Below are 112,827 nucleotides of genomic sequence, written 5' to 3'. Positions count from 1 at the left end.
ATGAGGAAGTTCGTCATAGGCTGATGGTTCCATCAGGGCGCGGTGATCGAGCAAGAGGTGGGGGTCGGCGAGGTGAAGGCATTCCGTCTGGAGGACCTGGAGGCGGAACGCGCCGCCCACGACGGCGCGTACCTGCAGTTCCTGCGCGAACGGAACATGTCGGTCGGCCTGTACGCCCTGGACCGGGGCGGGACGGACCCGCAGCAGCCCCACCGGCAGGACGAGGTGTATCTGGTCGTCAGCGGGCGGGCGTCCCTCACGGTGGGCGACGAGACGACGGCCGTCGCGCGCGGCAGCGTGGTGTACGTCCCGGCGGGCGTACCGCACCGCTTCCACCACATCAGCGAGGACCTGCGGGTCATGGTGGTGTTCTCGCCGCCGTCAGGCTGAGCAGCCCGGGCCCGGGCGGGCCGCCCCGTGGGGGCCGGGCACGGGGGTGACTCAGGGAAACGTCCGGGTCGGCCGCCCTCCCACCGCGCTGCCGGGCGTTCTAGCATCGAAGAAGAACGTCGGCGCCGGACGTGCGCCGGCGCGGCCCCGGACAGGGACGGAAGGGTGTCATGGCTGTGAGGGACGTACTGGCCACCATGCCGTGGTGGGTGAAGTGGATCGCCATCCCGGTGATCGCGCTCGTCGTGTTCGGCGGACTGATCGCCAGCGTGGTCGGGTTCCTGGTCGGCCTGCTGTTCAAGGTGCTGCTGTTCGCGGCCCTGGTCGGCGGCCTGGTGTATCTGGTCCGCCAGTTCGGTTCGTCTTCCTCCTCCTACCGCGACGACCGCTGACCCGGTTCCTGCCGGTGTCCGCGGTACGCGTGCCGCGGTCGGCGGAGACGACGAAGGCGGCGAGCAGCGTCGTCACCGGCACCGAGGCGACCAGCCCGATCGAACCGATCAGCGTGCGCACGATCTCCTCGGCGACGAGTTCGGAACCCGCGACCGAGGCGACACTGCTCTGCGCGATCGTGAACAACAGCAGCAGCGGGAGCGCCGCTCCGGCGTAGGCGAGGACCAGGGTGTTCACGACCGAGGCGATGTGGTCCCGGCCGATGCGCATCGCCGCGCCGTACAGGCGGCGCCAACCGGCGGCGGGGTCTGCTTCCTTGAGTTCCCACACCGCCGAGGTCTGGGTGACGGTGACGTCGTCCAGGACACCGAGCGACCCGATGATCACGCCGGCCAGCAGCAGTCCCCGTATCTCGATGTCGGGGTAGAGGCCGTGGACCAGTCCCGTCTGGTCGTCGGTGTCGCCTGTCAGCCCGGCCCAGTCGATGAACACCGACCCGAGCACGCCGATCAGCAGCAGTGAGGCCAGGGTGCCCAGGACCGCGACCGAAGTGCGTGCGGACAGGCCGTGGCACAGGTACAGCGAGGTCAGCATGATCGCGCTGCCGCCGACGACGGCGACGACCAGCGGGTCGGAGCCCTGCAGTATGGCCGGGAGGATGAAGACGGTGAGCACCGCGAAGCTCACCGCCAGACCCACCAGTGCCAGTACGCCGCGGAGCCTGCCGACGAGGACGACCACCGCGGCGAAGATCCCGGCGAGCAGCGTGAGCGGCAGGTCGCGGTCGACGTCGATCACGGAGTACTGCAGGTCGCGCGGAGCGTTCTCGGCGTGCGCGACCACCACCTGCTGCCCGGCCGTGAGTGTGCGGGTGGCGCGCGGGGTCACGATGTGGGTGAACGTCCGCCCGGTGCCGGGCCCGCTGGTGACCTCGACCGTCGCCTTGCGGCAGGTGCCGCCGCCCGCGGCGGGCGTCCCGGCCCCGGGGTCCGGGGACTGTCCCGGAGCGGGCGACGTGCGCACGTCGACGTCGGCGCAGTCCACCGCGCGCACGGTGGTGACCCGGGCGTCGTAGGTGGGGCGGTCGAAGCCGATGCCCGCACTGCCGCTGTCGCCGTGGCCGGGGGCACCGCCGGGCCAGAGCGCCACCAGGCCGGCAAGGACGGCGGCGGCGAACGGGACGAGGACGGCGGCGATGACCGTGCGCAGGTGGCGGGAGGCCGGCGACGCCGGCCCGTGCCCGTGGGCGTGGCCGTGGGCGTGGCCGTGGGAGTGGCCGTGCTCGGATGTCGCCGGTGCGGCGGGGCGGGCCGGCGGCTCGCCCTCTCCCCGGGTTCGGTTTCCCGGCAGAACGGTGCCGGGTCGTCCGGACTGCCGGCGGGCCGGTGGAGGTGGTGTGGTCACCGCCCGATCATCGCAAGAGGGGCAGGCCCCCTGGCAGTCCCCTGCCGCGAGCCGCTAGCGTGGATCCGCTTTTGCACATCGCGGGAGCTCCGAGCACGGGGCTGAGAGGGCGCTGAACGACTGCGCCGACCGCCGAACCTGTACCGGGTAATGCCGGCGTAGGGAGTGGGTCACATGACCACGCAGGATGCACGCACGCCCCGGAACGCCCCGTCCGGCGACGGCGCCCAGTCGCGCCGTCCGGGCCGTCACAAGGGGTACGTGAGCGGGTCGCGCCCGGACATCCGGGTCCCGGTCCGCCGGGTGCACCTCACCGACGGATCGGACGTGTCGCTCTACGACACGTCCGGCCCGTACACCGATCCCGCCATCGACACCGACGTCCGCCGCGGGCTGCCCCCGCTGCGGGAGAACTGGATCGTCGCCCGGGGCGACACGGAGGAGTACCCGGGCCGTGAACCGCGGCCGGAGGACGACGGTCTCCGGCACACCTCGCCCCGCGGTGGACTGCGGAACCTCGACGCGGTCTTCCCCGGGCGCCCGCGCCGGCCGCGCCGGGCGCGGGGCCGGGTGGCCGTCACACAACTCGCCCACGCCCGACGGGGCGAGGTCACTCCGGAGATGGAATACGTGGCCGTGCGGGAGAGTCTCGCGCCGGAGTTCGTGCGCGACGAGATCGCGGCCGGGCGTGCCGTGCTGCCGGCCAACGTCAACCATCCGGAGAGCGAGCCGATGGCCATCGGCAAGAACCTTCTGGTGAAGGTAAACGCCAACATCGGCAACTCCGCCGTGACCTCCTCGATCGAGGAGGAGGTGGAGAAGATGACCTGGGCGACCCTCTGGGGTGCGGACACCGTCATGGACCTCTCCACCGGGCGGAACATCCACACCACGCGGGAGTGGGTGCTGCGCAACGCGCCCGTCCCGATCGGCACCGTTCCCCTCTACCAGGCACTGGAGAAGGTGGACGGCAAGGCCGAGGAGCTGAGTTGGGAGATCTACCGGGACACCGTCGTCGAGCAGTGCGAACAGGGCGTCGACTACATGACGGTCCACGCGGGGGTGCTGCTGCGGTACGTGCCGCTGACCGCCCGGCGCCGGACCGGCATCGTCTCGCGCGGGGGCTCCATCATGGCCGCCTGGTGCCTCGCGCACCACCGGGAGAACTTCCTCCACACCCATTTCGAGGAACTCTGCGACATCCTGCGGGCCTACGACGTCACGTTCTCGCTCGGGGACGGCCTGCGGCCGGGCTCGGTCGCGGACGCCAACGACGAGGCGCAGTTCGCCGAACTCCGCACCCTCGGCGAGCTGACCCGGATCGCCAGGTCCCGCGAGGTGCAGACGATGGTCGAGGGTCCTGGGCACGTGCCGATGCACCGGATCAAGGAGAACATCGACCTCCAGCAGGAGATCTGCGACGAAGCGCCGTTCTACACCCTCGGGCCGCTCACCACCGACATCGCCCCCGGCCACGACCACATCACCTCCGGCATCGGCGCCGCGATGATCGGCTGGTGGGGCACCGCGATGCTCTGCTACGTGACGCCCAAGGAGCACCTGGGGCTGCCGGACCGTGACGACGTGAAGGCGGGCGTGATCACGTACCGGATCGCGGCGCACGCGGCGGACGTGGCGAAGGGCCATCCCGGCGCGCAGCAGTGGGACGACGCGCTGTCCGACGCCCGGTTCGAGTTCCGCTGGGAGGACCAGTTCAATCTGTCGCTCGACCCGGACACGGCACGGGAGTTCCACGACGCGACGCTGCCCGCCGAGCCCGCGAAGACCGCCCACTTCTGTTCCATGTGCGGGCCGAAGTTCTGCTCGATGCGGATCAGCCGGGACATCACCGAGCGGTTCGGCGGCGACGCGGCGGAGCGGGAGGAGGCCACGGAGGAGGAGATCGCCGCGGGCATGCTGCGGAAGTCCCGGGAGTTCGCCGCCTCGGGCCACCGCATCCGGCTGCCGCTGGCGGAATGAGCCGCGGCGGCCGCGCGGTCCCGCTCACGGAGTGAGGCCTGCGGGGGCGCCGGGAGCAGCGACCGCTCGGAAGCTCTCCCACCGCCCCCGCAACCCGGCCGGGAGGAGGGGCGGAGTGTCAGCCCCTGCGGATCCTCGCCGCGACGCCGTGACCGATGAAGAGGTAGACGACGGCCGGCAGCCCGAAGTTGAGCACCATCCGCACGTGCTCGTTCTCCATGGTGAAGATGTCCTGCGACCATCCCGCGAGCCATTCCGCGAGCCCCTGCACGAGCTGCACGAACCCGCTGCCCTGGTTGGCGTCGAACAGGTACAGGACGATCCACAGCCCCAGGATCGCCGCGGCGATGTCCGCGAGCGTGTGGACCACCAGGGCCGTTCGCCGCGACGGCGATTCTCCGTCGCGGTGCCGGTCGTACCGAGGCTCCGGCGGGGACTGCGGGGCGTGGGGGGCGGTCTCGTAGGGCCGCTGCACGGGCTCGCCGCCGTACGGCGGGCCCGCGGGCCCCGGCCCGTGGGGAGGAGGCGGCTGCCCCGGGCCCTGCGGATGGTTCAGCGGACCGGGACCGGGACCGGCGGGCGGGGGCCCGCCGCCGGGCCCGTAGTACGGATCGGTGGGAGGGGGGCCGTGGGGGTTGCTCATGGCCGTCCAATCTGCCGTGGTGCGCGGTGCCGACAGGCAGAGTAGAGGCGTCCCGGCGGCTTCCGCGTCCCTCCTCCCGGGCATCTCCCCGTTCCTCACGCGGCGGGGACGAACGGGCCCCGGCACCGGCACATTCCTCGCGCGACGCCCGCACCCGGGCCGGGAATGGGACACGATGTTCACGCCGACGGGGAGCCGTTGCAGACCTTCCACAGCGCGCGGCAGCACTGTGACACTCCGCGGAGCGGCGACGCAGACACGGGCACGGCCCGGCTTCGTGACGGTCGTGGAGAGGGCGGAGGCGGACCGAGGAGGGGCAGCCGCCGTGTACGGCACGCCGACGGACGGACCCCTGCGGACTGCCGACGGGGGCCGCACCCCCGATGCGGCCCCCGTTCGGCGCACCCCCCGTGCGCCCCCCAACGCCCCGAACCCCCGGGGACGATGCGGTCCGCGGCGGGGATCGGCCGGCTCGAGACTCCCCCCACCCGTCTCGAAGCGCCCTTTTCACCGCGCGAAGAACCGCACGACAAGGCTAGTTGACTCAGCGTCAGTGTCCAATCACGGTAATGACACGTGCCTATCGATATATTTATCGTTGCGATACCGACAGTGACGACCGGCCGGGCGCGACGACACAGAGCGACCCGCGCCCTGCGGCGTCCCCCGCCGGAGCCGCGGGATCGCGCCGACCCGACCAGTGGAGACCTCCATGGACCTCGCCCTGCTGCGCACGTTCCTCGCGGTGCACCGGGCGGGCTCGTTCACACGGGGAGCCGCCCTCCTCGGCCTTTCCCAGCCGGCCGTGACCGGGCAGATCCGCTCGTTGGAAGGCCAGATCGGGCGGCCGCTGTTCCACCGCATGGCACGCGGCGTCACCGCCACGGCAGTCGGCGAGGAACTCGCGCGCAAGGTCGCCCCCCACCTCGACGCGCTCACCGGCATCACCGAGAACCTGCCGGACCAGGACAGCGCACCCCGCACCGTCCACCTCGCCGGGCCGCCCGAGTTCGTCTCCCTCCGCGCGGTGCCCGCCCTGGCCGCCCTCGTCGAACAGGGACTCCACCTCCGCGCGGCCTTCGGCTCCACGGAGGAGAGCCTCGAAGGACTCGCCGCGGGCCACAGCGACCTCGCCCTCACCACGGGACTCCCCCGCGGCCGGTTGCTCTCCACCACCCCCCTGTGCGACGAGGAACTCGTCCTCGTCGCGGCACCCCGCTGGCTGTCCGCGCTCGGCGGGCCCTCCGCCGTGCGGGACAAGGGCCCGGGCGTGCTGGACGAGGTCCCGGCCCTCTCGGTGCACGAGAGCATGCCGCTCATGACCCGCTACTGGACCACCGTCTTCGACCGGCCGCTGCTGAAGTCCGGGGCACTCGTCGCCCCCGACCTGCGAGCCGTCCTGCAGTGCGTGCTCACCGGCGCCGGCATGGCCGTGCTGCCCCGCTACCTGTGCGCGGACCCGCTGCGACGGGGGAACCTCAGCACCCTGATGGAGCCCGCGGTGCCGCCGCTGCGCACCTACTTCCTCACCGTCCGGGCCGGAACCCTCGCCCTGCCGCACATCGCCCGCACCCACGAGTGGCTGCTCCGCGCTGCGGTCGGCTGGTGAGCGCCCGGCGATCGACGGAGAGGGCGGCGCCGTCGCGCCGGGCGGGTTTCAACCGCGGCGGGACGGGCCAGACCTCCTGCATGGCCCCTGAACGTCCTGTGGTCAAACGCACGGCCCGCGCCATCCTCCTCGACGGCACGGACATGATCGTGATCAAACGGACCAAGCCCGGTCTCGCGCCGTACTGGATCACGCCGGGCGGCGGTGTCGAGCCCGACGTCGACGGGACCGTCGTGCAGGCCCTGCACCGCGAGATGGACGAGGAACTCGGCGCCAAGGTCGCCGACGTCGTCCCCGCCTTCGTCGACACCGTGCCGCACCCCACCGAGGACGCCGCGGACGGAGTGAAGATCCAGCACTTCTTCGTCTGCCGACTGGAGTCGATGGACCTCGCACGGCGCCACGGGCCGGAGGTCGAGGAACCGTGCGGCGAGTACGAGATCGTGCGCCTCCCCTTCAGCCGGGAGGGCATCGCCTCGGTCGATGTCGTACCCCCCACACTGCGCTCCTACCTGGACCGCAACCTGGAAGGGGTCCGGGCGCTGCTGGCACCCGACCTCGCGTGACTCCGCGCCCCCGCGGGCACGGCACGGGCTGCGCTCAGCCGAACCATCCCTGGAACGCGGCGGACTCCCTGCCGGTCGCCCGCTGCTGCGCGTCGGCCAGCGCCCGCTCGGCCTCCCTGCGCCACGCCTGGGGGTTCTCGCCCTCCGGCACGGCCCCCCGCGCCGCGATCACGGCGGCCGCCCCGTCGGCGGCCCCGTTGCCCGGCTGTCCCGCACCCGGCTGCGGGGACGCGTCGCCCACCGGGGCCGGCTGCACCGGCTCGGCCGCCGCCTGCGGGGCATGAACATGAACCTCCTGCGGAGCGGCCGCAGCGTCGTGCCGGGGGCCATGGGGTTGCCGGGGCAGCGACAGGGTGTCCGCCGCCCCTCCCGGTGCGGCCACCTCCGGTTCCGATGCGCCGGCCGCCGCCACCGGCCCGGACCGGGGCACCTCCTGCGCGCGCGGCAGCCACGCTCGGGGCTCCCGGTCCCGCGCCTGCCGCGCCGAACCGAAGAAGTCGCCGCCCTTGCGCTTGTGGTCGTCCGTCCCCCAGTGGCGCGCCGCGTCCTTGGGCACCTTCTGCAGGTGGGGTATGTGCTTGGCGCAGTGGATGTACGCCTCCTCCACCCGCACCCTCACCCAGAGCTGCGCCCGGCGCCCCGGCACCGGATCGACCGGGAGGTCCGGGTGCTCCGCGCGCACGGCGGCGTCCTCGTGCACCTCGGCCCGCCCGTTCACGTGCAGTCCGATCCGGGCCCGCAGGAAGTCCATCAGGAGGATCCCGACGTGCGGGTTCTCCTGCAGATTCCCCAACGACGCGTGCACGCCGTTGCCCCGGTACTCGGGGAAGAGCAGCGTCCGCTCGTCGAGCACCCGCAGGAAGCCGGGAGGCCCGGCGCGGAACGAGTTGTCGCACTCACCATGACGGTCCGCCGTGGCCAGGAAGAACATCTCCTGGGCGAGCACGAACTCCCGCATGCGCGGATTGAGGTGGTCCAGCACCTGCTGCTCGTAGAACCGGTCGGCGCGCTCCTCGGTACCCAGGCGCTGCTGCAGCACGTGCTCGCCGTCGCTGCCCGGGCGCATCTCGGCGTGTGACACCTGCGGTCTCTCCTTCATCGCTTCCCCGGCGCGGCTCTGCGCGGACAAGGCGACCCATCATGCCGTCACTCGGCCGCGGCGACGAGTTCCTCGAGGGAGTCGTGACGTATCCGATGCGGCGGTATGCCGGCGCCCCGCAGGACATCGACACCACTGCGGATCAGACCGGGCGGACCCGACAGATAGCCGACGTACGAGGACCACGGCCCGTGCTGCTGCACCACCTCGGGCAGATCGCCGGACAGCAGCGCCGGGCCCATGGCTTCCGCGTTCACCGAAGGGCGCCGCCCGGCGAAACCGCCGGTGGAGACGACCGGCCGCACCGAAAGCCACGGATGGCGCTGCTCCAGATGCTGCATGGTCTGCAGGTCGTACAGCTCGTGGTCGTGCCGTGCCCCGTAGAACACCTCGACCGGGCGGGAACGGCCGTGCTCGGCGACGTCCTCGACCAGCGCCTTGATCGGCGCGATACCCGTGCCACCGCCCAGGCACAGCAGCCCGTGCTCCGCGGCGTGGTCCACGGTCATCGACCCGGCGGGCGGACCGAGTCGGATCACGTCGCCCGGCCGGGCCCGGTTCACCAGCGCGCTGGACACCCAGCCGGCGGGCACCGAACGGACGTGGAAACTGAGCAGTCCGTCGGAGCGCGGGGCGGCCGCGAACGAGTAGTGCCGCCACACGCGCGGCCACCAGGGCGTCTCCAGAGTCGTGTACTGCCCGGCGAGGAACGGGTAGGGCTGGTCCGGGCGGACCGTGATCACCGCGATGTCGCGGGTGCGCATCTCGTGCGACACGATCTCGGCGTTCCACCAGGCCGGCGCATGCTTCTCGTCCTCGGCAGCAGCGTCGATCATGGTTTGCGAGATGGCGGTGTAGGCCCGCACCCAGGCTGCCTCCGCCTCGTCGCTCCAGGTGACGGTCGCGTACTGGGCGAGCGCGCCCAGCAGGCACTCGCCGACCGCAGGGTAGTGCTCGGGAGAGGTGCCGTACTTGCGGTGGCCCCGCCCCAGATGCGACAGGTACTCGGTCAGCGGCTCGGGGTCGTCGATCAGCCGGGCCGCGGTCAGAATCGCCTGGAGCAGCCGGTCGCGCTGGGCGTCCATCGACGCGGGGAACAGCTCGCGCAGTTGCGGATGCTGCACGAACAGCATCGCGTAGAAGTACGCCGTGACCGAGTCTGCCACCGGCCCGATCTCCTCGAGGGTGCGCCGGATCAGCACCGCGTCGGCCGACGGCTCACGCGCCGGCTCCCCGGCACCCGGCGCCTGCCCGGCGGGGGGCAGCGCAGGGGCTGCCGGAGCGGGCGGGGCGGCGGGGGTGTGACCGGGGTGCGGAGCCCGCGCGTCGACGCGCTGCAGGTCCTCGAACGGCTGGGCGTGCTCCTGCCCCCTCGGCGCGGTGGGGCCGTACGGCGACGCGGGCGCGCCGGGGCCCCGCCCACCGTACGCGGACGTCGCCTCCCGGTACCGGCCGGTCTCCGGGCCGGAGCCCACCGGACGGATCGGCGCCACCGGACGATGCGGCGCAGGGCCGTCCTCACGCTCCTGACCGCCCTCGTCCTGCGGGTGCGGCGGGGACTTCTTCGCCGGAGCGAACCAGCTCCACTCACCGCTGTCACCCGGAGAAGCGCCGTTTCCGGCCGACGTGGTCGTCATGGTCTGCCTCGCCTCGAACGTCTTCCCTCGGTCCGCGCACGCCGGAAGTCGGCAAGTGCCTGCATATGAGACCCCCTGAAGGCATCGGCCGCGCCCTCACAACCCGGCGATGCGGACTCGACCATACCGTTATGGCATCGATCCACAAGCCCCGCTCGCGCTTCCACCGAATTCGGAGAATCCACCCCTCATGAGAATGTCATGACGATACGGTGCGTGTTCACGTGTCTTGCGAAGATCCGCACCGCGTCCTTCCGGTAAGCACGGGACAGCCGCGCGGCGTTCCCGCCCGGCGCCCCGGAGCACCCCGCGCCTACCTGGCACGACACGAAATCCCCGCCATGGATTCGCCGTTGGGGATTTCCTTCCGATCATCCCGGCATCGAACCGGAATTGCCCGCCGGCGACCGGCCGATTCCTCCCGCCGATCACCCTCTGCGAATACGGGCAAGTAACTTTTTCCGGTGCGGATCGGTGACGCCCACCGGACCGGCGGCCCGAACCTCCTTCACGCCGCCGTCACGATTCCCACTGAGACACACATCACGGCGCCCGCGGGCCGGCCCGTCCCGAATCACCGCGGCCCCGACCGCACTCGGTCGCGCCGGGCCGAACACCGACCGGGGCGCCACCGGCCCGCGTACGCTGCGCCCCATGACAGCCGAGCGCACCGGAAGCCCCGCCGCCACCCTGCGCCCCGCCACCCGGGACGACCTGGCCGCGATCGTCGCCCTGCTCGCCGACGACCCCCTCGGGGCCGGACGCGAGAGCCCCGACGACCTCACCCCCTACGAGGCCGCGTTCGCCGACATCGCCGCCGACCCCCACCAGCACCTGACCGTGGCCGAGGCGGACGGCAGGATCATCGGCACCTTCCAGCTGACCGTCATCCCCGGACTCTCCCGCAAGGGCTCCGCCCGCGGCCTCGTCGAGGCCGTCCGCGTCCACGCAGACGCCCGGGGCACCGGACTCGGCACCCGGCTCCTCGAACACGCCGTCGAGGAGGCCCGCCGCCAGGGCTGCGCCCTGGTGCAGCTGACCTCCGACGCCACCCGCACCGAGGCCCACCGGTTCTACGAGCGCCTCGGTTTCGAGGCCTCCCACCTGGGATTCAAGAAGCCGCTGGCCCCGACCGACTGAACACCGCCCCGCCCCGGACGGGCGTACGGCCGCGCACGGCCGGCGGGCCACTCATGTGCCACGGCCCGCGACATGGGCGAAATGCGCCACATGTCCGCGTCGAGGGATCACAATGGGCGGGCCCGCGCAACCGTCTGCCGCCGGTTCGTCCACAGACACGGGAGCCCGCCCTTGCACTTCGGCCTGCCCCGCCCGAGACACCGCGTCGCTCCGGCCACCACCACGCCCGGCGCGCCCTCCGCCGACGGGCAGGTGCACCTGGGGCTCACGCTGCTCGCCGCGTCCCTGTGCATCTTCGTCGTCCAACTCGACTTCCTGGCACTCAACCTGGCCCTGCCCGACATGGCCTCGGAACTCGGCACGACGACCACCGACCTGCAATGGGTGCTCAGCGGCTACATGCTGGCGGTCGCGGCGGCACTGATCCCCGGCGGACGCCTCGGCGACATCCTGGGCCGCAAACAGGTCCTGATCGTCGGACTGGCGCTGTTCGGCGTCTGCTCGCTCGGCGCGGGCCTCGCCTCCACCCCGGAGGTCATCATCACCCTGCGCATCGTCCAGGGTGTCGGCGCGGGCGTCCTCTTCCCCCTCGCCATCGCCGCGATCACCGACGCCTACCCGCACGAGCGCACCATGCGCGCCATCGGCAACGCCTACGGCATCGGCGCGCTGGCCCTGGCGCTCGGCCCCCTCGTCGGCGGCGGCCTCACCCAACTCTTCAGCTGGCGCGTGGTCCTCCTCATCAACGTCCCCGTCGTCGCCCTCGCCATCGCCGTGGTGTGGGTGGGCGTGCGCGAGTCGCGCGACACCACCGTGCCGCGCTCCGTCGACCTCCCCGGGGTCCTCGCGGTGGCCCTGGGCATCGCCGCGGTGACACTCGCCGTGGACCGCTCGACGACCTGGTCACCGGCCTGGACGAGCGTCACGGCCGTCCTCGGCGTGCTGCTCCTCGTCGCTTTCGTGATCCGGGAACACCTCGCCCGGTGGCCGCTCGTCGCACTCGACCTGTTCCGCAACAAGCCGTACGTCGTGGTCACCCTGATGTCGACGGTCGCCAACATCTCCTTCGTGGTGGCCATGTACAGCGCCACCGTGTACCTCCAGCAGGCCGAGGGGAACTCGCCGCTGAGATCCGGGGTGATCTTCCTGGCCACCTCGGTCGCCCTGGGCGTGACGGGACCGCTCTCGGGACACCTCGGGGAGCACTTCGACATCCCCCGCACCATGGCCCTCGCCACCCTCGTCGGCGCCGTCGGCCTGTTCCTGGTGTCGCTCGGGAGCGGCTTCGCCACCTACCTGCCCGGGCTGGCACTGACCGGATTCGGCTACGGCATCGGATGGTCGATGGGCAGCGTCGGCACACAGACCGTCGTGCCCTCGGAACGCGCCGGGCAGGCCTCCGGGGTCACCCTGGCCCTGGTGATCGGCATCGCCGGCATCTGCGTGGCAGCGGGGGCCACGCTGATCGAGGTGGGGGCGACCGAGCACGGCCTCGGCGGGTCGATCGAACGCCTGCTGCGATGGGTCGCGATCGGCAGCGCCGTCGCCTCGGCGGCACTCGGCCTGCTCAGCGCCCGGCTGATCCCCCGAACCGTCACGACCGCGGAGAAGTGACCGCAGGGCGGGGCCTGTTACGCGGTCGGCTGCGACCGGTCGAGTTCCGCGGGTCCGTAGTGGGCGGCGTGCGCTCCTGTTGCCAGGGCCCAGTAGCGATCCCCGTAGGACCAGTGCCACCATTCCGTGGGGTAGTTGACCAGGCCGACCGTCGTGAGTGCCGAGCCCAGGAGGTCCCGACGGGATCGGGCCTCACGGCCGATGTTGTCGGCTGCCGTGGCGCAGGCGCCCTCGCTCTCCTCCGGAGTCGCGTTCATGCGCGTGCCCATGTCGAGTTCACGCCCGTCGTCATCCGCAAGGGTCAGGTCCACGGCGGCGCCCGCGCTGTGGGGCGCGATCTCGGGCGGGGACACGAAGCGACTGGCCGCCGAACGGACCTGCTCGGAGGACCACTCCTGGTGAGCGTCCCGGAGCCGTGCCGCGTACGCCTCGAAGTAGCGACGTTGGAGCGAGGGCGGGCGATAGCCCTCGACGAACAGGAGTTGCACGCCCCGCGGCAACAGGTCCTGTGCTTCGAGGAGCCGGACCAGTACTCCTTTCCGGAGGTGGACGAAAGCGCCCGCCGAATCCTGCCGTTTCCGCTCGTCGATCAGTACGGGACCGGCCCGTCGGACGTCTACGAGCGGTTCACCGCACTCCTGGACCTCAACCGCTGCGACTCTCGGGTCGGACATCAGAATGATCTCGGTCATGGCCCGATCATCCCGTGGCTCCTCTCCCCGCCGCGGGCAGTCGTCAGAACGTGCGACACGGTTGGTCCCCGTCGGGTTCGGGTGCGTCGATGGCGACGAGTTCGACTTCGAAGCCGTCGTCGTTCTCCAGGTAGGCGGCATAGTGTTGTCCGCCCCCGGCATAGGGGTGGCGCTCGGGAAACATCAGCCGCCATCCGTGCTGTACGGCATCGATCACCAACTCCTCGACCGTGGCGGCATCTTCGACGTGGAAGGCCAAGTGGTTCAGTCCCGGGCGGCAGCGGTCGTGCTCCGCCGCGGAGAGGGCCGGGGACTGCTCGACGACCAGGTAGGTCGGCCCGAGCTGCCAACTGCGTCCACCGTCCCAGCTCTGCGTGGGCTCGTGGCCCAGCAACTCCAGCAGCCGGCCCAGCGAGGCGACAGCGCGTCGGAGGTCCGGCACCCACAGCTCGACGTGATGCAGTGTGCCGTGCGACGGCCGGGTCATGCGGCACTCATCTCCCCGCCCGGCAGGTTCGCGCTTCGGGTGTCCCGCGCCGATGCTGTGACCCGCGTATCGCGGCACCCGGCCAGGTCCGGGAGCTGAGCGGTACTCGGACAGCACGGGGAAGGGGCTGGGTCATGTCGCCATGATGCTTCAGCGCCATCTTCGCCTCCTGCGCAGTTGGACTGTGCCAAGCGGTTCGGGCACCTCGACCACGACGCCCTGCTGTGGCTCGCTGCCACCCGCATCACGCTCGCCGTGTGGCGCAACACACCCGTCGAGAACTGGCATGCCGGCGCGCCTGTAGGTTCTCACTTTCGATGTCATGCACCGACGCTATGACCTGGACGTTCCTCTCCAGTCTCACGACGTGTCGACAGGCGGCTGTCTCAGATCGGTGTCATTTCCTCAGACTGCCCAGCCGGCTGCACCGCATATCCGTGCACCCGGTCTGAGTGCACCATCACCTACGGAGATACGTGCACCAGCGACTTATGTCATCGCGCGGGCAGGGCGGTGGCAGGGCGGCAAACCTCCAGGATGACTGCGGTGCCGGCCACGGCTCGGTCCTCGTGCATGGTGATCTGCTGGCCGGGCTGGACGTGCGTCCAGTGGGAGGGAGTGAGGGGCACAAGGCGAACCGTGGCTCGCCCGCCGGGCTCCAGCATGGGCATGCTCTCAACCCAGAGCCCAGCGATGCTGACCGCGCGTCCGCCGGTGGGTGAGAGAAGTCCGATGTCCCACATGGGCCGCAGAACACCGGCACCGGAGATTGGCGTCGTGCGTCGCGCCTCGGCGGCAGGGCGGAGCGTCAGATCCGCCCGGATCACACCGTTGCGGATCTCGGAGCATCGCCAATGGCACCACGTCGCGCTCCGCTCCAGCCGGAGCTGCTCAGCCGCTTCAGCGAGCTGCTCCCAGAACGCCAGAGGGAGCGAGCGAGCGTCCCCGAGCTCCTCCAGCAGGCCCAGTGCAATCTCCCACTCGTCGTGGACGAGGTAGTCCCAGATGTCTCGCACCGTGATGTCGTTCTCGGTGGCGGCCTCTTCCGGAACCAGCAGGGAAGCTGCTTCGAGCAACTCGGCGACGTCCATGCGCTCATTGTCGACCACATGAACGTGCAGTCCGGTCTGAATTGTCAGACCATGCGCTTGGAGTGCGGCGAGATGGGGCCGGTCCCGAGGCCGCCAGCACCGGAATACGGCAGCCTCCCTGGTCTGCTCGGGGGTGGTTTCGGCCCAACCGACGTCCAGGCATCGTCGAGGGCCACGAATGCAGCCTGTCAGCCCGGCCCCATCTCACCCAACGCTCTGTATTCCGTAGTGCACTCTCAGTGAGACCCTACAGCCCCTCACATGCCGTTCGCCATGTCGACGAAGCGCGAGTAGTGGCCCTGGAAGGCCACCGTGATGGTCGCCGTCGGGCCGTTGCGGTGCTTGGCCACGATCAGGTCCGCCTCGCCCGCGCGCGGCGACTCCTTCTCGTAGGCGTCCTCGCGGTGCAGCAGGATCACCATGTCGGCGTCCTGCTCGATGCTTCCGGACTCGCGGAGGTCGGAGACCATCGGCTTCTTGTCCGTCCGCTGCTCCGGGCCACGGTTGAGCTGCGACAGCGCGATGACGGGGACTTCCAGCTCCTTCGCCAGCAGCTTCAGGTTCCGGGACATCTCCGAGACCTCCTGCTGCCGGCTCTCCGGCCGGCGCGAGCCGCCCGTCTGCATCAGTTGCAGGTAGTCGATGACGATGAGCTGCAGATCGTTCCGCTGCTTCAACCGCCGGCACTTGGCGCGGATCTCCATCATCGACAGGTTCGGCGAGTCGTCGATGTAGAGCGGTGCGTCCGTCACGGACGGCATCTGCCGCGCCAGCCGCGTCCAGTCCTCGTCCGTCATGGAGCCCGACCGCATGTGGTGCAGGGCCACCCGCGCCTCCGCCGAGAGCAGGCGCATCGCGATCTCGTTGCGCCCCATCTCCAGCGAGAAGATGACGCTCGGCATGTTGTTCTTGATCGAGCACGCCCGCGCGAAGTCGAGCGCGAGCGTGGACTTTCCCATGGCGGGTCGCGCCGCGATGACCACCATCTGCCCCGGGTGCAGGCCGTTGGTCAGCGAGTCCAGGTCGGTGAAGCCGGTGGGCACGCCCGTCATCTGACCGCTGCGGGAGCCGATCGCCTCGATCTCGTCGAGCGCGCCCTCCATGATGTCGGCCAGCGGCAGGTAGTCCTCGCTGGTGCGCTCCTCGGTGACGGCGTAGATCTCGGACTGGGCCGAGTTGACGATCTCGTCGACGTCGCCGTCGGCGGCGTACCCCATCTGCGTGATGCGGGTGCCGGCCTCGACGAGGCGCCGCAGCACCGCCCGCTCGTGGACGATCTCCGCGTAGTACAGGGCGTTCGCCGCGGTCGGCACGGACTGCACGATGGTGTGCAGGTAGCCGGGGCCGCCCACCCGGCCGATCTCGCCGCGCCGCGTGAGCTCCGCCGCCACCGTGATGGGGTCGGCGGGCTCGCCCTTGGCGTAGAGATCGAGGATGGCCTGGTAGATCGTCTCGTGGGCCGGCCGGTAGAAGTCCTGCCCCTTCAGTGCCTCCACGACGTCCGCGATGGCGTCCTTGGACAGCAGCATGCCGCCCAGCACGGACTGCTCCGCCTCCAGGTCCTGCGGCGGGACCCGTTCGAACGAGGTGCCCGCCCAGGCTCCGCCGCCGTCCTGGCCGCGCTCGTGCTGCTCCACGGCTCCCCCGGAGCCGTTCGCGCGGCGCGGGTGGGACACGGAGGGCAGACGGTCGCCCGGAACGGCGGCCTCTCCCGCCCAGGGATCCTCGACGTGCTCCGGCTGCTGCGTCACGGCGCACCTCCTCCCGTCCGCCCCGTCCGTCCGGTCCGGACCTCACCCGGTGCCCCCTCTTCCTAGGGCACGGCTCCGACAGTCACTGGCGCTCTCCCCGGCTCTCCGGGCGACCCCGGGCGAGCTGTCGTCGCGTCGATGACGTGGTGAAGAAGAGGGGAACGGGAAGCATGCGCCGACCTACGGTAGGCGGGCCGCGAGCCCCGCGCCTACTCGGTTATCCACAGGGGCTGTGGGTAGCGCGGAGGTTCCTGTGGAGAAGTCGGGCCAAGCTGTGCACGGAGCGGTGGACAGTCCTGTGGAGGAGGCGTCGAACCCGCCTGCGAATAGCCTCTGAGCTGCGTAAACGATGTCCACTGGCTGTGTGCGGAAAAAACTCTTCCGCGGCTTCGCCGAAGGCGACAACCGGCCCCGTGACCCTCACCCTGCGCAGTCACCGGTAATGGATGAGACAGCTTTGCAGCTATTACTTGTGGATGCTTGAATCGAACCCATGACCAGCAGCCCCCCGAGCATGCGCCGCCATGACCGCGAGATCCTCGCCCTCGCCCTTCCCGCCTTCGGCTCGCTCGTCGCGGAGCCGCTGTTCCTCCTCGCCGACAGCGCGATCGTCGGCCACCTGGGCACCCCGCAGCTCGCCGGACTGGGGGTGGCCTCGACGCTGCTGCAGACCGGGGTGCACGTCTTCGTCTTCCTCGCTTACGCCACCACCGCCGCGGTCGCCCGCCGGGTCGGCGCGGGCGATCTCCCCGCCGCGATCCGGCAGGGCATGGACGGCGTGTGGCTCGCGCTGCTCATCAGTGTGCTGGTGGTGGCGGCCGTGCTGCCCGGCGCCCCCGCCCTGGTCGACCTGTTCGGGGCCTCCGCCACCGCGGCCCCCCACGCCACCGCCTACCTGCGCATCAGCGCCCTCGGCATCCCCGCCATGCTCGCGGTGCTCGCGGCGACCGGAGTGCTGCGCGGCCTGCAGGACACCCGCACACCGCTGTACGTGGCGGTGGCGGGGTTCTCGGCGAACGCCCTGCTCAACGTCGCGCTCGTGTACGGCGCGGGCCTCGGCATCGCCGGCTCCGCCTGGGGCACCGTGCTCGCCCAGTGGGGCATGGCCGGCGCCTACCTGGTCGTGGTGGTGCGCGGCGCACGCCGCCACGGAGCCTCGCTCCGCCCCGACACCGCCGGCATCCGGGCGTGTGCCCAGGCGGGGGCACCACTGCTGGTGCGGACACTGTCGCTGCGCGCCATCCTCGTGCTGGCGACCGCCATCGCGGCACGGTTGGGGGACGCCGAGGTGGCCGCGCACCAGATCACCCTCACCATCTGGTCCCTGATGGCCTTCGCGCTGGACGCCGTCGCCATCGCCGGGCAGGCCATCATCGGGCGCTACCTCGGCGCCGGGGACGAAGCGGGGGCCCGGGCCGCCTGCCGCCGCATGGTGCAGTGGGGCATCGCGGCCGGTGTCGTGCTCGGTGCGGGAGTCGCGCTGGCCCGGCCGCTGCTGATGCCGCTGTTCTCCTCCGACCCCGACGTGCACGCCCAACTGGCCGCGGCCCTGCTCGTCGTGGCGGTGACGCAGCCGGTCGCCGGTGTGGTCTTCGTGCTGGACGGCGTGCTCATGGGCGCGGGGGACGGCCCGTACCTCGCCGCGGCGATGCTGGTGACGCTGGCCGTGTACGTGCCCGTCGTGCTGTCCGTGCCCGTGCTCGGCGGCGGCCTGACGGCGCTGTGGTGGACGGTGGCCGGACTGATGATGGGGATGCGCCTGGCGACCCTGTGGGGCCGTGCCCGCTCGGGGCGCTGGGTCGTGACGGGCGCGGTACGGGCCTGACGCGGCGGAACCGCCGCGTTCGCAGGACCCCCCGGGGCCACGCACGAGGGCCGCGCCCCGCGACTGCGGAGCGCGACCCTCGTACGAGTGACCGGTGCGGCCGTCAGGCCGGCTGGACCTCGACGTCGAACGAGGCCAGGACCTCGGGGTGCAGACGCACCGACACCTTGTGGGTGCCGAGGGTCTTCACCGGGCCGCCCAGCTCGACGCGGCGCTTGTCGACCTCGGGACCGCCCGCGTCCTTCACCGCCGTGGCGATGTCGGCCGGGGTGACGGAGCCGAAGAGGCGGCCGCCGTTGCCCGCGCGGACCTTCAGGCGGACCTTGACGCCCTCGATCTGGCCCTTGACGTCATTGGCCTGCTCGATCGACGCGATCTCGCGGATCTTGCGACCGCGGCGGATCTGCTCGACGTCCTTCTCGCCGCCCTTGGTCCAGCGGATGGCGAAGCCACGCGGAACCAGGTAGTTGCGGGCGTAGCCGTCGCGCACCTCCACGACGTCGCCGGCGTTGCCGAGGCCGGAGACCTCGTTGGTAAGGATGATCTTCATGGTCGTGTCACCCTTCCTCAGCGCGCGGTGGACGTGTAGGGCAGCAGCGCCATCTCACGGCTGTTCTTCACGGCCGTGGCGACGTCACGCTGGTGCTGCGTGCAGTTGCCGGTGACCCGGCGGGCACGGATCTTGCCGCGGTCGGAAATGAACTTCCGCAGCAGGTTCGTGTCCTTGTAGTCGACGTACTTGATCTTTTCCTTGCAGAAGACGCAAACCTTCTTCTTCGGCTTGCGAGCAGGCGGCTTCGCCATGATCTCTCTCCAGTGATTCAAGAAGTGTGCAGGAGAGCCGTGTCCCTGCCGGCGGCGCCGGGCCCATCGGGCCCGCGGCCGATCAGAAGGGAGGCTCGTCCGAGTAGCCGCCGCCGCTGGGGCCGCCGCCCCAGCCGCCGCCCTGGCCACCACCGGCCGGAGCGCCGGTCGCCCACGGGTCGCCCGCGGGAGCGCCGCCGCCCTGCTGGCCACCGCCGGGGCCGCCCTGGCCGCCGCCCCAGCCGCCGCCCTGGGCACCGCGACCACTGGTCTTGGTGATCTTCGCGGTGGCGTTGCGGAGGCTGGCGCCGACCTCGTCGACGTCCAGGTCGAAGACCGTGCGCTTGATGCCCTCACGGTCCTCGTACGACCGCTGCTTGAGGCGGCCCTGCACGACGACGCGTGTGCCCTTGGTGAGGGACTCGGCGACGTTCTCGGCCGCCTGCCGCCAGACCGAGCAGGTCAGGAACAGGGTCTCCCCGTCCTTCCACTCGCTGGTCTGCCGGTCGAAGGTGCGGGGCGTGGACGCGACGCGGAACTTCGCGACCGCCGCACCGGAGGGGGTGAAGCGCAGCTCGGGGTCGTCGACGAGATTGCCGACGACCGTGATGACGGTCTCGCCTGCCATGGGTGAACCTCTCGGCGGGGTGCTGGCTGCTTGGTGCTACTCGGACATCCGGCAGTGCCGGATTCCGGTTCAGTGGGTCTCGGGACGCAGGACCTTGGTCCGCAGCACGGACTCGTTCAGGTTCATCTGACGGTCGAGCTCCTTGACGACCGCAGGCTCGGCCTGCAGGTCGATGACCGAGTAGATGCCCTCGGGCTTCTTCTTGATCTCGTAAGAGAGACGACGACGGCCCCAGGTGTCGACCTTCTCGACCTTGCCGTTGGCCTCACGGACGACGGAAAGGAAGTTCTCGATCAGCGGGGAGATCGAACGCTCCTCGAGATCGGGGTCGAGGATGACCATCACCTCGTAGTGACGCATGGTGGAACCCACCTCCTCTGGACTCGGCGGCCACGGGCGTTCCGTGGCAGGAGGGTCGTGATGCGTTACCCGCACCCGCGGTTCGCCCCGGTGCGTCCGGGGGTCGGGGTGCAGACCGTACAGACTACCCGCACCGGGTCGTCCGGTTGAAATCCGGCCACGTATCGCCGCAAGCTGTACACAACGGGTGTGAGCGGCGTCACACCGCAGGACTGTGGCGGGGCGCGGGCAGCGCCGCTCGACCGGCCCGGCCCTACCCGGCAACGGCGACGGAGGTGCCCCATGGCACAGGCAGTACGGCCGCAGCAGACATCCCGATCCCTCCGCTCCCTGCTCAACTCCGACGGCAGGCCCCATCCGGTCGAGAACGCCTTCGCCGCGGCGACGCTGCTGCTGGGCGCGGTCACCCTGCTCGCCGGCCTCCTGACCCAGTTCGACGTGGCCGACCTGCACCTGCTCGCCTCCTGGGCGGGGATCGTCGGCGTCGTCACGGGCGGTTGGGGGCAGTACATCTCGGTGACCCTCGGCGAGCGGTTCCTCCTCATCATCGGCATCGGCGCCTCGGCGTTCGGCCTGTTCCTGGGTATGGCGTACGGCGGGCCGTTCGGCGGCGTGCTGGGTTAGGCGCCGGGGCCGGAGCAGTAGGCTTCCCGCGAGCCTCCGCCGTCCGGTGGGCGGGGGTGTTTGTCGCGTATCGCCTCGAGGAGCGTCCCCCTATGAGCCTGACCCTGAGGACCATCAGCCGAGAGCAGCATCTGGCGTACGTGCAGAGCCTGCCGTCGGCGTCCCACTGCCAGGTACCGGCCTGGGCGGACGTGAAGAGCGAGTGGAACAGCGAGAACCTGGGCTGGTTCGACGACGAGGGGCAGCTGGTGGGCGCCGGTCTGGTGCTGTACCGGCAGCTGCCGAAGGTGAAGCGCTACCTCGCGTACCTGCCGGAGGGGCCGGTCATCAACTGGTTCGCGCCGAACCTGGAGGACTGGCTGCGTCCGATGCTGGCGCACCTGAAGGAGCAGGGCGCGTTCTCGGTGAAGATGGGCCCGCCCGTGGTGATCCGGCGCTGGGACGCTCCCGCGATCAAGAAGGGCATCCAGGACCCGGACGTCAAGCGGCTGCGGGACGTCGAGGCCACGCACATCGAACCGCGCGCCTTCGAGGTCGCGGACCGGCTGCGGCGCATGGGGTGGCAGCAGGGCGAGGACGGCGGTGCCGGCTTCGGCGACGTCCAGCCGCGCTACGTGTTCCAGGTACCGCTGGAGGGGCGGACGCTGGAGGAGGTCCACAAGAGCTTCAACCAGCTGTGGCGGCGCAACATCAAGAAGGCCGACAAGGCGGGCGTCGAGGTGGTGCAGGGCGGGTACGACGACCTGCCCGAGTGGCAGCGGCTGTACGAGATCACCGCCGAGCGGGACCGGTTCCGTCCCCGGCCGCTGTCGTACTTCCAGCAGCAGTACCGGGCGCTGACCGCCGAGGACCCGGACCGGATGCGGCTGTACTTCGCGAAGCACGAGGGGGAGGTCGTGGCGGCGGCCACGATGCTCATCGTCGGCGGCCACGTGTGGTACTCGTACGGTGCGTCGGCGAACCACAAGCGCGAGGTGCGTCCGTCGAACGCGATGCAGTGGCGGATGCTGCAGGACGCCTACGCGCTGGGGGCGACCGTGTACGACCTGCGCGGCATCAGCGACGCGCTGGACGACTCGGACCATCTGTTCGGCCTGATCCAGTTCAAAGTGGGAACCGGCGGGCAGGCTGCCGAGTACCTGGGTGAATGGGACTTCCCGCTCAACAAGCTGCTGCACAAGGCGCTCGACATGTACATGTCGCGGCGCTGAGGCTGCTCCTCCTCCGGTCCCCGCACCGGCCGCTCGCGAGACCGCACGACGAAGCAGAAAGGCACCACTCCCGCCATGGCGCTCACCCTCTACGTCGACACCGATCGCTGGCGGGCGCACCAGCAGTCGGTGATCCGGCAGTTCCCCGGCCTCGTCCCGGTCTGCAAGGGCAACGGCTACGGCTTCGGGCACGAACGGCTCGCCGAGGAGGTGACGGGCTTCGGCTCCGACATCCTCGCGGTCGGCACGACCTACGAGGCGGCCCGCACGAAGGACTTCTTCGGCGGCGACCTGCTCGTGCTGACGCCGTACCGGCGCAACGAGGAGCCCGTCCCGCTGCCGGACCGCGTCATCCGCTCGGTGTCGTCGGTGGAGGGCGTGGGCCTGATGCGGGGTGCGCGGGTCGTCATCGAGGTCATGAGCAGCATGAAGCGCCACGGGGTCACCGAGGAGGACCTGGGGAAGCTGCACGCCGCGATCGACGAGGTGCGGCTGGAAGGCTTCGCCATCCACCTGCCGCTGGACCGTACCGACGGCACCGACGCCGTCGACGAGGTCATCGGCTGGATGGACCGCCTCCGGGCCGCGCGGCTGCCGCTGCACACGATGTTCGTGAGCCACCTGCAGCCGGACGAGTTCCGTCAGCTGCAGCAGCAGTTCCCGCAGACCCGCTTCCGTGCGCGCATCGGAACCCGGCTGTGGCTCGGCGACCCCGGGGCGACGGAGTACCGGGGCGCGATCCTGGACGTGACGCGGGTCGCCAAGGGCGACCGGTTCGGCTACCGGCAACAGCGGTCCGCCGCCGACGGCTGGCTCGCCGTGGTCGCCGGGGGCACCTCGCACGGCGTGGGCCTGGAGGCCCCGAAGGCGCTGCAGGGCATGACTTCGCGCGCCAAGGGCGTGGCCCGCGCCGGCCTGGCGACGGTGAACCGGAACCTTTCGCCGTTCCTGTGGAGCGGCAAGCAGCGGTGGTTCGCGGAGCCCCCGCACATGCAGGTCTCCATCCTGTTCGTGCCGGACGACGCACCGGAGCCGAAGGTCGGCGAGGAACTGGTGGCGCAGCTGCGCCACACCACCACCTCGGTGGACCGCACGGTCGACCACTGACACGCCACGCACCACGACGGCGGGGCGGGGGCCCGGGCCCCCGCCCCGCCGTCGTTCGCCGTGCTGCCGGTGTGCCCGGCGCTCAGCGGCTCCGCGCCGTCAGCGCTCGACCTCGCCGCGGATGAACAGCTCGACGTTCTCGCGGGCCTCGTCGTCGTAGTACTGGACCGGCGGGGACTTCATGAAGTACGAGGACGCCGACAGGATCGGACCGCCGATGCCCCGGTCCTTGGCGATCTTCGCGGCGCGGAGCGCGTCGATGATGACTCCGGCGGAGTTCGGGGAATCCCAGACCTCCAGCTTGTACTCCAGGTTCAGCGGCACGTCGCCGAAGGCGCGGCCCTCGAGCCGGACGTACGCCCACTTGCGGTCGTCGAGCCAGGCGACATAGTCGGACGGCCCGATGTGGACGTTGCCCTCGCCCAGTTCACGGTCCCGGATCTGGGAGGTGACGGCCTGGGTCTTGGAGATCTTCTTGGACTCCAGGCGCTCCCGCTCGAGCATGTTCTTGAAGTCCATGTTGCCGCCGACGTTGAGCTGCATCGTGCGGTCCAGGATGACGCCGCGGTCCTCGAAGAGCTTGGCCATCACGCGGTGGGTGATGGTGGCTCCGACCTGGGACTTGATGTCGTCGCCCACGATGGGGACGCCCGCCTCGGTGAACTTGTCCGCCCACTCCTTGGTGCCGGCGATGAAGACCGGCAGCGCGTTGACGAAGGCGACGCCGGCGTCGATCGCGACCTGGGCGTAGTACTCGACGGCGGACTGCGAACCCACGGGCAGGTAGCAGACGAGCACGTCGGCCCGGGCGTCCTTGAGGGCCTGGACGACGTCGACCGGGGCGTCGTCGGACTCCTCGATCGTCTCCCGGTAGTAGCGGCCCAGGCCGTCGTGCGTCTCGCCGCGCTGCACCGGCACGCCGGTGGAGGGCACGTCGGAGATCTTGATGGTGTTGTTCTCACTGGCCCCGATGGCGTCGGCCAGGTCGAGGCCGACCTTCTTGGCGTCCACGTCGAATGCGGCGACGAACTCGATGTCGGAGATGTGATAGTCCCCGAACTGGACGTGCATCAGGCCGGGCACCTTGCTGTCCCGGTCGGCGTCCTTGTAGTACTCGACGCCCTGCACCAGCGAGGCGGCGCAGTTGCCGACGCCGGCGATGGCTACGCGAACCGAACCCATTCCGGTTGCTCCTTGTTCGATCTCGTCGAGTCCGGGCGGTGCGCCCGGACTCAGTCGGTCTCCGCGGACGGATCCGGCGGGGTTCCACCCCGGTGCCGGGGCAGACCGCCCGTGTCGTCGTTCCTGGGCTCCCGGAGCGCTTCCTCACGCCCGGTGGGCCCTGTCCGCTCGCTCTCGATCAGCTCGTTGAGCCAGCGGACCTCGCGCTCCACGGACTCCATGCCGTGGCGCTGCAGTTCGAGGGTGTAGCCGTCCAGACGCTCGCGGGTGCGGGCGAGTGAGGCGCGCATCCGGTCCAGGCGCTCCTCGAGCCGGCTGCGGCGGCCCTCCAGCACCCGCATGCGCACGTCGCGGGACGTCTGGCCGAAGAAGGCGAACCGGATGCCGAAGTGCTCGTCCTCCCAGGCGTCCGGACCGGTCTGGGCGAGAAGCTCCTCGAAATGCTCCTTCCCCTCGGCCGTCAGCCGATAGACGATCTTGCCGCGGCGTCCCGTGAGCGGTGCCGCGAGCGGATCCTCGGGAGGTTTCCCCGGTTCCTCGGTCAACCAGCCCTGGCCCACCAGCGTCTTCAGGCACGGGTACAGCGAGCCGTAGCTGAAGGCACGGAACAGCCCGAGCGAGGTGTTGAGCCGCTTGCGCAGCTCGTATCCGTGCATCGGGGACTCGCGCAGCAGGCCGAGAACGGCGAACTCGAGGATGCCGGAGCGTCTGCTCATGGTCCGTCGCCACCTCCCTCACCCGCGCCGGGTCACCGATGTAGCAGTGCGATGTATCGAGGCGATACATCACGACGATAGAACGCCCCGGGGCGCCGAACAAGGGAACACCGCCGGAATCGGACGTGACGGGGCACACATCGCGCATTCACAGCAGGAGAGTTGCGCCGAACGGGGTGAATGTGACGGTTAACGGCGTTTCGGGGGTGCGTAGTCTGTTCGCTGTGCAGACCAGACCGGGAACCGAGGCGCGCCACGGCGCGTCCTCGTCCTGGGTTGCGGTGCGCCCGTGGGCCCCAGCGGTTCCGGGCGCACTCGGGGGGACCAGAAGTCAACTGCCGCCTTCAGGCGCATCCGTCGCCTGCCCGAGGAGTAGCTGTTTCCCATGAGCGAGCACCGTCGTAAACCCCCGCAGGGGCGGGGCCGACGCGCGCGACAGCAGCCGCCGCCCGGCAGCCACGCGCCTCCGCCGAACCAACCGACCGCGCGGTCGTACGGTGCCGGCCCGGAGGGCATGGCTCCGCAGGGATACGGCGGGCACCGGCACGGCGGGTACGACGACACCGCCGTCGGCGGGCCCCGGCCGGGCGGGCGCGCGGAGGCACGCCGGGCGGCGCAGCGCGGTGGCCGCAGGCGGGCCGGGAACGCGGCGGCCGCGGGAGGCGCCGGCGGCGGGCGCGCCGCGGCCCGCGAGCGGGCCAGAGCGGCGGAGGCCACCGGGAAGAAGCGCTTCATCGACTACCCGCGCGCCGGGAAGTACGGCTGGCGCCGCTGGACGCCGTCGTGGAAGCAGTGGCTGGGCTCCTTCGTGGGCTTCGCGGGCCTCCTCATGGGCCTGGCCGGGGTGGCGTACGCCATGGTGGGCGTGCCCGACCAGGAGAACGCCGCGGCCACCTCCCAGCGCAACGTCTACTACTGGGCGGACGGCAGCAGGATGGTGAGCGCCGGCGGCGGCGTGAACCGTCAGAACGTCGGCCTCTCCCAGATCCCGATCGAACTGCAGAACGCCGCGATCTCCGCGGAGAACGAGACCTTCTACGAGGACTCCGGAGTCGATCCGAAGGGCATCGCGGCGGCAGCGTTCCGCATGGCCATGGGCGGCGACACCCAGTCCGGCTCCACGATCACCCAGCAGTTCGTGAAGAACACCTACCTGACGCAGGACCAGACCATCACCCGCAAGGTGAAGGAACTGCTGATCTCCATCAAGGTGGACTCCCAGCTCTCGAAGGAGGAGATCCTCGAGGGCTACTTCAACACGGCCTACTACGGGCGGAACGCCTACGGCATCCAGGCGGCGGCGCAGGCCTACTACCAGAAGGACGCCAAGGAGCTCACGCCGAGCGAGTGCGCCTTCATGGCGACGCTCCTCAACGCGCCGAACCTGTACGACCCGTACGGCGGCGAGGCGGGCGGCGCGCTCCAGTCCGCCAAGGCGAACACGGAGCGGGCCAAGAAGCGCTGGCGGTGGATCCTGGGCCGCGAGGTCGAGACCGGCGCGATGGAGGCCTCGCAGCGGGACAGGATCGTCAAGAAGGGCTTCCCCAAGCCGAAGCCGCCGCAGAAGTCGGCGGGCCTGGCGGGGCAGGTCGGCTACCTGGTCACCCTGGCGAAGAACAACATCCTCAGCGACCCGAACTCCACCATCACGGAGAACCAGCTCAACCGCGGCGGCCTGGAGATCCACACCACCTTCGACAAGCACAAGGTCAAGAAGCTCGAGGACATCGTCAAGAAGGTCCGGAAGGACAACCTCAAGCCGGAGGAACGGAAGAAGGACAAGTTCGTCCAGTTCGGGGGTGCCTCGGTGAAGCCCGGCGACGGCGCGATCGTCGCGATCTACGGCGGCGAGTCGGCCGTCACGCACTTCACCAACAACGCGGACTACACCGGCGCCGCCGTCGGGTCCACCTTCAAGCCGTACGTGATGGCCGCGGCCCTGCAGCACGGCCGCCGCGACCCCGACCTGGGCGAGGAGCAGAGCGACGCCGAACGCATCCCCGTCACCCAGAAGACGGTCTACGACGGCGACAGCGGCATCCCGCTCGTCACCTACGACGGCGAGAAGTGGCTGAACGAGAAGAACGAGGAGTGGCACCAGGTCAACGAGGGCGAGACGGACTACGGACCGATGACCCTGCGTGACGCCCTGGAGGTCTCCGCGAACACCCCGTTCATCCAGCTGGGTCTGGACGTCGGCCTGGACAAGGTCCGGCAGGCCGCGCTCGACGCCGGCCTGAACGAGAGCAGCCTGCCGGAGCACCCGGCCCCCTCGTTCTCGCTCGGCGTCTCCGCGCCCAGCGCGATCCGCATGGCGACGGGCTACGGCACCTTCGCCAACAACGGCGTGGAGACCGAGCCGTACTCCGTGACCGAGGTCCGCAGCGGCGCCGAGGTGCTCTACAAGCACGAGAAGGAGAGCAAGCGGGCCTTCGACTCCGACCTGGCCGCCACCATCACGGACATGCTCGTGAACGTCGTGGAGGGCGACAAGGGCACGGGCACCGTCGCCCAGGCCGTGGGCCGCCCGGTGGCCGGCAAGACCGGTACCACGGACGACAACAAGACCGCCTGGTTCACCGGCTACTCCCCGGAGCTGTCGACGTCGATCGGCATGTGGCGTTCGGACCCGGAGAACCCGGGCTTCCTCTCGATGTACGGCACGGGCGGCCTCTCCCAGATCCACGGCGCCTCGTTCCCGGCCGAGATCTGGACGGACTACATGACCGACGCGCTCCAGGACCTCCCGGCGTCCGAGTTCCCGGAGCCTCCACCCATCACCGAGGACGACGAGGACTGCGCGCACGGGTCCTGCCCGTCGCCGTCGCCGACCCCGTCGCCGTCGGTGACGCCCTCCCCGTCGGTGACGCCCTCGCCGTCGGTGACGCCCTCGCCGACCGAGGACTGCGGTCTGTTCGGCTGCCCCGATTCCGGCGGCAACTCGAACGGGACCGACGGCACCACGGACGGTACGACCGACGGCACCACGAGCACGCCGACGGACGGCACCACGGACGGTACGACCGACGGCACCGGGGGAGGCAACGGCAACGGCGGTGGCTGGTTCGGCGGCCCGACCTCCAGCTCGGGAGGCCGTACGGAACAGCAGTAGCCGTCGGGCGGGCGGCACCCGTGCAGGGCCCGGTCGGGGACAGCCCCGGCCGGGCCCTGACGCATGATGCGGCAGGATGTGCTGCATGACGACCGAGCACACCGGGCAGCGGCCGGAACCGCCCGCACAGGGTTCGACCACCACGCTCGTGCGGCCCACCCGGAGGGATGCGGTGGCCGCAGCGGGCAGCGAGCTGATCGGGGGCCCGAGCGGCCGGCACGCGGCGACCGGCCGCGGCTGGTGGCGCCCGGTACGGGTGGTCGTGCTGGTCGTGCTCGGGATGTTCGCGCTCGGGATGGTGCAGAAACTTCCCTGCTACGAGGGCGGTTGGTTCTTCGGGCAGACCTCGCAGTACGTGCACGCCTGCTACAGCGACATCCCGCACCTGTACAACGGGCGGGGCTTCGCGGACGGCCTGACTCCCTACGTCGACCGCATCCCGGAGGAGACCTCGGGAGGCATGGAGTACCTGGAGTACCCCGTGCTCACCGGGCTGTTCATGAAGGTCGCCGCATGGGCCACGCCCGGCACCGGCGACATCGTCGAACGGGAGCAGATCTACTGGCTGGTCAATGCCGGGATGCTGATGGTCTGTGCCGCCATCCTGGCCGTTTGCGTGTCCATGACACATCGGCGCCGCCCGTGGGACGCACTCCTGGTCGCCCTGGCCCCAGCCCTGGCCCTCAACGCGACCATCAACTGGGACCTGTTGGCGGTCTCCCTGACCGCCGTCGGCATGCTGCTGTGGTCGCGCGGCAGACCGCTGGGCGCGGGCGTCCTCCTCGGACTGGCCACCGCCGCCAAGCTGTACCCCGTGCTGCTGCTGGGGCCCCTGCTGGTGCTCTGCCTGCGCGCTGGCCGGCTGCGCTCCTTCGGTGCGGCGCTGGGAGGTGCGGTGCTCTCCTGGGCCGTCGTCAACGTACCCGTGATGGCCCTGACTCCGGAGGGCTGGTCGAAGTTCTACACCTTCAGCCAGGAACGCCATGTGGACTTCGGCTCCGTCTGGCTCATCCTCTCCCAGCGCAGCGAACTGACCCTGGACACCGGGACGGTGAACACCGCCGCCACCCTCCTCATGCTGGCCGGCTGCGCCGGAATCGCCCTGCTCGCCCTCCTCGCGCCCCGGCGGCCGCGGTTCGCCGCACTCGCCTTCCTGGTTCTGGCGCTCTTCGTCCTCACCAACAAGGTCTACTCACCCCAGTACGTGCTCTGGCTGATCCCGCTCGCCGCGCTGGCCCGGCCGAAATGGCGGGACTTCCTCGTGTGGCAGGGCTGCGAGGTGGCCTACTTCCTCGGGATCTGGATGTACCTGGCGTGGACGGGCAGCGGGGATGCCCACCAGGGCCTGCCCATGGAGGGATACCACCTGGCCATCCTCGTCCACGTCCTCGGCACGCTCTACCTCAGCGCCGTGATCGTGCGGGACATCCTCCTCCCCGAGCGCGACCCGGTCCGCCAGGACGGCTCGGACGACCCCTCCGGGGGCGTCCTCGACGGCACACCGGACCGCTGGGTGCTCCGGAGGCCGGGTCTCCGCTCCGACTCGGGCTCCAGCTCTGCGACCACCGTGGACTGGGGGACCCAACGGGCGACCTGAGGGCGGAGACGGTTTCACGTGAAACGTGTGTGAGGCTGGCCCCATGCCACTGGTCGGTGATCTTCGCACCCTGCTGCGCTTCCCCGGGTTCCGGCGCCTCCTCGCCGTGCGACTCCTCTCGCAGCTCGCCGACGGCATCTTCCAAGTCGCCCTCGCCACGCATGTGGTGTTCTCACCGCAGAACGAGACCTCGGCCGGTGCCATCGCCTCGGCGATGGCGATTCTACTGCTGCCCTACTCGCTCCTCGGGCCGTTCGCCGGCGTCCTGCTGGACCGGTGGCGCCGCCGCCAGGTCCTGCTGCTGGGCAATCTGCTCCGCGCCGTGATGGCCACGGCGACAGCCGCACTCCTCCTGACGGAGGCCGCGCCCTGGTTGTTCTACCTCGCGGCGCTGTCGGTCACCGCCGTGAACCGGTTCATCCTCGCGGGCCTCTCGGCCGCACTGCCGCGCGTGGTGGACGAGGAGCGCCTGGTGATCGGAAACTCCCTCTCACCGACCGCGGGCACAGTGGCAGCCACGGCAGGCGGAGGCATCGCGTTCCTGGTGCGCCTCGCCGTCTCCCCCGGCCCCGGAGCGGACGCCACCGTGGTACTCGTCGGCGCGATCACGTACCTGCTGGCCGGTCTGACCGCACTCCGCATGCACCGGGACCTGCTCGGCCCCGACACCGGCCGCACACCACCCCGCACGACTGCGGCCCTGCTGAGCACCGCACGCGGTCTGGTCGCAGGACTCCGGCACCTGGCACGGCGACGCGCCGCGGCCCGCGCGTTGACGGCGATGACGCTGATGCGCTTCTGCTACGGCGGGCTGACCGTCATGGTGCTCATGCTCGCGCGCTACGCGTGGACCGACCCCGCCGCACCGGCCGACCAGGGCATCCGCTGGCTCGGAGCAGCGGTGGCAGCGTCGGGGCTGGGCTTCCTCACTGCTGCCATCCTCACCCCCACAGTCGTGGGACGGCTCTCGGAGACGGCCTGGATGACGGTGTGCGCCGGGAGCGCGGCCGTGCTGGAGCCGGTACTGGGCCTGTCCTTCGCACCGGTGCCGCTGCTCCTCGCAGCCTTCGCGCTCGGCACGGCCACTCAGGGGTCGAAGATCGCCACGGACACCATCGTGCAGTCCGCGGTGGACGACGCCTACCGGGGGCGGGTGTTCGCGCTCTACGACATGCTCTTCAACGTGGCGTTCGTGGCAGCGGCCGGCGTGGCCGCGTTGGTGCTCCCGCCGGACGGCCGCTCCACCACACTGGTGGCCACCGTCGCCGGGGTGTACGCCCTGACCGCCTGGGGACTGGCACGCTTCCGGCGCGGATGAGCATCCTGCCACCGGCGCCACGCGGCCCCCTCCTCGCCGCACCAGGACCGCGCAAGCGTGCCTGTTTCACGTGAAACGGGGTTTCACGTGAAACACGCCCCGCCGCTCGCCGCCCCGGTTCCGACCCGGGTCGCCGTCCCGGGAGCGCCTCGGGTCAGTCCTGCGCGGACCACCATTCCTTGAGCGCCGCGATCGCCGCGTCCCGCTCCAGCGGCCCGTGTTCCAGGCGCAGCTCCAGGAGATGCCGGTACGCCTGCCCGACGACGGGTCCCGGGCGCACACCCAGCACCTCCATGATCTGGTTCCCGTCGAGATCCGGGCGGATGGCGTCCAGCTCCTCCTGCTCCTGGAGTCGCGCGATCCGCTCCTCGAGGCTGTCGTACGCCCGCGCCAGCGCGTTGGCCTTCCGCTTGTTCCGCGTGGTGCAGTCCGAACGCGTCAGCTTGTGCAACCGCCCCAGCAGCGGACCGGCGTCCCGGACGTACCGGCGCACCGCGGAGTCCGTCCACTCCCCGGCTCCGTAGCCGTGGAAGCGCAGGTGCAGCTCGACCAGCCGGGAGACATCCTTCACCGTCTCGCTCGGGTACTTGAGCGCGGCCAGGCGCTTCCTGGTCATCTTCGCTCCCACCACCTCGTGGTGGTGGAAGGAGACCCGACCGTCCTTCTCGAAGCGCCGAGTGCGCGGCTTCCCGATGTCGTGGAGGAGAGCGGCCAGCCGGAGCGTGAGGTCCGGCCCGTCCTCCTCCAGGTCCATGGCCTGCTCCAGCACGGTCAACGAGTGCTCGTAGACGTCCTTGTGCCGATGGTGCTCGTCGCGCTCCAGCCGCATCGCCGGCACCTCGGGAACCACCCGCTCCGCAAGGCCGGTCGCGACGAGCAGCCGCAGTCCCTTCCGCGGGGACGCCGACAGCACGAGCTTGTTGAACTCGTCGCGGACCCGCTCGGCGGAGACGATGTCGATCCGGTCCGCCATCGCCGTCATCGCCTCCACCACCTCGTCGGCAACCGTGAAGTCGAGCTGCGCCGCGAACCGGGCCGCGCGCATCATGCGCAGCGGATCGTCGGAGAACGAGTCCTCCGGAGCACCCGGGGTGCGCAGTTCGCGCCGGGCCAGGTCCTCCAGCCCGCCGTGCGGATCGACGAAGGACTTCTCCGGCAGCTCCACCGCCATCGCGTTGACCGTGAAGTCCCGCCGGGACAGGTCCTCCTCGATGGACTCGCCGTAGGAGACCTCCGGCTTCCGCGAGGTCCGGTCGTACGCCTCGGAGCGGTAGGTGGTGATCTCGATCTGGTAGCTGCCCTTCTTGCAGCCCACGGTGCCGAAGGCGATCCCGACGTCCCAGACGGCGTCCGCCCAGGGCCGCACCAGGGCGAGAACCTCCTCGGGCCGGGCATCGGTGGTGAAGTCGAGATCGTTGCCGAGACGCCCCAGCAACGCGTCCCGCACCGACCCTCCCACCAGGGCGAGCCGGTGGCCGGCCTGCTGGAAGCGACGGGCAAGATCGTCGGCGACGGAGGAGACGCGCAGCAACTCGCTCACGGCACGGCGCTGGACCTCGCTCAGTTCCTGCGCGGCGGGCGACGGGGTCTGCGGCATCTGCGGCACCTGCTGGGGGTCGGGGACGGAGTTCGGCACGACAGAACAGAGTACGTTGCCCCCGGTGGGGTGGCACCGGAGACCGTGGTGCGCCACCGGGCCCACGATGCGGGATGCGCGGCACTCGGCCGGGCGCGGCATCGTTACCATCTAAGACTCGTGGGCGATCACGGATCACGACAACGACGGGACGGACGAACGCGTGGCCGAGGCGGCTGAGAAGCAGGGCACCCGGACCCCTCGCACCCACCGCCTGCTGCGGCGGGTTGCAGTGGCGGCACTGGCCGTCACCCCCCTCCTCGGCGGGCTGCTGCCGAACGCCGCCGCGGCGGCACCCACCACCCCCACGGCTTCGGGCGGAGTGCCGCGCACCGCACCCGCAGCGCCGACCGGATCCCGCACCGTCGACGTCTCCGTCACCGAACTGACGCCGTCCGTGCCCGACGAGGAGGACACCCTCACCGTCTCCGGCACGGTGACCAACAACGGGCGGCAGCGGATCAGCCGCGGCGTCATCGATCTGCGGGTCGGGCCCACCGTCGACAGCCGCAGCGCTCTGCAGCAGGCCGCCGGACGCACCGGGTTCACACCCGGCATCGACCCGCCCGCCCTGGAGGACCACCACGCGAAGATCCCCGCACTCGGCCCCGGCATCACCCGGTCCTTCTCGCTGAAGGTCCCGGTGGCCGACCTGGGGCTGACCGGTGAGGGCGTGTACCAGCTCGGGGTCTCCTATTCGGGCTACACCCCCTCGCGCAACGACGAGCAGGTCCTCGGCATCCGGCGGACCTTCCTGCCCTGGCAGACCTCGCGGATGGCCAACCGCACCAGGATCAGCTTCCTGTGGCCACTGATCTCGTCCTCCCACCTCACCGCCCGCACCGAGGGCGACGAACGCCAGACCCCGATCTTCCGCAGCGACGACCTCGAAGAGGCGATCGCACCCGGCGGGCGCCTGGACCAGATGGTGTCGCTGGGAAGCGACCTCCCCGTCACCTGGGTCGTCGACCCCGACCTGCTGGCGAGCGTCGTCGCGATGACCGAGCGGTACGAGGTCCGCACCGACAACGGCCGGACCACTCCCGGCCGGGCGCAGGGACGCGCCCGGCAGTGGCTCCACGACCTGATCGAGGCCGTCGAGGACGACGAGATCGTGGCGCTGCCGTTCGCCGATCCGGACCTGGCCTCCCTGGCCCACCGCGGCGCCGAGGTCCCGGGGGCCCTCGACAGGCTCAGGTCGGCGACGGCGCTCAGCAAGGACACCGTCGAGAGCATCCTGCGCACCACACCGAGCACCGACTTCGCCTGGCCGGTGGACGGCGCGATCGACCGTTCCGTCGTCGACGTGGCGACCTCCGCCGGCGCCCATCACGTCATCGCCGGCAGCGACAGTTTCACCGACGCACGCACGCTGTCCTACACGCCGAACGCCGCCCGCCCCCTCCGCGGCGGCACCACCGCCGTCGTCGCGGACCGCGGGCTGGCGGAGGCCTTCGAGGGGGACCTGACGAGCGCCGGAGCAAGCACCGGGGCGGTGCAGGCGTACCTGGCCCACACGCTCGCGATCAGCCGGCAGACGCCCGGCCGGCAGCGGAACGTCCTGGTGGCCCCGGACCGGCAGCCCACGGTCTCGCAGGCGCACGCCATGGCAACCGCCATCGGGGCGCTCACCGACTCCGGCGCCTGGGCCGCACCCGCGGACCTCGCCGAGACCGCGAACGCCGAACCCGACCCCGCCGCGGACCGCACCGTCCCCGGCACCCGCGCCTATCCGCAGCGCCTGCGGGAGCGGGAGCTGCCCACCAGCGCCTTCCGGCAGATCCACGGCACGCAGCAGACCCTGGAGGACTTCGCCGAGGTCCTCGCCCAGCCCGACCGGCTGAAGTCTCCCGTCGGCACCGCCATCGCCCGCGCACTCTCCACCTCGTGGCGCCGGCACCCCCGAGCCGCGCAGGACTACCGCGAGCGCGTGCAGAACTATCTGGTCGGCCTCACCCGACAGGTGCAACTGATCGACAAGTCCGACCTCACCCTCTCCGGCCGCAGCGCGACGATCCCGATCACCGTGCAGAACAACCTGGCCCAGGAGGTGGACGGCCTCACGCTGCGTCTGACGTCCAGCCGCAGCATCGGTCTGCGCATCGAGGACCGGATGCAGCGGGTCGTGGTCGACGGCGGCCACAGCCAGTCGGTCAAGTTCGCGAGCACGGCCAAGGCGAACGGCCGCACCACCGTCACCGCCCAGCTCTACACCGACGACGGACGCAAGTACGGTGCGCCCGTGGAGTTCCAGGTGAAGGTCACCTCGATCACCTCCACCGTGCTGCTGGTGATCGCCGCCGGTGTGGGACTGGTACTCCTTGCCGGCATCCGGATGTACACCCAGCGCCGCAGGCGCGGCCCGGCACCCGATCCCGACGCGCCGCTGGAACCGTCCGGGGACGACGCACCGTCCCAGCAGCACGAGACCGAGCAGCCGGGTGAGCCGGAACAGGACGCCGATGACACCGTCGCGGAGAGCAGCGACCCGCAGGACCCGGGTGAGAAAGTGGACCGTTGAGCGATCCGGGCGAGCAGGGGCAGGGAAAGGAACCGATGAACGCGCCGTACGACGGTGAACGCGGGCACGACCCGCAGGGCGGCTCCCCGCAGGACGGCTGGTCCGGCATCGACGAGATCTTCGGCCCGAAGCCGCCGGAACCACAGCGGCCGCCGGAACCACAGGGACCGCCGGTGGCGCAGCAGTCGCCCGGCCCGCGACAGCGCGAGGCCCCGGCGCCGGATCCGGGCCCGGCCCGCAGCGACGCGTTCGCCCACCTCTACAGCGACCAGGACCGTCACCGGCCCCGTCCGGACGGGCCGCCACCCCGACGACCCGCCGGGAGCGGCGCCGCCCCCGGCGCCGACGAGTCCCCCGGCGACGAGTCCGACGCCGCGCCCACCCCGCAGCCCCAGCTGCCCCCGCTGCCGACCGACGCCCCCGAGGCCGCCTCCGGCCCCGCAGAAGGCGTCGAGGAGCGGGAACCGGTCGAGGAGCGCCCCGCGGCGGCTCCCCGGCCCGGCAAAGCCGCCGGTCTGCTGCGCTCCAGCGCCATCATGGCCGCGGGCACCATGGTGTCCCGACTCACCGGCTTCGTCCGCTCGGCACTGATCGTCGTCGCCCTCGGCACCACCCTCCTCGGCGACAGTTACCAGCTCGCCATCACCCTCCCCACGATGATCTACATCCTCACCGTGGGCGGCGGCCTGAACTCGGTCTTCGTGCCGCAGCTGGTCCGCGCCATGAAGAACGATCCGGACGGCGGCGAAGCGTACGCGAACCGCCTGCTGACGCTGGTCTCCGTGATCCTCGGCGGCCTGGCGCTGGCCTCCGTGCTCGCGGCACCGCTGCTGGTGCGGATGATGTCGGTCGAGATCGCCGACGACGCGCAGGCCAACGGCGTGGCGGTCACCTTCGTACGGTTCTGCATGCCGTCGATCTTCTTCATGGGCGTCCACGTCGTGATGGGCCAGATCCTGAACGCCCGCGGCCGCTTCGGCGCCATGATGTGGACGCCGGTGCTCAACAACCTCGTCATCATCTTCACCGTCGCGCTCTTCCTCGGCGTGTACGGCGCCGCGGACACCTCGGGCCTGGACGCCGACACGATCCCCCCGGAGGGCGTGCAGCTGCTGGGCGCCGGCACCCTGCTGGGACTCGTCGTGCAGGCCGTGGCGATGTTCCCCTACCTGCGGGCCACCGGCTTCCGGGTCCGCCCGCGGTTCGACTGGCGGGGCCACGGCCTCGGCAAGGCCGCCACACTCGCCAAGTGGACCGTGCTGTTCGTCCTCGCCAACCAGGCCGGCGTGCTGGTCGTCAGCCAGCTCTCCACCGCGGCCGGCGTGGCGGCCGTCCGCGACGGCGGGCACGCGGGCACCGGTTTCATCGCCTACTCCAACGCGCAGCTGATCTGGAACATGCCGCAGGCGATCATCACCGTCTCGGTGATGGCCGCCCTGCTGCCCCGGCTCTCCCGCTCCGCGCACGACGGCGACACCGGAGCGGTCCGCGACGACATCTCCCAGGGGCTGCGCAACTCGGCCGTCGCCATCGTTCCCATCGCCTTCGGCTTCCTGGCCCTCGGCGTCCCGATGTGCACCTTCATCTACGGCTCCGCGGGAACCGAGGGGGCGCGGTCCATGGGCTACATGCTGATGGCCTTCGGGCTGGGACTCATCCCGTTCTCCGTGCAGTACGTCGTCCTGCGTGCCTTCTACGCCTACGAGGACACCCGCACACCGTTCTACAACACGGTGATCGTCGCCACCGTCAACGCGCTGGCCTCCGCGCTGTGCTACCTGCTGCTGCCGGCCCGCTGGGCGGTCGTCGGCATGGCCGCGGTCTACGGCCTCGCCTACGTCATCGGCGTGGGGGTGGCCTGGCGCCGTCTGCGCCTCAAGCTCGGCGGCGATCTGGACGGCGCCCACGTGGTTCGCACCTACGCCCGTCTCATCGGGGCCAGTCTCCCCGCGACGCTGGCCGCGGGGGCGACCACCTACGGCATCACCCAGGCGCTGGGCAGCGGCTACCTCGGGTCCATCACCGCGCTGCTCACGGGAGGCATCGTGCTGGCTGCCGTCTTCGTTCTCGCGGCCCGGCGCATGCGCATCGCCGAGATGAACGCCGTGCTCGGCATGGTGCGGGCACGCCTCGGCAGGTGACCGACATGGACGCCGTTCCCCGGGGCACCCGTATACGCGACGCCCGAGGCGACCCTCGTGGACGCACCACACGTGTCGAGCACCACACTGACATGCAGGCACAATCATCGACGGGCTGATGGATGAAGATGCGGCTGCAACCGGATGGGGAGGCAGGAGCGACGGTGGCGGATGGGAGCACGGCGACCGTCGACGGGACCCGAGGAGAGGGCGCGTCGGCACCACCTTCCGAGCAGGCGCCGGGGGTCACGGACGACGGCAGAACCGAGGACGCACCGGCCGCTGAACAGCAGCCCGGGGACGGCACCGACGCCGCGGACCGCGCCGGAGAGCCGAACCGCGCCCCGGGAGGAATTCCCTGCCCGGAGCTGCACAGCGGGGACAAGCTGGCCGCGCGCTACCGTCTCGAGGAGTGCCTGACGCGGCTGGACGGATTCAGCAGCTGGCGCGCCGTCGACGAGAAGCTGCGACGTGCGGTCGGCGTGCACCTCCTCCCCGCGGACCACCCCCGTGCCCGGAACGTCCTGTCGGCGGCACGTTCCGCGGCCCTGCTGGGCGACCCCCGGTTCGTCCAGGTACTCGACGCGGTCGAGGAGAACGAGCTGGTCCACGTGGTGCACGAGTGGGTTCCGGACGGCATCACGCTCGCCGACCTGCTGGAGACCGGGCCGCTCGCCGCACACGAGGCGTACCAGCTGGTCGTCCAGCTCTCCCAGGCCCTCTCCGCGGCCCACCGGGAGGGGCTCGCCCACCTCCAGCTCTCACCCACCTCCGTGCTGCGCACCGCCTCCGGCCAGTACCGCATCCGGGGCCTCGCCGTCGGTGCGGCACTGCGCGGTGTCACCAGCGACCATCCGCAGCGGGACGACACCGAGGCGATCGGTGCCCTGCTGTACGCCGCTCTCACGCAGCGCTGGCCCTACCAGGAGGACGCCTTCGGGCTGCCCGGCATCGGCGCGCTCTCCGGCGGCTCCCCGATCGCCCCGGACCAGGTGCGCGCGGGGGTGCACCGAGGGCTGTCCGACCTCGCGATGCGGGCGCTCGTCAACCACGGAGCGACCGCCTCACGCGAGGAACAGCCGTGCGCCAACGTCGAGGATCTGGCGAAGGCCGTCGCGGCGCTCCCCCGCATCCGGCCCCCGGAGCAGGCGTACGCGGCTCCTCCCGCCTACCCCGGCTCCTCGGCAGGGCGTCCCGCGAGCGGGGCCCCGGGCGGTGCCGGAGGGCCGGTCACCGCCGTGGGCACGCCGCCGGCGCTTCCAGGACGTACCGGCCGCATGCTCAAGTGGGGCGTGTCGGCACTGTTGATCGCCGCCCTGGGACTGGGCAGCTGGCAGGTGTCCGAGTCGCTGCTGCGGAACGACGATTCCACGGACAACACGCCCGTGCAGCAGGCGGAGGCGCCGCAGAACGGGCAGGGGGGCGAGCCGCTCTCCATCGTCGACGCGGTGGCCATCGATCCGGAGGGCAACGGCTCCGAGAACCCGGAGACCGTGCCGCGGGCCTTCGACGACGACCCGGATTCCTTCTGGTACACGCAGAACTACTACGGCGATCCGCGGTTCGGCCGGTTGAAGCCCGGTGTAGGCCTCGTTCTCGACCTGGGGAAGGAACAGGCCGTCGGCGGCGTCACGGTCTCCTTCGAGGGACGCACCTCCGCCGAGCTGCTGGCGGCACCCGCTTCGACAAGCACCATGCCGACCTCCTACGACTCCTTCCGGAAGACCGCCGAGGCCACCGGCTCGGAGCTCGACTTCGCAGCAGGGGAGAGGCCGCTCACCACGCGTTACCTGCTGGTGTGGCTCACAGAGCTCCCGCAGGCGACCGACGGCAACTACCGTGGGCGCATCACGGAGATCCAGGTGTCGAGCTGACCGCATGACCGGAAGGCGTCGCACCGGGCCAGGTCTCAGGGCCGGCGGGAGGGGGCTCGACACAGTGCGGGACAGCAGCAGACGCCGGGAGGCGGCGACGCCGCCACCACTCGCCGAGGAGACCGACGCGGGGCTCCTGGCCCGTCACGTCGACGGTGATCCCGACGCGTTCGGAGAACTCGTACGGCGCCACCGCGACCGTCTCTGGGCCGTCGCGCTGCGCACGCTGGGCGAGCGGGAGGAGGCAGCGGACGCCGTCCAGGACGCCCTGGTCTCCGCCTACCGCGCCGCCCACACCTTCCGGGGCCGGTCCGCCGTCACGACCTGGCTGCACCGGATCACCGTCAATGCCTGCCTGGACCGCGCACGCAAGGCGTCCGCACGGCGCACGTCTCCGGTCGACGACACGGAGCGCCTGGAACACCTGCTGGATCCCCACGAGTCCGCGGAAGCACCGGCGGAACGGGCCGACCTCCACCGGCAGCTGCTCTCCGCCCTCGCGGAAATCGCTCCCGAGCAACGCGCCGCCCTCGTACTCGTCGACATGCAGGGGTATCCCGTCTCCGAGGCGGCCGACGTGCTCGGCGTGGCCGTGGGAACGGTCAAGAGCAGGTGCGCCCGCGGACGTGCCCGGCTGCTGCCGCTCCTCGGGCACCTACGGCCGGGCGGGGCGCCCGCCCAGGAGGGACAGAACCGCGGTGACGGGAACCCCGAGCGGGACGGATCCGTCCCATCGGCGAAGAGCGAGCGGCAGGACGCCGCCGGACCAGGTGCCGTGAAGGGCGGAGGTGGAACCGCATGACCCCCGAGGAGAGCCCTCGCGCCACCGACGACCACCCCGAGGTCGACGAACTCTCGGAGCTCGCAGAGGGCCTGCTGTCCGTCCCGCGGGCCCGCGAGGTGCGGACCCACCTCGCGGACTGCCTGCTGTGCACCGAGGTCCACCAGGCTCTGGAGGAGATCCGCGGGTCCCTCGGTACGCTGCCCGGCCCCGGGCGCATGCCCACCGATGTGGCCGGGCGCATCGATGCCGCCCTCTCCGCCGAAGCACTACTGGCGGCGCAGGACCCCGGCCCGGTTTCACGTGGAACGAGCCCCGAGGAACCGGTGACGGTTTCACGTGAAACCGGGCCTGCCCGTACCGCGCGCACCCCCCTGCCGACCACGTCAGGACCGCGCTCCCGCCGGCGTCCGGACAGCAACCGCCCGGGCGGGAAGGGGCCGGGTTCTCCCGACGGCAACCGCCCGTCGCCGCGACGAGGGCGGCGTGCCCGGGTCCTGCTCACCACCGCCGGCGTACTGGCGGCGCTGGGGCTCGGCGGCGGGCTGTTCCAGGCGCTGTCGTCGACCTCCCCGGACTCCTCGGCGGGGCGCACGGCTGCCCGGGAACAGTCGCAGGACAGCGCTCTCGGCAGCGAGGAGCTGGAGCACCGCGTGCAGGCGCTCCTCACACCCGAGCCCGCGCCCCGGAGCTCCCAGCCGGGCCTGCTGACGGACACCGGTCCGCCGGAGGGCACCCCACCGCAGGCCGGGAGTGCCGGAGCGATCCCCTCCTGCGTTCGGGCGGCCGTCGGCCGTCCGGAGGCGCCGCTGGCGGCCGAGCCCGCCCGCCGGTACGTCGGCCGCCCGTCCTATCTACTGGTGCTGCCGCACCCGGGGAACCCGCAGCGGGTCGATGCCTACGTGATCGACTCCGCCTGCACGAAGGACCCCGGGGGCGCCACGGGGAAGATCCTGGCGAAGCACAGTTTCACGAGGAACTGACGACGCCGGGCCGCGGACGTCGCGCGGTTCACTCCATGGCGGACGCCACGGGATGTGCCGTGTTCCACTGGCCCGGTGCGGGAATGTCTGCCCCCTAGGATCCGTTGGGTGGGGTGGAACCGCCCCACACGGAACACCGGACCGCCTCTCCGCCGGCGGCCCGGATCGCAGTCGGCAGACAAGGAAGGCTCTCGTGAGCGACGTCCGTAACGTGATCATCATCGGCTCCGGGCCGGCCGGGTACACCGCCGCGCTCTACACCGCCCGTGCGTCGCTGAACCCCCTGATCTTCGAGGGCTCGGTCACCTCCGGTGGCGCACTCATGAACACCACCGAGGTCGAGAACTACCCCGGCTTCCGCGACGGCATCATGGGCCCCGACCTCATGGACGAGATGCGCGCCCAGGCCGAACGCTTCGGCGCCGACCTCGTCGCCGACGACGTCACCGCAGTCGACCTCTCCGGCGAGATCAAGACCGTCACCGACTCCGCCGGCACGGTCCACCGCGCACGCACCGTCATCGTCGCCACCGGCTCCCAGCACCGCACCCTCGGCCTCCCGAACGAGGAAGAGCTCTCCGGCCGCGGCGTGTCCTACTGCGCCACCTGCGACGGCTTCTTCTTCCGCGACCAGGACATCGCCGTCGTCGGCGGCGGCGACACCGCCATGGAAGAGGCCACCTTCCTCTCCCGCTTCGCCAGGTCCGTCACCGTCGTCCACCGCCGCGACACCCTCCGCGCCTCCAAGGCCATGCAGGAACGCGCCTTCGCCGACGACAAGATCTCCTTCGCCTGGGACAGCGAGGTCCAGCAGATCCACGACACCGACGGCAAGCTCAGCAAGCTCACCCTGAAGAACACCCGGACCGGCGAGACCTCCGAACTCCCCGTCACCGGCCTGTTCGTCGCCATCGGCCACGACCCCCGCACCGAGCTCTTCCAGGGCGTCCTCGAACTCGACGAAGAGGGCTACCTCACCGTCGACTCCCCCTCCACCCGCACCAAGATCCCCGGCGTCTTCGCCGCGGGCGACGTCGTCGACCACACCTACCGCCAGGCCGTCACCGCAGCCGGCACCGGCTGCGCCGCCGCCCTCGACGCCGAACGCCACCTCGCCGCGCAGACCTCCGCGGCACCGGAGGCCGCGGCGGAACCCGAGAAGACCGCAGCGGTCTGATCCCCTCACCTCCCACCACCCACCGCGAGATCAAGGAAGAGGAGCAACCCATGGCCGGTGCCACCGTTACCGCGACCGACAGCAACTTCGACGAGGTCGTTCTCAAGAGCGACAAGCCCGTCCTGGTCGACTTCTGGGCAGCCTGGTGCGGCCCCTGCCGTCAGATCGCCCCGTCGCTCGAGGCCATCGCGGACGAGCACTCCGAGAAGCTCACCGTGGTCAAGCTCAACATCGACGAGAACCCGGGCGTGGCCGCCAAGTACGGCATCATGTCCATCCCGACGATGAACGTGTACCAGAGTGGCGAAGTCGTCAAGACGATCGTCGGTGCGAAGCCCAAGGCCGCGATCGAGCGGGACCTGGCCGACTTCATCGGCTGAAGCGCACCTCACGCAACGGCCGGGGCCGTTCCACCGACACCGTGGTGGAACGGCCCCGGCCGTTTCACGTGAAACCTGCCCGGCACCCCTGCCGCCGCCCAGGTCTCGCCGGACTACAGCGGGCGCAGCGCCGGCTCCTTCTGCACCGCACCCAGCAACTGGTCCAGCGCCCGTTCCATGTCCGCCTTCCAGGACACCGTGGAGCGCAGGTCCAGCCGCAGCCGGGGATGCAGCGGATGCGGACGTACGGTCTTGAAGCCCACCGCAAGCAGGTAGTCGGCGGGCAGCATGCACGCCGGTTCCTCCCACTGCGCGATGCCGAACGCCTCGATCGCCTTGAAGCCGCGGCGCAACACGTCCTTCGCGACTGTCTGCACCATCACCCGCCCGAGCCCCTGCCCCTGATATCCGGGCAGCAGCCGCGCGGTCATCAACTGCACGGCGTCCGGGGACACCGGAGACGTGGGGAAGGAGACGGACCGCGGGACATAGGCCGGCGGCGCATACAGCGCGAACCCCACCGGCCGGTCGTCCACATACACGACCCGGCCGCAGGACCCCCACTCCAACAGGACGGCGGAGATCCAGGCCTCCTTCTCCAGGTCCGGCCGCCCGGCCTTGGCTGCGGTCTCGCCGCTGACCGGGTCCAGCTCCCAGTAGACGCACCCGCGGCAGCGCTTCGGCAGGTCCGGGAGATTGTCCAGCGTGAGCGGAACAAGCTGACGCCCCATGGACACATCGTATCCATGGGTCGTCCGTCCGGCCCGGAATCAGCTCATCGGCTCGTCGTCCGCGCCGTCCTGCTCGTCGCGCTCGAGGTGCTGCTCCAGCACACGACCCTCACCGGGGGCGAACTGGCCGAGGATCCGCTCCAGATCCTCCATGGAGGCGAACTCCACGACGATCTTGCCCTTCCGCTGACCGAGATCGACCTTCACCCGGGTCTCGAACCGGTCCGAGAGGCGACCGGCCAGGTGCTCCAGCGCGGGGGAGACCCGCTTCCCCGCCCGGGGGCCCTTGGAGCGGGAGGAGGACTTCGTGTCGCTCCCCATGAGCGTCACGATCTCCTCGACCGCGCGCACGGACAGGCCCTCCGCCACGATGCGGTGTGCCAGCCGGTCCTGCTCACCACCGTCCTCCACGGACAGCAGGGCCCGGGCGTGCCCCGCGGACAGCACCCCGGCGGCGACCCGGCGCTGCACCGACGGCGAGAGCCGCAGCAGACGCAGCGTGTTGGACACCTGCGGGCGGGAGCGGCCGATCCGGTCGGCCAACTGGTCGTGCGTGCACTCGAAGTCCCGCAGCAGCTGGTCGTACGCCGCCGCCTCCTCCAAGGGGTTGAGCTGCGCCCGGTGCAGGTTCTCCAGGAGCGCGTCCAGCAGCAGCTTCTCGTCCTCGGTGGCGCGGACGATCGCCGGGATCGCCTCCAGGCCCGCCTCGCGGCAGGCCCGCCACCGGCGCTCCCCCATGATGAGTTCGTAGCGCTCCGGCCCGAGCTGCCGGACCACGACCGGCTGAAGCAGCCCGACCTCCCGAATGGAGGTGACCAGCTCCGCCAGCGCGTCCTCGTCGAACACCTCGCGGGGCTGCCGGGGGTTCGGTGTGATGGCCTCCAGCGGGATCTCGGCGAAGTGGGCACCGGCGGGTACGCCCTCCACGCCGTGCTCGCCGGCCGTCGCCGTCGCGGCCTCTGCGGCCCCGGGGTCCGGGAAGTCCACCGCCTCCTCGACATCCGGCAGCTCCGCGACCCGGGCGGCGGCGACCCCGCGGTCGGAGGGCAGCACCGGTACCGCGGTCGGTGAGGTCGCGCCGTTCCCGGTGACGGTCGGACGTTCGGTGGGCTCCCCTCCCTGCGGGGCAGCCGGAATCAGGGCGCCCAGCCCCCGGCCCAGTCCTCTGCGTCGATCACTCACTGCGTCCCCTCCGCCATGCCGTGCTGTGCTGACTGGTCCTGCTGCGCCTGCGGGTCCCGCAGGGCGATTTCCTTGGCCGCTTCGAGGTAGGAGAGCGAACCGCTGGAGCCGGGATCGTACGTGAGCACCGTCTGCCCGTAGCTGGGAGCTTCGGAAATGCGCACCGACCTCGGGATGTTCGTCCGCAGCACTTCTTTCCCGAAGTGGCTGCGCACTTCCTCGGCCACCTGCGAGGCCAGCCGAGTACGACCGTCGTACATGGTGAGGAGAATCGTGGAGACGTGCAGCTTCGGATTCAGGTGACCCCGTACGAGTTCCACATTGCGCAGAAGCTGACCCAGCCCCTCCAGGGCGTAGTACTCGCACTGGATCGGGATGACGACCTCGGCGCCGGCCACCAGCGCGTTGACGGTCAGCAGCCCGAGGGACGGCGGACAGTCGATCAGCACGTAGTCCAAGGGCTGCTCGTACGACGTCAGAGCCCGCTGCAGGCGGCTCTCCCGGGCCACCAGCGACACCAACTCGATCTCCGCACCGGCGAGATCGATGGTCGCGGGAGCGCAGAAGAGCCCCTCGATGTCGGGGACCGGCTGCACCACCTCCGACAACGGCTTGCTCTCCACCAGAACGTCGTAGATGGACGGCACTTCGGAGTGGTGGTCGACGCCCAGCGCCGTCGACGCGTTGCCCTGCGGGTCCAGGTCCACCACCAGGACACGCGCGCCGTGCAGCGCCAAGGAAGCCGCCAGGTTCACCGTGGTCGTCGTCTTTCCGACGCCACCCTTCTGGTTCGCTACGACCATCACGCGCGTCTGCTCCGGACGGGGCAGGCCCTCTCCGGCGCGGTTCATGGCCTCCACCGCCTGCTGCGCCGCACGCCCGACGGGAGCGCTGGTGTCCCGCTCGTACCCGGAGGACGTGTCCATCGGCGGCGGCGTTTCACGTGAAACGTCTCTGGACTCGGTACGGGGACCTGGGACCGGGTCGGTCACCGGCCCCGCGAGGTTGGCGTCGGACCGCAACGGTTCACTCTCCTCGGCAGTACCTTTTCGAGTTTCACAGCCTGCCATGTCCACCGGCTCGTGAACCAGCGAGCCCCGCTCAGTTGTGGACGAATTCGACGAGGAACGCGACTCGCGCGGAGCGGCCCCGGAGCCTTCCCCTTGGGGCCTGCGGTCGCGTGGAGTGGCCGCCGCGCGGCCACGACTGATGATTCCCTGCAACAGCGAGCGTCGTTTCACGTGAAACACGATGTCGCCGCAGTCGGCAACGACTGCGGCGACACTCCGCTATGCGGCGACGCGAACGCTTCTATGGCGTAACGGGCGTCAGGTCCTCATCGTCGTCGCCGATTGCCGCGACGCCGACTCCGGGCTGCTCGAGCACGCTTGGCGGCGAACCGGACACCGCCGGGGCTCTCGCCGACCTCTGCCCGCACCACAGTGGAGGGCGGATCCACGACGCCCTCGCCGACCTGCTCCACCGTGGCCCCGACGACACTCAGTTTCTGGAGCGCCGCCCGCGCGCTCTTCAGCTCCTCCGCCGCCGTGTCCCCCTTGAGCGCGAGCATCTCGCCGTAGGGACGCAGCAGCGGAACCCCCCAGCCGGCCAACCGGTCGAGCGGCGCCACGGCCCGGGCCGTCACCACATGGACCGGGGGCAGCGTGCCCAGGACCTCCTCGGCACGCCCCCGCACCACGGTCACGTGGTCCAGGCCCAGCAGCTCGACGACCTCCTGGAGGAACGTCGTCCGGCGGAGCAACGGCTCCAGCAGAGTGATCCGCAGGTCCGGACGGACCAGTGCCAACGGGATACCGGGCAACCCGGCCCCGGAGCCCACGTCGCAGACCGTCACGCCGTCCGGCACGATCTCCGACAGCACCGCGCAGTTCAGCAGGTGGCGCTCCCAGAGCCTGGGCACCTCCCGCGGACCGATCAGCCCGCGGCGCACACCGGCATCCGCGAGCAGCTCGGCGTACCGCACCACATCGGGGAGGCGGTCCCCGAAGTACTTCCGTGCCGCCTCCGGAGCCTCGTCCAGCTCCCCCGCCTCGGCCGGCCGCTCACTCACGGCAGCACGACCACGCAGCGCTGTGGTTCCTCGCCCTCGGACTCGCTCCGCAGCCCCGCGGCGGCGACAGCGTCGTGCACGACCTTGCGCTCGAAGGGCGTCATCGGGCGGAGCTTGACGGCCTCCCCCGAGCCCTTGGCGTCCTCGGCCGCCTTGGTGCCGAGCTCCGTCAGCTCCTCGCGCTTGCGGGCGCGGAACCCGGCGACATCCAGCATCAGCCGGCTCCGGTCACCGGTCTCGCGGTGCACGGCCAGCCGCGTCAGCTCCTGCAGCGCCTCCAGCACCTCGCCGTCGCGGCCCACGAGCTTCTGCAGATCCCGCGGGGAACCCTCGCCCACGATGGACACGGCCGCCCGGTCGGCCTCCACGTCCATGTCGATGTCACCGTCCAGGTCGGCGATGTCCAGCAGACCCTCGAGGTAGTCGGCCGCGATCTCCCCTTCCTGTTCCAGGCGGGTCATCGTGTCGGTGCCCTCTGCGGCGGTCGCATCCGTCACTGATGGACTCCTTCTACTTCTTGGTCTTGGCGGACTGGGGCTTCTTCTTGCCGTGCGCCTGCTGCTTGCCGTGGCTGCTCCGGCCGTTCTGCTCGCCGACGGACTTCCGCTCTGCGCCTGCGGTCTTCTGCGCATCGGAGTCGGCGGACTTCTGAGGCGTGTGCTGGGCGCCGGCGGCACGCTGGGCCTTGGTCTGGCGCTTCGGCTGGGTCCGCCGGGCACGGGCCTCGTGCGCTGCCTGCTTCGCCTCGACCTCGGCCGGGTCCTCCTTCAGCTTGCCCTTGGCCCGCAGCTTCTCCTGACGCTGCTGGAAGGCCAGGCTTCCGGGCGTCGGGTTGCGCTTGATCACGTACATCTGCTGGCCGAGGGTCCACACGTTGGTGGTCAGCCAGTACACCAGGACACCGACGGGGAAGTTGATGCCGAAGACGGCGAAGATGACCGGGAAGACGTACATCAGCATCTTCTGCTGCTGCATGAACGGGGTCTTCGCCGTCAGGTCCACGTTCTTCGTCATCAGCTGGCGCTGGGTGAAGAACTGCGAGGCCGACATCATGAGGATCATGACGACCGTGACGACCCGGACGTCCGCCAGGTTCGCGCCGAGCTCCTGCAGCTCGGCAGCGCTGTCCATGAAGGTCGCGGCGATGGGCGCACCGAAGATCTTCGCCTCGCGAGCGCTGTCGACCAGGTCCTGGTTCAGGACACCGACCGGGGTGTCGTTGGCGATGCGGTTGAGCACCTGGTAGAGCGTGATGAAGAACGGCGACTGCGCCAGAATGGGCAGGCAGCTGGAGAGCGGGTTGGTACCCGTCTCCTTGTACAGCTTCATCATCTCTTCGGACTGGCGCTGCTTGTCGTTCTTGTACCGCTCCTGGATCGCCTTCATCCGGGGCTGGAGCGCCTGCATGTTCCGGGTCGACTTGATCTGCTTGACGAACAGCGGGATCAGCGCGATCCGGATCACGATCACCAGCGAGACGATGGACAGCCCCCAGGCCCATCCGCTGCTCTCGCCGAACGGGATGCTGTACAGCTTGTGGAACTGGACGATGATCCAGGAAACAGCGGTATAGAGAGGACCGAGGATCGAGTCGATCGTGTCCACGAATCAGGCTCCTTGGGCATGGGACGGGGCACGGTGCTGGTGCCAGCGGTTCCGCAACCACTGGTGCCACACCGGACGCTTGCGGGCGGGAACATGGTCGACTCCACCGGGGGACCACGGATTGCAGCGCAGGATGCGCCATGCGGTGAGCGCGGTCCCCTTCACCGCCCCGTGCCGGTCGATCGCGGTGTACCCGTAGTGCGAGCAGGAGGGGTAGTACCGGCAGACCGGCCCGAGGAGCGGGCTCACGGTCCACTGGTAGACCTTGATCAGAAACAGCAGCGGATACTTCACGGTGCGACTCCCAGCAGCCGCTGCAACGCGGTGTCCAGGTCGCGGGCCAGCTTCCCGTGGTCCGCCTCGCCGGCACCGGGCAGCGCGCGTACCACCACCAGGCTACCTTCGGGGAACGCACCGAGACGCTCCCGCACCAGGTGACGCAACCGGCGCTTCACCAGGTTCCGGACGACCGCACCGCCGACGGCCTTGCTCACGACAAAACCCGCACGGGCCGGGGGAGCGTTCCCCCCGGACGCGTGCGGGTCACTGTCACGACGACCGCGGTACAGGTGCACGACGAGGAGCGGACGGCCGGCCCGGCGTCCCCGCCGGACTGCGGTCGAGAAGTCCTCGCGCCGCCTCAGCCGGTGTTCGGTGGGCAGCACGACATGACCTGTGGGTAGGGCTTCAGGCCGACAGGCGGGCGCGGCCCTTGCTGCGCCGGTTGGCCACGATGGCACGGCCGGCACGGGTCCGCATGCGCAGCCGGAAGCCGTGGGTCTTCGCGCGGCGGCGGTTGTTCGGCTGGAAGGTGCGCTTGCTCACTCGGGGGCTCCAGGGATACTTGAGTCTCTGCGAGACGGTGTGGGGCGCCGACCGGCTGTCACCGTGCGCCCACGAGTAGCTCGCAACGCCCGAGTGTGCACCGCTTCATCATGCCCATCGGAGGCAGGCGGCAGCAGCCGTCGACAACTCGACCTCGACACGGTACGCGCGGCGCTGCCCCCCGGTCAAACCAGCACCCTTCCCCGCCGGGGCGCCGCCCACACCCCGCCCGGTCCACCCGGACGGCCCATCCGACGCGCCCCGCCGCTCCCGGGTCGTGCACAGCCTGTGGACAACGACTTGAATGCGGCAGGTCGGGCTGACTACCGTGGCTGAACTTCCCTTCCTTCCCGACCGTCCCGAGTACGACACATGCGCGGGAACGTCGTGTCCCCACCGATATCCCGGCCGTACCCGCGCCGGAGGGGGACCCGCCGAGAACCACCCCACAGATTGAGAGAGCGTGCCCGTGGCTGACCTCCCTGCCGATCTTGCCGCAGTGTGGCCACGCGTCCTCGACCAGCTCCTCTCGGACGGGCAGGGAGTGGAAGCGAAGGACCAGCGGTGGCTCAAGGACTGCCAGCCGCTGGTGCTGGTCTCCGGCACCGCACTCCTGGGGGTGCCCAACGAGTACGCCAAGGGCGTGCTGGAGGGTCGGCTCTCGCCCCTGATCAGCGACGCCCTCAGCCGGGAGTGCCGGCAGCCGATCCGCCTCGCCATCACGGTCACCGGCCCGGCCTCGCCGCCCGCGCCGCCCGCGCCGCCCGCGCCGGCACCCGATACGGCGGACCCGGCCCACCACGGGCACGCGCCGGACCCGCACCCCCGGACCGAGCCCCGCCACGAGCCCCGCCACGAGCCCCGCCACGACCCGCGCGGCCAGGAGGCCTACCAGGCGTACGACGGGGGCTACGAGTCCCCCCAGCTGCCGAGCCCCCGCCCCGCCTACCCCGACTACCCGCAGGCGCCGCGCCCCCAGCACGCCCCACCGCAGCAGCACGCGCCGTCCGGATGGCACCAGCAGCCTGAGCCGCACGAACCGCGCCCGGGACCTCCCCCGCATCCCGAGCACGGCGGCTACCCCGTGCAGCAGCGCGGACCGGAGCAGTACGAGCGCCGGGCGTACGGACAGCACGGACCGGGCCCGGGCCACGAACGGCAGCAGCACGCCCCGCAGCCCCCGCACCCCCACCAGGGCGGCCACGGCCAGGGCGGGGGCGTGCCGGTGCAGGGCCGCCCTCCGGAGCCCCGCTACGACGGGCCGTCGCAGCTGCCGGAGCCCTCGGGGGCTCCGGGCCCGCTGGCGGCGCAGCCGGCGCCCGCGACCGGTCCCGGCGAGCCCACCGCGCGGCTGAACCCCAAGTACCTGTTCGACACCTTCGTCATCGGCGCCTCCAACCGGTTCGCGCACGCCGCCGCGGTGGCCGTCGCCGAAGCTCCGGCCAAGGCGTACAACCCGCTGTTCATCTACGGCGAGTCCGGGCTGGGCAAGACCCACCTGCTGCACGCCATCGGGCACTACGCCCGCAGCCTCTACCCCGGCACCCGGGTGCGCTACGTGAGCTCCGAGGAGTTCACCAACGAGTTCATCAACTCCATCCGGGACGGCAAGGCCGACGCCTTCCGCAAGCGTTACCGCGACATGGACATCCTGCTCGTCGACGACGTCCAGTTCCTCGCCGACAAGGAGTCGACGCAGGAGGAGTTCTTCCACACCTTCAACACGCTGCACAACGCGAACAAGCAGATCGTGCTGTCCTCCGACCGCCCGCCGAAGGCGCTGGTGACCCTGGAGGACCGGCTCCGCAACCGCTTCGAGTGGGGTCTGATCACGGATGTGCAGCCACCGGAGCTGGAGACACGCATCGCGATCCTCCGGAAGAAGGCCGTGCAGGAGCAGCTCAACGCCCCGCCCGAGGTGCTGGAGTTCATCGCCTCACGCATCTCGCGGAACATCCGCGAGCTGGAAGGGGCGCTGATCCGGGTCACCGCGTTCGCCAGCCTCAACCGCCAGCCGGTCGACCTCGGCCTGACGGAGATCGTGCTGAAGGACCTCATCCCCGGCGGCGAGGACGCGGCGCCGGAGATCACCGCGACCGACATCATGGCGTCCACGGCCGACTACTTCGGCCTCTCGGTGGACGACCTGTGCGGCTCCTCCCGGAGCAGGGTGCTGGTGACCGCCCGGCAGATCGCGATGTACCTGTGCCGCGAGCTCACCGACCTCTCCCTGCCGAAGATCGGCGCGGAGTTCGGCGGCCGCGACCACACCACCGTCATGCACGCCGACCGGAAGATCCGCGCGCTGATGGCCGAGCGCCGCTCGATCTACAACCAGGTCACGGAGCTCACCAACCGCATCAAGAACGGCTGAGCACCCGGCGCTCTCCCGAGGCCGTCGACTCCCCTCCCGAAGCCCCCGGACCGGTCCGCCCGCGTCCGGGGGCTTCCGTCTGTTCGAATCCGTGGCCGGCGGCCGGGGTTCTCCACAGAAATCCGCGCTTCGGGATCTCCACACCCTGGGGAAGGCCGAGTTGTCCAGATCCTCTCCACAGCGACGCCGCCCGCAGCGGCATCGGGCGAGGTCAGCCGGTTGGGGAATTGTGGACCGGAAGACTCCACAGGCTGTGGAACCGGAGACGGCGGCGCCCCGGGGCCGGAGAGTTGTCCACTGCCCGCCCACAGGCAACGGCGGGTTGTCCCCAGCCTGTCCACACCGTTGTCCACTGTTCGGCAACACGACGCGCCCTCTCACCGGGGCGAGTGAATCGGCTCACACGGGGTGGGACACAGGGCCTGTGGGCAACTGCGCGAAACCTGTGGGCGGAGCTGTGGGGAAGTCGCGGTGGGCTGTGCACGGCCTGTGGGCGAACTTCCGGCATCCACAGCCCCACCCGTGTCGTCCACCGGTCCACCCACAGGGGCGGTGGACAAAATCCGGGCCCCGACCTGCGAGAAAGCAGTTATCCCCGGTTTCCACAAGCCCTACTACTACGACCCCCTGTACCTACCCCCGGAATCGCTTCGAAGCGGGTGCTGTGCACAACTCGCTCGCCCGGCTTCCTACCCACTTCGCGACGACTTGACCCTCGCGGTCCCCGACTGTCACCGACGTACGTCAGACTGGACCGGAAGCAAGACGGCCGACAGAGGCCGACAGCACGAGCAGGAGGCGGCTGAAGGTGAAGATCCGGGTAGAGCGCGATGTACTCGCGGAGGCGGTGGCGTGGACCGCCAAGAGCCTCCCCGCCCGTCCGCCGGTGCCGGTGCTCGCCGGCCTGCTCCTGAAGGCGGAGGACGGCTCGCTGAGCCTCTCCGGCTTCGACTACGAGGTCTCCGCACGGGTCTCGGTCGAGGCCGAGGTGGAGGAGGACGGCACGGTCCTCGTCTCCGGGCGGCTCCTCGCAGACATCTGCCGTTCGCTGCCGAACCGTCCGGTCGAGGTGTCCACGGACGGTGTGCGCGTCACGGTGGTCTGCGGCTCCTCTCGGTTCACCCTCCACACCCTGCCGGTCGACGAGTACCCGGCCCTCCCCGAGATGCCCACCGCGACCGGCACCGTGCCGGGCGAGGTCTTCGCCTCGGCTGTCTCCCAGGTCGCCGTCGCCGCCGGCCGGGACGACACGCTCCCGGTGCTCACCGGCGTGCGGATCGAGATCGAGGGCGACACGGTCACCCTCGCCTCCACCGACCGCTACCGCTTCGCCGTCCGCGAGTTCCTGTGGAAGCCGGAGACCCCGGACACCTCCGCGGTGGCGCTGGTGCCCGCCAAGACGCTGCTGGACACCGCGAAGTCCCTCAGCGGCGGGGAGCAGGTCTCCCTGGCGCTCTCCGGGTCCGGTTCCGGCGAGGGCCTCATCGGTTTCGAGGGTTCCGGCCGCCGGACCACCACCCGCCTGCTGGAGGGCGACCTCCCCAAGTACCGGACCCTGTTCCCGACCGAGTTCAACTCCGTCGCGGTGATCGAGACCGCCCCGTTCGTCGAGGCCGTCAAGCGTGTGGCGCTGGTGGCCGAGCGGAACACCCCGGTCCGCCTCAGCTTCGAGCAGGGTGTGCTCACCCTGGAGGCGGGCTCCAGCGACGATGCACAAGCAGTGGAGCGCGTCGATGCCGATCTGGAGGGCGAGGACATCTCGATCGCCTTCAACCCGGGCTTCCTGCTCGAGGGGCTCAGCGCGATCGACTCCCCCGTCGCCCAGCTCTCCTTCACGACCTCCACCAAGCCGGCTCTGCTGAGCGGGCGCCCCGCGAAGGACGCCGAGGCCGACGACGCCTACAAGTACCTGATCATGCCGGTGCGGCTGAGCGGCTGAAGTCCGCGCCGGGCGCCCTGCTGAGCGGCCGAGCCCACAGTTGTGCACGGGCCCTCGGGCGTAGGGTCGTAGCCGGGTACGCAGTGCACGGAAACACCTGAGGAGTGGCGCACAGATGGAGCTCGGTCTCGTCGGTCTCGGCAGGATGGGCGGCAACATGCGCGAGCGCATCCGCCGCGCCGGTCACACCGTCGTCGGGTACGACCGCAATGCGGAGGTCGCCGACGTCGGCAGCCTCGCGGAGCTCGTCGGCTCGCTGACGGGCCCCCGGGTGGTCTGGGTGATGGTGCCGGCAGGAGCGGCCACCCAGTCCACCATCGACGAACTCGCGGGCCTGCTGTCCCCCGGCGACGTCGTGGTCGACGGTGGCAACTCGCGCTGGACGGACGACGAGAAGCACGCGGAGGAACTGGCCGCCCACGGCATCGGCTTCGTGGACTGCGGCGTCTCCGGCGGCGTCTGGGGCCTGGAGATGGGCTACGCACTGATGTACGGCGGGGACGCGGAGCACGTCGCCGCGGTGCAGCCGATCTTCGACGCCCTCAAGCCGGAGGGCGAGTTCGGCTCGGTGCACGCCGGAAAGGTCGGCGCGGGCCACTTCGCCAAGATGGTCCACAACGGCATCGAGTACGCGATGATGCAGGCCTTCGCCGAGGGCTGGGAACTGCTGGAGGCCGCGGACTCCGTGACGGACGTCCGCGAGGTGTTCCGCTCCTGGCAGGAGGGCACCGTCATCCGCTCCTGGCTGCTGGACCTGGCGGTGAAGGCGCTCGACGGCGACGAGCACCTCGAGGCGCTGCGGGGCTACGCCGCGGACTCCGGTGAGGGGCGCTGGACGGTGGAGGCGGCGATCGACAACGCGGTGCCGCTGCCGGCCATCACCGCTTCGCTGTTCGCGCGGTTCTCCTCCCGGCAGGACGACTCGCCCCAGATGAAGATGATCGCGGCGCTGCGCAACCAGTTCGGCGGCCACGCCGTGGAGAGCAGCAAGAAGTAGGAACCGTCCGACCGTGCACGTCACGCATCTGTCGCTCGCCGACTTCCGCAGCTATCCCCGGGCCGAGGTTCCCCTCGGCCCGGGGGTGACCACGTTCGTCGGCCCCAACGGCCAGGGGAAGACCAACCTGGTGGAGGCCGTGGGCTACCTCGCCACGCTCGGCAGCCACCGGGTGTCCTCCGACGCGCCGCTGGTGCGCATGGGGGCCCAGCGCGCGGTGCTGCGCGCGCAGGTGCGGCAGGGCGAGCGGCAGCAGTTGGTGGAGCTGGAGCTGAACCCGGGCAAGGCGAACCGGGCGCGGATCAACCGCTCCTCGCAGGTGCGCCCCCGGGACGTGCTGGGGATCCTGCGCACCGTGCTGTTCGCGCCGGAGGACCTCTCGCTGGTCAAGGGCGACCCCGGGGAGCGGCGCCGCTTCCTCGACGACCTGGTGACCGCGCGTTCCCCGCGCATCGCCGGCGTGCGGTCGGACTACGAGCGGGTGCTGAAGCAGCGGAACAGCCTGCTGAAGTCGGCGGCGATGGCCCGCCGTCACGGTGGCCGCGGTGCCGACCTGTCCACGCTGGACGTCTGGGACCAGCACCTGGCCCGCGTCGGTGCGGAGCTGCTGGCGCAGCGGCTGGATCTCGTCGCGACGCTGCAGCCGCTCGCGGACAAGGCGTACGAGCAGCTGGCGCCGGGAGGTGGTCCGGTGGCGCTGGAGTACCGGGGTTCCTGCGAGCCGGCCTCTTCCCGGGAGGAGTTGTACGAGGCGCTGCTGGCGGCGCTCTCCGAGGTGCGGCCGCGCGAGATCGAGCGGGGCGTGACGTTGGCGGGGCCGCACCGCGACGATCTGCTGCTGAAGCTGGGGAGGTTGCCGGCCAAGGGGTATGCGAGCCACGGCGAGTCCTGGAGCTGCGCGCTGGCGCTGCGGTTGGCCTCCTACGAGTTGCTGCGGGGCGAGGGGAACGAGCCGGTGCTGGTGCTCGACGACGTGTTCGCGGAGCTGGACGTGCGGCGGCGGGCGCGACTGGCGGAGCTGGTGGCGTCCGGTGAGCAGGTACTGGTGACGGCCGCGGTCGAGGAGGACGTTCCGGAGGTGCTGTCGGGCGCCCGGTACGCCGTTGCCGACGGGGAGGTGACGCGGCGGTGAGCGAGGCGCGGGGGGAGGCGTCCGGCGCTTCCGCGGCGGATCCTTCGGGGGCGGATCTCCCGGGAGCGGAGCGGCCGTCCGCTCCGGAGCCGACGGGTGTGGACCTGGCGCGGGTCGCGCTGCGGGCCGCTCGGGAGCAGGCGAAGGCACGGGGTAGTGCCGCGCAGCAGCGGCGGCAGGCGCGCCGGGGCGGCGGGCTCCGTTCGGGGGCGGGCCGCGACGGGCGGGATCCGATGCCGCTGGGCCGTGCCGTGAGTTCCCTGATCACCGAGCGGGGCTGGGAGGCTCCGGCGGCGGTCGGTGGCGTGATGGGCCGTTGGCCGCAGCTCGTGGGGCCGGAGGTGGCGCAGCACTGCGAACCGGTGCGGTACGACGAGGAGGAGCGGTCGCTGCTGGTGCGGTGCGACTCCACGGCGTGGGCGACGCAGCTGCGGCTGCTGGCGCCGCGGTTGGTGGCACGGCTCAACGAGGACCTGGGGCAGGGCACCGTGAAGCTGATCAAGGTGCGGGGTCCGGAGGGGCCGCGTACCCGGTTCGGGCCGCTGCGTGCGCCCGGCAGCAGAGGGCCGGGTGACACCTACGGGTGACCGCCGGACCTCCGGTGTTACCGGTGGGGCACGAGCGGGTGCTGTCCGTTGCCGACTCGAAGCGCTGAGCGCCGCTGTGAGCCTCTTGGGCCCCCGGTCCACATATGGGGAGTCGCCGGATGACGGTTGAGGGCGGCACATGCGGACTCAGGTGCCGCCAAACCGCCATTCATGTCCGAGCCACCGGTACACTGGAGCCAAGCCGCCCCGTTGCGGAAATATGTCGAGCAACGCAGCCGCTCCGCCATGCCCCGGAGACGGCGTGTGCTGTGCCAGAAAGGGCGCTTCGTGGCCGATTCCGGCAATCCGAACCAGAGCAATATGTCCGAAACCGGTGTTGTGGGGGAGGTCCCGGCACCCGTACCGCCCGCCGAGGCTCCGTCGTACGACGCCACCGCCATCAGAGTCCTCGAAGGACTGGACGCGGTCCGCAAGCGGCCGGGCATGTATATCGGCTCCACCGGTGAACGTGGTCTGCATCACCTTGTGCAGGAAGTCGTCGACAACTCGGTCGACGAGGCGCTCGCCGGGCACGCGGACACCGTCGAGGTGACGCTGCTGGCCGACGGCGGTGTGCGGGTGGTCGACAACGGGCGCGGCATTCCCGTCGGCATCGTGGAGTCGGAGAACAAGCCGGCCGTCGAGGTCGTGCTCACGGTGCTGCACGCGGGCGGCAAGTTCGGCGGTGGCGGCTACGCGGTCTCCGGCGGCCTGCACGGTGTCGGTGTGTCCGTGGTGAATGCGCTGTCGCAGAGGGTCGCCGTGGAGGTCCGGACGGACGGCTACCGCTGGACGCAGGACTACAAGCTGGGCGTTCCCACAGCACCGCTGAAGAGGAACGAGGAGACCTCCGAGACCGGCACCTCGGTCACCTTCTGGGCCGACGGCGACATCTTCGAGACGACGGACTACTCCTTCGAGACGCTGGCGCGGCGCTTCCAGGAGATGGCGTTCCTCAACAAGGGGCTGACGATCTCGCTGCGCGACGAGCGCAAGGAGCACGTCGACGAGGAGGGAAACCAGAACGCCGTCCGGTTCCGGTACGACGGCGGCATCACGGACTTCGTGAAGCACCTCAACTCGCGCAAGGGCGAGCCCGTCCACCCCACGGTGATCGAGTTCGACGCCCAGGACGCGGACCGCAACATGTCCGTGGACATCGCGATGCAGTGGAACAACCAGTACAGCGAGGGTGTGTACTCCTTCGCGAACATCATCCACACGCATGAGGGCGGCACCCACGAGGAGGGGTTCCGCGCCGCGATGACGGGGCTGATCAACCGGTACGCGCGGGAGCGGAAGCTGCTGCGCGAGAAGGACGACAACCTCACCGGTGAGGACATCCGGGAGGGCCTGACCGCGATCATCTCGGTGAAGCTGAGCGAGCCGCAGTTCGAGGGGCAGACGAAGACCAAGCTGGGCAACACGGAGGCGAAGACCTTCGTGCAGCGCATCGTCCACGAGCAGTTGACCGACTGGCTGGACCGCAACCCGAACGAGGCCGCGGACATCATCCGCAAGGGCATCCAGGCGGCCACCGCACGGGTGGCGGCGCGCAAGGCCCGCGACCTGACGCGCCGCAAGGGGCTGCTGGAGACGGCCTCGCTGCCGGGCAAGCTGTCGGACTGCCAGTCCAACGATCCGGCCAAGTGCGAGATCTTCATCGTCGAGGGCGACTCCGCCGGCGGCAGCGCCAAGTCCGGTCGCGACCCGCAGTACCAGGCGATCCTCCCGATCCGCGGCAAGATCCTGAACGTGGAGAAGGCGCGCATCGACAAGGTGCTCCAGAACGCCGAGGTGCAGGCGCTGATCTCGGCCTTCGGCACCGGCATCCACGAGGACTTCGACATCTCGAAGCTCCGCTACCACAAGATCATCCTGATGGCGGACGCCGACGTCGACGGCCAGCACATCAACACCCTGCTACTGACACTGCTGTTCCGCTTCATGCGGCCGCTGGTGGAGGAGAACCACGTCTTCCTGTCGCAGCCGCCGCTCTACAAGATCAAGTGGGGTCGGGACGAGCACCAGTACGCGTACTCCGACCGCGAGCGCGACCGCCTGATCCAACTCGGCCGCGAGCAGGGCAAGCGGATCAAGGACGACTCGATCCAGCGGTTCAAGGGTCTGGGCGAGATGAACGCCGAGGAGCTCCGCGTGACGACGATGGACCAGGACCAGCGGGTGCTGCGCCAGGTCACGCTGGACGACGCGGCCGCAGCGGATGACCTGTTCTCGATCCTCATGGGCGAGGACGTGGAGGCGAGGCGCTCGTTCATCCAGCGCAACGCCAAGGACGTCCGCTTCCTCGACATCTGAGTCGGCCCGTCCGTCTCCCCCAAGCGCCGCAGCTAGTTAAGGACTGACTTCGCACCATGGCCGACGACAACCTTCCCCCCGAGCCGGAGAACCTGACCGTCGAGGGCGCCATCGTCGACGAGACCGCCGGAGCCCGAGTGGAACCGGTGAGTCTCGAGACGGAGATGCAGCGCTCGTACCTCGACTACGCGATGAGCGTGATCGTCTCGCGTGCGCTGCCCGACGTCCGCGACGGGCTCAAGCCGGTGCACCGCCGCGTGCTGTACGCGATGTACGACGGCGGCTACCGGCCGGAGCGCGGTTTCTACAAGTGCGCCCGCGTGGTGGGCGACGTCATGGGGACGTACCACCCGCACGGCGACACCTCCATCTACGACGCGCTGGTGCGCCTGGCGCAGACCTGGTCCATGCGGATGCCGCTGGTGGACTCCAACGGCAACTTCGGGTCGCCCGGCAACGACCCGGCGGCCGCCATGCGGTACACCGAGTGCAAGATGGCGCCGCTCGCCATGGAGATGCTCCGGGACATCGACGAGGAGACCGTCCAGTTCCAGGACAACTACGACGGCCGGAACCTCGAGCCGACCGTCCTGCCCTCCCGCTTCCCGAACCTGCTGGTCAACGGCAGTGCGGGTATCGCGGTCGGCATGGCGACCAACATCCCGCCGCACAACCTGCGGGAGGTCGCATCGGGCGCCAAGTGGTACCTGGAGAACCCGGAGGCGAGCAACGAGGAGCTCCTCGAGGCGCTGATCGAGCGCATCAAGGGCCCCGACTTCCCGACCGGTGCGCTGGTGGTCGGCCGCAGGGGCATCGAGGAGGCGTACCGCACCGGGCGCGGTTCGATCACGATGCGCGCGGTCGTCGAGGTGGAGGAGATCCAGGGACGGCAGTGCCTGGTCGTCACCGAGCTGCCGTACCAGGTGAACCCGGACAATCTCGCGCTGAAGATCGCCGATCTGGTCAAGGACGGCCGGGTCGGGGGCATCGCCGACGTGCGTGACGAGACCTCCTCGCGCACCGGCCAGCGGCTGGTGATCGTGCTGAAGCGCGACGCGGTCGCCAAGGTGGTGCTCAACAACCTCTACAAGCACACCGATCTGCAGACCAACTTCAGCGCCAACATGCTGGCCCTGGTCGAGGGCGTGCCGCGCACCCTGTCGCTGGACGCGTTCATCCGCCAGTGGGTCGGCCACCAGATCGACGTCATCGTGCGCCGCACCCGCTACCGCCTGCGGAAGGCCGAGGAGCGCGCGCACATCCTGCGGGGCCTGCTGAAGGCACTCGACGCGATCGACGAGGTGATCGCGCTGATCCGCCGCAGCCAGACGGTCGAGGACGCCCGCGGCGGCCTCATGGGTCTGCTGGAGATCGACGAGATCCAGGCGAACGCGATCCTGGAGATGCAGCTGCGCCGACTGGCCGCACTGGAGCGCCAGAAGATCACCCGGGAGCACGACGAGCTGCAGGCGAAGATCGACGAGTACAACGGGATCCTGGCCTCGCCCGCCCTGCAGCGGGAGATCATCGGCAACGAACTGACGGCCCTGGTCGACAAGTACGGCGACGACCGGCGTAGCCAGCTGGTGCCCTTCGAGGGCGACATGTCCATCGAGGACCTGATCGCCGAGGAGGACATCGTCGTCACCATCACCCGTGGCGGCTACGTCAAGCGCACCCGCACCGACGACTACCGGGCGCAGAAGCGCGGTGGCAAGGGCGTGCGCGGCACGAAGCTGCGGGAGGACGACATCGTCGACCACTTCTTCGTGTCCACGACGCACCACTGGCTGCTGTTCTTCACCAACAAGGGCCGGGTGTACCGGGCGAAGGCCTACGAGCTGCCGGACGCCGGGCGGGAGGCCCGCGGCCAGCACGTCGCGAACCTGCTGGCCTTCCAGCCTGACGAGCAGATCGCCGAGATCCTCGCGATCCGCGACTACGAGGCGGTGCCGTACCTGGTCCTCGCCACCAAGTCCGGTTTGGTGAAGAAGACTCCGCTGAAGGACTACGACTCGCCGCGTTCCGGCGGCGTCATCGCCATCAACCTGCGGCAGATGGAGGACGGCCGGGACGACGAGCTGATCGGCGCCGAACTCGTCGGCCCCGAGGACGATCTGCTGCTGGTGAGCAGGAAGGCGCAGTCCATCCGCTTCACCGCCGGCGACGACACCCTCCGGCCGATGGGCCGGGCGACCTCGGGTGTGAAGGGCATGAGTTTCCGCGAGGACGACGAACTGCTGTCGATGAACGTCGTGCGGGCGGGAACCTACGTGTTCACCGCGACCGACGGCGGCTACGGGAAGCGGACCTCGGTCGACGAGTACCGTGTGCAGGGCCGCGGCGGTCTCGGCATCAAGGCGGCCAAGATCGTGGAGGACCGCGGCGAGCTGGTGGGGGCCCTGGTGGTCGAGGAGAGCGACGAGATCCTTGCCATCACCCGCAGCGGTGGCGTGATCCGTACCCGTGTGAGTGAGGTGCGGGAGACCGGTCGTGACACCATGGGCGTCTCCCTGATCAACCTGGGCAAGCGCGACGCCGTCGTCGGCATGGCGCGGAACGCCGAGGCCGGTCGGGAGGCCGAGGAGGTCGAGGCCGTGGTCGACGCCGCCGTCGGGGCGGCGCAGCCCGACGGAGCCGCACCCGCCCCGGCGGAGAGCCCGGCCGAGTCCCCGGCCACGTCGAGCGACGAGGAGTAAGACGTGAGCGGTGCCCAGCCCCCTCAGCAGGAGGCACAGCCGTACCCGCAGCAGCCGCCGCAGGCCCCTCCGGGGCCGCAGCCGCCGACGGAGCCCGAGTACGCGCCGCAGCAGCCGCCGCAGGCCGGTGAGCCCGGGCCGCAGGGGCCGCCGGCCGGGGACGCCCCGACGGCGTACGGTGACGGCGAGGCTGCGCTGCGCAAGCCCCGCACCGAGGCCCGTACGGCCCCGCGGACGCGCAAGGCGCGGCTGCGGGTGGCCAAGGTCGACCCGTGGTCGGTGATGAAGGTCAGCTTCCTGCTGGCGATCGCGCTGGGCATCTGCACGGTGGCCGCGGTGGCGGTGCTGTGGATGGTGATGGACGCGATGGGCGTGTTCTCCGCCGTCGGCGGCACGATAAGCGAGGCGACCTCGACCGACAACGGCGCCGGCTTCGACCTCCAGGGCTTCCTGTCGCTGGAACGCGTCCTCACCTTCACGGGCGTGGTGGCGGTGATCGACGTGGTCCTGGTGACGGCGCTGGCGACGCTCGGCTCCTTCATCTACAACCTGTCGGCGGGCATGGTCGGCGGTGTCGAGGTCACCCTCGCCGAGGACGAGTGACCCTGCCGCGGACCGCCGCGTGAGCCTGCACGGAACCGATTTTGGGACACGGCACCGAGTGCGCTAATCTTTCCGTGCAGCGCGGGGCTATAGCTCAGATGGTTAGAGCGCATCCCTGATAAGGATGAGGCCACAGGTTCAAGTCCTGTTAGCCCCACAGAACGGAAGACCCTCGGACGGTTCGTCCGGGGGTCTTCTGCGTCCACGACCGACCTCGGCCGGTCAGCGCCCGATCCGGATCGGGCGCTGACCGGACTCGATTTCGTCCACTTCGAAGTCGAGAGGGGACTGCTTGGGGTACTCGCTGCCGGGCCACCGCGGAGCGCGGTAGTCATCCACCCGGATGAGGGCCGGCCCGATCTCGCCGAACAGGATGCCCGCCCAGTCCTCGGTGCTGCTTTCCCTGCCACGCACATCTCGAGCAGCTCCGCCGAACCGAGCCCGGTTCCCCAGGAGTTCTCGGGGGGTGTCGGTGGCAGGTGTTCGTGAAGATCGTCCACCTGCGCCTTGACCTTTTCTGCGGGTCGTGTTGGGTATCATCGGGCCCCAGAAAGCCCCATACGTCTATGAAGGACGAGGTAGCGCGGTGAAGAAGCTTCTCCTGGTCGTACTGGCCGCCGTCGGCGGGCTCCTCGTGTACCGCCAGATCCAGGCGGACCGCGCCGAGCAGGACCTGTGGACGGAGGCGACCGACTCCGTGCCCGCGGGTACGAGTGTGTGACGCCACAGCAGTAGGCTCTTCGAGCCCCGGCCGCTCGTCGTGGCCGGGGCTTCGTCGCGTGGTGCCGGCGGACCGGCACCGATGCTGCCGTGACCGACGGAAAAAGGGGGGGGCGTGTGGTGAGGCGGTCGAGAACCAGGCGGGCCGCGCCGGGGGCGGTGCTCCTGGCGGCTGCGCTGTGCGTGCCGGTGTTCCCGGGAGCAGCGGCCGCGGACGGGAGCGGTGATGTGCCCGCCTACCGTACGGCCGACGGCGCCGAAGCCGTGCACGGTGCGACGAACAGTGCCGACGGCCGACGGCTCGCGAGCGGCGGCACCTACACCGACGAGGTGGGGCCGGGCGAGCGGAAGTACTACACGGTGGAGCTGGACTCCTCGTCGCAGCCGCGGATCTCGGCGGTGGCGCTGCCCGAGGCCGGCGCCGACGTGTCGTACAGCGACTCCCTCACCCTCACGTTGGAGTCCACCGACGGCACCACCTGCGGGGAGGGCACCGCCCGGTTCTCCGCGGACGGGGCGGCCTGGCCGCTCGTCGCCTGGGCGGCCCGCGTCGTCGGGCCCGACCAGGACTGCCAGGAGGCCGGTGTGTACAACCTGTCCGTGGCACGGTCGGGCGAGAAGACGGACAGCGGCGGGGACTGGCCCGTGGAACTCCGCCTGATGCGGGAACCCGGACTGGCCTCCCGGCCCGCCGAGGTGTCGCGGGAGGCGGAGGACGCGCCCACCGCACTCCCGAAGATGCCGACCGAGAAGCCGCGGAGGATCCGGGGCGGGACGGGCTTCAACGACGCCGCGGGCATGGCCTCCGGCGTGTGGCGGGACCGCATCCGGCCCGGGGAGACACGGTTCTACCGGGTACCGCTCGACTGGGGCCGCTCGCTCGCGGTGCGCACCGAGTTCGCGACGACCGACACCACCGACACCTCCGGCTACACCTCGCAGGGCGTCCGCACGGAGGTCTACAGCCCGGCCCGCGCGTTCGTCGCCGGTGACAGCGCGCTGTACGGCGCGGACGATCCCGCCGCGGTGCCGCTGCGCACCCCGCGGGTCACCTACGGCTCCCGTTACTCCTACCAGGACGGTCTCGCCGCCGCGTCGGTCGCGGGCTGGTACTACGTCGCCGTCCATGCCCACCGGGACCTCGGGGACTTCGTCACCGACGCCGTGCCGGTGACGCTCCGCGTCCGCCTGTCCGGCAAGGCGACCGGTGGGCCGGACTACGACGGTGACCCGGCGGCCGCAGGGTTCGGCGTCACCGGGGAGGACCGTGAACAGGCCGACCGGGGGCAGACTCCGCAGGCGGCCCGGCGGAGCGAACTCCTCACAGTGGTCGGGTGGTCCGGCATCGGCGCGGGTGCCGGGCTCGTCGCGGTGCTGGCGCTCTGGGCCGTCCTGGCGCGGCGCCGCGCGGCGCGGGCGGCACCGGCGGCACCGGCCGGCGGGGGCTCGGGCGCCGGGTACGCGCAGCAGTCGACGCAGACGGCGTCCTCAGCGCCGTACGGCGGGCCGCCCTACGCCTCCGGGCCGCTCCACGGGCCGCCGGCGAACGGAAGTTAGCCGGGTCCGGCAGGTGGCGGCCCGGTGGTCCGGTGGCGTCAGGCGGACGTCAGGGCCCAGATCCCCACGGCGAAGCAGACGGCCGCGAGCAGCAGGACCGGCAGGGCCACGGCGAGGGGTGGCCCGGGGCGTCGTGCGGTCGCGGTCGCGGCTGCGGGGCGGTGCACCGGCGGTGGTGGTGTCAGCACGGGGGTGGGGGTGGAAACCTGACCGACGGCCCGTGGGGGCGTCGCGGCCGCTCCGGGGGTGCCGGTCGGTGGGGTGGCGGGCTGCGGAGGTGCGAGGCGGTAGCTGCCCGTCGTCGAGGTGTCCGGGGCGGAGCCTGCCGCCGCCCCGGCAGCATCGCCGCCGTGCGCGGGCCCCTGCGGGCCGTACCCCTCCGGCAGCGGACCCAGGCGGTCCGGGATGTCGAGGGGCGTGTGCACCGCTGCGGCGTCCGTGCCGAGCAGTTCCGCCGCCTCGGCGAGCGCCTTGCGCACTCCGGTCGCGGTGCGGAACCGGTCCTGCGGGTCGGGCTGCAGCAGCATGCCGATCACCTGCCACAGCGCTTCCGGCACCCGTGCCGGTGCGGGCGGTACGCCGCCGGCCTGCTCGAAGCGGTTCATCAGGTCGAACGCGTCCGGCTTCTCCCCCGTCAGCAGGTAGAGAGCGACCAGGCCGACGGCGTACAGGTCGGCGGTGGCGTCCGGGTCGGCGCCCTGCATCTGCTCGGGCGCGAAGTATCCGGGTGTGCCCACGATGAAGTCGGTGCCGGTCAGCCGCGGTTCGCCCTTGCGCATGGAGATGCCGAAGTCGGACAGCCGCACGTGGGGGCGGCCCGTTCCGGTGGGCTCCAGCAGGATGTTGGCCGGTTTGATGTCGCGGTGGATCACGTCCTCGGCGTGCACGGCCGCCAGGCCCGCCAGCAGTTGGTCCAGCAGGACGCAGACCGAGGACGGCGGCAGCGGACCGGAGTCGTGGATCAGGTGCGCGAGCGAACCGCCCCGCACGAGGTCCATGGTGAACAGCACCTTGTCGTCGTCGGCCGCCCAGCTCGCCGGGGCGAGCACGTGCGGGTGGTCGATGCGCAGGGCCTGTTCGCGGACGAAACGCAGCAGCGCGTGCGCGTCCCGCTGCTGCAGCACCTTCGCGGCGACGTAGCGCCGGCGGCGGTGGTCCCAGGCGCGCCACACCGCGCCCGCGCCGCCGCGCCCGATCGGGTCGACCAGCTCGTAGCGGCCGGCGAAGATCTCCCCCATGGTCAGCTCGCGTGCTCCTCGTAGTGTTTGACGGCGTCGGCGGTGCGTCCGGCCCCGTACACCCGCAGGAACTCGGCCAGCTCGGGGTGCTTCGCGGAGAGTTCGGCGGAGGCCTCGAGGATGTCGGCGGCGTCCGAGACGGAGCGCAGCAGCGCCTGGATCTCCCGGACGATGCGCTTCACCGGCGTCTGCGAGGCGCCCGTCGACCCGTTCGCTGTGGCGTTGAGCACATTCCCGCCCGCGGTGCGCTTGATGTCCTCCATACGCTGCGTAGCGTCGCCCGCGCTGATGTCGCCCCGGGCGACCTCGCCGGCCAGTTCCTGGAGGGCCTGGACGCGCTGCACCACCGCCGGGTTGCCGATCTTGGCACGCTGGCCGCTCATCAGTTGCGAGAGCATCGGCGCGGAGAGCCCCAGGACGGTGGCGAGGCGCGCCTGGTTGAGGCCGAGGTCGTCGATCAGGCGGCGGAACAGCGTCCCCAGCGGTTCGCCGTACCACTGGTTCTGCAGCTCTCGCGCCCTGGCGGCGGCTTCCTGTTGTGCTGCGTCCATGTCGCCTCTCCCTGGACTCCCATACCTTCGCCGTCGCGAACTTGCGGTGCATCCTACGGAGGGTGATGGGCGCAGGGCGATACCCGGTCGGAATCTGCTCCCGGGACCCGGTACGCTTATGCCCAGCGGGGCCTTAGCTCAGTTGGTAGAGCGCCGTCTTTGCATGGCGGATGTCAGGAGTTCGACTCTCCTAGGCTCCACCGCACGACCAGCGCGTCTCCTCTCCGGAGGGGGCGCGCTGGTCTTCGTAGCGGGGGTTGTCGTCAGCTTCCGAGTCATGACGAGCAGCCCTCTCGACCGTGCCCTCGGCGTCGCAGCGCCCGCCCCGACGGACCCTGGCCTCCACGGGACCCGGCGTCTCCGCATGTCCGGCCCTTCTCGCGAGGCCAGGAGCTTCAGTCGCCAACGAACCACAGGTAGCTGCCGGGAGTCTCCGTGCAGGCGCGCAGCAGGCTGCGGAGGTCCTGGACGGCCGCCACCTGCGCGTCACTCGTGCACCGTGTCATCATCTCGGGAATCTCGCGCAGCGCGGCAGCAGCCTGCTGCTCGTCGAGTGTCGTATCTCCGTACGGATCGACATGGGGGAGAACGCCGGGGCCGGAATCGGCCATCAGCAGGAGGAGACCGGTGAGTTCGTCTCCGTATGCGTAGGAGCCACGGAGGAACGTCTTCCTGGACCTGCGCCAGTCCAGGATCGGTCGCCCGGTATGCAGTTCGAGTTCTACTCCCACGAAGGCCTCCTCCTGGCGGGTACGTTCACTCGCCACTGTGCTTCCGGAGCTCGATCAGCCCTGTTCATTCCCGAGGATCCGCGGGGCTGCCCGGCACGGTGCCCGGCGCGGGCCCGTCCAACCGCCTCACCATCAGCTGTTCGCGGGTGTCGTCCTGCGGCAGAAGGCGGCCGGGTTCCGCCGCCGGCACGAAGCCGTGGCGCCGGTACAGCGCCCTCGCCGGCTCGTTGCCCGGGAGGACTGCGAGTCGCAGCACTCCGAAGTCCGAGGCGCGGGCCCAGGCGACCACTGCGGCGACGAGCCGGTCGCCGAGGCCGTGGCCCCGCAGGTGGGGACTCACCCACAGCGAGTGCAGCTCCCCGGTGCCGTCCTGGCCGGGGACGCCCCGGGCCATGCCGACGGGGCGGCCTTCCTGCAGTGCGACGACGTGGTGGGCGCCCGGTAGCGCCATGCGGGTGCGCCACTGCTCCTCTCCGCCGGCGTGCCAGTCCGCGAGCCGGGAGGTGAAGGCATGCGGAGCATCCGTCAGGGCGGCGAGGCGCGCCTCCCGCCACAGCGGCCAGTCGCGGGTCGTGAGCGTGCGCAGGATCACCATGCGGACGAGTGTGTCCCACGCCCGTGCCGACGGGTCCCTGCCGGGCCTCGGCGACGGCGGCGGGCGTGACATTCCTCGCCGCGGTGGTGGGCGGCACCGTGGGCCGTATTCGAACTAGAATCGAACAATGACCTCCGAAGACCTCCCCGCCCCGGGTGGCGGCGACGGCCCGGTGGCCGTGGTGCGGCTGCCCGACGGGCAGGCGGTACTCGCGGTCGTGCGCGGCCGCCGCCAGGAGGCGGACGGCTCCTGGTGGTACGAGCTGGAGCTTCCGCTCTTCGCCCGTACCCAGACGCGGGACGGACGGTTGCGGGCCGAACCGGAGCCCGTCCACTTCCTCGCTCCCGCCTCGCAGGACGTCGTCCTGGCCGTCCCCGGCGAGGACTACGGCGAGGTGCCCACCCGCCGCGATCCCGCGGCTGTCCGCCGTGACGGGCGCCGCCGCATCCTGGGACGTCCCCGTCCCTCCTTCCCCTGGGACGGCTGAGGGGCCCCGAGGGTGCCTCGGCGCTTGTCCGGTCACCCTGGTGGCCGCTGCGCCGCTCCACCGGGCTCGTAGGCATCCTGCAGGCGTTCCTGCGCCTCCTCCAGCAGTGCCCTCTCCCCGGCCTCGAGCGCGAGCACCAGGTGCCGGTCCACGCCGGACGCGCCCACGACGCACGGCAGGGACAGCACGGTGCCGTCCGGGAGCCCGTAGGCGGCGGGAACGCGTCCGGAGACGCTCAGGATGCGGCGCTCGTCCCGCAGCACGCACTCCACAATGCTCACGGCGGCCGCTGCGGCGCCGTAGTTGGTGTAGCCCTTGCGGCGGTGGATCTCCCGCCCACGATCGTGCGTGAACGCGACCAGCTCACGCTTCATGGTGTCGATGTCGATACCGGAGGCCCGGGGGAAGTCGGCGAGCGCGACGCCTCCGACGTGCGCGGCGGACCACACGCAGAACGAGCTGTCGCCATGCTCGCCGACCATGTAGGCGTGCACGTTCCGGTGGTCGACGCCGAGCCGTCCGGCCAGCGCGTACTTGAGGCGGGCGGTGTCGTTGACGGTTCCGCTGCCGATGACGGCGGCGGGGTCGCGCCGGGTGCAGTTCTGCGCGATCCGGGTCAGCAGATCCACCGGGTTGGAGACGAGCAGGAGGACCGCCTCGGGCGCCGCCTCGTCGAGCGCGGAGACCAGCGAGCGGACGATCGGGGCGTTGCGAGCGCACAGGTCCAGCCGGCTCTGTCCTGCGGTGACGGTCGGCCCCGCCGCCAGCACGACCACGGCACACCCCGCCAGGTCGCCGAGGTCGTCGGTGACGTCGACCTCCTGCTCGCGCAGGTGGGGCACGGCGTCGGCGATGTCCCAGCCCTCGCCCTCGACCTTGGCGAGCGTGCGGTCGTACAGGACCAGGCGCCGGCACGTCTCCCGCAGCACCAGGGCGTTGGCGACCGCCGCGCCGAGGTGTCCGGCACCGACGACGCCGACCTTCGCCCGCGGTCGTGCGAACCCCATGGGCCGACCCCCTCTCGGGACCCCGGCCCTCAGGCTACGTCCGGGGACCGGCGGGCGCCCGCCGTGCGGGCGGCCGCCGGCTCACCGCCGGGCGTCTCAGGCGTTGTCGTCGCGCTGCTTCGCCTCGACCTCCGGATCGAGGAGGGCGCGGCCCGCGTCGTCCTCCTGCATCGCTTCCATCTCCTCGTCGATCACCTCGGTGGCCGGCGGCGGCTCCACGAGCCAGTCCGGGTTGGCCTGCCGGTCCCACCAGCGCCAGGCGGCGTACGCGCCGCCCGCGAGCAGCCCGAGCACGCCCAGCCGTTTGGCGAGGCGCGCCACCCGGGCCCGGCCGTCGCGGCGGCGGGAGATCCGCCGCAGGTCGCGCGGCGTGATCTCGCCGCGCAGCGCCGCGTAGGCGGCGGCGCCGCGGGCGGCCGCCTCGCGGCGGGCGGGCTCGGCGGCCTCCCTTGCGTGCTCCAGGTGGGGACGGGCGTAGCGATCGGCCTGCCGCGCCGCCTTCCGGGTGTGTTTCGCCGCCTTCCTGGCGGTCTTCCTCGCGTTCTTCTCGAACTCCGGCGGCAGCGAGCCGCGTGCCTGTGCCAGACGCGGCACGACGTGCGCGTCGTAGTTGTCGCGGGCGGCATGGCGTGCCTGGTGTGCGGCCGACGACACCTTCGGGCCCAGGTAGGCTCCCGCCTCGTGCGCGTAGTGGGAGGCGTGCTCCCGGGCACTCTCCGCGTAGGGCGCCATCGCCTCCGCGGCGTGCCGCACGCTGTCCTTGGCACTGCCGGCCGCGTGGCGGGCGCTGTCGATGCGGGTCACTTCTCCTCCTCGGTGGCGTGTTCAGGACCTCGGAAGCGGCCTCTCGGACGTACCGGGGCCTGAAGGAACGACACTGTGTCGCCTTCCACTCGTTGCCAGGATCATGCCTGGCGGGGTGGCGCGAAGCACGTACCGTCGCGCATACGGGTCACATCGGACCCGTGCTGCGGGGTCCGTGGGAGGATCGGTGGCGTCAGAACGGACGAGGGAAGGTAGATCGTGGCTGAGCAGCTTTTCGCCACACTGAAGACCAACAACGGCGACATCACGGTGCGGCTCTTCCCGGACCAGGCGCCGAAGACGGTCAAGAACTTCGTGGAGCTCGCCGAGGGCACCCGTGAGTGGACCCACCCGAAGACGGGCAAGAAGACGACCGACAGGCTCTACGACGGCACGGTCTTCCACCGCGTGATCAGCGGGTTCATGATCCAGGGCGGTGACCCGCTGGGCAACGGCACCGGCGGTCCCGGGTACGAATTCGGTGACGAGTTCCACCCCGACCTGTCCTTCGACCGGCCGTACCTGCTGGCCATGGCGAACGCGGGCCCGGGGACGAACGGGTCGCAGTTCTTCGTCACGGTGGCGCCCACCACCTGGCTGACCGGCAAGCACACCATCTTCGGCGAGGTCGCGGACGAGGCCGGCAAGAAGGTCGTCGACGCCATCGGAGCGACCAGCACCAACCCGCGGACCGACCGTCCGGTCAACGACGTGGTCATCGAGTCGGTCGTCATCGAGCGCCGCTGACGAGGGCGGGGTCCCGTCCGCCCCGCGGTACGCGGTCGTGCGGGCGGACGGGGCACGCTGGAGGGGAAGGAGCGGCGCCATGGACGGACAGCACCCATCTCAGAGCCGGTCGGACACCACCTGCTACCGGCATCCGGACCGGGAGACGGGCATCCGGTGTACGCGGTGCGAGCGGCCGATATGTCCCGACTGCATGATCTCGGCCGCTGTCGGCTACCAGTGCCCCGAGTGTGTGCGGCCCGGGTCCGGCACCGGGCACCGGCCGGGGGCGGAACAGCCGCGCACCCTGGCGGGCGGGAAGGTCGCGGCGGACACTTGGCTGGTCACCAAGATCCTGCTCGGACTGAACCTGGCGGTGTTCGTCGCCGTGCTCGCCCTGGGCACCTCGTTCTCGAACGAGATGCTGTTGTTCGGCCGGGCGGTCACGGAGCGGTTCGGCCCGGTGGAAGGCGTGGCGGAGGGACAGTGGTACCGGCTGCTCACCTCGGCCTTCACCCACCAGGAGATCTGGCACATCGGCATGAACATGCTGGTGCTGTACATGGTGGGACCGCGTCTGGAGGCCGCGCTGGGCCGCGGCCGGTACCTCGCGCTTTACCTGCTGTCCGCGCTCGGCGGCAGCGTGCTCACCTACGTCGTCGCAGCTCCCTATGAGGCGTCGCTGGGAGCCTCGGGCGCGATCTTCGGGCTCTTCGGTGCCGTCGCGGTGCTGGTGCGGCGGCTGCGGTACGACATGCGGCCGATCCTCATCCTGCTGGGGGTGAACCTGGTCTTCACCTTCACCCTGCCGAACATCGCCTGGGAGGCGCACCTGGGCGGCCTGGCCGCGGGGGCGGTGATCGCCTACGCCATGGTCCACGCGCCGCGGGAGCGACGGGCGCTGGTGCAGTACGGCACCTGTGCGGCGGTCCTCGTCGTCGAAGTGGCAGCCGTCGTGCTGCGTACGGTGTCCCTCACCGGGTGACGGGGCCCGCCCGGCCGGTGGGTGGCCGGGCGGGCCTCACGGACTTGTCCACAGCTCTCCGCGCGTGTTGTGCATGGTGTGCACAACATGACCCGTACGTGCGGCGACTCGCTCAGGCGTGCGTTTCCCCAGGGTGATCAAGGGATTCCGTTGCCGCGCGTACGGGTGGACAGTCGTACCGGCGTCAACCTGGCTCTGAGTTATCCACAGATCGTCGTAAGTTTTCCCATGCTGTGGATCGGGCTGTGGATAACTTTCCGCCGGGCGGAAGAGAGCCTCGCGCCGCGAGAGGGCAGGACGGCACTCCGGAGCAGGATCGTGCTGCGGGACGGGCGTCCCCGCGGGGCGCCCGCTACTTCCACTGCGTGGAGACGACGAACCCCGTGGCGATGAAGCCGAAGCCGACGATGATGTTCCAGTTGCCGATCGCCTCGAGCGGCAGCGCACCACTGGTCACGTAGAAGACCACGATCCACGCGATGCCCAGGCCGAAGAGGGCCAGCATGAGCGGGGCGACCCAGCGGCGCCCTGCGCCCGTCAGGTCGATCTCGCTCTTCTTCGCCGGCGGCGGCGTGTAATCGTCCTTCTTGCGGATACGTGACTTCGGCACGAGGGGGCTCCTGTCGATGCGCTTCGTGACCGCGCTGAGAGAATCGATGGGGCTGTGGTCCGTTAGCGTAGTGCGTATCAGGCGTGGAGGGAGACCAGGGTACGTGTCCGGGATGCACTTGAGGCCGGCGCGGCTGGCCTCCATCGCAATCTTCGCCCTCGCCGGGCTCATCTTCTGGGTCAGTTTCCACACGGCCCGGGGGACCGACATCCGCACCGACGAGACCATGCTGCGCATGTCGGACCTGATACGCGAACGCAGTGAGAAGAACGGGCGCCTGGAGTCCTCGGCCGCCCAACTGCGGTCCGACGTCGACGCCCTGGCCGAGCGCGACCAGGGCGTCACCGAACCCGAGCGGCGCCGGCTGGAGCGCTCCGAGAAGCGGGCGGGCACCACGAAGGTCACCGGCTCCGGCATGACGGTGACACTCACCGACGCCCCGCCGGACGCGGTGCCGCTGATCCCCGGAGTCCCGGATCCCTCGCCCAACGACCTGGTGATCCACCAGCAGGACCTCCAGGCCGTGGTGAACGCCCTGTGGCGGGGCGGGGCGCGCGGCATCAAGGTCATGGACCAGCGGCTGATCAGCACCAGCGCGGTCCGCTGCGTCGGCAACACCCTGATCCTCCAGGGGAGGGTCTACTCTCCGCCCTACCGCGTCACCGCGGTCGGCAACCCGGCCGACCTCCGCCGGGCGATCGACACCTCGCCGGACATTCAGAACTACCTCGGCTACGTCGACGCCTACGGACTCGGCTGGGACGTCCAGCAGCACGCGAAGGTCACCGTCCCCGGGTACTCCGGCACGGTGGACCTGCAGCACGCCGAGCCCGCGGAGTGACGTGACGGGGAGCACGCCGCGCGCAGCGGCCGGGTTGCACGGGGACGCGCCCCGCGAGGCTCCGGCCCCTTTAGTCTGGAGGCGCGTCGCGCGAAGTGCGGCGCGCGGATCGGAAGGACGGCAAGACCGGATGTACGGCTGGATCTGGCGGCACCTGCCGGGCAACACCCCTGTGCGGGCTCTGATTTCGCTGTTGCTCGTGCTCGGTGCGGTGTTTCTCCTGTTCCAGTACGTCTTCCCCTGGGCGGAGCCGCTCCTGCCGTTCAACGACGTGACCGTCGACGGCGGCGGTGAAGGAGCGTAGACGGATCATGGGCGCGCGGATTCTCGTCGTCGACAACTACGACAGCTTCGTCTACAACCTCGTCCAGTACCTCCACCAGCTCGGTGCCGAGTGCGAGGTGGTGCGGAACGACGAGGTGCGGACCGAACACGCCCGGGACGGGTTCGACGGCGTGCTGCTGTCACCCGGCCCGGGGACGCCCGAAGAAGCGGGCGTGTGCGTCGACATGGTGAAGCACTGCGCCGGCAGCGGGAGGCCGGTGTTCGGGGTGTGCCTGGGCATGCAGTCCATGGCCGTCGCCTACGGCGGCGTCGTGGACCGGGCACCGGAGCTGCTGCACGGCAAGACCTCTCCGGTGAGTCACGACGGGGTGGGCGTCTTCGCGGGACTGCCCTCGCCGTTCACGGCGACCCGCTACCACTCGCTGGGCGTGGAGCGCGCCACCGTGCCGGAGTCCGAGCTGCGCATCACCGCCTGGACGGAGTCCGGGGTGGTGATGGGTCTGCGGCACCGCACGCTCCCGGTCGAGGGCGTGCAGTTCCATCCCGAGTCGGTTCTGACGGAGTGGGGGCACCGAATGCTGGCCAACTGGCTCTCGGAGTGCGGGTACCCGGGTGCGGTGGAGCGTTCCGCCGGCCTGGCGCCCGTCGTGGGCACGTGACGCAGGGGCGTCCGGGGGAGGAACCCCGCCGGGACCCGTACGGCGACGAGGAGTACCGGCACGGCACGTACGACGGCCGCACCGCCGGGTCCCGGGCGTACGAGGAGTACGGCCGTGACCCGTACGGCGTCGGCAGCGTCCACCAGGACGGTGGACGGGGCGGCGGGGCGGTCGCCGGGTCGCAGAACTCCTGGGAGGCCGGCGGGGGCGCCACCCCGTGGGAATCCGCCCTGTACCAGCCGTACGCGCCGCGTCACGACGACTACCGGGCCGCCGTCGATGCGCTCCGCGACCCGTTGACGGATCCGCTGCCGTCCGGCGACTCCGGGAGCGGATGGGGAGAAACCGCGTCCTCCTGGACACCGGAGGGAAGCGGCGCCCAGGGCGGCGCCCACGGCGCCGGGGCCGGGACGGAGCCGGCCTCGCCGTGGTTCCGCCCTTCCCGGGAGCCGGGGCAGGGCGGCGCGCAGGCGCCCCAGTCATCCCAGGCGCCCCAGCCCCCGCAGAGGCCTCAGGAGCACCAGGGGCAGTGGGGCCGGCAGCCGCACCCGCAACACCGGCAGCCGCACCCGCAGCAATCCCCGCCCCAGCAGCCCCAGCAGCCGCATCCGCAGGACCGGCGTCCTCCGCAGCAGCAGGGCGGCCCACCGCCCGGTCGCCGCAGACCCCAGGACGCGGGCGGCACCATGGCGATGCCGGCCGTCACCGGGCCCGGAGAGCCCTCGGCACCCCGTGGCGGCGGGTCGCCGGGCGTGCCCGGCTCCCGCGCCGGGACGGAGGCCGAGCAGGGACCCGGGGCGGAGCGCTCCCGCTCGGCGCACGAGCCGTCCACCGAGGTGGAGGAGAGCGCCTCGCGCCGTCCCGAACCGCAGGACGACGGGAACCACACCGTCGCCTTCCGGCGCCTCTCCGAGGAGGATCTCTCCGGACGTGCCGCGCGCCGCCGCACCGCGGCGAAGGGGGCCGCTCCGGCACGGGCCATGACGCGGCTGGAGGCGCGCCGGGCGGCGCGTGCCGCGAAGGACGGGCCGGCCGTTCTGCTGAGCCGCGCCATCGGCGAGGTGTTCATCACCTGCGGCGTCCTGATGCTGCTGTTCGTGGCCTACCAGCTGTGGTGGACGAACATCCTGGCCGACAACTACGCGGGCGGTGCCCGGGACAACCTGACGCGGAAGTGGGAGCAGGACCCGGAGCGGAAGCCGGGCGCGTTCTCGCCCGGCCAGGGCTTCGCGATCATGTACATCCCGAAGCTGGACGTGGTGGTGCCGGTGGCGCAGGGCACCGACAAGGAGTCGGTCCTCGACCGCGGGCTCGTGGGGCACTACGACGAGGCCTCCGGCGTGAAGACGGCGATGCCCTGGGACAAGCAGGGCAACTTCGGGGTCGCCGGGCACCGCAACACCCACGGCGAGCCGTTCCGGTACGTCAACCGGCTGGTGGCGGGCGACAAGGTGATCGTGGAGACCGCGGACACCTACTACGTCTACGAGATGTACAGCAGGCTGCCGTCCACGCCGCCCTCGAACGTGAGCGTGCTGGACGACGTCCCGCCGCAGTCCGGGTTCGACGAGCCCGGCCGCTACCTCACCCTGACGACCTGCACGCCCGAGTTCACGTCCCGGTACCGGCTGATCGTGTGGGGCAGAATGGTGTCCGAGCGTCCGCGCAGCGAAGGCAAGCCGGACGCTCTCGTGGAGTAGAGGCACCAGGGGAACGGGTGGGGACCGCCGGTGGCAGGCACAGCACCGCAGGAACGCGTCGGTACCGGCGGGAGGACGGAGGGGGAGGACCCCCGACCGCCCGGCGGGGACACTCCGGGAGAGCCGGCGGGGCGCCGCAGGGGCCGGGGCCGCCGGGTGGTGCGCGGGATCGCCGCCGCGGTCGGCGTGCTCGGTGAACTCCTCATCACCGCGGGGCTGGTGCTGGGACTGTTCGTCGTCTACTCGCTGTGGTGGACGAATGTCGTCGCCGACCGGCAGGCGCAGCAGCAGGGTGCCGAGGTGCGCGAGCGGTGGGCGGCCGGGCAGGACCGTTCCGGGCCGCAGGAGTCCGGTCCGGGCGAGCGGAACCTGCGCAACGGTGTGGGGTTCCTGCACGTGCCCGCCATGTCCGAGGACGACATCCTGGTGACCAGGGGGACGAGCACGGACCATCTCAACCGGGGTGTGGCCGGCTACTACACCGACCCGGTGCGGGCGACCCTGCCGTGGGACGGCAAGGGCAACTTCTCGCTCGCCGCCCACCGGGACGGCCACGGCGCCCGGTTCCACAACATCCACGAGCTGCGCACGGGCGACGCGATCGTCTTCGAGACGGAGTTCACCTGGTACGTCTACCGGGTGTACGCGGTCCTCCCCGAGACCTCGAAGTACGACGTCGACGTGCTCGCGGACGTGCCGGAGGAGTCGGGCCGCAAGCGGGCCGGTCGCTACGTCACCCTGACGACGTGCACGCCGATGTACACCTCGGAGCACCGGTACATCGTCTGGGGCGAGCTGGACCGCACCGTCCCGGTCGACCACGACCGCACCCCGCCGAAGGAGCTGCGCTGAGGCAGGCGCCGCACCCGGGGCGGGCGGGGCGTACCCACGCGTGAGGGGCCGGACCCACCAGGAGTCCGGCCCCTCACGCCTCGCACGGGGTGCGCGGCGGGCGGGTCAGCCGTTGCCCGACGGGCCGCCGAAGAAGCCTCCGCCGCCGCTGTCCTCGGCGGCGTAGATCGTCACCACCGAGCCCTTGGGCGCCTGACTGCCCGGCGCCGGGTTGGTGTTGACGACCACGGCCTTGTTCTCGTCGGTCGCGCCCTGCACGGCGACGCTGAACTCGAGCTGCTCGAGCTCGGCGCGGGCGTCCTTGACGCTCTTGGTGCGCACGTCCGGCACGGCGACCATCTCCTGCTGGGGCGGCGCCTTGGCGACGGTGAGCACGATGGTGGCACCGGGCGAGGCCTCGCCGGAGGGGTTCACCTCGATGACGGTCTCCGGGGTGTCGCCGGGGCTCTCCTTGTCCTGCCGGGCGACCTCGAAGCCGTTGGCGCGGATCTGGTTCGCGGCACTGGCGTAGTCCTGGCCCATGACGTCCGGCACCGTCTCCAGTCGCTGCTCGGCGACGGTGAGGGTGACGGTCGAGCCCTTCTCGACCTTGCTGCCGCCCGCCGGGTCCATGCCGATGACGCTGCCGGCCTCCTCGTCGGACTCCTGGTTCTCGCGCTGCACGGAGAAGCCGGCGTCCTCGAGGGTCTGCTGGGCGTCCTCGTACTGCTGGTCCTCGACGTCCGGGACCTCGACCGGTGCGGGGCCCTTGGACATGGTCAGGGTGACCGTGGCGCCCTTCTCGACCTGCGAGTCGGCCGCCGGGTCGGTGCTGCACACGGTCTGCTTGTCCTGCTTGCAGTACTCGCTGCCGCCCTTGGCCACCTCCAGCCCGCGGTTCTCCGCGGACTGCTTGGCGTCCTGGTAGCTCTGGCCGACCAGGTTGGGCATCGAGAACTTGTCGCTGCTGCCGTTGCCGCTGAAGACGACCTGGCCGATGAAGATCGCTCCGATGAGGACCAGGATCAGCGCCACGACGAGCAGGATCGTGGACGTGTTGCTCTTCTTCTGCGGCCCGCGCCGGCCGCCGCGGCCGTCGTCGTAGTAGCCGCCGTCGTCGTCGCGCATCGGCGGCAGCATGGACGTACGGGCGTCCTGGGTGCGCAGTGCCGTGGTGGGGCGGTCGTCGTGGTCGGAGCCGTAGCCGTTCGCGTACCCGACCGCTCCCATGGCGGCGGTGGCGGCGACGGGCTGCCCGTCGAGGGAGGCCTCGATGTCGGCACGCATCTCGTCGGCGCTCTGGTACCGGTAGTCCGGGTCCTTCGCCAGCGCCCGCAGCACGATCGCGTCCTGGCCCGGGGTGATCTCCGGGTCGAACAGGCTGGGCGGCTGCGGCTCCTCACGGACGTGCTGATAGGCCACCGCGACCGGCGAGTCGCCGACGAACGGGGGCCGTACGGTGAGCAGTTCGTAGAGCAGGCAGCCGGTGGAGTAGAGGTCGGAACGGGCGTCCACCTGCTCGCCCTTGGCCTGTTCCGGGGAGAGGTACTGGGCCGTGCCGATGACCGCTGCCGTCTGCGTCATCGTCATGCCGGAGTCGCCCATGGCGCGGGCGATGCCGAAGTCCATCACCTTGACCTGGCCGTTGCGCGTCAGCATGACGTTCGCCGGTTTGATGTCCCGGTGCACGATGCCGTTGCGGTGCGAGTACTCCAGCGCCTGGAGGATGCCGATGCACATCTCCATCGCACGCTCCGGCAGGAGCTTGCGGCCCGAGTGCAGGAGTTCGCGGAGGGTCGAGCCGTCGACGTACTCCATCACGATGTACGGGATGGAGACGTCGCCCACGTAGTCCTCGCCGGTGTCGTACACGGCGACGATCGCGGGATGGTTCAGCGAGGCGGCAGACTGGGCCTCCCGGCGGAAGCGGGCCTGGAACGACGGGTCGCGGGCGAGGTCGACGCGGAGCGTCTTGACCGCCACGGTACGGCCCAGGCGGGTGTCATGGGCGAGGTACACCTCGGCCATGCCGCCGCGGCCGAGCACCGAGCCCAGCTCGTACCGGCCGCCCAGGCGACGCGGCTCTTCCATAGTCTCCAGCCCTCTCCGAATCTCCGGACCGCACCCTGGCGTACGCGCGCCGGCGGTGTGCTGCTCGGCATACGGTACCCGTCCGCCCGCAGCGGATTGACGTGACCGGGGTCACCAGGGGTGGGGTGCCCGGTTCACGGCTTTTCCTCAAGTACGGCCTGCATGACGGCCTTGGCGACGGGTGCGGCGAGTGTGCTGCCGCCGATCTCCTCGCGGACTGTGTCGGAACTCTCGATGACCACGGCCACCGCCACCGGGGAGCTGCCGTCCTGCTGCTTGGCGTAGGAGACGAACCAGGCGTACGGCTTCTGGCTGTTGCCGACGCCGTGCTGGGCGGTGCCCGTCTTGCCTCCGACGGTGACGTTCGGCAGTTTGGCCGGGGCTCCGGTGCCGTCGGGGTCGTTCACGACCGCTTCCATGCCGCCCTGGACCTGCTGGGCGACGTCGGCCGGGAGCGCCTCGTTGAGCACCTCGGGTTCGGTGTGCTCGATGATGTCCAGGTTGGGGGCGCGCAACGTGTCGACCATGTACGGCTTCATCAGCGTGCCGTCGTTGGCGATGGCGGCGGTCGCCATCGCCATCTGCAGCGGGCTGGCCGTCACCGATCCCTGGCCGATGCCGCCCATGGCGTTCTGGTCCGGGTCGATCTGCGGGAACGAGCTGGCCACGGAGCGCACCGGGACGAACTGCTCCTCGTTGAAGCCGAACTTCTCCGCCGTCTCCTTCATCTTCTCGTTGCCGAGCTCGTCGCTGATCTTCGCGAAGACGTTGTTGCAGGAGTACTTGAGGGCGTCCCGGATCGAGGCGTTCTTGCAGGGGATGTTCTCCGACCAGTTCGGCAGCGGGTTGCCGGAGGTCGGGAGGTTGTACGGGCTCGGGCTGTCGGTCTTCCCCTCGAGCGTGTACTTGCCGCTCTCCAGCGCCGCGGCCGCCGTGATGATCTTGAAGGTGGAGCCGGGCGGGTAGACCTGGCGCAGGGCCCGGTTCAGCATCGGCTGCGAGGGGTCGTTCTTCTTCTGCATCGCGGACCAGCTCTCCTGGTCCGCCTGCGACATGCCGGCGATGCTCGAGGGGTCGTAGGAGGGAGTGCTGGCGAGGGCGAGGATCTTCCCGGTCTCCGGGTCGATCGCCACCGCGGCGCCCTCCTTGCCCTGCAGACCGTCGAAGGCCGCCTGCTGGGCGGACGGCAGCAGCGTGGTGTGGACGTTGCCGCCGCCCTCCTCCTCCCCGGTCAGCATGCTGACGGTGCGGTCGAAGAACAGCCGGTCGTCGGTGCCCGTCAGGAAGGAGTCGTAGACGCCCTCCAGCAGCGTCTCGCCGTAGATCTGCGCGGAGAACCCGGTGACCGGCGCCCACAGCTCGCCGTTCTTGTAGGTCCTCTTGTACGTGAAGTCGCTGCTGTCGGTCTTCGTGGAGCCGGTCAGCTTCGTGTCGTGGGCGGCGTAGATGTTGCCGCGGGGCTTGCTGTAGCGCTCGATGAGACCACGGCGGTTGTGCTGGTCGCTCTGCAGCTCGTCGGCCTGCACGAACTGCAGCCAGTTCGCGCGGGCGAGCAGCGCGAAGATCAGGACGCCGGCGAAGAGGGCGATGCGTCGCAGGGGCTTGTTCACGGGCGTACCACCTGTGTCATTTCGGCGTCGGGGGAAGGCGCCGGGGCCGGCGCGGGGCGCCGGGCGGTGTCACTGATGCGCAGCAGGATCGCGACCAGCGCCCAGTTGGCGATGACGGACGAGCCGCCCTGCGCCAGGAAGGGCATGGTCATGCCGGTCAGCGGGATGAGTGCGGTGACGCCGCCCGCCACCACGAAGACCTGGAGCGCGAACGCGCCGGAGAGGCCGACGGCGAGCAGCTTGCCGAACGGGTCGCGGGCCGCGAGCGAGGTGCGGATGCCGCGCTCGATCAGCAGGCCGTAGAGGATGAGGACGGCCATCAGGCCGGTGAGGCCGAGCTCCTCGCCGACGGTCGCGAGGATGTAGTCGCTCTTGCTGGCGATGCCGCCGATCAGGCGGGAGTAGCCCTCGCCGAGCCCCGAGCCGAGCAGGCCGCCGGAACCGAAGGCGTAGATGGCCTGCGCGGTCTCCGTGACGCCGCCGTTCGCGCCGAGGGCGGTGGGGTTGAGCCAGTTCTGGACGCGGTCCCCCACGTGGTCGTTGAACGAGGCCACGAAGACGGCACCCGCCCCGGAGAGCAGCAGGCCGAAGACGATCCAGCTGGTCCGCTCGGTGGCGACGTACAGCATGATCACGAACATGCCGAAGAACAGCAGCGAGGTGCCCAGGTCGGTCTCGAAGACCAGGATCATCAGGCTCAGGGCCCAGATGGTGATGATCGGGCCGAGGTCGCGGCCGCGGGGCAGGTACAGGCCCATGAAGCGGCGGGAGGCCAGCGCGAGGGCGTCCCGCTTGACCATGAGGTAGCCGGCGAAGAACACCGCGATCACGATCTTGGCGAACTCGCCGGGCTGGAGGGAGCCCACGCCGGGAATGGTGATCCAGATCTTCGCGCCGTTGACGGCGGGGAAGAACATGGGCAGGGCCAGCAGCACCAGCGCCACCATCATGGAGATGTAGGTGTAGCGCTGCAGGATGCGGTGGTCCTTGAGCAGGATCAGCACGCCGACGAACAGCGCGATCCCGAACGCCGACCACATCAGCTGGCCGGGGGCCGCGTTCTTCGGCTGCAGGTACTCCACCTGGTCCAGCCGGTAGATGAGCACCAGGCCGAGACCGTTGAGCAGGGCGCCGATCGGCAGCATCAGCGGGTCGGCGTAGGGCGCCCACCTGCGGACGGCCAGGTGGCCGATGCCGGCCAGCGCGCCGATGCCGAGGCCGTAGCCCAGCATGCCGGCGGGCAGTTCGCCGTCGACGGCGAGCCCCACGTTGGCGTACGCGAGCGTGGGGATCAGCACCGCGAACACGAGCAGTGCCAGTTCGGTGTTGCGCCTGCTGGGGAGGCCCCCTGGGGACACCGTCGTGTTGCTGCCGGTGTTGATGTCGAGGTTGCTGCTCATCGCGCGTCCGGTCCCCTACTGCGTGGTGCACTGCTGGGCGAGTTCACGCTGCTTCTCGGTCAGCGTGGGACCGGGAGAGGGGGCGGCCTGGGAACCCGCGCCGTCGCCGGTGTCCGACGGGCTTCCGGCGCGGTCGCCGGCGCTCTGCCCGCTGCCGCCGGAGGTCCCGTCCTGCCGGTCCTTCTGCTGCTGCTCCCGCTCCTCCTGCCGCTCCTGCTCGGCCTTGCGCTTCTCGGCGGCGAGCATGCAGGCCTGTGCCTGGTCGCGCAGTTCACCGACCTTGTCGCGGGCCTGGTCGAGGCCGTCGGTGGTGATGGAGTCCTGGACCCGCTGCTGCTGGAACCGCGGCAGCGAGTCGAGCGGGATCTCCGGGTGGTCCTGGTGGACGCTGCTCAGGTCGAGACCGGCCAGCTCCTGGCTGAGACCCCGGTAGACCGCGACATGGTCGCCGTTCGCGCCGACGAAGTACTGCTGCTGCGTCCACGTCCACCCGCCGTACAGACCGCCGCCGACCACCGCCAGGGCGAGCAGGACGTACAGCGCGATCCGGAGGCGGCCGCCGCGCCGCGGCGGCTTGACGAAGTCGTCCGCCGCGTAGCGCCCGAAGGAGCCGGCGGCGGGGGGTGTTCCCGGCCCGTCGCCGCTGCCGGGCGGGCCGAAGCCGCCGTCGGCCGGGGAGCCGGTCTGTGGCTGCGGGGGGACCGCGCCGGTGCCGCCGCGCCCGAGCTGGGCGGCCCGGGCGGCCGGGGTGTGGGCGGCGTCGCCCGTCTGCTGCTGGTTCTCCGCGACGGCACCGACGATCACGGGCGTGTCGTTGAGCTGGGCGGCGGCCGCCTCGTCGGCGTCCACGTCGAGCACGTCGGCGATGATGCAGGTGATGTTGTCCGGCCCGCCGCCGCGCAGCGCGAGCTGGATCAGTTCCTCGACGGTCTCCTGCGGGCCCTGGTAGCCGGCGAGGGTGTCCTCGAGGGTCTGGTGGGAGACGACGCCGGACAGGCCGTCGGAGCAGACCAGGTACCGGTCGCCCGCCCGCACCTCGCGGATGGACAGGTCGGGTTCCACGTGGTCGCCGCTGCCGAGGGCGCGCATCAGCAGGGCGCGCTGCGGGTGGGTGGTCGCCTCCTCCTCGGTGATGCGCCCCTCGTCGACGAGTTTCTGCACCCAGGTGTGGTCGGCGGTGATCTGGGTGAGGCGGCCGTCGCGCAGCAGGTAGGCGCGGGAGTCGCCGACGTGCACCAGACCCAGGCGGCGGCCGGTCCACAGCAGGGCGGTGAGCGTGGTGCCCATGCCTTCCAGCTGCGGGTCCTCCGTGACCATGACGCGCAGCTGCTCGTTGGCGCGGTGCACCGCACTGCCGAGTTCCGTCAGCAGGTCGGAGCCGGGGATGTCCTCGTCCAGCTCCACGATGGTGGAGATCACCTCGGAGCTGGCGACCTCGCCGGCGGCCTGCCCGCCCATGCCGTCGGCGACCGCGAGCAGACGGGGGCCGGCGTAGCCGGAGTCCTCGTTGTGCTCGCGGATCATGCCGTCGTGGGATCCGGCTGCGAAGCGCAGCGACAGACTCATACGCACCTCGCCCGTCGGCTCCGGGTACATCCGCACGGTGCCCACCCTCCGGTCGTCATGTCGTCGGCCTGTCTATTTCCGCAGCTCGATGACCGTCTTGCCGATACGGATCGGCGCTCCGGGCGGAATCGGCGTCGGTGTCGTCAGTCGGGACCGGTCCAGGTAGGTGCCGTTGGTGGACCCGAGGTCCTCCACGATCCACTGGCCGTCCCGGTCGGGGAAGATCCTGGCATGCCTGCTGGAGGCGTAGTCGTCGTCGAGCACGATCGTGGAGTCGTGCGCCCGGCCCAGGGTGATGGTCTGCCCCTGGAGGGCGACCGTGGTGCCGGTGAGCGAGCCCTCCGAGACGACGAGCTTGGTCGGCGCGCCGCGCCCGGAGCGGCCGCGGCCCTTCGACTGCTGCCGGCTCGGCTGGGCCTGGCGCTGCTGCGCCTGGCGCGGTGCGGGCCGTGCGTCGGGGCGCCGCGCGCCGCGCTGGGTCACCCGCGTGCCGAACAGGTCGCTCCGGATGACCTGCACGGCCACGATGACGAACAGCCACAGCACGGCGAGAAAACCCAACCGCATGACCGTCAGGGTCAGCTCTGACATTGCCCCCGCTTCACCCTTCGGCTTGCCGGTAAATGATCGTGGTGCTGCCCACGACGATCCGTGAGCCGTCGCGGAGCGTAGCGCGAGTGGTGTGCTGTCCGTCCACCACGATGCCGTTCGTGGATCCCAGATCCTGCACGTGCGCCGGTCCCGAACCGCTGGTGACGCGGATCTCACAGTGCTTCCGTGAGACGCCGGGGTCGTCGACCCGCACGTCCGCCTCGGTGCTGCGGCCGAGGACCATGGCGGCGGCGGAAACCTGGTGGCGGGTGCCGTTGATCTCGATCCAGCGCCGGACCCGGGAGTCGGGCAGCGGACCGCCGCCCGGCGGGTGTGCGGGCATCGGCGGCGCACCGGTGGGCCGCGGCGGGTATCCGCCGCCGGAACCGGCCGGACCGCCGCCGTGGGACTGGGAGGCGCTGGAGGCCAGGGTGCGGCTGCGTACCCGGTACAGGCCGGTGTCGAGGTCCTCGGCCCGTTCCAGGTGGACCTTGATGCTGCCCATGAAGGTGTAACGCTGCTGCTTGGCGTAGTCGCGGACCATGCCGGCGAGTTCGTCGCCGAGCTGCGCGGCGTAGGGGCTCAGGCGGTCGTAGTCGGGGGCGCTGAGCTGGACGACGAAGTCGTTGGGCACGACCGTCCGCTCGCGGTTCCAGATGGTCGCGTTGTTGTCGCACTCGCGCTGCAGTGCGCCGGCGATCTCGACCGGCTGCACCTCCGACTTGAACACCTTGGCGAAGGTGCCGTTGACGAGACCCTCGAGCCGCTGCTCGAACCGCTTCAGAACTCCCACGGTGCACCTCCTTCCCCGGTGGTGGCCGCTCTAGTACGGCCGTCGTGCGTTCCCAGTGTGACCGGACGCGTGCAGGGCCGCGTCGCAGTACTGCTTACTGATCGTATCCACGCGCGGAGGGTTCGACCGGTTCCCCGGCACGTACCTGCCGACGGTGTCGCCTTCTCTCGCCCGCACGTCCCCTGCACGATGGTAGAGGGCGGGTGCCGGTGCTCTGCGGACGGTGTGCCCCCGGCGGACCCCCGCGGGAGGCGGGTGCCGGGGTGCGGTGAACGGATGTGATCGCACCCCTGGTGGCGTGCTAACGTGTGGGTCGTCGGCAGGCGCCCGGAAGGGGCCCCGACGAAGGCCTCCCCGGCTAGTGCAGTGGGGAAGCAACCCGGGCGCGGGTGGCGGAATAGGCAGACGCGCTGGATTCAGGTTCCAGTGTCCTTACGGACGTGGGGGTTCAACTCCCCCCTCGCGCACCACGGAGCATCGACGAAGCGGGCTCCTCCGAGTGACGGAAGTCACCAGGGGGAGTCCGCTTCGTCGTGCGGATGCGGACCGGGTCCGGCAGGCTGCGGACCCCTCGGCCGGAGAGGCCCGCAGTGCTCGGGTGTCTCAGGCCGCGAGGCGCGCGGCGAGTTCCTTGCCGCGCGTGCGTGCCGTCTCCAGGGCGTCGGCGCGGGACTCCTCGAAGGCGGGCACCAGTGAGGACATGGCCGGGTTGATGGGGGCCATGGTGAGTTCCGGGATCAGGAACTCCGGCTCCATGCCGAGCTTGTCGCCCAGCACCATCCGCAGGTACGGCTCCACGTGGTCGTTGCCCTCCTCGGGGGTGCCGGGGCGGTACGAGCCGCCGCGCGAGGTGACGACCGTCACCGGCTTGCCGGCCAGCGAGGGGGACTCGGTCATCGCGGTGCGGCCGATGGCGATGACGTGGTCGAGCCAGGACTTCAGGACCGAGGGGACCGTGTAGTTGTGCATCGGGGCGCCGAGCACGATCGCGTCGGCGGTCTCGGCCTCCTCGATCAGCGTCTTGCGCAGGGCGAACGCCGTCCGCTGCTCCTCGTCCTGCTCGTCGGGGGCGGTGAAGCCGGCGTAGTAGCTGCCGGCGTCCAGGTGCGGCAGCGGGTCGGCGGCCAGATCGCGGTGGATCACCGTGCCCTCGGGGTGCTGCTCCTGCCACGCGTCCCGGAAGGCGGCGGTGACGGCGCGCGAGTGGGACCGGTCCCCGTTCAGGGAGGAATCGATGTGCAGCAGGGTGGCCATGGCGTGCTCCCGGGTACGTACCTGTTCTTTCGTGCGCTACTAGTCTTAACATATTTACTTACTTTTCTGCACCTCCTTGCCGTGGCGCAGTAGTCTGGAGTCATGGCGGAACTGCGGGAGGAAGAGTCCGGGCCCTCTGCGCCGGGCGAAGAACGGGCCGGCGGCCCGAACGCGAGCGGCGGGGGCTGCCACACGCCGGACGCCGGGATCACCCGGGTCTTCGCGATGCTCGGCAAGCGCTGGACGGGGCTCATCATCGCCGCCCTGATGAACGGGCCAGGCCACTTCGCCGAGCTGCGCCGGGCCGTGCCCGGCATCAGCGAGCGCATGCTGTCCGACCGGCTCACGGAGCTGGCCTCGCTCGGCCTCGTGGTCCGCGAGGTCGACTCCGGACCGCCGCTGCGGGTGAGCTACCGGCTGACCGCGGCCGGCCTCGCGCTGCGGCCCGCCATGGTCGAGCTCACCCGCTGGGCCGACACGCACCTCCCGGAGTCGGCCGCCGGCTGCCCCTCCGCCTTCCGCGGCTGACGGGCACCCACGCCGGCCCTCCCCCGACGGCCTTCCGGCGATCCCCTCGTCACACCGCACGGCCCTGGGTACCGTCGGGGTGCCGTCACGCTCTTCGGCGGCGGACACCACAGAACCCGAAGCGGGGGAGAGAATGGCCCGGATTCCGCACGTCGAGGGCTTCGTACGCAGGCCGCGGGGCGCCTCGCCCAAGCGCGCCGGGAAGGCGCTGCGGGACCGGGTGCCCCGCAGTGCGCACGCCGCGTTCCACACCCCCGGCGACCGGCCCGACGCGGTCACCGCGGTCCAGGAGTCCAACCGCGGCCGGCTGCCGCAGCTGACACCGATACGCGTCGGCCGCATGGTCGCCTCCCCCTTCGCCTTCCTGCGCGGCTCGGCCGGCCTGATGGCCCACGACCTGGCGCACGCCACACCCGTCACGGGCATCGCCGCGCAGCTCTGCGGCGACGCGCACGCCGCCAACTTCGGGCTCTACGGCGACGCACGCGGCGACCTCGTGATCGACCTCAACGACTTCGACGAGACCGTCGTCGGCCCCTGGGAGTGGGACGTCAAACGGCTCGCCACCTCGCTGGTCCTCGCCGGACGGGAGGTCGGGGCCGGTGAGGACGCCTGCCTGGACGCCGCGCGCGACTGCGTCGCCTCCTACCGCCACACCCTCCGCCTGCTGGCCCGGATGCCCGTGACCGAGGCCTGGAACGCCATCGCCGACGAGGAACTCGTCTCCCACAGCGACGCCCGTGACCTCGTCGGCACCCTGCGCCGCGTGGCGAAGAAGGCGCGGCGGAACACCAGCGCCCGCTTCGCCGCGAAGGCCACCGAGCCGGACGGTGACGGCGGGCGCCGGTTCGTCGACGCCCCTCCGGTGCTGCGCCGCGTCGGCGACGCCGAGGCCGCCCGCGTCGCCGCCGCCCTCGGCCCGTACCTGGCGACGCTTCCGGAGGACCGGCACCCGCTGCTCGGCCGGTACGCCCTCCACGACGTGGCCTTCCGCGTCGTCGGCACCGGCAGCGTGGGCACCCGCAGCTACGTGGTGCTGCTGCTCGACCACCGCGGCAAGCCCCTCGTCCTCCAGGTGAAGGAGGCGCGCCCTTCCGTACTCGGTCCCCACCTGCCCGCCGCCGGGTTCGAGGCGCCGTCCGCCGCGGTGCACGCCGGCCGCCGGGTCGTGCTCGGACAGAAGCGGATGCAGGTGGTGAGCGACATCCTGCTGGGCTGGACCACGGTGGAGGACCGGCCCTTCCAGGTACGGCAGTTCCGCAACCGGAAGGGCAGCGTGGACCCGGCCGGCCTCGCGCCCGACCAGCTCGACGACTACGGGCGGATGACCGGGGCCCTGCTGGCGCGTGCCCACTCGCACAGCGCCGACCCGCAGGAACTCGCGGGCTACTGCGGGAAGAACGAGGAGCTGGAGGAGGCCGTCGGCGCGTTCGCCGTCCGCTACGCCGACCGCACCGAGGCGGACCACGCGGTGCTGGCCGCCGCGGTGCGTGACGGTCGCGTCGCCGCCGAGGTGGGAGTCTGAGCCGCCCGTTCCGTAGGCTGGCCGGGAGGCCCGCGCCGCGTCCGTCGCGGCGGCCGTCGGACCCGACCGGCCGGGGAGAGCCCGGACAGCATCGCGAGGAAGTACCCAGTGCGCCAGGAAGCCGAACACCACGCCACGCAGCACGCCGGGGACAGCTCCGGAACGGACGCCGGGCGGGAGGAGGCGGAAGAACCGGGGACCGAGCGGCTGGAGGCCGCCGTCCGCGTCGCCGAGGACGCGCTGATCGAGTTCGAGATCGCGGTGGAGACCTTCCGCGTCGAGGTGGAGAACTTCTCCCGGCTGCACCACCAGCGCCTCGGCCCGATGTACGCGCGTCTCGACGAGCTCGACGCCCGTATCGCCGAGGCGATCGCCGCCCGGAGCGGCGACCCGGAGGACCGGCGGCGGGCCGACGAGGCGCGCGCGGCCGTGCTGCCCATGCCGGGAGTGGAGGAGCTGTTCCACGGCTGGATCGACTCCGAGGGGCTCTCGCCGGAGGCGAAGGCCATGCTCAACGAGCAGCCCGTGCAGCCGCCCAGCCGGGTGCGCCCGAGCGACGAGACGCGGAAGGCCTACCGCGAACTCGTCCGTGAGGCGCACCCCGATCTGGCCCAGGAGGACGCCGAACGCCGACGCCGCGAGGACTTCATGGCGCGGGTCAACGAGGCGTACGCACGCGGCGACACCGACGGCCTGCACGCCCTGGCGGCCGAGTGGCGTCAGGGCCCGGCGGCCCGGGCGCCCGAGCGGGAGCCGCACCGCGCCGAACTGCTGTACGCCCGGCTGGAGTGGCTCTCCGCGCGCAAGGAGGAACTGGTCGCGATGGTGCGGGAGCTGGAGGAGTCGGCGATCGGTGCGATGCTGCGCATGGCCCCCGACGACCCGGACCGGCTGCTCGAGGAGATCGCGGAGAAGCTGCTGGCCGACGTCTCCGAGCGCGAGGCGCGGCTGGCGGAGCTGGCGGCCGACGGCTGACGTGCCGTGCGGGCCACCGCAGGCCGACCGGCCGTGCGGAAGAAGGAACACGCTGTGAGAGGGCGAGCGATGGATTTCGGTCAGGTGCTGCAGGTCGACGTCTCCCAGGTGCCCGAAGGCGGGCTGCTGCTGGATGTGCGCGAAAACGACGAATGGGCGGCGGGGCACGCCGAGGGGGCGCTGCACATCCCGATGAGCGACTTCGTCGCCCGCTACCCGGAGCTGACCGAGCGGATCGACGGCGACGCACCGGTGTTCGTGATCTGCCGTTCCGGGGGCCGGTCCGCGCAGGTCACCCAGTACCTGCGGCAGCAGGGCGTGACGGCGGTCAACGTCGACGGCGGCATGGGAGCCTGGCAGTCCGCCGGCCGGCCGATGGTCGCCGAGAACGGCGCCGCCTACGTGAAGTAGCCGCCCCGCAGGGCCGCGGGCACCCGCGGCGGGCCCGGCCGGCGTGCGGCGGTCAGCCCCGGTCGTCGAGGCGCTGCTCCAGACGGTCGAAGCGCTGGTGCACCGACCGCATCTCGGCGGTCAGGCTCCGGGCCCGCTCCTGCTCGAACCGCCGGACGGTCGCCCCGAGCTCGCGCAGGTCCCGGGAGGCGCGGCCGACGAACCAGGTGGCGAGGGCGGCCGTGACGACGGAGAACGTCGTGATGCCGACGATCATGACCACGGCGGCGATCACCCTGCCGCCGGCGGTCACCGGGTACATGTCGCCGTAGCCCACGGTGGTGGCGGTCTCCACCGACCACCACAGCGCACGGGGATAGCTGGTGATGGTGGCGCCGGGGGCGTTCTCCTCCAGCGGCAGAATCGCCGCGGAGCCCGCCAGCAGCACGACAGCGGACACGACCAGTCCGGCCACGGCGGCGCGCACGTGGGTGCGCTGCCACCAGCGGCTGCCGCGCAGCCGCGCCCAGACGAGCGTGAGGAAGGCCGGCACGCCTGCGAGCCTACGCACGGTGCGTGCCCGGTGCCGCGCGTGACACTCGCCCGGTCCGTTCCGGCGGTGCCGGTGCCCGGGCCCGCAGCGCCACCTCAGGCGTCGAAGTCGACCTCGACCTCCGACGTCGTCGGGTGCGACTGGCAGGCCAGTACGTACCCCGCCTCGACCTCCTCCGGTTCCAGGGCGTAGTTGCGGTCCATACGCACCTCGCCCGACAGCAGCCTGACCCGGCAGGTGCCGCACACGCCTCCCTTGCAGGCGTACGGCGCGTCGGCACGGTTGCGCAGCACGGTCTCCAGCACCGACTCGCCGCTCTCCATCGGCCAGCTGCCGGAGCGGCCGTCGAGGGTGGCGGTGACCTTCGCCGAATCCGGCGCCGGAGGACGGGACGAGGCCGGGGGTGCCGCCGACTCGTCCGCGTGGAAGATCTCCTGGTGCACCCGGGTGCGCGGCACCGCGAGGTCGTGCAGGGCCTTCGCCGCGCCCTCGACCAGGCCCAGCGGCCCGCACAGGAACCAGCCGTCCACGCGGTCGACGGGGACCAGGCGGGGCAGCAGATCCGCGAGACGCTCGGTGTCGAGCCGTCCGGACGCGAGGCCGGAGGCCTGCTCCTCCCGGGAGAAGGCGTGGACGAGCTGGAGGCGGTCGGGGAAGCGGTCCTTCAGGTCGGCCAGTTCCTCGAGGAACATCGTGGACGCGGCGGAGCGGTCGCTGCGGACAAGGCAGAACCGTGCGTCCGGTTCCCGTTCCAGCAGCGTGCCCACGATGGACAGGACCGGCGTGATGCCGCTGCCGCCGACGATCCCCACGAAGTAGCCGGTGCGCGGCGGCAGCGTGAAACGCCCCGTCGGGGGGAGCACCTCGACGCTGTCGCCGACGGCCAGCTCGTGGAGCGCGTACGTCGAGAACGAGCCGCCCTCGACGCCCCGCACGCCGATGCGCAGCGACGCGGGCGCCTCGGAGGCGGGCGCGCACAGCGAGTAGGTGCGGCGGATCTCCGTGCCGTCCTCGCCGGTGCGGCGCAGCGCGATGTGCTGCCCGGGGTCGTAGCGGTAGGCGGTGCGGAGCTCCTCCGGGACGGCGAAGGTCACCGCGACGGCGTCGTCGGTGAGCCGGTCCACCGCTGTGACCTGAAGCGGGTGGAACATGCGGTCACAGCTCCTTGAAGTGGTCGAAGGGCTCGCCGCAGGTGTCGCAGCGGCGCAGGGCCTTGCAGGCGGTGGAGGAGAAGCGGCTGAGCAGGGTGGTCGCCACCGATCCGCAGTGCGGGCAGCGCACCGGTTCGTCGGTCGTCAGCGCGGGCGGCACCGTGGGAGCCTCCGTCCCGAGTTGGGTCGGGCCGAGTTCCACCGCGACCGGGCCCGCCGCGCGTTCCCGGGTGGAGCGGGGCGGTGCGATGCCGAACTCGGCGAGCTTGCGGCGGCCCTCGGCGGTGATGTCGTCGGTGGACCAGGCCGGGGACAGCACGGTCCGCACCGTCACGTCCGCCACGCCCTCCTCCGCCCGCAGGGCCGTCTCGATGTCGGCGGCCATCGTCTCGACGGCCGGGCAGCCGGTGTAGGTGGGCGTCAGCCGGACCTCGATGTGCCCCGGTGCGCTTTCCTCCACCCCGCGCAGCACGCCGAGTTCGGCGAGGCTGAGCACGGGCAGCTCCGGGTCGGGCACCGCGCCCGCGCGGTCGAGCAGGGTGCGGAGCCGGTCCTCGGCGACACTCACCATGACGCCCCCGGGTGACTGCGGTGCAGGTGCTGCATCTCGGCGAGCATCCGCCCGAAGGGTTCGGTGTGCAGGCCCTGGCGTCCTGCGCCGGCGGTCCAGCCGTCGCCCTGCGGGGTCTCGGGGACGGTCAGCGTGGCGCGCCGCAGGACGTCGGTGACGCGTTCGGTCCAGGTGGTGCGCAGCGCGTCGAGGTCGAGGTCGAGGCCCTCGAGCGGCTGGAAGAGTTCGTCGGTGTACCGCCAGAGGGTGTCGACCGCGTTCTGCGTGCGGGCGTGGCTCTCCTCGGTGCCGTCCCCCAGCCGCAGCGTCCAGTGTTCGGCGTGGTCGCGGTGGTACGCGATCTCCTTCACGGCCTTGCCGGCCAGCGGCAGCGTCCGGGTGAGCTGCCCGTACAGCAGTTCCTGCCAGGTGGAGAACAGGAGCTGGCGGGTGAGGGTGCGGGCGAAGTCGCCGTTCGGCTGCTCGACCAGCCGGCAGTTCACGAAGGCGCGCTCCTCGCGGAGGAAGGCGAGCTCGTCCTCGTCGCCCAGGTCGGCGTAGAGCGCGCGTGCCTGGCCGAGCAGGTCGAGTGCGATGTTGGCGAGCGCGACCTCCTCCTCGAGGACGGGCGCGTGGCCCGCCCACTCTCCCAGGCGGTGGGAGAGCACGAGGGCGTCGTCGGCGAGGGCGAGCGTTCCGCGGGCGGGTGCCCTGGTGCCGGGGGCGGCCGGGATCACAGGTTCTTCACCCCTTCGGGCACCTCGTAGAAGGTCGGGTGCCGGTACGCCTTGTCGGCGGCCGGCTCGAAGAACGGGTCCTTCTCGTCCGGGGAGGAGGCCGTGACGGCGGCGGACGGCACGACCCACAGGGAGACGCCTTCGCTCCGCCGCGTGTACAGGTCGCGGGCGTTGCGCAGCGCCATCTCGGCGTCGGGCGCGTGCAGGCTGCCCGCATGGGTGTGCGACAGGCCGCGCCGGCTGCGCACGAACACCTCCCACAGGGGCCAGTCGCTGTTCATCGGGACGCCGCCTCCTCGCGGTTCGTACGGTTCCGGCCGGGTGCGCCGGCGTGCTTCTCGGCGTACGCTGCCGCCGCCTCCCGTACCCAGGCGCCCTCCTCGTGGGCGCGGCGCCGCTGGGTGATCCGCTGCTCGTTGCACGGGCCGTTGCCCTTGAGTACGGCCTTGAACTCGGACCAGTCGATGGGGCCGAAGTCCCAGTGGCCGGTCTCCTCGTTCCACGTCAGGTCCGGGTCGGGGAGCGTCAGGCCGAGGGCCTCCGCCTGCGGCACGCAGATGTCGACGAAGCGGCGCCGCAGCTCGTCGTTGGAGTGCCGCTTGATCCGCCAGGCCATCGACTGCTCGCTGTGCGCGGACTCGTCGTCCGGCGGGCCGAACATCATCAGGGACGGCCACCACCAGCGGTTCACGGCGTCCTGCGCCATGGCGTGCTGGGCCTCGGTGCCGCGGCTGAGTTCCAGCAGCAGTTCGTAGCCCTGGCGCTGGTGGAAGGACTCCTCCTTGCACACCCGCACCATCGCGCGGGCGTACGGGCCGTAGGAGCAGCGGCAGAGCGGCACCTGGTTGGTGATGGCGGCGCCGTCGACGAGCCAGCCGATCGCGCCGACGTCGGCCCAGGTCAGGGTGGGGTAGTTGAAGATCGAGGAGTACTTCTGGCGTCCGCTGTGCAGCTTGTCCAGCATCTCCTCGCGCCCGGTGCCGAGGGTTTCGGCGGCGCTGTAGAGGTAGAGGCCGTGGCCGGCCTCGTCCTGCACCTTGGCCATGAGGATCGCCTTGCGGCGCAGCGAGGGGGCGCGGGTGATCCAGTTCGCCTCGGGCTGCATGCCGATGATCTCGGAGTGCGCGTGCTGGGCGATCTGCCGGACGAGCGTCGCGCGGTAGGCGTCCGGCATCCAGTCGCGCGGCTCGATCCGCTCGTCCGCGGCGATCGTGGCCTCGAAGGCCGCCTCGCGTGCTTCTGGCCCCGGCTCCGTCTCCGGTAGCACCGTCGTCATGCCTGCCCTCCCGGCTTCGCCCGACTCAACCGACCGACCGATCGTTCGGTTTCATGGTGTGCCGGTGCGCAGGACGCTGTCAAGACCGCCCGGGAAGGCTCTAACCTCGTGCACGGACCGGAACCGGGGGAAGCAGAGGGGATCGGGGAGGGCATGGAGCCTGAACAGGAGCGGCACGGCGGTGGCGGCGATGTCGTGTCGCTGTCGTGGCCCGGCAGGGCGGCCGTCGCCGCGGGTGTGGGCGTCGTCGCAGTGGCCACCGCGGTGCACCTGGTGATGGTGTTCCTGCACGTGGCGCCCGCCAACACGCTGAGCAAGCAGCACGGCGAGACGGTCGACGCGTACGTCTACCCCGAGTTCGAACAGAACTGGAAGCTGTTCGCGCCCAACCCGCTGCAGCAGAACGTGGCCGTCCAGGCCCGCGCCGAGTACGTGCGCGACGGCGGCGCCACCGGCACCACCGGCTGGGTCGACCTGAGCGCCCAGGACGGTGCGCGCATCCGCGGCAACCCCTTCCCGAGCCACACGGCGCAGAACGAGCTGCGGCGCGCCTGGGACTTCCTCGTCGGCACGCACGACTCCGACGGCGAGCCGGAGGGCATGCGCGGCGAACTGTCCGAGGAGTACGTCAAGCGCATCGTGATGGACCGCTTCGGCCCGCACACCCACGGCGGCACCGTCCACCGCGTGCAGGTGCGGTCCGCCACCACGCGGGTAGACGCGCCCCGCTGGAGCAGCGAGAGGTTCGACACGGAGACGGAGTACCACGTGATCCCCTGGTGGGACGTCGATCCGGCCGCGTTCGGCGGAGGAGGCACCGACTCGTGAGCACGCAGTCCTCCACCCCGCGGGGCGTGCACGTCCCGGCACCCCGGCACGCGGCCGAGCCGACCGCCGGCGGAGACGGTGCCGCCCCCGTGCGGCACCCCTGGAAGTCCCGCGGCGAGCTCCTCGTGGAGCGCGGTCTGGTGCAGGTCACCTCGCGGACGCTGGGCCGGTACCAGGCGGCGGTCGTCCGGATCGGGTTCGCCGTCACCTGGCTTCTGTACCTGCTCCGCGAAGCGCCGCACCGCCACGAGCTGTACGGACCGGACGGGCCCTGGGGATTCGACCTCGCGCAGCGCCTGGTGTCCTCCAACGAGGCGTTCACGGTACTGCTCTGGTCCGACAGCACCTTCTGGTTCGAGGTCGTGTACGGCCTGGCTCTTCTCGCCGCGGCCGCGCTGGCGCTGGGCTGGCACACCCGCGCCGCGTCCGTCCTCTTCATGATCGGGGTGCTGTCCCTGCAGAACCGCAGCGTGTTCATGGGTGACGGCGGGGACAACATCATCCACCTGATGGCCATGTACCTGGTGCTCACCCGCTGCGGGCGGGTCTGGTCGCTGGACGCGCGGCGCGCCGGCCGTGCCCGCGCGCGGGGCGAGCGGGACGACATCGGCGGCATCGTGCTGTGGGTCCTCGCAGGACTGGCCCTGCTCGCCGCGGTGGCGGGCCCCGGCCTCAGCGGCGGCTGGACGCTGATACTCGTCGGCCTCTGGGCCGTGCAGGGCGTGTGGTGGGCCGCGGGCCGGTACACCCCCGGGGAACCCCGCACCGTGCTCGACATGCTCGGGAACCTGGTGCACAACGCCACCCTGCTGGTGATCATGGCCGAGGTCTGCCTCGTGTACTCCACGGCCGGCTGGTACAAGATCCAGGGGTCCCGCTGGCAGGACGGCACCGCGGCCTACTACCCCATGAAGCTGGACTACTTCTCGCCGTGGCCGGAGCTGGGCGACCTGCTCGCGGGCAGCGGACTGGCGATCCTGGTGGTGACCTACGGCACGGTGATGGTGCAGGTCGCCTTCCCCTTCACGCTGTTCCACCGCAAGGTGAAGAACGTGCTGCTCGCCCTGATGATCGGCGAGCACCTCAGCATCGCGGTGCTGCTCGGCCTGCCGTTCTTCTCGATGGCGATGATCGCCGCCGACGCCGTGTTCCTCCCGACCGCGCTGCTGGTGTGGTTCGGCGCGCGCTGTGCGTGGCTGCGGGCGCGGCTCGGACGCTCCGGTGACGGACCGGCGTACGGCACCGCCACGCTGCCCGCCGCGAGATCGGGCGACGCGACGCCGGCCGGGGAGGCGGCCGAGGACGGTCCTGCCGTCCCGGAGCCCTCCCGCGCGCACCTGCCCGGCTGAGCAGCGGGGAGACTGGTGGCCGTGACCGACACCGCACGACACTGGCGCGCCCTGGCCGCCGATCCGGGAACGGTACTGCTCGACGGCTTCCACGCCCTCAAGCACGCCCTCCGCTTCGGCGCCCGGGTGCCCCTCGCCCTCGCCGAGGACCGCGAGGCCGCCCTCGGTCTGGCCCGGGATCTCGCCCCGGACGTCGCACCGGCGCTGGCCCGCTGCCTCGAGCCCGTCTCCGCCGAGGTGCTGCGCGGCCTCGTCCCCCGCCCCCACCCCACGGGAGTGGCGGCGCTCGCCGTGCGGGAGGCGACCGGGGGCGGCGGGCAGGCCGCGGGCCCGACGGTCGTCCTGGACGACCCCAGGCATCTGGGCAACATCGGCGCCGTCGTCCGGCTCGCCGCGGGCTGCGGCGCCGGCGGTGTGCTCACCACCGGGACCGTCGACCCCTGGCACCCCACCGTGGTGCGGGCCGCTGCGGGACTGCACTTCGCGACCCGCGTCGAGCGGTGCCGGGGAGGCGCGGACCTGCCCTCCGGCCCGCTGTTCGCCCTCGACCCCGAGGGCGAGGACCTGCGCGGCCTGGAACTGCCCGACGACGCGCTGCTCGCCTTCGGCTCCGAACGCCACGGCCTCTCCGACGACCTGCGGGCGCGGGCGGACCGTCTCGTGGCCCTGCCCATGCGCCCGCAGGTCTCCAGCTACAACCTCGCCACGTCCGTGGCCATGACGCTGTACCACTGGATGGCACGGCGCCCCGGCCCCTGACGGGCGGCCCGCCCGGTCACGCCGGGCGGCGCACCTCCACCGTGCGGAACCGGTTGGCGACGAACGCGCCGTCGCACAGCGCGGCGTTCGCCGCCGGGTTGCCGCCCGAGCCGTGGAAGTCCGAGAACCCCGCGGTCTGGTTCACGTACACCCCGCCGGTGAGGTTCAGGGAGAGTTGCGCGCACTCCTCCAGGCAGGCCTCCTCGACGAGCTTCTCCACGGTGCCGGAGGTGGTGTAGGCACCCACGGTCATGGCGCCCTGCTCCCGCACGGTGCGCCGCAGCAGCGCCACCGCGGCCTCGGCGGAGTCGACGGCGACCGCGAACGAGACCGGCCCGAAGCACTCCGAGAGGTAGGTGGCCTCGCTCTCCGGCTTGCCGCTGTCCAGCTTCACCACGACCGGGGTGCGGACCGTCGCGTCGGGGAAGTCGGGGTGGGTGAGCGTGCGCGAGGGGAGCGCCACCTCGCCGAGCGAAGCGGCCGCGTCGATGCGCTCCCCCACCTGCGGGTTCACGATCGCGCCGAGTACGGCGTTGGCCCGGGCGTCGTCGCCGAGCAGCTTGCCGACGGCACCGGCCAGATCGGACACCACCTCGTCGAAGGACTTCTCCCCCTGGTCGGTGGTGATCCCGCCGCGCGGGATCAGCAGGTTCTGCGGGGTCGTGCACATCTGGCCGCTGTACAGCGACAGTGAGAACGCCAGGTTGCCCAGCATGCCCTTGTAGTCGTCGGTCGACTCGACGACGACCGTGTTGACGCCGGCCTTCTCGGTGTAGACCTGCGCCTGCGGGGCGTGCTGCTCCAGCCAGTCGCCGAAGGCGGTGGAACCGGTGTAGTCGATGATCCGCACCTCGGGCCGGACCGCGAGCTGCTTGGCGATGCCCTCGCCCTCCCGCTCGGCCGCCAGCGCCACCAGGTTCGGGTCGAAGCCGGCCTCCGCGAGCACCTCGCGGGCGATCCTCACCGTCAGCGCGAGCGGCAGGACGGCACGCGGGTGCGGCTTGACCAGCACGGGGTTCCCGGTGGCCAGCGAGGCGAAGAGGCCCGGGAATCCGTTCCAGGTCGGGAAGGTGTTGCAGCCGATCAGCAGGGCGACGCCGCGTCCGACCGCCGTGAACTGCTTGCTGAGGTCCAGCGGGTCCCGCTTGCCCTGCGGCTTGGACCAGTGGGCGGTGCCCGGCACCCGCGTCTGCTCCACGTACGCGTACGCCACGGCCTCCATGCCGCGGTCCTGCGCGTGGGGGCCGCCCGCCTGGAGCGCCATCATGAACGCCTGCCCGCTGGTGTGCATGACCGCGTGCGCGAACTCGTGGGTGCGGGCGTTGATCCGGGCCAGGATCTCCAGGCACACCGCGGCGCGCCCCTCGGGCCCGGCCGCGCGCCAGGCAGGCATCGCCGCACGCATCGCGGGCAGCAGGACGTCGGGGTCGGCGTGGGGGTACTCGACACCCATCGGGATGCCGTACGGCGAGGTCTCCGTCGCCGACCAGCCGTCCGTACCGGGCTGGTCCAGCGGGAAGCGGCCGCCGAGCAGCGCGTCGAACGCCGCCTTGCCCTCCTCCGCGCTCAGCGAGCCGTTCTCGCCGTACGCCTTCGGGTGCTCCGGGTGCGGCGACCAGTAGGCGCGTGTGCCGATCGTCTCGACGGCCTTCTCGAACGTGGCGCGGTGCTTCTCGATGAGCTGCTCTGCGGTGGGTCCGGCGGTCACGGTCACGATGACGCTCTCCTCGTCGAGCCGGTGTGCGGGGTGTGCGCGGTGCGGGGTAGCTGAATGCACGGCAATGGATAGATACTGCTACCGAACGATCGGTCGGTGCAAGGGGGCCACGAACGGTGACGGAGCGCTTCCGGGGAGTCGGTTCCGGCTCCCCCGATACGATCGGGGCCATGTCCGCCGCGCCCGCCGATCCACCCGCCAAGCGGGACACCTACACGCCCGACTCGCTGCTCGCCGTGGCCGCGCGGGTGTTCAACGAGCGCGGCTACGACGGCACGTCGATGGAGCATCTGTCGAAGGCCGCGGGCATCTCCAAGTCCTCCATCTACCACCACGTGCGGGGCAAGGAGGAGCTGCTGCGGCGGGCGATAAGCCGCGCCCTCGACGGCCTCTTCGCCATCCTCGACGAGCCCGCGGCGACGCGCGGCCGCGCCGTGGACCGTCTGGAGCACGTCACCCGGCGCACCACCGAGGTGCTGATGGCCGAACTGCCGTACGTAACGCTGCTGCTGCGGGTGCGGGGCAACACCGGCACCGAGCGCTGGGCGATGGAGCGCCGGCGCGACTTCGACCAGCGGGTGGCGGAACTCGTCAAGGAGGCGGTCGCCGAGGGCGACCTCCGGCCCGACGTGGACGCCCGGCTGGCCACCCGGCTGCTCTTCGGGATGATCAACTCGATCGTCGAGTGGTACCGCCCGGACCGCGCCGGCGGACCGCACACGACCAGCGACGAGGTCGCCGATGCGGTGGTGCGCACGGCGTTCGCGGGGCTGCGCACCCCGACGGCGGGCTGATACGCGGGCAGGGCAGTGGGGCGGGCGGCTTCCGCGTGCCGTACGGAACAACGCAGGGGGAGGAGCCGTATGCACGGCGGGGACGTGGAACGGGCCGTCACGGGGATGCTGGAGGTGCTCGGGCCGCACCGGGACGGCGACTGGTCCGTGCCGGCGGGGTCCCTGCGGTGGAGCTGCCACCGCACCGCGGCGCACGTCGCCCACGACCTGCTGGCCTACGCGGGGCAACTGGCGGGCGGTGCCCGGACCGCCTACCTGCCGTTCGATCTCGTCGTCCGTCCTCGGGCGTCCCCCGGGGACGTGCTCGAGGTCGTCCGGGCGGCCGGTGGGATCCTCGGCCGCACCCTGGCGGGCGCCGCTCCCCGTGACCGCGCATGGCACTGGGGCCCCTGCGACGCCGAGGGGTTCGCCGCGATGGGAGTGGCGGAGACGCTGCTGCACACCGTCGACATCACCCGCGGCCTGGGCGTGCCCTGGACGCCGCCCGCGGACCTCTGCGAGGACGTCCTCCGCCGGCTCTTCCCCGAAGCGCCCGCCGGCGCTCCGGTGCCGGTGCTGCTGTGGTGCACGGGCAGGGGTGAGCTGCCGGGCCGCGTGCGCCGTACGTCGTGGACGTGGCGGGCGGCGGTGGACGACGGCCGGGTCTGAGTCGGCGGGTACGTCCGCCCGGAGTCATCGGCGGCGTTGTGCCACCAGGCCGATCAGCCAGGCGTTCACGAGGGCCGCGCACGCGACGACCATGCAGGAGCCGAGGGGTGAGGAGTCCGGGAGCAGCGCGACGGCGAATCCCAGCGGGGCGGTGGCCAGCACGGGGAAGATCGCCGCGAACGAGGCGTCCTGCTGGTGCACCAGTGAGGCGTCCACGGCTGCCCAGATCAGCAGGGTCAGGACCACCAGCAGGTAGAGGCGCGACGCGCGGTTTCCCGTCGCTGTGGCGAGGGGGCGGCGTGCGGGTGGGGCGGTGGAACGGCCGGTGGTCATGTCCATGCTTGTGTCCGAGGCGCGGGCCGCGAAACCTCACCCGTCCCCGGTGCCGCCGCGGGCCCCGGCGTCCGGATCGAGGTCGGTCTCCTCGAACACCAGCAGCGTGCGGGTGCTGAGGACTTCGGGAATGGCCTGGATGCGGGTCAGGACGAGGTCCCGCAGCGACCGGTTGTCGGTGGTGTGCACCAGGAGGAGGACGTCGAAGTCGCCGCCGACCAGAGCCATGTGTGCGGCTCCCGGCAGCTCCTCCAGCCGTTTCCTCACCGAGCGCCACGAGTCCTGGACGATCTTGAGCGTGATGTAGGCCGAGGTTCCGTGCCCCGCCCGTTCCTGGTCCACGCGGGCGCTGAAGCCGCGGATCACGCCGTCCTCGAGCAGCCGGTTGATCCGCGCGTACGCGTTGGCGCGGGAGACGTGCACCTGTTCCGCGACCGAGCGCACCGAGGCCCGCCCGTCGGCACGGAGCAGGCGCAGGATGTCCCGGTCGACCGCGTCGAGGGGTCGCACAGGCGGCCGGTGTTCGCCGTTGCTCTCGACCATTTGTTCTTCGGGCACGGGCGTTTCCCTCCCCTCCGTGGACATCCTGCCGTCATCGAACGCCCTACTCGACAGTTTGTCCACAGGGTCGGCCCACCCGTAGCCAAAGTGTGTGCGCGACCGAACAATCGGTAGGTGAGGCGTGTCACGCGTCCTGCCGTTTTTCGGCCACTGCTCGATCATCACCCCCTGAGGAGGTGCCCACCATGACGGTCGTGGAGCAGCCCGGTTCCTACCGACTCTCTCCGCCGCCCGCATGGCGTCCGCGGGTGGATCCCGCACCCCTGCTGCCCGACGCCGAGCCGTACCGGCTGCTGGGCACCGACGCCGATCTGGAGAAGGCACCCGGCCGGGACGTGCTGTTCCGGCTGCACCGCGCGCTCGTGCACGGGCGCCGCTACAACGAGCAGGCCACCGCGCTGACCCGGCAGGGCCGTCTGGCCGTCTACCCCTCCTCCACCGGCCAGGAGGCCTGCGAGGTCGGTGCCGCCATGGCGCTGCGGGAGCAGGACTGGCTGTTCCCCAGCTACCGGGACACGCTGGCCGCCGTGGCCCGCGGCCTGGACCCGGTCGAGGTGCTGACGCTGCTGCGCGGCGACTGGCACAGCGGCTGGGACCCACGCGAGGCACGCGTCGCCCCGCTGTCCACACCGCTGGCCACCCAGCTCCCGCACGCCGTGGGCCTGGCCCACGCCGCCCGGCTCAAGGGCGACGACGTGGTCGCGCTGGCCATGGTCGGCGACGGCGGCACCAGCGAGGGCGACTTCCACGAGGCGCTCAACTTCGCCGCGGTCTGGAACGCCCCGGTGGTCTTCCTGGTGCAGAACAACGGCTTCGCGATCTCCGTTCCGCTCGCCAAGCAGACCGCCGCGCCCTCCCTCGCCCACAAGGCGGTCGGCTACGGCATGCCGGGCCGGCTGGTCGACGGCAACGACGCGGTCGCCGTGCACGCCGTGCTCGGCGAGGCGGTGGAGCGGGCCCGCGGCGGTGGCGGACCGACCCTGGTCGAGGCCGTCACCTACCGCATGGAGGCCCACACCAACGCCGACGACGCCACCCGCTACCGCACGGACGGCGAGGTCGACACCTGGCGCGACCACGACCCCGTCCGCCTGCTGGAGCGCGAACTGCGCGACCGCGGGCTGCTGGACGACGCGACCGCGCAGGACGTCGCGGAGGGAGCCGAGACGATGGCCGCCGGGATCCGCGACCGCATGAACGCCGACCCCGAGCTGAACCCCATGGACCTCTTCGCCGAGGTGTACGCGGAGAAGACCTCGCAGCTGCGGGAGCAGGCCGCCCGGCTGCGGGCGGAACTGGACGCGGAGGCCGAGGACGCAGCGACCACCGAGGGGAACGCGTGATGGCAGGCACCGGGACGACGACCGAGAGCCGGGGCGGCGCAGCCGCACAGCCGGCCCGCAAGCCGGCCACCATGGCCCAGGCCCTCAACCGCGCGATGCGCGACGCCCTGGCCGAGGACCCCGCCGTCCACGTGATGGGTGAGGACGTCGGCACGCTCGGCGGCGTCTTCCGCGTCACCGACGGCCTGACGCAGCAGTTCGGCGAGGACCGCTGCACCGACACCCCGCTGGCCGAGGCCGGCATCCTCGGCACCGCCGTGGGCATGGCGATGTACGGGCTGCGACCGGTCGTGGAGATGCAGTTCGACGCGTTCGCCTACCCGTCCTTCGAGCAGCTCGCCTCGCACGTCGCGAAGATGCGCAACCGCACCCGGGGCCGGTTGCCGATGCCCCTCACGATCCGCGTGCCCTACGGCGGCGGCATCGGCGGCGTCGAGCACCACAGCGACTCCTCCGAGGCCTACTACGTCGCCACTCCCGGACTGCACGTCGTCACCCCCGCCACGGTCGCCGACGCCTACGGGCTGCTCCGGGCGGCCATCGCCTCCGACGACCCGGTCGTGTTCATGGAGCCGAAGCGGCTCTACTGGGGCAAGGCGGACTGGAACCCCGAGGCGCCCGAGCAGGTGCCCGGGATCGGCGAGGCCGTGGTGCGCCGCGCCGGCACCTCCGCGACGCTGATCACCTACGGCCCCTCGGTGCCGGTGTGCATGGAGGCCGCCGAGGCGGCGCGCGAGGAGGGCTGGGACCTGGAGGTCGTCGACCTGCGCTCGCTGGTGCCGTTCGACGAGCAGACCGTGGTGGACTCGGTACGGCGCACCGGCCGGGCGGTGGTCGTGCACGAGGCGCAGGGCTTCGCCGGCCCCGGCAGCGAGATCGCCGCACGGGTCGGCGAGCGCTGCTTCCACTACCTTGAGGCACCGGTGCTGCGGGTCGCGGGATTCGACATCCCCTACCCGCCGCCCATGCTGGAGAAGCACCACCTGCCGGGGGTGGACCGCGTCCTGGACGCCGTCGCCCGGCTGCAGTGGGAGAGCGACTGGGTGGAAGGCGGTCGGTGATGGCGGAAGTCCGCGAGTTCGCACTGCCCGACCTCGGTGAGGGGCTCACCGAGGCGACCATCACCGCGTGGATGGTCGGCGTCGGCGAGGTCGTCGCCGTCGATCAGCCCGTGGTCGAGGTGGAGACGGCCAAGGCCATGGTCGAGGTCCCCTGCCCCTATGGCGGTGTCGTCACCGCCCGCTTCGGGGCCGAGGGCGACGAGGTGCCCGTCGGCGCCCCGCTCGTCACCGTCGCCGTCGGCGCCACCTCCGCACAGGAGGCCACGGCCGCACCGGCGGGAGGCGCCGCGGCCGAACAGGCCGAGGGCGGCGCCGAGGACGAGGGCTCCGGGAACGTGCTCGTCGGCTACGGCACGCAGGCGCCGACGGCGCGTCGCCGCCGTCGGCTGCGGGGCGGCGTGGGCGCGCCCGCGGCGCCCGCCCCCACCGCGGGCAACGGTCTCCGGGGCGTCGGCGGCGAGGCCACCGGCGGCTCCCGCCCGCAGGGTGTGGGACCGCAGGGCGAGAGCGGTGCCGGGGCGGCGGTGCGCGGTCACGAACGCGGTGTCGCCGCGGGGCCCCGTCACGACCGTGCGGACCGTCCCGCCGCCGGCACGGACGGCCCGCCGCGCCCGCGCGCCACAGTGGCCGTCATCTCGCCGCTCGTCCGCCGCCTGGCACGCGAGAACGGCATCGACCTGCGGGATGTCACCGGATCCGGTCCGGACGGCCTCATCCTGCGCGGTGACGTCGAGCGCGTCGTCGGCCGCATGCCCGAGCGCGAACCGGGCGCCGTCGGCGAGGAGACCTGGGAGGGAGGCCCTGCGGCCCCCGTCCCGGCGGCACCCGCCGCGTCACGCGTGCCGCTGCGGGGCCTGCGCGGCGCCGTCGCCGAGAAGATGTCCCGCAGCCGCCGGGAGATCCCCGAGGCCACGGCGTGGGTGGACGCCGACGCGACGGAGCTGCTCGCCGCGCGGCGCGCCATGAACGCCGCAGGGGCGCCGAAGATCTCCCTGCTGGCGCTCCTGGGCCGCATCACGACGGCGGCCCTCGCCCGGTACCCGGAGCTGAACTCCACGGTCGACCTGGAGGCACGCGAGGTCGTGCACCTGCCGGCCGTGCACCTCGGGTTCGCCGCGCAGACCGACCGCGGCCTGGTCGTGCCCGTGGTGCGGGACGCCCACACCCTCGGCGCCGAGGGGCTGTCCCGCGAGATGTCCCGCCTCACGGAATCGGCACGGGCCGGGACCCTCGCCCCGGCCGAGCTGACGGGCGGCACGTTCACCCTCAACAACTACGGCGTGTTCGGCGTCGACGGGTCCACGCCGATCATCAACCACCCGGAAGCGGCGATGCTCGGCGTCGGCCGCATCGTCGACAAGCCGTGGGCGGTCGACGGCGAACTGGCCGTGCGCAAGGTGGTCCAGCTGTCCTTCACCTTCGACCACCGGGTGTGCGACGGCGGGACGGCCGGCGGATTCCTCCGGTACGTCGCGGACTGCGTGGAGCAGCCGGCGGTGCTGCTGCGTACGCTCTGACCGTGCCTCAACCGCCTCCGCCGTCGCCCGCCCCGCAGCGTTCCGGGGCGGGCGACGGCCGTTTCGACGCGCTCGTCCTCGCCGGGGGCCGCGCACGGCGCCTGGGAGGTGCCGACAAGCCGGGGCTCACGGTCGGTGCGCGCACGCTCCTGGACCGGGTGCTGTCCGCCTGCGGGGAGGCGGGGCGGACCGTCGTGGTCGGGCCGCGGCGGCCCACGTACCGGCCGGTGTCGTGGGCGCTGGAGTCGCCGCGCGGAGGCGGGCCGCTCGCGGCGCTCGCCGCGGGGCTGGAGCAGGTCGGGCGGGGCCGGGTGCTGGTCGCCTCCGCCGACCTGCCCTTCGTGCGGCGGGCGACCGTCCGGGCGCTGTCGGCAGCGGCCGAGGCGGAGGACTGCGACGGAGCCGTGGTCCACGACGGCCGCGACCAGCCGCTGCTGGCGGTCTACGCCGCCGAGCCGCTGCGCCGCGAACTGGCACTGCTGTACGCCGAGCACGGCACGCTGGCCCACCTGCCGGTGCGACTGCTGCTGCCCGGACTGCGGCTGCGCCGCGTGACCTCCGCCGACGCGCTGGACTGCGACACCTGGGACGACCTGGCCGGTGCACGGTCCCGGATCAGGGACCATGGCACCGTGCTGGACGAATGGACCGCCGCGCTCAAGGCGGAACTCGGTATCGAACTCGACGTCGACACGGTCGCCCTGCTCGATCTCGCGCGGGACGCCGCCCACCAGGTGGCGCGCCCGGCCGCCCCGCTGACCACGTTCCTGGTCGGCTACGCGGCCGCGGCCCGCGGCGACGCCTCGCCGGAGGCGGTGTCGGAGGCCGCACGCAAGGCGGTGGAGCTGGCCCGGCGGTGGGAAGCGGAGCAGGGAACGGACACCGAATGAGCGGCCGGAACGGCCCGCCGGACGAACTCGACGCCGCGCTCCACCTCGCCAACGGGGAACGGGACGGCAGCCCGCGGGCCGGCGCCTGCGCCCACTGCCCTGCGCGCGACGGGGCCGCGCCCGCCGTGCCGCCCTCGCCGACCTCGCCGACCTCGCCCGCGGACGAGGAGGCGGACGAGGAGGCGGACGGGGGGACTGCCGCCGTACCGGACGGGGAGGCCGCGGACGACGGCCTGCTCCCCGGGTGGCTGACCGGTCGGGCACACCCGGACGGGCCGGACGGCGAGCCACCGCCTCCCCGGGCACCGGAACAGGACGGCGCCGGGCCGCTCGACACGCGCCGGGAGCAGAACGGCGGTGCGGACCCGCTCGACGACCTCGCCGCGCCCTGGGTGCCGCCCGAGCGGCACCGCACCCCCGCGGCCTCCCGGACCGCCGAGGAGGAGCACCCTCCCGGTTCCGGCGGGAGGGCTGCCCCGCAGGACGCGTCGCCCGCCGTCGTGCCCGGGCAGGACCGCACGCGCGCTGCGCCGGCACCCGCGCCCCCGGCGGAGCGGCAGGCGCCCGGCGCGCAGCGGCCGGCCGCGCCGCCGCCCGGCCACGCGACCTGGGACGGCGCGCGCCGCGCCGCCGCCCGGGCGGCCGGTGCCGCACCGGCCGTCTCCGTGCCGCTGGACCGGGCGGCGGGCGGGGTGCTCGCCGCTCCGGTCGAGGCGCTCGCAGACCTGCCGTCCTTCGACACGGCCGCCATGGACGGCTGGGCCGTCGCCGGTCCCGGCCCGTGGGAGACGGTCGGTCCGCCGCACGACCCGGGGGTGCTCGCCGGGGCCGCGGACCCGGCGCCCCTTCCCGACGGTTGTGCCGTGCGCATCGCCACCGGCGCCCGGATGCCGGTGGGGGCGACCGCGGTCCTCCGCAGCGAGTACGCCGTGCCGCACGGCGGGAGGCTGCGCCGGGCCTCGGAGGCCCCCGGAACGGAAGGCGGCACCGATGTCCGCCCGCGCGGTCAGGAGTGCCAGGCCGGGGACCGCCTGCTGCCGGCCGGCACGCCGGTCACCCCGCCCGTGCTCGGCCTGGCGGCCGCGGCCGGGTACGACCGGCTGACCGTCACGCCGCGGCCGCGCGCCGAGGTGCTGGTCCTCGGCGACGAACTGCTGCCCGCGGGCCTGCCGTCCGAGGGCCGTATCCGGGACGCGCTGGGACCGATGGTCGGCCCCTGGTTGGCCGCGCTCGGCGCCGAGGTGCTCGCGACCCGGCGGATCGGGGACGACGCGGAGGCGCTGCACGAGGCGCTCACCACCTCGACCGCCGACCTGGTCGTCACGACCGGCGGCACCGCCCACGGCCCGGTGGACCACCTCAGGCCGACGCTGCGGCGCCTCGACGCCGAGCTGCTCGTCGACGGGGTGGAGGTGCGGCCCGGGCACCCGATGCTGCTGGCCGCACTCTCCGGCGGGCAGACGGGCCGGCACGTCGTCGGGCTGCCCGGCAACCCGCTGGCCGCGGTCTCCGGTCTCCTCACGCTGGCCGAACCCCTGTTGCGGACCCGTGCCGGGCTGCCCGAGCCGGAACCGGTACGGGCCACGCTGACCGCGGCGGTCGCGGGCCACCCTCGTGACACCCGCCTGGTGCCCGTCGTGCGCAGTGCCGACGGGGCGGGGGCGACGCCGCTGCGTTGGCGGGGACCTGCCATGCTGCGGGGCGTGGCGGCGGCCTGCGCGCTCGCTGCCGTTCCGCCCGGTGGCGCCGCCGCGGGCACGTCCGTACGTCTGCTGGAGTTGCCCTGGTGAAGGCCGTCACCCTCGCGAAGGCCCCGCGGGATCCCGCGGAACGGCCGGTGCTGCTGCCGCGCTCGACCATAGGCCCGCTGCGGCAGGTGGGCCGCCGCCTGCTCGCGGCGCTCGCGGTGCTGTGGGCCACCGTGCTCATCGTCTACCTGGACCGGGACGGCTACTCCGACGCCGCGGACGGCACGGTCACCTTCCTCGACGCCGTCTACTACACGACGGTCACGCTCTCCACGACCGGATACGGCGACATCGCGCCGGTCAGCGACGGCGCCCGCATCGTCAACGTCCTGATCATCACGCCCCTCCGCATCACCTTCCTCATCATCCTCGTGGGCACCACATTGGAGGTGCTCACCGAGCGCACCCGCGAACAGTGGCGCCAGAAGCGCTGGAGGACCCACTTGCGCGACCACACCGTCGTCGTCGGCTTCGGCACCAAGGGCCGGTCGGCCGTCGAGACCCTGCTGTCCACCGGGATGGGCCGCGAACGCATCGTGCTCATCGACTCGGCGCACCACATCATCAAGATCGCCACCGAGGAGGGGTTCGCGGGCGTGGTCGGCGACGCCACCCGCAGCGACGTGCTCGCCCGCGCGGAAGTGCGCCGGGCCAAGCAGATCGTGGTGGCCCCGCAGCGCGACGACACCGCCGTCCTGGTGACCCTGACGGCCCGCCAGCTGAACCGGCGGTTGCGGATCGTGGCCGCGGTGCGGGAGGAGGAGAACGCACCGCTGCTGCGGCAGTCCGGAGCCGACGCGGTGATCACCAGCGCGAGTGCCGCGGGGCGCCTGCTGGGGCTGTCCATGCTCAGCCCCAACGCCAGCTCGGTGATGGAGGACCTCATCCAGCAGGGCAGCGGGCTCAGCCTCAACGAGCGTCCCGTCACCAAGAAGGAGGCGGGCCGCTCGCCGCGCGAGTGCGAGGACCTCGTCGTCAGCGTCGTGCGCGGGCACCGGCTGCTCGGCTACGACGATCCGGAGGCCGCCAGCCTCCAGCTGACGGACCGGGTGGTCGTCATCCACCGCTCGCTCGCCGCACAGCAGAACCACGAGTAGCGGCCCGCTGCCGTCCACGACCGGCCCGGCCGGAACGCCTCGCCCCGGCCGGGCCCGGCGACGGCTGTAGCGTCGGGGCCATGCATGCGATCACGATTCCCGAACCGGGCGGCCCCGAGGCGCTGGTGTGGAGCGAGGTACCCGACCCCGAGCCGGGCGAGGGCGAGGTCCTGGTCGAGGTGGCGGCGGCCGGCGTCAACCGGGCCGACCTGCTGCAGCGTCAGGGGCTCTACGATCCGCCGGCCGGGGAGTCGCCCTACCCGGGCCTGGAGTGCTCCGGGCGGATCGCCGCCGTGGGGCCCGGCGTATCGGGCTGGGCGGTGGGCGACGCCGTGTGCGCCCTGCTGGCGGGCGGCGGATACGCCGAGAAGGTCGTGGTGCCCTCCGGCCAACTCCTTCCGGTGCCGCGGGGACTCGACGCGGTGAGTGCCGCGGCGCTGCCCGAGGTGACCTGCACCGTCTGGTCGAACGTCTTCATGGTGGCGCACCTGCGCCCGGGCGAGACCCTGCTCGTGCACGGGGGTGCCAGCGGTATCGGCACCATGGCCGTCCAGCTGGCGAAGGCGGTGGGGGCGCGCGTCGCGGTCACCGCCGGGAGCCGCGCCAAACTCGAGCGCTGCGCGGAGCTGGGCGCGGACATCCTGGTGAACTACCGCGAGCAGGATTTCGTCGAGGAGCTGCGGAACGCGACGGACGGCCACGGGGCCGACGTCGTCCTCGACATCGTCGGAGCGAAGTACCTGGGCTCCAACGTCCGGGTGCTCGCGCCCAACGGCCGCCTGGCGATCATCGGCCTGCAGGGCGGGGTGAAGGGCGAGCTGAACCTCGCGGCACTGCTCGCGAAGCGCGGTGCCGTCACGGCGACCTCGCTGCGCGGCCGTCCCGCGTCCGAGAAGGCGGCGATCGTCGCCGCCGTCCGCGAGCACGTGTGGCCGCTGCTCGACGACGGCCGGGTGCGTCCCGTGCTGGACCGTACGGTGCCGATGGCCGAGGCCGCGCGCGCCCACCGGGTGCTGGAGGAGAGCAGCCACGTCGGCAAGGTCGTCCTCACCGTGTGAGCCGGGCCGGGGCTCCGGGGCGCGGGCCCGCCGGGGCTCCGGCGGTCTGACGGGCAGTCACCGAGATGCCGACCCCGGTTGTCCGTGTGACGCTGGTCACTCGGGGAAGTCAGACGGGTGTGAGGGAGGCAGCATGCGGTCCGGCCACACGTCTCTCGGCCTGGCGGGGGTCCCGCTGCTCGGCTGTGCGCTCCTCGTGCTGCTCCCGGGTGCGGACGTCGCGGCGGCCGCACCAGGCCCGCGCGCGGTGCCCGCGCCCGTTCCGTGCACCGGGGTGCCGCACCCCGGGAGCACCGCCGGTTCCTTCCCTGGCGCGGAGGGTGACGACGACGGGTGGGAGGCCCGTCGTACGCCCGCCCCGCAGCCGGATCGGGGCCCGGCACGGGAACCGGACGCGGAAGCCGTCCCGGAGGCGGGTGTGGCCGAGCCGGCCGGCGCGGTGCAGCCCTGGAGTCCCGCGCCCGTCGCGCCGCGGGACGCCACCCGCGACGGCACGGAGCGGACCGGCACGGAGCGGACCGGCACGGAACCGAGCGAGCCGGCGGAGGGCGGAGGACGGGCCGCGCTCCACGACGAAGGGGCCGCACCGGCCGGTGCACGGGCCTCGGCCGGGCCCGTCGTGCCCGTGCTGTCGCTGGGTGCCGGATTCGCCTCGTTGGGGCTCGGGCTGGCGTTCCTGGCGCTCCGCATGCGTCGGGGCTGATCCCGCCGCGGCGACCGACGGCCGGCGTGCAGAATGGGGATATGACACAGCCGAGCAATGAACGGTCGCAGGAGAGCCCGCACGTCCTGGTGGTCGGCCCGGACGGCATGGCTCTCGGCAGTGCCTCTCCCAAGGGAGGCGACGGGGAGTCCGACGAGCAGGCTGAGGTCCCGGTCACGGAGATGGTCGAGCAGCCCGCGAAGGTCATGCGGATCGGCAGCATGATCAAGCAGCTGCTGGAGGAGGTGAAGGCCGCCCCGCTCGACGAGGCGAGCCGGGTGAGGCTCCGGGAGATCCACGCCGGATCGGTGAAGGAGCTCGAGGACGGCCTCGCCCCCGAACTGATCGAGGAACTGGAGCGGCTCTCGCTGCCCTTCACCGAGGACGCCGTCCCCAGCGAGGCCGAGTTGCGCATCGCGCAGGCCCAGCTCGTCGGCTGGCTGGAGGGCCTCTTCCACGGCATCCAGACGGCACTGTTCGCCCAGCAGATGGCGGCGCGGTCGCAGTTGGAGCAGATGCGCCGTGCACTGCCGCCCGGCGCGATGCCGGAGGAGGACCTCGCCGACCCGGGAGCCGGCCGCTCCGGCGGCCCGTACCTCTGACGTACCCGACCACACGCGGGGCCGGGCACCACACGCGTGCCCGGCCCCGCGTGTGGTGCGTCAGTCCTTCGGCATGCCCGTCGAGACGGTGAGGTCGATGTCGTCGCTGTCCGGGTCGAACGCGTCGTACTCGTTGGGGCTCTGGTCCAGGACCATGTTCTTCCCCCAGACGTTCTCGTCCTCGTACGTCACCTTGCCGAGCTCCCAGCCCGCCTTGTCGAGGCACTCCTTGACGGAGTCGAAGGTGTTGAACGTGAGGCCCGGCATGTTCAGCTTGTCCTCGTCGGTATAGCTGTCCCGTGCTTCCGTGCACTCCGTGGCCTCGACGGTCCGCGAAGTGTCCTCCGGCTTGAAACCGTCGACGTCCGAGCCGTCCTGCGTGGGCTCGCCGCCTCCGCCGCCGGTGCCGGATTCCCGTGACTGGACGGGAGAGGGAGCCGACGTGGTCCCCCGGGCCTCCGGATCGCTCTTGCTGCCGCCGTTGATCAGGCTCACCGCGATGACGATCACGACGACCACGACCACCGCGGCGATCGTCGAACCGATGACGACCCCGTTGCTGCTCTTGCCGCCCCGGCTCTGCACCGGCGGCCCGCCGGGGCGGCCCATCCCGTACGGCGGGGGAGTGTTCGCGCCCTGCTGCGCGTACGGCGCCGGTGCCGGGGTGCTGAAGCCGGGCTGCCCCATGGGGCCGGTGGGCGGCGGGGTGGAGGGGCCGTAACCGGCCGCGTACTGGCCGGCGAAGGGCGGCTGCGCCGAGCCCGGGGGCGGCGGCGGGGTGCTGCCGTCCCCGACCGGCGGGAAGACGGCCTGTCCGACCCCCGCTCCACTCGGGGCGGGCCCGTTGCCCACGATGACGGGTGCGGCACCACCGGAGGTGCCGGAGTTGCGGAGCCGGTCGCACTCCTCGTGCATCGCCTCGGCGCTCGGGAACCGGTCGTCGGGGTTCTTCCTGAGCGTCCGGGCCACCAGCGCGTCCACGGCCGGGGACACCGCACGGTTGACGGTGGACGGTGCCACCGCCTCCTCCTGCACGTGCGCGTACGCGATCGCCAGCGGCGAGTCCGCGTCGAACGGCAGCCGGCCGGTGAGCAGTTCGAAGAGCAGGATGCCCACCGAGTACAGGTCCGAGCGGGCGTCCACGCCGCGTCCCAGCGCCTGCTCCGGGGAGAGGTACTGCGGAGTACCGACGACCATGCCGGTCTGCGTCATCGACGTCACACCGGACTGCATGGCCCGCGCGATGCCGAAGTCCATGACCTTGACCACACCGCGTTTGGTGACCATCACGTTTCCGGGCTTGATGTCGCGGTGCACCAGGCCCAGTTCGTGGCTGACCTCCAGGGCCGCCAGCACGTCACCGGTGATCTTCAGGGCCTTGTCGGCGGGCATCGCCCCGAACTGTGCGATGTCCTCGTCCAGGACCGTGCGCAGCGGCTTGCCCTCGACGTACTCCATGACGATGTACGGAACGGGCGCCCCGTCGATCTCGTCCTCACCGGAGTCGAAGACCGAGACGATGTTGGTGTGCGTCAGCTTGGCGACGGACTGCGCCTCGCGGCGGAACCGCTCGCGGAAGGACTGCTCCCGCCCCAGATCGGTGTGGAGGGTCTTGACCGCGACCTGCCGGTCCAGCACCGAGTCGTAGGCGAGGTAGACGGAGGCCATGCCGCCCTCGCCGAGCAGGCTCTGCAGCTGGAACCGTCCGTTGCCGACCGCTCGGCCGACGTACTGGGCCGACTGCGCGCCGTCGTCGCTCATCTGCCTGCTCCCCCTTGGCGGCGCTGCGCCGTGTGGACGTCCCTGCGACCGGATGCCCCGCGGACCTCCGCCGTGCCGTGACCTGCTCCCGGGTCAGTCTGCCCAAGGGCCCCTTCACGTCAAGGGTGTTGCCCGTTCCGTGACCCGATGCGCATCCGGTCGGCACCATGCCGGGACATGGCCGTGTCAAGCATCCCACCCCGCCGGACCCTGCTCCGCCCCGGGGTGCGGCATTCCCCGCCGGATGTCCCCGGACGGACTTGCCAGCCCGCCGCCGCAGCCGCTTGTATGGCCATTCCGCTCTGTCATGGCCCCGGGCCGGAGGTTGTAGCCTCCACCCCGGGGGATGGGCAGTACGACCGCGTCACCCGCGGACCGATCGACGGCGAGGACACATGGCAGATTCGCAAGCCGCTGGCGGCTCCCCGGAGCCCCGTGCGACGGGCGGCTCCGGGCCCGACTCGCCGGAGTCCTGGGGCAACAACGGACTGGTCGGCGACGGCCGCTACCGCCTCACCCGCCGCCTCGGACGCGGCGGCATGGCGGAGGTGTACGCCGCGGAGGACGTACGCCTGGGGCGCACCGTCGCGGTGAAGCTGCTGCGCTCCGACCTCGCCGAGGATCCGGTGTCCAAGGCGCGCTTCACGCGCGAGGCGCAGTCGGTCGCGGGACTCAACCACCACGCGGTGGTCGCCGTCTACGACTCCGGAGAGGAGACCGTCGGCGGCAACGTCGTGCCGTACATCGTGATGGAGCTGGTCGAGGGCCGCACCATCCGCGAGCTGCTCATGGGCGAGACGGCTCCCCCGCCCGACCAGGCGCTGATCATCGTCTCCGGCGTGCTGGAGGCCCTCGCCTACAGCCACCAGCACGGCATCGTGCACCGCGACATCAAGCCGGCCAACGTCATCATCACCCACGAGGGCGCCGTGAAGGTGATGGACTTCGGCATCGCGCGCGCCCTGCACGGCGCGTCCAACACGATGACGCAGACCGGCATGGTGATGGGCACGCCGCAGTACCTCTCCCCGGAGCAGGCGCTCGGCAAGACCGTCGACACCCGGTCCGATCTGTACGCCACCGGCTGCCTGCTGTACGAGCTGCTGACACTGCGGCCCCCGTTCACCGGGGAGACGCCGCTGTCCGTGGTGTACCAGCACGTGCAGGACGACCCGGTGCTACCGTCCCGCGCCTTCGACGGGGT

The 112,827-nt window shown here is 71.6% G+C and carries 107 protein-coding genes, 3 tRNA genes, 1 pseudogene and 1 riboswitch (2 of these 112 cut by a window edge); of the genes and pseudogenes, 61 read left to right on the top strand and 50 right to left on the bottom strand.

The annotated features are described in order from the left end of the window. Positions 1-17 carry the 5' portion of a phage holin family protein gene (locus tag ACL06G_RS01390; RefSeq protein WP_412784672.1) on the bottom strand. It extends 361 nt beyond the left edge of the window, so 17 of the gene's 378 nt are visible here — the first part of the coding sequence; it begins with the start codon at positions 15-17; its stop codon lies off the left edge, out of view. A 55-nt stretch (positions 18-72) separates the two neighbouring features. Here ACL06G_RS01390 and ACL06G_RS01385 point away from each other — a divergent pair, with 55 nt between their 5' ends. Both ACL06G_RS01385 and ACL06G_RS01380 read left to right on the top strand, forming a co-directional pair. Further along, complete coding sequence (locus ACL06G_RS01385; RefSeq protein WP_412784894.1) at positions 73-390, top strand: cupin domain-containing protein; 318 nt, start codon at positions 73-75, stop codon at positions 388-390. Positions 391-560: 170 nt separating this feature from the next. Beyond that, positions 561-782 (top strand): DUF5326 family protein, encoded by a 222-nt coding sequence (locus ACL06G_RS01380; protein WP_412784673.1) that lies wholly within the window; start codon positions 561-563, stop codon positions 780-782. Here ACL06G_RS01380 and ACL06G_RS01375 read toward each other — a convergent pair. Next, positions 688-2,187, bottom strand: a complete 1,500-nt coding sequence (locus ACL06G_RS01375) for a YibE/F family protein (protein ID WP_412835211.1) — start codon at positions 2,185-2,187, stop codon at positions 688-690. The genes ACL06G_RS01380 and ACL06G_RS01375 overlap by 95 nt on opposite strands. A gap of 70 nt (positions 2,188-2,257) precedes the next feature. Then, a riboswitch (TPP riboswitch) is annotated at positions 2,258-2,369 on the top strand. On the opposite strand from ACL06G_RS01375, the gene thiC reads away from it, so the two are divergent. Continuing rightward, positions 2,362-4,167: a phosphomethylpyrimidine synthase ThiC gene (thiC, locus tag ACL06G_RS01370; protein ID WP_412784675.1), complete on the top strand. Its 1,806-nt coding sequence runs from the start codon at positions 2,362-2,364 to the stop codon at positions 4,165-4,167. It overlaps the preceding riboswitch by 8 nt. A gap of 118 nt (positions 4,168-4,285) precedes the next feature. Here thiC and ACL06G_RS01365 read toward each other — a convergent pair whose 3' ends face one another. Then, on the bottom strand, positions 4,286-4,810 hold the full coding sequence (locus ACL06G_RS01365; protein WP_412784676.1) for a hypothetical protein: 525 nt from the start codon (positions 4,808-4,810) through the stop codon (positions 4,286-4,288). 712 nt (positions 4,811-5,522) lie between these two features. On the opposite strand from ACL06G_RS01365, the gene ACL06G_RS01360 reads away from it, so the two are divergent. Together ACL06G_RS01360 and ACL06G_RS01355 are read left to right on the top strand one after the other, a co-directional pair. Next, entirely contained in the window at positions 5,523-6,419 is an 897-nt protein-coding gene (locus tag ACL06G_RS01360; protein ID WP_412784677.1) for a LysR family transcriptional regulator, read from the top strand. Between the two features lie 80 nt (positions 6,420-6,499). Beyond that, the gene (locus ACL06G_RS01355) at positions 6,500-6,985 is read left to right on the top strand and encodes an NUDIX domain-containing protein (RefSeq protein ID WP_412784678.1); all 486 of its coding nucleotides are present in this window, start codon (positions 6,500-6,502) and stop codon (positions 6,983-6,985) included. 34 nt (positions 6,986-7,019) lie between these two features. Here ACL06G_RS01355 and ACL06G_RS01350 read toward each other — a convergent pair whose 3' ends face one another. Both ACL06G_RS01350 and ACL06G_RS01345 read right to left on the bottom strand, forming a co-directional pair. Beyond that, positions 7,020-8,066 carry a pyridoxamine 5'-phosphate oxidase family protein gene (locus tag ACL06G_RS01350; RefSeq protein ID WP_412835210.1) on the bottom strand — a complete coding sequence of 349 codons (1,047 nt, stop codon included), beginning with the start codon at positions 8,064-8,066 and terminating at the stop codon, positions 7,020-7,022. A gap of 65 nt (positions 8,067-8,131) precedes the next feature. Further along, positions 8,132-9,721: a globin domain-containing protein gene (locus ACL06G_RS01345; protein ID WP_412784680.1), complete on the bottom strand. Its 1,590-nt coding sequence runs from the start codon at positions 9,719-9,721 to the stop codon at positions 8,132-8,134. A gap of 654 nt (positions 9,722-10,375) precedes the next feature. Between ACL06G_RS01345 and ACL06G_RS01340 the strand changes: the two genes are divergently transcribed. Together ACL06G_RS01340 and ACL06G_RS01335 are read left to right on the top strand one after the other, a co-directional pair. Next, the gene (locus tag ACL06G_RS01340) at positions 10,376-10,861 is read left to right on the top strand and encodes a GNAT family N-acetyltransferase (RefSeq protein WP_412835209.1); all 486 of its coding nucleotides are present in this window, start codon (positions 10,376-10,378) and stop codon (positions 10,859-10,861) included. 171 nt (positions 10,862-11,032) lie between these two features. Then, positions 11,033-12,475, top strand: a complete 1,443-nt coding sequence (locus ACL06G_RS01335) for an MFS transporter (protein WP_412784682.1) — start codon at positions 11,033-11,035, stop codon at positions 12,473-12,475. A gap of 17 nt (positions 12,476-12,492) precedes the next feature. Here ACL06G_RS01335 and ACL06G_RS01330 read toward each other — a convergent pair whose 3' ends face one another. The 4 genes from ACL06G_RS01330 to dnaB all read right to left on the bottom strand — a co-directional run bounded on the left by ACL06G_RS01330 (position 12,493) and on the right by dnaB (position 16,496). Then, the gene (locus tag ACL06G_RS01330) at positions 12,493-13,167 is read right to left on the bottom strand and encodes a M15 family metallopeptidase (RefSeq protein ID WP_412784683.1); all 675 of its coding nucleotides are present in this window, start codon (positions 13,165-13,167) and stop codon (positions 12,493-12,495) included. A gap of 43 nt (positions 13,168-13,210) precedes the next feature. Next, positions 13,211-13,654, bottom strand: coding sequence for a VOC family protein (locus ACL06G_RS01325; protein WP_412784684.1), 444 nt, complete (start codon positions 13,652-13,654; stop codon positions 13,211-13,213). A 494-nt stretch (positions 13,655-14,148) separates the two neighbouring features. After that, complete coding sequence (locus ACL06G_RS01320) at positions 14,149-14,745, bottom strand: hypothetical protein (RefSeq protein ID WP_412784685.1); 597 nt, start codon at positions 14,743-14,745, stop codon at positions 14,149-14,151. Between the two features lie 257 nt (positions 14,746-15,002). Further along, positions 15,003-16,496, bottom strand: a complete 1,494-nt coding sequence (dnaB, locus tag ACL06G_RS01315; RefSeq protein ID WP_412784686.1) for a replicative DNA helicase — start codon at positions 16,494-16,496, stop codon at positions 15,003-15,005. A gap of 493 nt (positions 16,497-16,989) precedes the next feature. On the opposite strand from dnaB, the gene ACL06G_RS01310 reads away from it, so the two are divergent. Next, positions 16,990-18,321, top strand: coding sequence for an MATE family efflux transporter (locus ACL06G_RS01310; RefSeq protein WP_412784687.1), 1,332 nt, complete (start codon positions 16,990-16,992; stop codon positions 18,319-18,321). A 103-nt stretch (positions 18,322-18,424) separates the two neighbouring features. Here the strand turns inward: ACL06G_RS01310 and rplI are convergent, their stop codons facing one another. From rplI to rpsF, 4 genes are all read right to left on the bottom strand, one after another. Then, complete coding sequence (gene rplI / locus ACL06G_RS01305; RefSeq protein WP_412784688.1) at positions 18,425-18,871, bottom strand: 50S ribosomal protein L9; 447 nt, start codon at positions 18,869-18,871, stop codon at positions 18,425-18,427. A gap of 17 nt (positions 18,872-18,888) precedes the next feature. Further along, positions 18,889-19,125, bottom strand: coding sequence for a 30S ribosomal protein S18 (gene rpsR, locus ACL06G_RS01300; protein ID WP_027765513.1), 237 nt, complete (start codon positions 19,123-19,125; stop codon positions 18,889-18,891). A gap of 82 nt (positions 19,126-19,207) precedes the next feature. Further along, positions 19,208-19,753, bottom strand: a complete 546-nt coding sequence (locus tag ACL06G_RS01295) for a single-stranded DNA-binding protein (protein ID WP_412835208.1) — start codon at positions 19,751-19,753, stop codon at positions 19,208-19,210. A gap of 69 nt (positions 19,754-19,822) precedes the next feature. Next, on the bottom strand, positions 19,823-20,113 hold the full coding sequence (gene rpsF, locus ACL06G_RS01290) for a 30S ribosomal protein S6 (RefSeq protein ID WP_412784690.1): 291 nt from the start codon (positions 20,111-20,113) through the stop codon (positions 19,823-19,825). Between the two features lie 282 nt (positions 20,114-20,395). Between rpsF and ACL06G_RS01285 the strand changes: the two genes are divergently transcribed. From ACL06G_RS01285 to ACL06G_RS01275, 3 genes are all read left to right on the top strand, one after another. Continuing rightward, entirely contained in the window at positions 20,396-20,737 is a 342-nt protein-coding gene (locus ACL06G_RS01285; RefSeq protein WP_412784691.1) for a hypothetical protein, read from the top strand. Between the two features lie 92 nt (positions 20,738-20,829). Beyond that, entirely contained in the window at positions 20,830-21,948 is a 1,119-nt protein-coding gene (locus ACL06G_RS01280; RefSeq protein WP_412784692.1) for a lipid II:glycine glycyltransferase FemX, read from the top strand. Between the two features lie 75 nt (positions 21,949-22,023). Next, positions 22,024-23,055, top strand: a complete 1,032-nt coding sequence (locus ACL06G_RS01275; protein WP_412835207.1) for an alanine racemase — start codon at positions 22,024-22,026, stop codon at positions 23,053-23,055. A gap of 99 nt (positions 23,056-23,154) precedes the next feature. On the opposite strand, the gene ACL06G_RS01270 is transcribed toward ACL06G_RS01275, so the two are convergent. Then, positions 23,155-24,237, bottom strand: coding sequence for an inositol-3-phosphate synthase (locus ACL06G_RS01270; RefSeq protein WP_412784694.1), 1,083 nt, complete (start codon positions 24,235-24,237; stop codon positions 23,155-23,157). A 50-nt stretch (positions 24,238-24,287) separates the two neighbouring features. Beyond that, positions 24,288-24,953 (bottom strand): PadR family transcriptional regulator, encoded by a 666-nt coding sequence (locus tag ACL06G_RS01265; RefSeq protein WP_412784695.1) that lies wholly within the window; start codon positions 24,951-24,953, stop codon positions 24,288-24,290. A gap of 385 nt (positions 24,954-25,338) precedes the next feature. Here ACL06G_RS01265 and ACL06G_RS01260 point away from each other — a divergent pair, with 385 nt between their 5' ends. The 3 genes from ACL06G_RS01260 (at position 25,339) to ACL06G_RS01250 (ending at position 30,980) form a co-directional block, all read left to right on the top strand. Further along, positions 25,339-28,065, top strand: coding sequence for a transglycosylase domain-containing protein (locus ACL06G_RS01260; protein ID WP_412784696.1), 2,727 nt, complete (start codon positions 25,339-25,341; stop codon positions 28,063-28,065). 85 nt (positions 28,066-28,150) lie between these two features. Then, positions 28,151-29,662, top strand: coding sequence for a glycosyltransferase family 87 protein (locus ACL06G_RS01255; protein WP_412835206.1), 1,512 nt, complete (start codon positions 28,151-28,153; stop codon positions 29,660-29,662). Positions 29,663-29,705: 43 nt separating this feature from the next. Further along, complete coding sequence (locus tag ACL06G_RS01250; RefSeq protein WP_412784698.1) at positions 29,706-30,980, top strand: MFS transporter; 1,275 nt, start codon at positions 29,706-29,708, stop codon at positions 30,978-30,980. 154 nt (positions 30,981-31,134) lie between these two features. On the opposite strand, the gene ACL06G_RS01245 is transcribed toward ACL06G_RS01250, so the two are convergent. Beyond that, positions 31,135-32,577: a CCA tRNA nucleotidyltransferase gene (locus ACL06G_RS01245; RefSeq protein ID WP_412835246.1), complete on the bottom strand. Its 1,443-nt coding sequence runs from the start codon at positions 32,575-32,577 to the stop codon at positions 31,135-31,137. A 202-nt stretch (positions 32,578-32,779) separates the two neighbouring features. On the opposite strand from ACL06G_RS01245, the gene ACL06G_RS01240 reads away from it, so the two are divergent. The 7 genes from ACL06G_RS01240 to trxA all read left to right on the top strand — a co-directional run bounded on the left by ACL06G_RS01240 (position 32,780) and on the right by trxA (position 42,473). Next, positions 32,780-35,137 (top strand): DUF6049 family protein, encoded by a 2,358-nt coding sequence (locus ACL06G_RS01240; RefSeq protein WP_412835205.1) that lies wholly within the window; start codon positions 32,780-32,782, stop codon positions 35,135-35,137. A 35-nt stretch (positions 35,138-35,172) separates the two neighbouring features. Next, positions 35,173-37,278 (top strand): murein biosynthesis integral membrane protein MurJ, encoded by a 2,106-nt coding sequence (gene murJ / locus ACL06G_RS01235; RefSeq protein WP_412835245.1) that lies wholly within the window; start codon positions 35,173-35,175, stop codon positions 37,276-37,278. 164 nt (positions 37,279-37,442) lie between these two features. Continuing rightward, entirely contained in the window at positions 37,443-39,152 is a 1,710-nt protein-coding gene (locus ACL06G_RS01230) for a protein kinase family protein (protein WP_412835204.1), read from the top strand. Positions 39,153-39,216: 64 nt separating this feature from the next. Beyond that, on the top strand, positions 39,217-39,954 hold the full coding sequence (gene sigM / locus ACL06G_RS01225) for an RNA polymerase sigma factor SigM (protein WP_412784701.1): 738 nt from the start codon (positions 39,217-39,219) through the stop codon (positions 39,952-39,954). Next, complete coding sequence (locus ACL06G_RS01220; RefSeq protein ID WP_412835203.1) at positions 39,951-40,916, top strand: RsmA family anti-sigma factor; 966 nt, start codon at positions 39,951-39,953, stop codon at positions 40,914-40,916. The genes sigM and ACL06G_RS01220 overlap by 4 nt, the downstream gene beginning before the upstream one ends. Positions 40,917-41,109: 193 nt before the next feature. Next, a complete protein-coding gene (gene trxB / locus ACL06G_RS01215; RefSeq protein ID WP_412835202.1) occupies positions 41,110-42,093 on the top strand; it encodes a thioredoxin-disulfide reductase in 984 nt (327 codons plus the stop codon). A gap of 50 nt (positions 42,094-42,143) precedes the next feature. Then, entirely contained in the window at positions 42,144-42,473 is a 330-nt protein-coding gene (gene trxA / locus ACL06G_RS01210) for a thioredoxin (RefSeq protein ID WP_412835201.1), read from the top strand. Positions 42,474-42,586: 113 nt separating this feature from the next. Here the strand turns inward: trxA and ACL06G_RS01205 are convergent, their stop codons facing one another. The 9 genes from ACL06G_RS01205 to rpmH all read right to left on the bottom strand — a co-directional run bounded on the left by ACL06G_RS01205 (position 42,587) and on the right by rpmH (position 48,887). Further along, positions 42,587-43,204 carry a GNAT family N-acetyltransferase gene (locus ACL06G_RS01205; protein WP_412784705.1) on the bottom strand — a complete coding sequence of 206 codons (618 nt, stop codon included), beginning with the start codon at positions 43,202-43,204 and terminating at the stop codon, positions 42,587-42,589. 39 nt (positions 43,205-43,243) lie between these two features. Continuing rightward, positions 43,244-44,386 (bottom strand): ParB/RepB/Spo0J family partition protein, encoded by a 1,143-nt coding sequence (locus ACL06G_RS01200; protein WP_412784706.1) that lies wholly within the window; start codon positions 44,384-44,386, stop codon positions 43,244-43,246. Continuing rightward, on the bottom strand, positions 44,383-45,456 hold the full coding sequence (locus ACL06G_RS01195) for a ParA family protein (protein WP_412784707.1): 1,074 nt from the start codon (positions 45,454-45,456) through the stop codon (positions 44,383-44,385). Before ACL06G_RS01195 ends, ACL06G_RS01200 begins: the two co-directional genes overlap by 4 nt. A 266-nt stretch (positions 45,457-45,722) precedes the next feature. After that, on the bottom strand, positions 45,723-46,457 hold the full coding sequence (rsmG, locus tag ACL06G_RS01190) for a 16S rRNA (guanine(527)-N(7))-methyltransferase RsmG (protein WP_412835200.1): 735 nt from the start codon (positions 46,455-46,457) through the stop codon (positions 45,723-45,725). Beyond that, positions 46,454-46,918 carry a Jag family protein gene (locus ACL06G_RS01185; protein ID WP_412784897.1) on the bottom strand — a complete coding sequence of 155 codons (465 nt, stop codon included), beginning with the start codon at positions 46,916-46,918 and terminating at the stop codon, positions 46,454-46,456. The genes rsmG and ACL06G_RS01185 overlap by 4 nt, the downstream gene beginning before the upstream one ends. Positions 46,919-46,967: 49 nt before the next feature. Further along, positions 46,968-48,053 carry a membrane protein insertase YidC gene (yidC, locus tag ACL06G_RS01180; protein WP_412835244.1) on the bottom strand — a complete coding sequence of 362 codons (1,086 nt, stop codon included), beginning with the start codon at positions 48,051-48,053 and terminating at the stop codon, positions 46,968-46,970. Positions 48,054-48,065: 12 nt separating this feature from the next. Further along, positions 48,066-48,356, bottom strand: a complete 291-nt coding sequence (yidD, locus tag ACL06G_RS01175) for a membrane protein insertion efficiency factor YidD (RefSeq protein WP_412835199.1) — start codon at positions 48,354-48,356, stop codon at positions 48,066-48,068. Continuing rightward, complete coding sequence (gene rnpA / locus ACL06G_RS01170) at positions 48,353-48,727, bottom strand: ribonuclease P protein component (RefSeq protein WP_412784710.1); 375 nt, start codon at positions 48,725-48,727, stop codon at positions 48,353-48,355. Before rnpA ends, yidD begins: the two co-directional genes overlap by 4 nt. A gap of 22 nt (positions 48,728-48,749) precedes the next feature. Beyond that, complete coding sequence (gene rpmH, locus ACL06G_RS01165; RefSeq protein WP_016906158.1) at positions 48,750-48,887, bottom strand: 50S ribosomal protein L34; 138 nt, start codon at positions 48,885-48,887, stop codon at positions 48,750-48,752. Positions 48,888-49,356: 469 nt separating this feature from the next. Here rpmH and dnaA point away from each other — a divergent pair, with 469 nt between their 5' ends. The 9 genes from dnaA to ACL06G_RS01120 all read left to right on the top strand — a co-directional run bounded on the left by dnaA (position 49,357) and on the right by ACL06G_RS01120 (position 61,694). Continuing rightward, positions 49,357-51,261, top strand: coding sequence for a chromosomal replication initiator protein DnaA (gene dnaA, locus ACL06G_RS01160; protein WP_412835198.1), 1,905 nt, complete (start codon positions 49,357-49,359; stop codon positions 51,259-51,261). 808 nt (positions 51,262-52,069) lie between these two features. Continuing rightward, positions 52,070-53,200, top strand: coding sequence for a DNA polymerase III subunit beta (gene dnaN, locus ACL06G_RS01155; RefSeq protein ID WP_412784712.1), 1,131 nt, complete (start codon positions 52,070-52,072; stop codon positions 53,198-53,200). 115 nt (positions 53,201-53,315) lie between these two features. Next, positions 53,316-54,197 carry a phosphogluconate dehydrogenase (NAD(+)-dependent, decarboxylating) gene (gene gnd, locus ACL06G_RS01150; protein WP_412784713.1) on the top strand — a complete coding sequence of 294 codons (882 nt, stop codon included), beginning with the start codon at positions 53,316-53,318 and terminating at the stop codon, positions 54,195-54,197. 13 nt (positions 54,198-54,210) lie between these two features. Further along, entirely contained in the window at positions 54,211-55,329 is a 1,119-nt protein-coding gene (recF, locus tag ACL06G_RS01145; protein ID WP_412835197.1) for a DNA replication/repair protein RecF, read from the top strand. Further along, a complete protein-coding gene (locus tag ACL06G_RS01140; RefSeq protein WP_412784715.1) occupies positions 55,326-55,916 on the top strand; it encodes a DciA family protein in 591 nt (196 codons plus the stop codon). The genes recF and ACL06G_RS01140 overlap by 4 nt, the downstream gene beginning before the upstream one ends. A gap of 264 nt (positions 55,917-56,180) precedes the next feature. Next, positions 56,181-58,235, top strand: coding sequence for a DNA topoisomerase (ATP-hydrolyzing) subunit B (gyrB, locus tag ACL06G_RS01135; protein WP_412835196.1), 2,055 nt, complete (start codon positions 56,181-56,183; stop codon positions 58,233-58,235). Between the two features lie 56 nt (positions 58,236-58,291). After that, on the top strand, positions 58,292-60,934 hold the full coding sequence (gyrA, locus tag ACL06G_RS01130) for a DNA gyrase subunit A (RefSeq protein WP_412784717.1): 2,643 nt from the start codon (positions 58,292-58,294) through the stop codon (positions 60,932-60,934). A 3-nt stretch (positions 60,935-60,937) separates the two neighbouring features. Then, positions 60,938-61,537 (top strand): DUF3566 domain-containing protein, encoded by a 600-nt coding sequence (locus ACL06G_RS01125; protein ID WP_412784718.1) that lies wholly within the window; start codon positions 60,938-60,940, stop codon positions 61,535-61,537. A gap of 83 nt (positions 61,538-61,620) precedes the next feature. Further along, a tRNA-Ile gene (locus tag ACL06G_RS01120) sits at positions 61,621-61,694 on the top strand. Between the two features lie 80 nt (positions 61,695-61,774). On the opposite strand, the pseudogene ACL06G_RS01115 reads toward ACL06G_RS01120, so the two are convergent. Beyond that, a pseudogene (locus ACL06G_RS01115) lies at positions 61,775-61,990 on the bottom strand (VOC family protein); the annotation flags it as partial. A 133-nt stretch (positions 61,991-62,123) separates the two neighbouring features. Between ACL06G_RS01115 and ACL06G_RS01110 the strand changes: the two are divergent. Beyond that, positions 62,124-62,258, top strand: coding sequence for a DLW-39 family protein (locus ACL06G_RS01110; RefSeq protein ID WP_412784719.1), 135 nt, complete (start codon positions 62,124-62,126; stop codon positions 62,256-62,258). A 227-nt stretch (positions 62,259-62,485) separates the two neighbouring features. Continuing rightward, positions 62,486-63,814, top strand: a complete 1,329-nt coding sequence (locus ACL06G_RS01105) for a hypothetical protein (RefSeq protein ID WP_412835195.1) — start codon at positions 62,486-62,488, stop codon at positions 63,812-63,814. 38 nt (positions 63,815-63,852) lie between these two features. Here ACL06G_RS01105 and ACL06G_RS01100 read toward each other — a convergent pair whose 3' ends face one another. Both ACL06G_RS01100 and ACL06G_RS01095 read right to left on the bottom strand, forming a co-directional pair. Beyond that, positions 63,853-65,052, bottom strand: a complete 1,200-nt coding sequence (locus ACL06G_RS01100) for a serine/threonine-protein kinase (protein ID WP_412835194.1) — start codon at positions 65,050-65,052, stop codon at positions 63,853-63,855. A gap of 2 nt (positions 65,053-65,054) precedes the next feature. Next, a complete protein-coding gene (locus ACL06G_RS01095) occupies positions 65,055-65,603 on the bottom strand; it encodes a helix-turn-helix domain-containing protein (protein WP_412784722.1) in 549 nt (182 codons plus the stop codon). 127 nt (positions 65,604-65,730) lie between these two features. Here ACL06G_RS01095 and ACL06G_RS01090 point away from each other — a divergent pair. Continuing rightward, positions 65,731-65,803, top strand: a tRNA-Ala gene (locus tag ACL06G_RS01090). Between the two features lie 195 nt (positions 65,804-65,998). Here the strand turns inward: ACL06G_RS01090 and ACL06G_RS01085 are convergent. Both ACL06G_RS01085 and ACL06G_RS01080 read right to left on the bottom strand, forming a co-directional pair. Further along, entirely contained in the window at positions 65,999-66,334 is a 336-nt protein-coding gene (locus ACL06G_RS01085) for a hypothetical protein (RefSeq protein WP_412835193.1), read from the bottom strand. 64 nt (positions 66,335-66,398) lie between these two features. Next, positions 66,399-66,929 (bottom strand): GNAT family N-acetyltransferase, encoded by a 531-nt coding sequence (locus ACL06G_RS01080; protein ID WP_412835192.1) that lies wholly within the window; start codon positions 66,927-66,929, stop codon positions 66,399-66,401. Positions 66,930-67,056: 127 nt separating this feature from the next. On the opposite strand from ACL06G_RS01080, the gene ACL06G_RS01075 reads away from it, so the two are divergent. Next, positions 67,057-67,416: a hypothetical protein gene (locus tag ACL06G_RS01075; RefSeq protein WP_412835191.1), complete on the top strand. Its 360-nt coding sequence runs from the start codon at positions 67,057-67,059 to the stop codon at positions 67,414-67,416. A gap of 32 nt (positions 67,417-67,448) precedes the next feature. Here the strand turns inward: ACL06G_RS01075 and ACL06G_RS01070 are convergent, their stop codons facing one another. Beyond that, positions 67,449-68,423 carry a malate dehydrogenase gene (locus ACL06G_RS01070; RefSeq protein ID WP_412784728.1) on the bottom strand — a complete coding sequence of 325 codons (975 nt, stop codon included), beginning with the start codon at positions 68,421-68,423 and terminating at the stop codon, positions 67,449-67,451. A gap of 96 nt (positions 68,424-68,519) precedes the next feature. Beyond that, positions 68,520-69,227: a DUF5324 family protein gene (locus ACL06G_RS01065; protein WP_412784729.1), complete on the bottom strand. Its 708-nt coding sequence runs from the start codon at positions 69,225-69,227 to the stop codon at positions 68,520-68,522. 219 nt (positions 69,228-69,446) lie between these two features. Between ACL06G_RS01065 and ACL06G_RS01060 the strand changes: the two genes are divergently transcribed. After that, positions 69,447-69,974, top strand: a complete 528-nt coding sequence (locus ACL06G_RS01060; protein WP_412784730.1) for a peptidylprolyl isomerase — start codon at positions 69,447-69,449, stop codon at positions 69,972-69,974. A 79-nt stretch (positions 69,975-70,053) separates the two neighbouring features. After that, positions 70,054-70,938, top strand: a complete 885-nt coding sequence (locus ACL06G_RS01055; RefSeq protein WP_412835190.1) for a rhomboid family intramembrane serine protease — start codon at positions 70,054-70,056, stop codon at positions 70,936-70,938. A gap of 352 nt (positions 70,939-71,290) precedes the next feature. Here ACL06G_RS01055 and crgA read toward each other — a convergent pair whose 3' ends face one another. Beyond that, positions 71,291-71,548, bottom strand: a complete 258-nt coding sequence (crgA, locus tag ACL06G_RS01050) for a cell division protein CrgA (RefSeq protein WP_412784732.1) — start codon at positions 71,546-71,548, stop codon at positions 71,291-71,293. 112 nt (positions 71,549-71,660) lie between these two features. On the opposite strand from crgA, the gene ACL06G_RS01045 reads away from it, so the two are divergent. From ACL06G_RS01045 to ACL06G_RS01025, 5 genes are all read left to right on the top strand, one after another. Next, on the top strand, positions 71,661-72,389 hold the full coding sequence (locus ACL06G_RS01045) for a DUF881 domain-containing protein (protein ID WP_412784899.1): 729 nt from the start codon (positions 71,661-71,663) through the stop codon (positions 72,387-72,389). A gap of 130 nt (positions 72,390-72,519) precedes the next feature. Then, entirely contained in the window at positions 72,520-72,693 is a 174-nt protein-coding gene (locus ACL06G_RS01040; RefSeq protein ID WP_412784733.1) for a hypothetical protein, read from the top strand. A gap of 7 nt (positions 72,694-72,700) precedes the next feature. Further along, entirely contained in the window at positions 72,701-73,333 is a 633-nt protein-coding gene (locus tag ACL06G_RS01035; protein ID WP_412784734.1) for an aminodeoxychorismate/anthranilate synthase component II, read from the top strand. After that, on the top strand, positions 73,330-75,033 hold the full coding sequence (locus ACL06G_RS01030; protein WP_412835189.1) for a class E sortase: 1,704 nt from the start codon (positions 73,330-73,332) through the stop codon (positions 75,031-75,033). The genes ACL06G_RS01035 and ACL06G_RS01030 overlap by 4 nt, the downstream gene beginning before the upstream one ends. 30 nt (positions 75,034-75,063) lie before the next feature. Then, positions 75,064-75,885, top strand: a complete 822-nt coding sequence (locus ACL06G_RS01025) for a class E sortase (protein ID WP_412835188.1) — start codon at positions 75,064-75,066, stop codon at positions 75,883-75,885. 105 nt (positions 75,886-75,990) lie between these two features. On the opposite strand, the gene pknB is transcribed toward ACL06G_RS01025, so the two are convergent. The 6 genes from pknB to ACL06G_RS00995 form a co-directional block, all read right to left on the bottom strand. Then, positions 75,991-77,955, bottom strand: a complete 1,965-nt coding sequence (gene pknB, locus ACL06G_RS01020; protein WP_412835187.1) for a Stk1 family PASTA domain-containing Ser/Thr kinase — start codon at positions 77,953-77,955, stop codon at positions 75,991-75,993. Between the two features lie 134 nt (positions 77,956-78,089). Then, on the bottom strand, positions 78,090-79,565 hold the full coding sequence (locus tag ACL06G_RS01015; RefSeq protein ID WP_412835186.1) for a peptidoglycan D,D-transpeptidase FtsI family protein: 1,476 nt from the start codon (positions 79,563-79,565) through the stop codon (positions 78,090-78,092). Beyond that, a complete protein-coding gene (locus ACL06G_RS01010; protein WP_412835185.1) occupies positions 79,562-80,965 on the bottom strand; it encodes an FtsW/RodA/SpoVE family cell cycle protein in 1,404 nt (467 codons plus the stop codon). Before ACL06G_RS01010 ends, ACL06G_RS01015 begins: the two co-directional genes overlap by 4 nt. 15 nt (positions 80,966-80,980) lie before the next feature. Next, on the bottom strand, positions 80,981-82,531 hold the full coding sequence (locus ACL06G_RS01005; protein WP_412835184.1) for a PP2C family protein-serine/threonine phosphatase: 1,551 nt from the start codon (positions 82,529-82,531) through the stop codon (positions 80,981-80,983). A 72-nt stretch (positions 82,532-82,603) separates the two neighbouring features. Further along, a complete protein-coding gene (locus ACL06G_RS01000) occupies positions 82,604-83,122 on the bottom strand; it encodes an FHA domain-containing protein FhaB/FipA (RefSeq protein ID WP_412835183.1) in 519 nt (172 codons plus the stop codon). A 10-nt stretch (positions 83,123-83,132) separates the two neighbouring features. Next, positions 83,133-83,915: an FHA domain-containing protein gene (locus ACL06G_RS00995; protein ID WP_412784742.1), complete on the bottom strand. Its 783-nt coding sequence runs from the start codon at positions 83,913-83,915 to the stop codon at positions 83,133-83,135. A gap of 383 nt (positions 83,916-84,298) precedes the next feature. Between ACL06G_RS00995 and ACL06G_RS00990 the strand changes: the two genes are divergently transcribed. After that, a tRNA-Leu gene (locus tag ACL06G_RS00990) sits at positions 84,299-84,385 on the top strand. 133 nt (positions 84,386-84,518) lie between these two features. Here ACL06G_RS00990 and ACL06G_RS00985 read toward each other — a convergent pair. Then, positions 84,519-85,169, bottom strand: coding sequence for an FMN-dependent NADH-azoreductase (locus ACL06G_RS00985; protein WP_412784743.1), 651 nt, complete (start codon positions 85,167-85,169; stop codon positions 84,519-84,521). A 225-nt stretch (positions 85,170-85,394) separates the two neighbouring features. On the opposite strand from ACL06G_RS00985, the gene ACL06G_RS00980 reads away from it, so the two are divergent. The 4 genes from ACL06G_RS00980 (at position 85,395) to ACL06G_RS00965 (ending at position 88,608) form a co-directional block, all read left to right on the top strand. Then, a complete protein-coding gene (locus ACL06G_RS00980) occupies positions 85,395-85,697 on the top strand; it encodes a winged helix-turn-helix transcriptional regulator (RefSeq protein WP_412784900.1) in 303 nt (100 codons plus the stop codon). 79 nt (positions 85,698-85,776) lie between these two features. Continuing rightward, positions 85,777-87,222, top strand: a complete 1,446-nt coding sequence (locus ACL06G_RS00975) for a DUF2252 domain-containing protein (protein WP_412784744.1) — start codon at positions 85,777-85,779, stop codon at positions 87,220-87,222. Positions 87,223-87,429: 207 nt separating this feature from the next. Then, positions 87,430-88,197 (top strand): J domain-containing protein, encoded by a 768-nt coding sequence (locus ACL06G_RS00970; protein WP_412784901.1) that lies wholly within the window; start codon positions 87,430-87,432, stop codon positions 88,195-88,197. Positions 88,198-88,266: 69 nt separating this feature from the next. Next, on the top strand, positions 88,267-88,608 hold the full coding sequence (locus ACL06G_RS00965; RefSeq protein WP_412835182.1) for a rhodanese-like domain-containing protein: 342 nt from the start codon (positions 88,267-88,269) through the stop codon (positions 88,606-88,608). Positions 88,609-88,660: 52 nt separating this feature from the next. On the opposite strand, the gene ACL06G_RS00960 is transcribed toward ACL06G_RS00965, so the two are convergent. The 6 genes from ACL06G_RS00960 to paaA form a co-directional block, all read right to left on the bottom strand. Further along, the gene (locus ACL06G_RS00960; protein WP_412835181.1) at positions 88,661-89,140 is read right to left on the bottom strand and encodes a potassium channel family protein; all 480 of its coding nucleotides are present in this window, start codon (positions 89,138-89,140) and stop codon (positions 88,661-88,663) included. 95 nt (positions 89,141-89,235) lie between these two features. Continuing rightward, a complete protein-coding gene (locus ACL06G_RS00955) occupies positions 89,236-90,291 on the bottom strand; it encodes a 2Fe-2S iron-sulfur cluster-binding protein (protein ID WP_412835180.1) in 1,056 nt (351 codons plus the stop codon). A 4-nt stretch (positions 90,292-90,295) separates the two neighbouring features. Then, entirely contained in the window at positions 90,296-90,862 is a 567-nt protein-coding gene (paaD, locus tag ACL06G_RS00950; RefSeq protein WP_412784747.1) for a 1,2-phenylacetyl-CoA epoxidase subunit PaaD, read from the bottom strand. Continuing rightward, entirely contained in the window at positions 90,856-91,578 is a 723-nt protein-coding gene (gene paaC / locus ACL06G_RS00945) for a 1,2-phenylacetyl-CoA epoxidase subunit PaaC (RefSeq protein WP_412784748.1), read from the bottom strand. Before paaC ends, paaD begins: the two co-directional genes overlap by 7 nt. After that, positions 91,575-91,859, bottom strand: a complete 285-nt coding sequence (paaB, locus tag ACL06G_RS00940; protein WP_412784749.1) for a 1,2-phenylacetyl-CoA epoxidase subunit PaaB — start codon at positions 91,857-91,859, stop codon at positions 91,575-91,577. The genes paaC and paaB overlap by 4 nt, the downstream gene beginning before the upstream one ends. After that, the gene (paaA, locus tag ACL06G_RS00935) at positions 91,856-92,854 is read right to left on the bottom strand and encodes a 1,2-phenylacetyl-CoA epoxidase subunit PaaA (protein WP_412784750.1); all 999 of its coding nucleotides are present in this window, start codon (positions 92,852-92,854) and stop codon (positions 91,856-91,858) included. The genes paaB and paaA overlap by 4 nt, the downstream gene beginning before the upstream one ends. Before the next feature lie 153 nt (positions 92,855-93,007). Between paaA and ACL06G_RS00930 the strand changes: the two genes are divergently transcribed. The 3 genes from ACL06G_RS00930 to ACL06G_RS00920 are packed head-to-tail and all read left to right on the top strand — an operon-like array spanning position 93,008 to position 95,790. After that, positions 93,008-93,682: a DUF5819 family protein gene (locus ACL06G_RS00930; protein WP_412784751.1), complete on the top strand. Its 675-nt coding sequence runs from the start codon at positions 93,008-93,010 to the stop codon at positions 93,680-93,682. Beyond that, the gene (locus tag ACL06G_RS00925; protein WP_412784752.1) at positions 93,679-95,031 is read left to right on the top strand and encodes an HTTM domain-containing protein; all 1,353 of its coding nucleotides are present in this window, start codon (positions 93,679-93,681) and stop codon (positions 95,029-95,031) included. The genes ACL06G_RS00930 and ACL06G_RS00925 overlap by 4 nt, the downstream gene beginning before the upstream one ends. Positions 95,032-95,052: 21 nt before the next feature. Continuing rightward, complete coding sequence (locus ACL06G_RS00920) at positions 95,053-95,790, top strand: TrmH family RNA methyltransferase (protein ID WP_412784753.1); 738 nt, start codon at positions 95,053-95,055, stop codon at positions 95,788-95,790. Between the two features lie 16 nt (positions 95,791-95,806). On the opposite strand, the gene paaN is transcribed toward ACL06G_RS00920, so the two are convergent. Beyond that, positions 95,807-97,498, bottom strand: a complete 1,692-nt coding sequence (gene paaN, locus ACL06G_RS00915) for a phenylacetic acid degradation protein PaaN (protein ID WP_412835243.1) — start codon at positions 97,496-97,498, stop codon at positions 95,807-95,809. 179 nt (positions 97,499-97,677) lie between these two features. Here paaN and ACL06G_RS00910 point away from each other — a divergent pair, with 179 nt between their 5' ends. Further along, positions 97,678-98,301: a TetR/AcrR family transcriptional regulator gene (locus ACL06G_RS00910; protein ID WP_412784754.1), complete on the top strand. Its 624-nt coding sequence runs from the start codon at positions 97,678-97,680 to the stop codon at positions 98,299-98,301. A 69-nt stretch (positions 98,302-98,370) separates the two neighbouring features. Continuing rightward, positions 98,371-98,949 (top strand): maleylpyruvate isomerase N-terminal domain-containing protein, encoded by a 579-nt coding sequence (locus ACL06G_RS00905; RefSeq protein WP_412835179.1) that lies wholly within the window; start codon positions 98,371-98,373, stop codon positions 98,947-98,949. 24 nt (positions 98,950-98,973) lie between these two features. Here the strand turns inward: ACL06G_RS00905 and ACL06G_RS00900 are convergent, their stop codons facing one another. Both ACL06G_RS00900 and ACL06G_RS00895 read right to left on the bottom strand, forming a co-directional pair. Beyond that, positions 98,974-99,282 carry an SCO4225 family membrane protein gene (locus ACL06G_RS00900; protein WP_412784755.1) on the bottom strand — a complete coding sequence of 103 codons (309 nt, stop codon included), beginning with the start codon at positions 99,280-99,282 and terminating at the stop codon, positions 98,974-98,976. 36 nt (positions 99,283-99,318) lie between these two features. Beyond that, positions 99,319-99,840, bottom strand: coding sequence for an Lrp/AsnC family transcriptional regulator (locus ACL06G_RS00895; protein WP_412835178.1), 522 nt, complete (start codon positions 99,838-99,840; stop codon positions 99,319-99,321). A gap of 188 nt (positions 99,841-100,028) precedes the next feature. On the opposite strand from ACL06G_RS00895, the gene pdhA reads away from it, so the two are divergent. The 9 genes from pdhA (at position 100,029) to ACL06G_RS00850 (ending at position 109,862) form a co-directional block, all read left to right on the top strand. After that, a complete protein-coding gene (gene pdhA, locus ACL06G_RS00890; protein ID WP_412784757.1) occupies positions 100,029-101,186 on the top strand; it encodes a pyruvate dehydrogenase (acetyl-transferring) E1 component subunit alpha in 1,158 nt (385 codons plus the stop codon). Then, on the top strand, positions 101,186-102,247 hold the full coding sequence (locus ACL06G_RS00885; protein ID WP_412784758.1) for an alpha-ketoacid dehydrogenase subunit beta: 1,062 nt from the start codon (positions 101,186-101,188) through the stop codon (positions 102,245-102,247). The genes pdhA and ACL06G_RS00885 overlap by 1 nt, the downstream gene beginning before the upstream one ends. Beyond that, entirely contained in the window at positions 102,247-103,764 is a 1,518-nt protein-coding gene (locus ACL06G_RS00880; protein ID WP_412835177.1) for a dihydrolipoamide acetyltransferase family protein, read from the top strand. The genes ACL06G_RS00885 and ACL06G_RS00880 overlap by 1 nt, the downstream gene beginning before the upstream one ends. A 2-nt stretch (positions 103,765-103,766) precedes the next feature. Continuing rightward, positions 103,767-104,654, top strand: coding sequence for an NTP transferase domain-containing protein (locus ACL06G_RS00875; RefSeq protein ID WP_412835176.1), 888 nt, complete (start codon positions 103,767-103,769; stop codon positions 104,652-104,654). After that, positions 104,651-106,444 (top strand): molybdopterin molybdotransferase MoeA, encoded by a 1,794-nt coding sequence (locus ACL06G_RS00870; protein WP_412835175.1) that lies wholly within the window; start codon positions 104,651-104,653, stop codon positions 106,442-106,444. The genes ACL06G_RS00875 and ACL06G_RS00870 overlap by 4 nt, the downstream gene beginning before the upstream one ends. Then, positions 106,438-107,499 (top strand): potassium channel family protein, encoded by a 1,062-nt coding sequence (locus ACL06G_RS00865; RefSeq protein ID WP_412784906.1) that lies wholly within the window; start codon positions 106,438-106,440, stop codon positions 107,497-107,499. Before ACL06G_RS00870 ends, ACL06G_RS00865 begins: the two co-directional genes overlap by 7 nt. Before the next feature lie 80 nt (positions 107,500-107,579). After that, entirely contained in the window at positions 107,580-108,557 is a 978-nt protein-coding gene (locus tag ACL06G_RS00860; RefSeq protein ID WP_412784760.1) for an NAD(P)H-quinone oxidoreductase, read from the top strand. A 133-nt stretch (positions 108,558-108,690) separates the two neighbouring features. Beyond that, on the top strand, positions 108,691-109,260 hold the full coding sequence (locus ACL06G_RS00855; RefSeq protein ID WP_412784761.1) for a hypothetical protein: 570 nt from the start codon (positions 108,691-108,693) through the stop codon (positions 109,258-109,260). A 41-nt stretch (positions 109,261-109,301) separates the two neighbouring features. Then, on the top strand, positions 109,302-109,862 hold the full coding sequence (locus ACL06G_RS00850; protein ID WP_412784762.1) for a bacterial proteasome activator family protein: 561 nt from the start codon (positions 109,302-109,304) through the stop codon (positions 109,860-109,862). Positions 109,863-109,922: 60 nt separating this feature from the next. Here ACL06G_RS00850 and ACL06G_RS00845 read toward each other — a convergent pair whose 3' ends face one another. Next, the gene (locus tag ACL06G_RS00845) at positions 109,923-111,623 is read right to left on the bottom strand and encodes a protein kinase domain-containing protein (RefSeq protein ID WP_412784763.1); all 1,701 of its coding nucleotides are present in this window, start codon (positions 111,621-111,623) and stop codon (positions 109,923-109,925) included. Positions 111,624-112,018: 395 nt separating this feature from the next. Here ACL06G_RS00845 and ACL06G_RS00840 point away from each other — a divergent pair, with 395 nt between their 5' ends. Next, positions 112,019-112,827, top strand: partial view of a protein kinase domain-containing protein gene (locus tag ACL06G_RS00840; RefSeq protein WP_412784764.1) — the 5' portion only. Its footprint extends 805 nt past the window's final position; the window shows 809 of its 1,614 coding nt (coding positions 1-809); it begins with the start codon at positions 112,019-112,021; its stop codon lies off the right edge, out of view.

The organism is Streptomyces callyspongiae, from assembly GCF_047200695.1.
In the GTDB taxonomy this organism is placed as follows: Bacteria; Actinomycetota; Actinomycetes; order Streptomycetales; family Streptomycetaceae; genus Streptomyces.
Note: the sequence above shows the minus strand (reverse complement) of the source record. Positions and strands in the feature narration are given on the sequence as shown.

What these genes read in the sequence shown, in the direction of transcription:
- ACL06G_RS01380 (WP_412784673.1), top strand. Translation starts at nt 561, where the DNA reads ATGGCTGTGAGGGACGTACTGGCCACCATGCCGTGGTGGGTGAAGTGG.
- thiC (WP_412784675.1), top strand. Translation starts at nt 2,362, where the DNA reads ATGACCACGCAGGATGCACGCACGCCCCGGAACGCCCCGTCCGGCGAC.
- ACL06G_RS01365 (WP_412784676.1), bottom strand. Translation starts at nt 4,810, where the DNA reads ATGAGCAACCCCCACGGCCCCCCTCCCACCGATCCGTACTACGGGCCC.
- ACL06G_RS01360 (WP_412784677.1), top strand. Translation starts at nt 5,523, where the DNA reads ATGGACCTCGCCCTGCTGCGCACGTTCCTCGCGGTGCACCGGGCGGGC.
- ACL06G_RS01355 (WP_412784678.1), top strand. Translation starts at nt 6,500, where the DNA reads ATGGCCCCTGAACGTCCTGTGGTCAAACGCACGGCCCGCGCCATCCTC.
- ACL06G_RS01345 (WP_412784680.1), bottom strand. Translation starts at nt 9,721, where the DNA reads ATGACGACCACGTCGGCCGGAAACGGCGCTTCTCCGGGTGACAGCGGT.
- ACL06G_RS01340 (WP_412835209.1), top strand. Translation starts at nt 10,376, where the DNA reads ATGACAGCCGAGCGCACCGGAAGCCCCGCCGCCACCCTGCGCCCCGCC.
- ACL06G_RS01330 (WP_412784683.1), bottom strand. Translation starts at nt 13,167, where the DNA reads ATGACCGAGATCATTCTGATGTCCGACCCGAGAGTCGCAGCGGTTGAG.
- ACL06G_RS01325 (WP_412784684.1), bottom strand. Translation starts at nt 13,654, where the DNA reads ATGACCCGGCCGTCGCACGGCACACTGCATCACGTCGAGCTGTGGGTG.
- ACL06G_RS01320 (WP_412784685.1), bottom strand. Translation starts at nt 14,745, where the DNA reads ATGGACGTCGCCGAGTTGCTCGAAGCAGCTTCCCTGCTGGTTCCGGAA.
- ACL06G_RS01310 (WP_412784687.1), top strand. Translation starts at nt 16,990, where the DNA reads ATGACCAGCAGCCCCCCGAGCATGCGCCGCCATGACCGCGAGATCCTC.
- rplI (WP_412784688.1), bottom strand. Translation starts at nt 18,871, where the DNA reads ATGAAGATCATCCTTACCAACGAGGTCTCCGGCCTCGGCAACGCCGGC.
- rpsR (WP_027765513.1), bottom strand. Translation starts at nt 19,125, where the DNA reads ATGGCGAAGCCGCCTGCTCGCAAGCCGAAGAAGAAGGTTTGCGTCTTC.
- ACL06G_RS01295 (WP_412835208.1), bottom strand. Translation starts at nt 19,753, where the DNA reads ATGGCAGGCGAGACCGTCATCACGGTCGTCGGCAATCTCGTCGACGAC.
- rpsF (WP_412784690.1), bottom strand. Translation starts at nt 20,113, where the DNA reads ATGCGTCACTACGAGGTGATGGTCATCCTCGACCCCGATCTCGAGGAG.
- ACL06G_RS01285 (WP_412784691.1), top strand. Translation starts at nt 20,396, where the DNA reads ATGGCACAGGCAGTACGGCCGCAGCAGACATCCCGATCCCTCCGCTCC.
- ACL06G_RS01280 (WP_412784692.1), top strand. Translation starts at nt 20,830, where the DNA reads ATGAGCCTGACCCTGAGGACCATCAGCCGAGAGCAGCATCTGGCGTAC.
- ACL06G_RS01275 (WP_412835207.1), top strand. Translation starts at nt 22,024, where the DNA reads ATGGCGCTCACCCTCTACGTCGACACCGATCGCTGGCGGGCGCACCAG.
- ACL06G_RS01270 (WP_412784694.1), bottom strand. Translation starts at nt 24,237, where the DNA reads ATGGGTTCGGTTCGCGTAGCCATCGCCGGCGTCGGCAACTGCGCCGCC.
- ACL06G_RS01265 (WP_412784695.1), bottom strand. Translation starts at nt 24,953, where the DNA reads ATGAGCAGACGCTCCGGCATCCTCGAGTTCGCCGTTCTCGGCCTGCTG.
- ACL06G_RS01260 (WP_412784696.1), top strand. Translation starts at nt 25,339, where the DNA reads ATGAGCGAGCACCGTCGTAAACCCCCGCAGGGGCGGGGCCGACGCGCG.
- ACL06G_RS01255 (WP_412835206.1), top strand. Translation starts at nt 28,151, where the DNA reads ATGACGACCGAGCACACCGGGCAGCGGCCGGAACCGCCCGCACAGGGT.
- ACL06G_RS01250 (WP_412784698.1), top strand. Translation starts at nt 29,706, where the DNA reads ATGCCACTGGTCGGTGATCTTCGCACCCTGCTGCGCTTCCCCGGGTTC.
- ACL06G_RS01245 (WP_412835246.1), bottom strand. Translation starts at nt 32,577, where the DNA reads ATGCCGCAGACCCCGTCGCCCGCCGCGCAGGAACTGAGCGAGGTCCAG.
- murJ (WP_412835245.1), top strand. Translation starts at nt 35,173, where the DNA reads ATGAACGCGCCGTACGACGGTGAACGCGGGCACGACCCGCAGGGCGGC.
- ACL06G_RS01220 (WP_412835203.1), top strand. Translation starts at nt 39,951, where the DNA reads ATGACCCCCGAGGAGAGCCCTCGCGCCACCGACGACCACCCCGAGGTC.
- trxA (WP_412835201.1), top strand. Translation starts at nt 42,144, where the DNA reads ATGGCCGGTGCCACCGTTACCGCGACCGACAGCAACTTCGACGAGGTC.
- ACL06G_RS01205 (WP_412784705.1), bottom strand. Translation starts at nt 43,204, where the DNA reads ATGGGGCGTCAGCTTGTTCCGCTCACGCTGGACAATCTCCCGGACCTG.
- ACL06G_RS01195 (WP_412784707.1), bottom strand. Translation starts at nt 45,456, where the DNA reads ATGGCAGGCTGTGAAACTCGAAAAGGTACTGCCGAGGAGAGTGAACCG.
- ACL06G_RS01185 (WP_412784897.1), bottom strand. Translation starts at nt 46,918, where the DNA reads ATGACCCGCCTGGAACAGGAAGGGGAGATCGCGGCCGACTACCTCGAG.
- gnd (WP_412784713.1), top strand. Translation starts at nt 53,316, where the DNA reads ATGGAGCTCGGTCTCGTCGGTCTCGGCAGGATGGGCGGCAACATGCGC.
- gyrA (WP_412784717.1), top strand. Translation starts at nt 58,292, where the DNA reads ATGGCCGACGACAACCTTCCCCCCGAGCCGGAGAACCTGACCGTCGAG.
- ACL06G_RS01100 (WP_412835194.1), bottom strand. Translation starts at nt 65,052, where the DNA reads ATGGGGGAGATCTTCGCCGGCCGCTACGAGCTGGTCGACCCGATCGGG.
- ACL06G_RS01095 (WP_412784722.1), bottom strand. Translation starts at nt 65,603, where the DNA reads ATGGACGCAGCACAACAGGAAGCCGCCGCCAGGGCGCGAGAGCTGCAG.
- ACL06G_RS01080 (WP_412835192.1), bottom strand. Translation starts at nt 66,929, where the DNA reads ATGGTGATCCTGCGCACGCTCACGACCCGCGACTGGCCGCTGTGGCGG.
- ACL06G_RS01075 (WP_412835191.1), top strand. Translation starts at nt 67,057, where the DNA reads ATGACCTCCGAAGACCTCCCCGCCCCGGGTGGCGGCGACGGCCCGGTG.
- ACL06G_RS01070 (WP_412784728.1), bottom strand. Translation starts at nt 68,423, where the DNA reads ATGGGGTTCGCACGACCGCGGGCGAAGGTCGGCGTCGTCGGTGCCGGA.
- ACL06G_RS01055 (WP_412835190.1), top strand. Translation starts at nt 70,054, where the DNA reads ATGGACGGACAGCACCCATCTCAGAGCCGGTCGGACACCACCTGCTAC.
- ACL06G_RS01045 (WP_412784899.1), top strand. Translation starts at nt 71,661, where the DNA reads ATGCACTTGAGGCCGGCGCGGCTGGCCTCCATCGCAATCTTCGCCCTC.
- ACL06G_RS01040 (WP_412784733.1), top strand. Translation starts at nt 72,520, where the DNA reads ATGTACGGCTGGATCTGGCGGCACCTGCCGGGCAACACCCCTGTGCGG.
- ACL06G_RS01035 (WP_412784734.1), top strand. Translation starts at nt 72,701, where the DNA reads ATGGGCGCGCGGATTCTCGTCGTCGACAACTACGACAGCTTCGTCTAC.
- pknB (WP_412835187.1), bottom strand. Translation starts at nt 77,955, where the DNA reads ATGGAAGAGCCGCGTCGCCTGGGCGGCCGGTACGAGCTGGGCTCGGTG.
- ACL06G_RS01010 (WP_412835185.1), bottom strand. Translation starts at nt 80,965, where the DNA reads ATGAGCAGCAACCTCGACATCAACACCGGCAGCAACACGACGGTGTCC.
- ACL06G_RS01005 (WP_412835184.1), bottom strand. Translation starts at nt 82,531, where the DNA reads ATGAGTCTGTCGCTGCGCTTCGCAGCCGGATCCCACGACGGCATGATC.
- ACL06G_RS01000 (WP_412835183.1), bottom strand. Translation starts at nt 83,122, where the DNA reads ATGTCAGAGCTGACCCTGACGGTCATGCGGTTGGGTTTTCTCGCCGTG.
- ACL06G_RS00985 (WP_412784743.1), bottom strand. Translation starts at nt 85,169, where the DNA reads ATGGCCACCCTGCTGCACATCGATTCCTCCCTGAACGGGGACCGGTCC.
- ACL06G_RS00980 (WP_412784900.1), top strand. Translation starts at nt 85,395, where the DNA reads ATGCTCGGCAAGCGCTGGACGGGGCTCATCATCGCCGCCCTGATGAAC.
- ACL06G_RS00965 (WP_412835182.1), top strand. Translation starts at nt 88,267, where the DNA reads ATGGATTTCGGTCAGGTGCTGCAGGTCGACGTCTCCCAGGTGCCCGAA.
- ACL06G_RS00955 (WP_412835180.1), bottom strand. Translation starts at nt 90,291, where the DNA reads ATGTTCCACCCGCTTCAGGTCACAGCGGTGGACCGGCTCACCGACGAC.
- paaD (WP_412784747.1), bottom strand. Translation starts at nt 90,862, where the DNA reads ATGGTGAGTGTCGCCGAGGACCGGCTCCGCACCCTGCTCGACCGCGCG.
- paaB (WP_412784749.1), bottom strand. Translation starts at nt 91,859, where the DNA reads ATGAACAGCGACTGGCCCCTGTGGGAGGTGTTCGTGCGCAGCCGGCGC.
- paaA (WP_412784750.1), bottom strand. Translation starts at nt 92,854, where the DNA reads ATGACGACGGTGCTACCGGAGACGGAGCCGGGGCCAGAAGCACGCGAG.
- ACL06G_RS00930 (WP_412784751.1), top strand. Translation starts at nt 93,008, where the DNA reads ATGGAGCCTGAACAGGAGCGGCACGGCGGTGGCGGCGATGTCGTGTCG.
- ACL06G_RS00910 (WP_412784754.1), top strand. Translation starts at nt 97,678, where the DNA reads ATGTCCGCCGCGCCCGCCGATCCACCCGCCAAGCGGGACACCTACACG.
- ACL06G_RS00905 (WP_412835179.1), top strand. Translation starts at nt 98,371, where the DNA reads ATGCACGGCGGGGACGTGGAACGGGCCGTCACGGGGATGCTGGAGGTG.
- ACL06G_RS00900 (WP_412784755.1), bottom strand. Translation starts at nt 99,282, where the DNA reads ATGACCACCGGCCGTTCCACCGCCCCACCCGCACGCCGCCCCCTCGCC.
- pdhA (WP_412784757.1), top strand. Translation starts at nt 100,029, where the DNA reads ATGACGGTCGTGGAGCAGCCCGGTTCCTACCGACTCTCTCCGCCGCCC.
- ACL06G_RS00885 (WP_412784758.1), top strand. Translation starts at nt 101,186, where the DNA reads ATGGCAGGCACCGGGACGACGACCGAGAGCCGGGGCGGCGCAGCCGCA.
- ACL06G_RS00880 (WP_412835177.1), top strand. Translation starts at nt 102,247, where the DNA reads ATGGCGGAAGTCCGCGAGTTCGCACTGCCCGACCTCGGTGAGGGGCTC.
- ACL06G_RS00870 (WP_412835175.1), top strand. Translation starts at nt 104,651, where the DNA reads ATGAGCGGCCGGAACGGCCCGCCGGACGAACTCGACGCCGCGCTCCAC.
- ACL06G_RS00860 (WP_412784760.1), top strand. Translation starts at nt 107,580, where the DNA reads ATGCATGCGATCACGATTCCCGAACCGGGCGGCCCCGAGGCGCTGGTG.
- ACL06G_RS00855 (WP_412784761.1), top strand. Translation starts at nt 108,691, where the DNA reads ATGCGGTCCGGCCACACGTCTCTCGGCCTGGCGGGGGTCCCGCTGCTC.
- ACL06G_RS00850 (WP_412784762.1), top strand. Translation starts at nt 109,302, where the DNA reads ATGACACAGCCGAGCAATGAACGGTCGCAGGAGAGCCCGCACGTCCTG.
- ACL06G_RS00845 (WP_412784763.1), bottom strand. Translation starts at nt 111,623, where the DNA reads ATGAGCGACGACGGCGCGCAGTCGGCCCAGTACGTCGGCCGAGCGGTC.